We start from the raw sequence: 99,741 nt of genomic DNA, 5'->3' as shown, positions 1-99,741 counted from the left end.
TCGTGCTCTACCAACTGAGCTATTCCCGCATTCGCTGTTAGTGGTGCGCATTTTACGGAAATTCAGATAACTGTCAATTACAGATTTAAAAAAATTGTCTAACCGTTTAAAAAAAGTTCATTTTGTTCAAATAAATCACAGAAAATGATGGAAAAATGAAATTTTATGTAATTTTCTAATTTCTACTTTTATCACTTTTTCCTTTGTGCCAAAATGCTAAACGTTTTTTAACACGTAAAGTGCGGTCAATTTTTTCATTATTTTTAGAGGATGTTATGACACAACAATATGCTATTGATACTTTATTAGCTCAAGCTGGCAATCGCAGTGATGAGCGTACGGGCGCGGTTTCTGCACCAATTTTTCTTTCTACGGCTTATGGTCATTGTGGTATCGGTGAAAGTACGGGATTTGATTACACACGTACCAAAAATCCAACTCGCACAGTATTAGAAGAAACGATAGCTAAATTAGAGAATGGAGATCGTGGTTTTGCGTTTTCTTCTGGTATGGCTGCAATTCAAGTTTTGATGACGCTTTTTACCGCCCCAGATGAATGGATTGTTTCTAGCGATGTGTATGGTGGTACTTATCGATTATTAGATTTTTCTTATAAAAATAACAATAGTGTAAAACCTGTTTATGTTAATACAGCATCTGCTTCAGCAATTGAGGCTGCCATTAACCCAAATACGAAAGCGATTTTTATTGAAACCCCATCGAATCCTTTAATGGAAGAATGTGATGTGGTTGAAATTGCAAAACTTGCGAAAAAACATAACTTAATGTTGATCGTGGATAATACGTTTTTAACGCCTGTGCTTTCTCGTCCATTAGATTTAGGTGCGGATGTGGTAATTCACAGCGGAACTAAATATATTGCTGGGCATAATGATGCACTTGTTGGTTTAATTGTTGCGAAAGGGCAAGAACTTTGTGATCGCATTGCTTATATTCAAAATGGTGCAGGGGCGGTGCTTTCTCCTTTTGATTCTTGGCTGACTATTCGTGGTATGAAGACCCTTTCTTTGCGTATGAAACGCCATCAAGAAAATGCACAAGCTATTGCGGAATTTTTAAAAGCTCAACCACAAGTGGAATCGGTGCTTTATCCGAATAAAGGTGGGATGTTGTCTTTCCGTTTGCAAGATGAAGCTTGGGTTAATACATTTTTAAAATCCATCAAATTGATTACTTTTGCAGAAAGTCTAGGCGGCACAGAAAGTTTTATTACTTATCCTGCCACTCAAACTCATATGGATATTCCAGAATCCGAGCGTGTAGCTCGTGGGATTACTAATACCTTGTTGCGTTTTTCAGTCGGTATTGAAGATGTAGAAGATATTAAAGCGGACTTATTACAAGCTTTTGCAAACTTAAAATAATTGGAGCAAACCATGAAAATTGCAATCTATAGCACTAAAAGTTATGACAGAAAATATATTGAGCTCATTAACGCGAAATATAATTTCGATTTAGAATTTTTTGATTTTATGTTGAACGAGAGCACTGTGCGTTTGGCAGAACATTGCGAAGTAGTATGCATTTTCGTGAATGATAATGGTAGCCGAAAAGTATTAGAAAAATTAGCCGCACTTGGTGTGAAAATTGTGGCTTTGCGTTGTTCTGGCTTCAATAATGTTGATTTAAAAGCAGCTCAAGACTTAGGCATCCAAGTTGTCCGCGTTCCAGCTTATTCGCCTGAAGCGGTGGCGGAACATACCATCGGTTTGATGATGACACTGAATCGTCGAATTCATCGTGCTTATCAGCGTACCCGAGAAGCGAATTTCTCTCTTGAGGGGTTAATTGGTTTCAATATGTACGGACGCACAGTCGGCGTAATCGGAACAGGAAAAATCGGGATCGCAGTGATGCGAATTTTGAAAGGTTTTGGCATGAATATCTTGGCGTACGATCCTTTTAAAAATCCAGTGGTGGAAGAACTGGGGGGACAATATGTTGAATTAGATGAGCTTTATGCTAAATCTCATGTGATTACACTTCATTGCCCAGCAACGCCAGAAAACTATCATTTATTAAATCGCGAGGCTTTTGCAAAAATGAAAGATGGCGTGATGATCGTTAATACGAGTCGCGGTTCTTTGATTGATACTCAAGCTGCAATTGATGCGTTAAAACAGCGTAAAATCGGTGCGTTAGGTATGGATGTTTACGAGAATGAACGAGATTTGTTCTTTGAAGATAAGTCTAACGAAGTGATTCAAGATGATATTTTCCGCCGTTTATCTTCTTGCCATAATGTATTGCTAACAGGTCACCAAGCGTTTTTAACGGAAGAGGCACTAACCAATATTGCGGATGTGACTTTATCAAACATTTATAAATTGAAATCGGGTAAAGTGTGTGAAAATATTGTTTTGCCGTCTTAGTTTTTGGCAATTAAAACGATTAGTTTACATTTTTTAAAACGGTGTTATTCTGCACCGCACTTGTAAGTTTAAAAAAAGCCCTTATATAGGGATTCCATTCACAAAATAAGGAAAACAAAATGAGCGAAGTATTACACATTAATGACGCAGATTTTGAAAGTGTTGTAGTTAATTCAGATATCCCCGTTTTATTAGACTTTTGGGCACCTTGGTGTGGTCCTTGCAAAATGATTGCTCCAGTGTTAGATGAACTTGCACCTGAATTTGCAGGTAAAGTTAAAATCGTGAAAATGAATGTGGATGACAACCAAGCAACGCCAGCACAATTTGGTGTTCGTAGTATCCCAACATTATTATTGATTAAAAATGGTCAAGTTGTAGCAACTCAAGTTGGTGCATTAGCAAAAACTCAATTGGCTAACTTCATTAACCAACATATTTAATCGTTGTTTAAAGCTATAAGTAACTTTAGCGCATTGATAAGATTGCCCCTTAATGGGGCAATTTTTTTGTCTTAAGATTTCACTTTCTAATAACGAACTTAATTCTCCCGCACTTGGCGTAGAAAATTCGAGCATTAAAATATCAGGCAATGCCGATGCAAATAAATTCACTAATGATGTATAAGACCCGCACAATAATACGCTTTCATCTTTGCTCCAGTTGCCATGGCATACATGTAATTAGGGGAGAGTTCCACGCTACACGCCAGCTACGATCTAATGGCATATCGGTCATGCGCATAAAGCAAGAAACATTGCTACGCATACCTAAGCCATTCCAGCTATCGGCTTCAAAAGTTAAGCCATTGAATACTGCAATTTAATTCAAAATAATTTCAGTAATGTGACGTGGATCAAGAAAAAATCTGGCAAGCATTTTCCCATGTAAGTTTTTTAATCAATTCAGCAGGTTCATTTCTTAAGGTGCAAAGGGCTTTAAAACTTTCCACAATACGTTCTGGTCGATTAGGTTGGCCTTGAAAACCAAATACAGGCATATCTGGACTGTCTGTTTCCAACACTAAGGCATCAAGCGGCAACTTCGCGATTGCTTGACGAGTTTTATTGGCTCGTTCATAAGTGATAGTGCCGCCAACTCCGATTTTATAGCCTAAATCAACAAAGTGTTTTGCTTGATCGTAACTTCCTGAAAAACCGTGTACCACGCCAAGTTTAGATAATGGAATACGTTTTAAAAAAGTAAAAATTTGATCATGGGTTTTTCGACTGTGAATATTGACGGGTAAATTAAATTGCTTTGCCAAATAAAGTTGGCTTTCAAAAAAATGACATTGCTTTGCCCAAAGTTCATCGGTGAGCAAATCAGGAATCGCGCGTTCTAAACCAATTTCTGCCACCGCTGAGCAATTTGCATCACGATTTTTTAAGGCTTGTTCTAACAGAATCAAATCATTTTCGGCGTGTTCTTGAATATAAAGAGGATGGAGCCCAAGCCCATAGCACAAATTATCAGGAAAAAGTGCGGTCATATTTTGGATTGTTTTAAAATCAGCTTCTTTCACCGCCACAACCAGTATTTTTTGCACATCGGCTTGCTTAGCATTATCAATAAGTTGTGACAACGGTTCCCCAGTAAATTGTTGGAGATAATCAAGATGCGTGTGAGTGTCGAAGAAGTGCATAAATATCTTTATCTAAATTCTATAAAAAATCCCCTGATTATCGCTAATCAGGGGATTCATCGCTCAATGGCGTTTAAAAACTCATCTTTCGATGATGATCGCTCTAAGGCGTTACGCTCGGAAGTCTATACTGTATTCTATCTACTTGTCAAGTAATGAGCTTGCATTGATTGCTTTTATGATAGCTCTTTGAACTTTTGTTACAACATCCCTTGGCAAATATTGAGTAATTTTAGTTCCTTTATCATAAATATGATACAGACGGAGACGACTTACTGATTGAATTAATTCAGATTTAATCCAGCGAGTCCTTTTATCATAAAAGCTTGTTGCTTTTATTAATTCTGAATCTATTTCAATATGATAGCCATTTTTTATACCATCTAAATTAATTGTAGATGAAATTGGTGCAACTAAAATAAGCCCGTTCAGTTTCGCATTCAAAACAACAACTAAACGTTTTTTAACCATTTCAGGTGGAATATGTCCATCAACGTGACAGGTATGCGAAAATTGACCATAATCACATTCTAGAATTTCTCCAACTTTAGGGCGATGTTGTTTTATGCTCATTTGTTACTCAATAGAAACCAATGTAATCACTACATCTTCAGTAGGAACATCTTGATGAAAGCCTTTGTTGCCTGTTTTCACTTTTTTGATTTTATCAACAACATCCATCCCTTCAACCACTTCACCAAATACTGCATAGCCCCATTCTTGAACGACTTCTCGACCAAACATTTCTTTTGAACGATAATTTAAGAAATCATTGTCTGCCACGTTAATGAAAAATTGTGCGGTCGCTGAATGTGGATCTGAAGTGCGTGCCATTGCAATGGTTCCACGTTTGTTGCTTAAACGATTGTTCGCTTCATTTTGGATTGGTGCTTTAGTTGCTTTTTCACGCATACCGCTTTCCATACCACCGCCTTGAATCATAAAGCCATCAATAACACGGTGAAAAATTGTGTTATTATAAAAACCGTCTTTGCAGTAATTTAAGAAATTTTCTGCTGTAACTGGAGCTTTATCAAAATCCAATTTAATTTTAATGTCGCCAAAATTTGTGTGTAATGTAACCATTTTGTTTTCCCTCTAAAAAATTAAGGGTCGTATTATTCCACAATCGAGGTAAAAGTGCTATAAAAGTGCGGTTTGTTTTTATTTCATTTTACGAGCTTAAAAATGCTAAAAATTTTCAATACCTTAACGAGAGAAAAAGAAATCTTTAAACCTATCCACGAAAATAAAGTGGGAATGTATGTTTGTGGCGTTACTGTTTATGATTTGTGCCATATCGGTCATGGACGCACTTTTGTGTGTTTTGATGTGATTGCCCGTTATTTACGTTCTTTGGGTTACGATTTAACTTATGTGCGCAATATTACGGACGTAGATGACAAAATCATCAAACGTGCATTAGAAAACAAAGAAACCTGCGATCAGCTAGTGGATCGTATGGTACAGGAAATGTATAAAGATTTTGATGCACTTAATGTATTACGCCCTGATTTTGAGCCTCGCGCAACCCATCATATTCCTGAAATTATTGAAATTGTGGAAAAATTGATTAAACGTGGACATGCTTATGTTGCGGATAATGGCGATGTGATGTTTGATGTAGAAAGCTTCAAAGAATACGGCAAATTATCTCGTCAAGATCTTGAGCAATTACAAGCTGGTGCACGTATTGAAATCAATGAAATCAAGAAAAATCCAATGGATTTCGTGCTTTGGAAAATGTCGAAAGAAAACGAGCCAAGTTGGTCTTCCCCTTGGGGCGCAGGTCGTCCTGGCTGGCATATTGAATGTTCGGCAATGAACTGCAAACAGCTTGGCGAGCATTTTGATATTCACGGTGGTGGTTCTGATTTAATGTTCCCACACCACGAAAATGAAATTGCACAATCTTGCTGTGCGCATGGTGGCCAATATGTGAATTATTGGATCCATTCTGGCATGATTATGGTGGATAAAGAAAAAATGTCGAAATCTCTCGGCAATTTCTTCACAATTCGTGATGTATTAAACCATTACAATGCAGAAGCTGTACGTTATTTCTTATTAACGGCACATTATCGTAGCCAGCTCAATTATAGCGAAGAAAACTTGAATTTAGCGCAAGGTGCGTTGGAACGTTTATACACGGCTTTACGTGGAACGGATCAAAGTGCGGTTGTTTTTGGCGGAGAAAATTTTGTGGAAACCTTCCGTGAAGCAATGGATGATGATTTCAATACGCCAAATGCCCTTTCTGTCTTATTTGAAATGGCACGTGAAATCAATAAATTGAAAACTGAAGATGCAGAAAAAGCCAATGGACTTGCCGCGCGTTTGCGTGAATTGGGGGCGATTTTAGGATTACTTCAACAAGAGCCAGAAAAATTCTTACAAGCAGGTTCTGACGATGATGAAGTGGCAAAAATTGAAGCACTGATTAAACAACGCAATGAGGCCCGCGCTGCTAAAGATTGGGCTACTGCTGATGCTGCGCGTAATGAGCTTACCGCTATGGGCATCGTATTAGAAGATGGGGCGAATGGAACAACTTGGCGTAAGCAATAAATTCAAACGTTAAATCATTTCCATTAAAAAGACTAAGTTCAGAATGTAATAGAACTTAGTCTTTTTATTTTTTCATCATTTCTTAATATAGGATTTCAAGGTTTGCGCGGTTTCAACCTGTTGCCAAAATTGTGTAATAAGTGCGGTCATTTTTTCTCTTATTCGTTAAAACGGATCAAACCTTCTTGTTGTGTTGTCGCGATTAATTGACCATCTTGCGAGAAAATTTGCCCGCGAGCTAAGCCTCGCCCTCCAAAAGCATTATTGCTTTCAATTGCGTGCAAATGCCAGTGATTTAAATCAAACGGACGATGGAACCAAATACTATGATCAATGGTTGCCACTTTCATTCCTTTTTGTAAAAAGCCTTTTTCGTGCGGATGAAGTGCGGTCAAAATACAGTGAAAATCGGAAAAATAAGCCAATAAACATTGCTGGATTTTTATATCAAGCGGCGTTTCACCATTGGTTTTAAACCAAGAATATTGCTCGGCTGGCAATTTTGTCCCGTTAAATGGGTTATTCAAATATTTGGTACGTACCTCAAATGGACGCTCTGCCGCAAATTTTTCATTGAGTGGTTCTGGCAAGATTTGAGCCACTTTTTGTAGCATCACATTTTCATCTGTAAAGTCTTCAGGCGTGCCAACATTTGGCATTGAATTTTGATGTTCAAAACCTTTTTCTGGCACTTGGAAAGAAGCGGTTACATGACAAATGGTATTTTTATGTTGAATGGCTTTTACGCGTAATGCAGAAAAGTTACGCCCTTCACGCAAGGTTTCCACATCGTAAATAATTGGATATTGGCTGTCTCCTGGTGCAAGAAAATAGGCATGACAAGAATGCAAAATACGATCTTCTAGTGCTACCTGCATTGCTGCTGATAATGCTTGAGCCACTACTTGCCCGCCAAATACTTGACGAAAACCTAAATCTTGGCTTTCACCACGAAAGATTAAATCATCAATTTTTTCAAGTTTAAGAAGATGAATAAGGTTATTGAGAATATCTGACATATTGCTTTCCTAGAAGATAAGAAAAAGTGCGGTTATTTTAGCGGAGATTTTGGGGAATGCCAAAGTTGGAAACAAAAAGCACGCATTAAAAAATGCGTGCTTTTGCTATCGTGTTAATCAAAGGTGTTTAACTCTTCTCTTCACTTCTTCCTGTTTTCCCGCATTAAATGGGCGGGCATCAGGACTGCCTAGATAGCCACAGACGCGGCGAGTGACAGACACTTTTGTGCTGTCGTGATTGCCACATTTCGGGCAAACAAAACCTTTGCTGGTACATTCAAATTCGCCGGTGAAACCACATTCATAACACTCGTCAATCGGTGTGTTTGTGCCGTAGTAAGGTACGCGATCGTAGCTATAATCCCACACATCTTCCAATGCTTTTAAGTTGTGTTGAATATTTGGATATTCGCCGTAGCAAATAAAACCGCCGCTGGCGAGTGGGGGATATGACATTTCAAAATCCAGTTTGTCGTAAGGATTTACTTTCTTTTCTACATCTAAGTGGTAACTATTCGTGTAGTAGCCTTTATCCGTGACGCCTTCAATCACGCCAAATTTTTTAGTGTCTAGACGGCAGAATCGGTCGCATAAGTTTTCGCTTGGCGTGGAGTAAAGGCTGAAGGCATAGCCAGTTTCTTTTTGCCAGCGTTTTACTGCCTCGCTAAGGTGGCGAACAATCGCAATGCCTTTTTCGCGTAATTGTTCATCATCAAAAATATGCCCTTTTTTATATAGCGCATTAATGGTTTCATGAATACCGATATAGCCGAGCGAAATAGAGGCTCGTCCATTTTTGAAAATTTGTGCCACATTTTCATCCGCTTTTAACCGCACTCCGCATGCACCTTCCATATAAAGAATGGGAGCAACGCGAGCTTTGGTATTCTCAAGGCGGGCAACACGCGTCATTAATGCTTTTTTCGCAATAGCCAAACGTTCATCTAAAGTGCGGTAGAAATCTTCTTCGTTTTTGGACTCCAACGCGATATGCGGTAAATTCAAACTCACTACGCCAAGATTATTACGCCCATCGTGAATTTCGTGACCTTTTTCTTCGTATGCACCTAAAAAGCTACGACATCCCATTGGGGCTTTAAAAGAGCCTGTGACTTTGACAACTTGATCGTAATTGAGAATATCTGGATACATACGTTTTGATGCGCATTCTAATGCGAGTTGTTTGATATCGTAATTCGGATCGACTTTATTTTGGTTCAAACCTTTTTTGATGGTGAAAACAAGTTTTGGAAATACAGGCGTTTTATGATTTTTTCCAAGTCCACGAATACGATTTTTTAAAATAGCTTGCTGAATTAAGCGGGATTGCCAGCTTGTACCTAAACCAAAACCAAAGGTCACAAATGGTGTTTGCCCATTTGAAGTATGTAGTGTATTAACTTCATATTCTAAGGATTGGAAGGCATCGAAACATTCTTTTTCAATCAATGCTTTGGCATAACCTTCAACATCAGGCACGTTCCATTCTTGGGCATGTTTGAGATGTTTTTCGTAACTGATTTGCACATAAGGGGAAAGCACTTCATCAATACGATTAATGGTTGTGCCACCGTAAATATGGCTGGCAACTTGGGCGATAATTTGTGCTGTCACTGCCGTTGCGGTGCCGATAGATTTAGGGGGTTCGATTTCCGCATTGCCCATTTTGAAACCACGAGAAAGCATCCCTTCTAAATCAACTAACATACAGTTAAACATTGGAAAGAACGGCGCGTAATCTAAATCGTGATAATGAATTTCACCTTTTTCGTGAGCCTCTACCACATCGCGTGGAAGAATATGGTGCTTGGCATAATGTTTTGCCACAATTCCAGCAAGCAAATCACGTTGCGTTGGAATCACTTTCGCGTCTTTATTGGCGTTTTCATTAAGTAATTCTACGTTGCTTTGTTCAATCAAACCTTCAATTTCTTTTGTTAGCTGGCTACGTTTTTCTCGCGCTAAATCACGATCATGACGATATTCGATATACGCACGAGCAATCTCAGGATAACGACTTGCCATCAATTTATCTTCAACGACTTTTTGAATCTGATTAATATCAATCTCGCCTTGATGACGGGTGAAAATTTCATTCCCTACTTCTTGCCCAATTTGGTGGCAATAAAATTCATCGGAAATATTGACCGCACTTGCGGCTTTTTTAATGGCATTAATGATACGTTGAATCTCAAACTCCGCACGAGAACCATCGCGCTTGATGACCCCAAAGTTACTCATGATATAGCTCCAATATATAGTGTTTTTGAAATGCGGATTGCACTATATATAGATCTAAAAAGATAATCAACACACAATATGTAGTGTTTTAGACCTTTTTGTCGTAAGATAATTTTGTTAAAGATTGATTTTATTAGAAAAATATCACATTAAGTTGTTGAGAGCTTTTCTCAAATATTTTTGATTTTGTGATCAATATCACAATGTTTACTTTTGGGGTTATAGGTTTTGAGAAAAAATAGTCTATGGTAAAATAGATGAGTATTTAACAGAGGTAAAAATGATGACTGATAAGCTAAATTTAAATGTATTAGACGCTGCATTTTATTCGTTAGAGCAAACCGTAGTACAAATTTCAGACAGAAATTGGTTTGATATGCAACCCTCTATTGTACAAGATACCTTAATTGCAGGTGCAATTCAGAAATTTGAATTTGTTTATGAGTTAAGTTTAAAAATGATGAAACGCCAACTTCAACAAGATGCAATTAATACCGATGATATTGGGGCTTATGGATTTAAGGATATTTTGCGAGAAGCATTGAGATTTGGTTTGATTGAAGATATGTCAAAATGGGTTGTTTATCGTGATATGCGTAATATTACATCACATACTTATGATCAGGAAAAAGCCATGGCTGTTTATGCACAAATTGATGATTTTTTAATAGAAAGTTGTTTCCTATTGGAACAATTACGTCAGAGAAATCAATATGACTAGTTTTGCACAGCTTGATATAAAATCTGAAGAATTGGCGATTGTGAAAACTATTTTACAACAATTCGTACCTGATTATACCGTATGGGCTTTCGGTTCTCGTGTAAAGGGAAAAGCAAAAAAATATTCCGATCTTGACCTTGCGATTATCTCTGAGGAGCCTTTAGATTTTTTAGCTCGTGACAGATTAAAGGAAGCTTTTTCTGAATCAGATTTACCGTGGCGCGTAGATCTTCTAGATTGGGCTACAACGAGCGAAGATTTTAGGGAAATTATCCGTAAAGTTTATGTTGTTATTCAGGAAAAAGAAAAAACGGTCGAAAAACCGACCGCTCTTTAGACAAAATATAAATTAAGCCGCCACCATTACCATCGCTGGGCGAATGACTCGACCACTTAAGGTGTAGCCTTTTTGCAATACGACGCTAATTTGATTGGTTTCAAAGCCTTCAGCTGGTTGCATTGAAATGGCTTGATGTAAATCAGGATTAAAGGCTTCACCGACAACTCCCACAGCTTCCACGCCAAAACGCCCAACGGTTGAAACTAATTCTTTTAAGGTTAGTTCTACACCGTCAAATAAGGCTTTTACGCTTTCATCTTCTTTATTTGCTGGAGTGGCAAGCGCACGCTCTAGGTTATCGATAGTATTCAAAATGTCTTTTGAAAATTTTTCCAAAGCGAATTTATGTGCTTTTTCTACGTCTTGTTCAGTACGACGACGAAGATTTTCAATTTCAGCACGAGAGCGAAGTAAAATATCCTGTTCTTTGTTTGCCGCTTCTTCTATTTGAGTTTTTAGCTGCTCTTCAAGCTCTTGCACGCGAGCAATTGCTTCTTCTAAAGGATCAAATTCTTGAGAAGGATCTGCTTGTTGTGCTTCTTCCACAACGACTTCTTCTTGATTTTCTACTTCTGGGATTTCAACTTTTTGTTCTTGTTCTGACATTTTTTTCTCCGTAAAACAAAATTGATTAATCGTAATTGGGCATAGTGTAGCAAAAAACGATATAATGACGAAAATGTTAAATTCAAGTGCGGTCATTTTATGAATCATTTATATCGTTCCTTTAAAACCATTGCTCTTGTAGGTAAGCCTCGCAATGATATTAACTTACAAATGCACAAAAACTTATTTCATTGGTTAATGGAACGTGGTTATCAAGTGTTGGTGGAAAAAGAAGTCGCCATAACACTTGAGTTACCTTTTGAACATCTTGCTACGTTAGAAGAAATAGGCCACCGAGCCCAATTAGCCATTGTGATTGGTGGAGACGGCAATATGCTAGGGCGCGCTCGGGTATTAGCAAAATATGATATTCCATTGATTGGTATTAATCGTGGTAATTTGGGATTTTTAACGGATATTGACCCGAAAAATGCCTATTCCCAGCTTGAAGCTTGTTTAGAACGTGGCGAATTTTTTGTGGAAGAACGTTTTTTATTGGAAGCAAAAATCGAACGAGCAAGTGAAATCGTATCAACCAGCAATGCGGTAAATGAAGCGGTTATTCATCCCGCCAAAATTGCACATATGATTGACTTTCACGTATATATCAATGATAAGTTTGCATTTTCTCAACGTTCTGATGGATTAATTGTTTCTACTCCAACAGGTTCTACGGCTTATTCTCTTTCCGCTGGTGGACCTATTTTGACACCAAACCTTAATGCCATTGCATTAGTGCCAATGTTTCCACATACATTAACTTCTCGCCCTCTTGTTGTTGATGGGGATAGTAAAATATCGATTCGTTTTGCTGAACATAATACCTCTCAATTAGAAGTGGGCTGTGATAGTCAAATTACCTTACCTTTTACCCCAGATGATGTGGTGCATATTCAAAAAAGCGAGCATAAACTCCGATTGCTTCATCTGAAAAATTATAATTATTACAATGTGTTAAGTAGCAAATTAGGTTGGTTAAAATCATTTTGATTATGGTAAAAATTTTCGATTGAAATAGATTTGACAAAATACTGTAAAAAATCCTTTACTGTAAATTAAATCAGTTATATCATATTAAATATACAGTTAAAGGATTTTGCTATGCTTACTCAACTTACTATCAATAATTTTGCGATTGTTCGTCAGCTTGATATTGAATTGGCGAAAGGAATGTCTGTTATAACAGGGGAAACTGGTGCTGGAAAATCTATCGCCATTGATGCTTTAGGTTTATGTTTCGGACAAAGAGTAGAAACCTCAATGGTGCGTGAAGGGCAAGAGCGTGCGGAAATTTGTGCAACTTTCCAACTAGAATCGCAAAATCCTGCTTATCACTGGTTGAGTGAGCAAGAATTACAGGATCCAGATAATCCAACTGAATGTATTTTACGTCGTATAATTAATGCAGACGGACGTTCTAAGGCTTTTATTAATAGTACACCAGTATCCGCTTCTCAATTAAAAGAAATTGCTCAATATCTCGTTCATATTAATGGGCAACACGCTTCTCAATTATTGTTAAAAAATGACTATCAGCTTCAGTTAGTTGATAATTTTGCCGCTCATCCTGAATTACTTGTGAAAATGCGTGAAGATTATCAGACATGGAAAAATCTTCAAAATCAAGTTAAAACCTTTCAACAAAAAGTGGCGGAAAATGAAGCACGTAAACAACTTTTACAGTATCAAGTGGATGAGTTAGATGAATTTAACCTTCGACCAAATGAATATTTGGAATTAGAAGATGAACAACGTCGTTTATCTAGCAGCGAACAGCTAACCCAACTTTCTCAATCGGCCCTGCAAATTTTAAGTGAAAATGACACCGTAAATATCGATAGTTTGCTTTATCGTGCGACACAATATATTGATGAATTAGCTGAACTTGATCCGCAATATGCTGAAGTGCAAAATATGTTGAATGATGCGTTGATTCAAGTGCAAGAAGCAACCAGTGAAGTGCAAAATTTATCAAGTAATATCGAGCAGGATCCTCAACTTTTACAGGAAATCGAACAGCGAATTAGTCAGGCTTTACAACTTGCTCGTAAACATCAAGTTAAACCTGAAGATCTTGTAGAACAGCACAAAAAATTAAAAGCGGAATTAACCGCACTTTTGGATTTTTCTGAAAGTGAAGAGATGTTGATTGAGCAAGAAAAACGAGCATTTGAACAAATGCAAGCAACGGCTACAGCATTAACAGCAAGTCGTCAGCAATCTGCAACCCGCTTAGCGCAAAATGTCACACAGTCGATAAAACAACTTGCAATGGAAAACGCTGAATTTTATGTAGAGTTGAATACGGATTTAGATAAAGTGAGTGCAAATGGTGCGGATAATGTGATTTTCACTTTGCGTAGTAATTTAGGACAACAACCGCAGCCATTAGCTAAAATTGCCTCTGGTGGTGAGCTTTCTCGTATTTCTTTAGCGATTCAAGTTTTAACTTCTGATCAATCGGCTATTCCAACGTTAATTTTCGATGAAGTGGACGTGGGCATTAGCGGAAAAACAGCAAGCGTTGTCGGAAAACTTTTACGTCAATTAAGTGAACGCTGCCAAGTATTATGCGTAACGCACTTGCCACAGGTTGCTTGTCATGGCCATCATCAGTTTAATGTGGAAAAATTTACTGTGGATAATAAAACTGAAACAAAAATGACCGCACTTTCACAAGCTGAACGTGTACCAGCCTTGGCAAGACTCTTGGGCGGAAGTGAAATCACAGAATTAGCTCTAGCCAATGCACAGGAAATGTTAGATTTGGTTCATTAAAAATAGGATTGAATATTTAGTTTTTGCGAGGTTTCAAGAAGATTTGTGATGAAGGCTATTTTTGAAACGTCCACAAGCCATATTTTAGGATACAAATAACCTATCCCAAAATGCTTGAATAAATGACCGCTCTTTAACAAATTCACTGTCTTCCACAACGGTAGATTTACCCAACAAATTCAAATGATGAATAGTATTGCGTAAATCGACATAACTTTGTTTTAAAGCGTCGCAGTATGTTTGACTAATAATTTTAGCCTCTGCCATATCATCGAAAATACGAACATTGTCTGACCATTTTGTCAGTTGTGGGTTTTGTGGGGCATTAGCAAGCATTAAATATTGAGCGATAAATTCAATATCAGTGATACCACCGCGATCTGTTTTAAGATTAAATTCATTATCTTTTGAATGAGACAAATGCGTGAACATTTTTTCTCGCATCTCAACAACATCTTGTTTTAATTGTTCAATATCTCGTGATGCAGAAAGCACTTGTTGGCGGATATGCTCAAATTTAGCTTTAAGAGATGATTCGCCAAATACTGGACGAGCGCGCACAAGTGCTTGTTTTTCCCATGTCCAAGCGTCATTCAATTGATAATGGGAAAATGCAGAAAGAGAGCAGCCAATTAAGCCAGCATTGCCAGAAGGGCGAAGGCGCATATCAGCCTCATAAAGTACGCCAGCGGAAGTATTTATGCTGAAAATACTCACAATCTTTTGTGCCAAGCGTAGGTAAAATTGATTGCTATCAATCACTTTTTTGCCCCCTGTTGTTTGACTTTCTACGGCATCGTACAAAAATACGAGGTCTAAATCGGATTTGTAACCGAGTTCAATACCACCCAGTTTTCCATAACCAATAACTAGAAATCTTTTTTCATCATTTTGTAAATGTTCAGGCACGCCAAATCTAGAGGAAACTTGTTTCCAAGCTAGATTCACAACCACTTCAATAATTGCTTCAGCAAGATAGGTTAAATGATCGCTTACCTTCATTACCGGTAATGCCCCCAAAATATCTGCCGCTGCTACTTTTAATAGGGTTGCTTGTTTAAATTGACGTAAAGCATCAATAAGCTGTTCTTCATCATCAGGTGGTAAACGAAGCAAATATTGGTGTAATTCTGCAGGATATTGGGTAAATGGCAATGGATGGCGTAGTGCTTCTGTATTAAGTAATTCATCTAATAAGATAGGGTGGCGGGCCAGCTGCTCTGAAATAAGTTGAGACTGCGCACAAAGTTCAATAACTTGCTGAAGTGCGTGATGATTTTCCAACAGTAGTTCTAAATAAGTCGTTCTGCTCGAAATTTTCTCAATAATATTTAGAATGCGGGGAAGCAAAGTGCGGTAATTTTCTTGAGCAAAAATAAGAGTAAATATCGCTGGCATTAAATGACTTAATACATCACGCCCACGTGAACCTATAATTCTGTGATTTAGGTTATTTTTGAATTGAACAAGTTGTTCTAAAATTTCATTAATATGATTTTCCGATACACTACTATCTAATAATGTTTGTTCAATATCCTCAAAATCTGATTCTAAAAAATCTTGCCATTGGCTATCCGTTGGCGAGGGTTCATTTTGTTCATTACCGATTAATTGAGTAAATACAGCCCGCACTTTTTCTTGTTTTTGTTGCAAAGTGCGGTAAAAATCGTCCCAATTTTCTATTGGATAATATTTTTCAATGGTTTGATTATTTTTATTTAAACAAGTAAATTTTTTACAGGCTTCTACTAAACGAATTTGATCTATTTCATCGGTTGGTAGTGTTTGAGTTTGTTGATCGTTAATAGCTTGTAGAATGTTTTCTACGCGACGTAAAAAAATATAACTTTCATGTAAATCGTGGAATTGTTGTTCGGTAATTAATCCTAGTTTGGTAATTTCAGGCAAGATCTTTAAGAGTGAATGTTGTTGCAGACTGATTTCTCGCCCGCCTCGAATGAGTTGAAAAACTTGCACGATAAATTCGACTTCACGAATTCCACCTGCCCCCAATTTAATATTATCTTTCAAACTACGACGGCGTACTTCTCGCTCAATTTTGCCTTTCATTTCTCGTAAAGATTGAATCACACTAAAGTCAATATAGCGACGATACACAAAGGGGCGTAACATTTTTTGCAATTTAGGTACGTTGGGATCCTTTGTTTGTGCGTCCAATACTCGCCCTTTAATCATCGCATAGCGTTCCCAATCTCGACCTTGATCTTGATAATATTGTTCCATTGCCGCAAAGCTGAGAACAAGCGCACCACTGTCGCCAAATGGGCGCAAGCGCATATCGGTTCGATATACAAAACCCTCAGCGGTAAATTCATCTAAGGCAGAAATAAGGCGTTGCCCTAAACGCGTAAAAAATTTTCCATTATCCACAGGACGTCGAGCATTAGTATTATTAATGCAAGTTTCCCCTTGTGACGGATAAGTGAAAATTAAATCAATATCCGAGGAAAAATTGAGTTCAAAGCCGCCTAATTTCCCCATGCCTAGAATATAAAGCTGTTGCGGGTTGCCTTGTTCATCCATTGGCGTACCCATTTCCGCACAGGCTTGATGATAAAGCCAACCGCGAGCAGCGATAATTAAACTTTCTGCAAGTTGTGAAAGCTGAACAAAAATTTCTTCTACAGTGGCAAGATTCAAACTTTGGCAAAAACTTAATTTTGCCATTTCAATGTTACGGAATTGGCGTAATGTTTGATAGAGTGCGGTTTCGTCATGTATATGGGCTAATTCTCTATTCAAACGTTCAGTATAGGCAGAGCAATCTGCAAAACTGGGGGATTTTTCCCACCATTGTTTCCCTAAGTGCGGGTATTTTTGCAAGACTTTTTCCACAAAGCCAGACATTGCCATAGCATAGCCTAATTGGTAAATAGGCAGTTCAGGGTGGTTTGAATTTTTTTGAATGGCGTCGTGAATTTTTTCTGGGGAAAGTTCTGGAAAAGATTGGTACAGAATTGTGCCAAGAGATTGTAATTTTTGTTCAATGAGGGCAGAAAGTGCGGTCATTTTTTCTAACCTTTTTGATAGGAATCTAAGTGACGTAATACGGTTTCTTTCGCTTGTTGAGGTTGCAAACTATCCAGCCATTGTATTGGTGTTTTCCAGCCGCGCAGCCAAGTGAGCTGGCGTTTAGCTAGCTGGCGAGTTGCACAAATACCACGGAAAATCATTTCTTCGTGATCGTAATCGCCTTGTAAATATTCCCACATTTGACGATAGCCTATACAGCGAATCGACGGTAGATTAATATTTAAATCGCCACGCGCATAAAGTTTTTCCACTTCAGCTTGAAAGCCCAGTTCAATCATTTTATGAAAGCGTTGTTCGATGCGTTCGTGCAAAATATGACGATCTTGCGGCGCAATTGCAAATTGCACAAAATCATAAGGCAAGGCTTCGCCTTTTTCTTCTGTTAGCTCAGTGAGTGATTTTCCCGTGATATAAAAAACCTCTAAAGCACGATTGATTCGTTGAGAATCACTTGGATTAATTCGGGCGGCAGAAATAGGATCGATTTTGGCGAGTTCTGTATGCAATGCTGCCCAACCTTGTTGAGCTGCTTTTTGTTCAAGCTCGGCGCGAATATTTTCATCAGCAGATGGCAAGGGAGAAAGCCCTTCGATTAAGGCTTTGTAATACAACATCGTGCCGCCCACTAGTAACGGAATTTTGCCTTGTGCGGTAATATCCGCCATTTCGCGTAGCGCATCATCGCGGAAATTCATTGCGGAATAGCTTTCTGATGGATCTAAAATATCAATTAAACGGTGAGGCGCAAGGGCAAGTTCTTCTTTTGATGGTTTCGCTGTGCCAATATCCATTCCCTTATAAATAAGAGCTGAATCCACACTAATCACTTCGACTGGAAGTTGGCTTCGTAGTTGAATGGCTAAATCCGTTTTGCCTGAGGCCGTAGGGCCCATTAAAAAAATTGCGGTTGGTTTCATGAAGAATCTAAATTTCGTCTAATAAAGGCTGCCAATTAACAGGTTTGAGTAATTGGGTGAATGCTGTGCGATTTGTTTGCGTGAGTAAACGTTCCGTCTCGCTCAATAAATTGAGTGCATCCGCTAAAGCGTTAAAGGTTTTGCATTCTAATTGTGCGCAAAGTGCGGTTAAAAATGATGATGAATTTTCATCTCTAGTCAGCATTTCCATCACGCATTTTTGTAGATTTTGTGTGCGTAATGCACTTGGCACTTTATTTAAGGTTAAGCGTAATTGTGCTTGATTTTCGATAAATTCAAAGCCAATTTTTTTGAAGTCATCTGAATATTGTTGCCATGCTTGAAATTGTGATTCGGTTAATCGGAACACGATTGGAATCAACAATGGTTGTTGTTCAATCTGTATTTGTTTTAACGCTAGTTGCCATCGCAAGCGTTGTAATTTTTCCAATGAAAGCAAAAAGAAATCTTGGTTCTGTTGTAATAACAACGCACGATTTTCAATAAGTGAAAGGGCTCGTAGATGTGATGAACACTCAATTATTTCAGTTGAGATGATTTTAGCTGTATCTGAAATATTTTGTTGTGCTGTATTCGATATATCCTTTTGCGCTGTAGGCGGTAACGTGCGTAACAATTCAGCATATAAACGTTGCTCAGTTTTACTCGGTGCATCAGAACGGTAATCTCGATAACCAGTACTTACATGATTTGGAAACACTGGTGTGTTAGAAAAGTGCGGTTGATTTTGCTGTGGTTTTTCATGATATTGTGGCGCAAAGCTATTTTGCCCCGCAGCTGCACGATTAGGACGAATGCTGTAATTCGGTTGGGGCTCACGCACCGTATTTTCTTCGTGATTTTCTACCGCACTTTGTTCAGTATGCCAATTAAGCTGTTCTTGATTGTTTAGTGCATGGCTGATGCCTTCGTAAATAAAATCATGAATCAGACGTTGTTGATGAAAGCGTACTTCATGTTTGGTTGGATGAACATTGACATCTACATCGTGCGGGTTTAAATCAATAAACAACACAAACGCAGGATAAGCATCGGTTGGTAAATATTGAGCATAGGCTTGTCGAATAGCATGGCTGATCACTTTATCTCTCACCATTCGACCATTAATATAGCAATAACTTAAATCATTTTGAGTTCGGCTAAAATTTGGTGTAGCTACCCAGCCAGATAAGTGTAAATCATCGTGTTTCCAATCAATTCGTAAGGCATTTTTGACAAAATCATCCCCACAAATAGCAGCGACTCGTTTTAGTTGCTGATTGAGCTGTTCAGCAGGACGATATTGACGGATAATTTTTCCATTATGCGTTAATGTAAATGCTGTGTTGAATTTCGTTAAAGCAATACGACGAATGACTTCATCAATATGCGCAAATTCTGTTTTATCTGTGCGCAAAAATTTTCGGCGGGCTGGCGTGTTGAAAAAAAGATTGGCAACTTCAACTGTTGTGCCGACAGGATGTGATGCGGGTTTGATTGTGGTTTCCATATCACGACCTTGCGCATAAACTTGCCACGCTTCAGTTTGTTCTTCGGTACGAGAAGTAAGGGTTAGGCGTGATACGGAACTGATACTAGCTAATGCCTCGCCACGAAAACCTAAACTTAAAATCGCTTCGAGATCATCAAGATCGGCTATTTTACTCGTGGCATGTCGTGCCAAAGCGAGGCTTAATTCTTCTTTTGGAATACCACAGCCATTGTCACGAATGCGGATTAAATTTGCCCCACCATTTTCGATATCAATTTGGATTTTATTTGCACCTGCATCAAGGCTATTTTCCACTAATTCTTTTACCACTGATGCAGGGCGTTCTACCACTTCTCCAGCAGCAATTTGGTTAGCAAGTTGTGGGGAAAGAATTTTAATAGGCATTTATTTTTCTCTTAATTTTATTTTTTGTCCTGTAATAACTTTGCCATTTTTTAAATGTGGATTTAGGCTCAATAGTATATTTACTGGAATGTTATATTCCCTCGAAATAGCATAAAGTGTTTGGTTTTTTGTTACTTTATGATAGAGCGGAATTATATTTTTTTGATTATTAGTTTGTGTATTTTTCTCTTTTTTTAAATCTTTATTGGTATTATTTACTAAGCTATTTTGTTTTTTATGAAAATCATTTTCTTTAATTGTTAATGATTTATTTTTTATCTCGACATTATCAGGGATTTTAATACTTTCATTTAGCCAAAGTGTTTTTCTCTTTAATTGATTTAATTTAATAATATCAGAGACTTTTACGTGATATTTATTTGATAAGCTACCTAAACTTTCTCCTTTTTTTACAATATGGCGAATGCCACTGTCTTTAATATTATCTTCATTTATATTTTGTTCTGAAGTGCGGTTATTTTTCCCTGATTTTTTTATATCGTTTTGTTTGATGTTTTGCACTAAATTGTCTTTAACTAAAGTGTTGGTTTTACCGCTATGGAATGCAACTAAGCCTTCATAAATCATATAAGCAATGCGGCGACGATAAGTTTGGGAATTAAGTTTTTTTTCTTCTTCTGAATTGGAAAGAAATCCAGTTTCTACCAACACAGAAGGAATATCTGGCGAACGTAGAACACCCAGACTTGCATGTTGTGGCGTACTGCGACTTAATGTTGTTACTTTAGCAAAATGGTGCAAAATATGTTCGCCTAACACATAGCCTGTACGTTGGCTATGTCCGAATTGCAGATCAAGTACAGTCTGGTCAAGATATTTGTCATTATTGTGTGAAAGCACCTTTCCCGCTCCACCAAGTAATTCCGAGCGTTTTTCATCGTCTTCTAACCATTGACCCATTTCATCATTGGCTCGACGGTTTGACAATACCCAAACAGAAGCCCCGCGACGATCAGGTGATTTAGATGAATCGGCATGAATGGAAATAAGATAATTCGCTTTAAATTTACGTGCGATTTCTGAACGTTCTGGCACGGAAATATAATAATCACTTTTACGCGTTAATACACCACGAAAATGTGGATCTTTATCTAATAAGGCTTTTAATTCTTTTGCAATTGAAAGGGTAACATTTTTTTCATAAATACCTAAATTTCGGCCGATTGCACCAGGATCTTTTCCTCCGTGACCAGGGTCAATTGCAATCGTAATAGGAGCTGCAAAAATAGAAAAGCTAAATGTCGAGAAAAAAAGAAAAAATAAAATTTTAGTTTTCATAAATAAGTTAATTAGAAAATGCGCTTATAATATTTTTACCCAAATTTGTTTGTGCGATTAATTCAATATTTCGTGCATCATCGTAATAATCAATATTCACTAAAATATCAGCTTCTGGCAATATGCCTTGACCTTTTTCTGACCATTCAATTAAGCAGATGCTATCTGTATTAAAATAATCTCTAATGCCCATAAATTCGAGCTCTTCAGGATCTGCTAGACGATATAAATCAAAATGATAAATCATTTTGCCTGCAATATTGTATTCTTCAACCAGCGTATAAGTTGGGCTTTTTACATTACCTTGATGACCGATGCCTTGCAACATTCCGCGCGTTAGCGTTGTTTTTCCTGCCCCAAGATCACCGTTAAGATAAACCATAATTGCTTTTTCGGTATGCAATTTTAAAAGAATTTCTGCGAATTTTTTGCCGAAGCGAAGCATAGAAAATTCATCAGGGATATATTGAGTTAAGCTTTCCATAACGGGTCATGAATGAAGAAAAATGTGGGCTGATTCTACCGCACTTTTGAGGTTCATAAAAGTGCGGTGAAATTTCTAGGGATTTAATTTTATCATTTTGTGGTCAGCAAATTGCTTGACCAGCTCTGTTATGATTTGACTATTTGGTAAAACTAAATCCGATGCGATTTCAAACAACGGCACAATGACAAACTCACGGTTATGCATATCATAATGGGGAATTATTAAGCGTTCGTTTTGAATAATTTCATTGCCGTAGAGCAAAATATCTAAATCTAACGTGCGTTCGCCCCAGCGACGTAAACGCACTCGACCTTGCTCGTTTTCAATACGTTGTAATTCATCTAATAGCTTGAGCGGACTAAGTTCGGTTTCAATTTTTGCAACGGCATTCACATAATCGGGTTGATCTTGTGGGCCGAGCGGTTTGCTTTTATAAAAAGAGCTCGTCGTTACTAAATGCGTGTTTGGTAACTGACTTATCGCTTTAAGCGCAGCATGTAATTGTTCTACTGGTGTGTTTAAATTGCTACCTAGAGCAATATATGCAGTAATCATATCTCCCCTTACTCTGCTGAACGTGTTATTTTACGACGGCGTGGACGGTAGTATTTTTTCTTTGGTTTAGGATGTAAGCGTTGTTGCTCGTGTATCAACTGTTCGCGCTGTTCACCATTACTAAATTGATATTCGTGCCACCATTTGGCTAATTCAATGGTTTCGCCACCTTCAATTTCTGCACGCATAGCCAGTAAATCAAAGCCAGCACGGAATTTTGGATGTTCCATGGTACGCATTGGTGCTGAGCCAGTACGTTTTAATAATTGCAATTGTAAGAACCAAATGTCACGAATGACCGCAGTATGACGACGTGGTGCAGCCAAAGCACGGCAGAATAAGTCTAAAACTTCATTGCCAGCCAACGCATAAGCATCATGATTATTTAAACCACCTTCATTTTTTAAAATTTCCACTTTTTCGCGCAATGGATACCAGAAAAATGCTGCAAATAAGAATGCAGGATTAATACGAAGTTTATCCGCAACACGTTCATCTGTCGAACTAAGGGCGGTAACGATCATACGTTCTGCAAAGCTATCTTCTTTCTCTGTAAAATATGCGCTTAATGCAGGGAAAAGTTGTTCAAATAAACTATATTGGCGTAATAACCGATAGGTTTTTACCCCTTGTCCTGCCTGCAATAATTTTAAACTTTCGTCAAATAAGCGAGCTGGTGGAATATTTTTTAATAAAGGTGCAAGTTCACGAATTGGCTGTTCACTTGGTTTTTCAAGGAACATATCAAGTTTTGCCATAAAACGAATTGAGCGTAGCATGCGCACAGGATCTTCTTGATAACGTGTAACAGGATCGCCAATTAAGCGTAGCTTGCCTGCTTTGAGATCCTTAATGCCCTCGAAATAATCTCGTAACGTATTATCTTGCGGATTGTAATACAGTGCATTGACCGTAAAATCACGGCGTGCTGCATCTTGTTCGATCGTACCGTAAACATTATCGCGCAGTAACATGCCTTCATTGCTCTGTTTCGCTTGATTTTCATTGCGAGCATCACTGTGATTAGCACGGAAAGTGGCGACTTCAATAATATCTCGACCAAACATAATATGTGCTAAGCGGAAACGGCGACCCACTAAACGACATTGGCGTTGAAAAATGTTTTGGATTTGCTCTGGGCGAGCATTTGTTGCAACATCAAAATCTTTTGGTTTTTTACCGAGCAATAAATCACGGATACATCCACCGACGATATAAGCCTCGAAACCTTGACGTTGCAGTTTTTCCACTACATTGAGAGCATTACGGCTAAAATCACTCGGAGAAATATCAAATTGAGCCGCTTTAATCACATTTTTATCATAGCGACGTGTTTGTTCCGATTTTTTTGCTCGCGCTTTTGGCATTTGGCTATTAGAACGCTCAACTCGTTTAGAATGAGCACTTGTTTTGGCAACCTCTTTTGATTTTTTTGTCTTCTTGCCAAACAAATTTTTGATATAAGTAAGAATAATTTACTCCGTTTTGTTGTTGGAAATAAATGACTTGGCTCTTTTCTTGTAAAGAAAAAGGCAAGTGGATTTTCCTGCATTTTTAAATGCAAAAAAGTGCGGCTAATTTTAACCGCACTTTTGTATTTTTCAATAGAATGAATTAACCAGCGACTTGTTTTTCGCGGATTTCAGCTAAAGTTTTGCAATCAATGCAAAGATCTGCTGTTGGGCGTGCTTCTAAACGGCGGATACCGATTTCCTCGCCACAACAATCGCAGTAACCAAAATCATCGGTATCAAGTTTCTTCAAGGTTGCTTCGATTTTTTTCATTAGTTTACGTTCGCGATCTCGATTACGTAATTCTAGACTAAATTCCTCTTCTTGAGTTGCTCGGTCTGCAGGATCGGGGAAATTGGTTACTTCATCCTGCATATGTGCAACGGTGCGAGAAGCTTCTTCCACGATTTGCTCGTGCCAAGCATTAAGAATTTTTCTGAAATGAAGAATTTGCTCTTCATTCATATATTCTTCATCTTTTTTCATTTGATAAGGCTTAACGCCAGCTAAATTTAGCAAGCTCAATGATTCTCTTGACATCTCTCACTCCTAATACATACAGAATTTAAGCGTGGACTTCACGACTTCCTGTCTTGTTATTTTAGTTTGTTCCTGACAGCTCTTTTAGGAACCCAACTTTTGCGGGCGGTATAAATATCAGAAGTTGTTTGTTTTAGCAAGTAAATTTTCCTGAAAAATTTATTTTTACGATATGGATCGCAAAATTTGAAGCAACCGTTTGCATATTTAAATAAAACTAGCCTAGGCTTAGAGAGACTGGAATTAATCTTTTATAAAAATGAAATTAAACTTAATAACTTTAGCTGTCTTGTTAATTGTCGCGGATTTAACGTTGTTATTTCTACCGCAACCGTTGCTATTGCCTTGGCAAGTTGCTTTCGTTATTGCGCTTGTTTTGATTTTTCTTTTTATTTTCTTGCGTAGAAATTTCTTAGTTAGCCTTGCTTTTTTTGTTGCCTCTCTTGGCTATTTTCATTATTCGGCTTTGAGTTTATTACAACAAGCTCAAAATATTACCGCTCAAAAGCAAGTGGTAACTTTTAAGATTCAAGAAATTTTGCACCAACAGGATTATCAAACGCTTATCGCCACAGCAACATTGGCGAATAATTTGCAAGAACAACGAATTTTCTTAAATTGGAAAGCGAAAGAGGTGCCTCAATTATCGGAAATTTGGCAAGCTGAAATTTCTTTACGTCCCCTTTCTGCACGATTAAATTTCGGTGGGTTTGATCGGCAACAATGGTATTTTTCAAAAGGAATTACGGCGGTTGGAACGGTAAAAAGTGCGGTGAAAATTGCGGATGTTTCATCATTGCGTGCAGAAAAATTGCAACAAGTGAAAAAACAAACAGAAGGGTTGTCCTTACAAGGTTTATTGATTGCCTTAGCTTTTGGTGAACGGGCTTGGCTAGATAAAACCACTTGGTCAATTTACCAACAAAGCAATACCGCGCATCTTATTGCCATTTCTGGCTTACATATTGGGTTGGCGATGGGAATTGGATTTTACTTGGCGCGTGTTGTGCAAGTATTTTTCCCCACCCGTTTTATTCATCCTTATTTTCCTTTAGCTTTTGGTGTTTTATTTGCTTTAATTTATGCGTATTTGGCTGGTTTTAGCGTGCCAACTTTTCGTGCCATTTCAGCACTTGTTTTCGTTTTATTTATTCAAATAATGAGGCGACATTATTCGCCCATTCAGCTTTTTACGGTGGTTGTCGGATTCTTGCTTTTCTGCAATCCATTAATGCCGCTTTCGGTCAGTTTTTGGCTTTCTTGTGGGGCAGTTGGGTGTTTGATCCTCTGGTATCGTTATGTGCCTTTTTCACTTTTTCAATGGAAAAATCGCCCTTTTTCTCCAAAAGTGCGGTGGATTTTGAGTTTATTTCATTTGCAATTTGGGTTATTGCTCTTTTTTACGCCTTTGCAACTTTTTCTATTTAATGGCTTATCGCTGAGTGGATTTTTAGCCAATCTTATGGCGGTTCCAATTTATAGTTTTTTGCTTGTGCCATTAATTTTATTTGCCGTTTTTACTAACGGCACAATGTTTTCTTGGCAACTAGCAAACAAGTTAGCCGAAGGAATTACTGGGTTAATTTCTGTTTTTCAAGGAAATTGGCTCACGGTTTCATTTAATTTAGCATTATTTTTAACCGCACTTTGTGCAGGAATTTTTATGTTAATTATTTGGCGTATTTATCGAGAACCAGAGGCTTCATCATCAACTTGGAAAATTAAACGACCAAGATTTTTTACATTAAATCTCAGTAAACCTTTGCTAAAAAATGATCGAATCAACGTTTTGCGATGTTCTTTCGGCATTATCTTACTGTGTTTTACGATTTTGTTGTTTAAACAATTTAGTAAGCCAACTTGGCAGGTAGATACTTTAGATGTGGGGCAGGGCTTGGCAACGCTGATTGTGAAAAATGGCAAAGGGATTCTTTATGATACGGGTTCTTCTTGGCGAGGTGGAAGTATGGCTGAGTTGGAAATTTTGCCTTATTTACAAAGAGAAGGGATTGTTTTGGAAAAATTGATTTTAAGCCACGACGATAACGATCACGCAGGTGGTGCTTCAACAATTTTAAAGGCGTATCCCAATGTGGAATTAATTACCCCTTCGCAAAAAAATTATGGGGAAAATTACCGCACTTTTTGTACTGCTGGGCGTGATTGGCATTGGCAAGGGTTGCATTTTCAAATACTTTCTCCTCACAACGTTGTGACACGAGCTGATAATCCCCATTCTTGTGTGATTTTAGTCGATGATGGAAAGAATAGCGTTTTGCTAACTGGCGATGCTGAAGCAAAAAATGAGCAAATTTTTGCCCGCACTTTAGGCAAAATCGATGTGTTGCAAGTGGGGCATCATGGGAGTAAAACATCGACAAGTGAATACTTGCTTTCTCAGGTTAGACCAGATGTAGCGATTATTTCTAGTGGACGTTGGAATCCGTGGAAATTCCCTCATTATTCGGTTATGGAAAGGCTTCATCGCTATAAAAGTGCGGTAGAAAATACCGCTGTTTCGGGGCAAGTGCGGGTAAATTTTTTTCAAGACCGATTAGAAATCCAGCAAGCTCGCACAAAATTTTCCCCTTGGTATGCGCGTGTAATTGGATTATCAAAGGAATAAAAGGTACAATGCACGCAATTTTTACTATTAGATAGCGATTATGCAAGAGCAAAAATTACAAGAAAATGATTTTTCAACCTTACAAACGTTTAAACGTTTGTGGCCAATGATTAAACCTTTTAAAGCGGGGCTTATTGCTTCAGGTATTGCGTTAGTTTTTAATGCATTGGCTGATTCAGGCTTGATTTACTTGTTAAAACCTTTGTTGGACGATGGTTTTGGCAAGGCAAACCATTCATTTTTGAAAATGATGGCTTTTGTCGTCGTTGGGATGATTATTTTACGCGGCATTACCAACTTTATTTCTAATTATTGCTTGGCGTGGGTATCAGGCAAAGTTGTCATGACAATGCGTCGCCGCTTGTTTAAACATTTAATGTTTATGCCAGTGAGTTTCTTTGATCAAAATTCAACAGGGCGTTTACTTTCTCGGATTACTTATGATTCCCAAATGATTGCAAGTTCTTCTTCAGGATCTTTGATTACAATTGTGCGAGAAGGAGCATATATTATTTCGCTATTGGCAGTGATGTTTTATACCAGTTGGGAATTAACAATTGTGCTTTTTATTATAGGTCCAATCATTGCTGTTTTAATTCGTTTGGTATCAAAAATTTTTCGTAGATTAAGTAAGAACTTACAAGATTCAATGGGTGAACTTACGTCTGCTACAGAACAGATGTTAAAAGGTCATAAAGTTGTGCTTTCTTTCGGAGGGCAACATGTGGAAGAAGTACATTTTAATCATGTTAGTAATGATATGCGTCGAAAAAGCATGAAAATGGTGACAGCAAATTCCATTTCTGATCCTGTGGTGCAAGTTATTGCATCTCTCGCATTAGCTACGGTGCTCTATTTAGCTACCACTCCATTGATTGCAGAAGATAATTTGAGTGCAGGCTCATTTACAGTGGTATTTTCTTCAATGTTAGCTATGATGCGTCCGTTAAAATCATTAACTGCGGTGAATGCACAATTTCAAAGTGGAATGGCAGCATGTCAAACGCTATTTGCCATTTTAGATTTAGAGCCAGAAAAAGATAACGGGGCTTATAAAGCAGAACCTGCGAAAGGCGAGTTAGAATTTAAAAATGTGAGTTTTGCATATCAAGGAAAAGATGAACTTGCATTAAATAATATTTCTTTTAGCGTTCCAGCTGGAAAAACCGTAGCTCTAGTGGGACGTTCTGGATCGGGCAAATCAACCATTGCTAATTTAGTGACACGTTTTTACGATATTGAGCAAGGCGAGATTTTACTTGATGGCGTAAATATCCAAGATTATCGTTTATCTAATTTACGTGAAAACTGCGCTGTGGTTTCTCAACAAGTCCATTTATTTAACGATACTATTGCGAATAATATTGCTTATGCAGCACAAGATAAGTATTCTCGCGAAGAAATTATCGCTGCAGCAAAAGCGGCTTATGCTTTAGAGTTTATCGAAAAATTACCGCAAGGTTTTGATACGGTAATTGGCGAAAATGGCGCTAGCCTATCAGGTGGGCAACGTCAGCGTTTAGCGATTGCTCGTGCTTTATTGCGTAATTCGCCAGTATTAATTTTAGATGAAGCTACATCTGCACTAGATACGGAATCAGAACGAGCAATCCAATCTGCATTAGAGGAATTAAAGAAAGATCGCACGGTTATTGTGATTGCCCATCGATTATCTACTATTGAAAATGCGGATGAAATTCTTGTGATTGATCACGGAGAAATTCGTGAGCGTGGCAACCATAAAACATTGCTTGAACAAAATGGTGCCTATAAACAGTTGCATAGTATGCAGTTTACTGGCTAATTTATTGATTATCGAAAACGCGAGTTGAAAAACTCGCGTTATTTTATCCGCACTTATTAGAAAGGATTTTCTATGCCCTTCTGGTATTCCAACTCCAAACTTATTTGGCTCTTATCGCCTTTTTCTTTATTGTTTTGGTTGATTAGCCAACTTCGTCGCGCCTTATTCTCTTTGGGGCTGAAGTCTTCTTATCGCGCACCAAAACCAGTGATAATTGTGGGAAATTTGTCTGTGGGTGGAAATGGCAAAACGCCTGTGGTTGTTTGGCTTGTGGAAGAATTAAAAAAACGAGGTTTGCGCGTAGGTGTGATTTCTCGTGGTTATGGAAGCAAATCTAAAACGTATCCGTTATGCGTTACTGAAAATACGCATCCGATTGAAGGTGGTGATGAACCTGTATTGATTGCTAAACGCACTAATGCTCCAGTCGTGATTTCCCCGAATCGCCAACAAGCGATTGAATTACTCTTAAGCCAAGCAGAGTGCGATATTATTATTTCTGATGATGGTTTACAGCATTATCAATTACAGCGTGATTTGGAAATTGTAGTAATGGACGCTGAACGCGCATTGGGAAATGGTTTTGTATTGCCAGCAGGTCCATTGCGAGAATTACCAAGTCGATTAAAATCCGTAGATTTTGTGATCACTAATGGTGGAAAAAATCAGTATTCAGATGCAGTTATGCGTCTTGTGCCTCATTTCGCGATTAATTTAAAAACCAATGAAAAACGCCAATTAAATGAATTTCAATCAGGTGTTGCCATAGCAGGGATTGGCAATCCACAGCGTTTTTTCACTATGCTAGAAAAGTTAGGGATTCAGTTACAGCAAACTCGAGCATTTCAAGATCATCAACATTTTGAAGCCTCTCAATTAGAAAAACTTGCTGAAAATCAACCGCTCTTTATGACGGAAAAAGATGCCGTAAAATGCCAATCTTTTGCTAAAGATAATTGGTGGTATGTCCCTGTGGATGCAGAAATTATTGAGGCTGAAAAACAACGTGAAAATTTACCGCACTTTTGGAGCAAAATAGACAAACTTGTGGCGCAATATAGAAATGGCTGAAAAGATTAATCCCAAGTTGTTTTGATTGCTTGCCGATAAAGCTGAAATATTAAAGAATAAGGAATAAACTATGTCATTTACCGTGATTATCCCCGCTCGTTTTGCATCAAGTCGTTTGCCTGGAAAACCTCTTGCTGATATTGTGGGTAAGCCAATGATTCAACATGTATTTGAGAAAGCATTGCAGTCTGGGGCGAGCCGAGTGATTATTGCCACCGATAATGAAAATGTTGCTGATGTTGCCAAAAGTTTTGGTGCTGAAGTCTGTATGACTTCGGTTAATCATAATTCTGGTACAGAGCGTTTAGCGGAAGTTGTAGAAAAATTAGCGATTCCCGACAATGAAATCATTGTCAATATCCAAGGCGATGAGCCTTTGATTCCACCCGTTATCGTGCGACAAGTGGCAGATAATTTAGCAAAATTTAACGTGAATATGGCAAGCCTTGCGGTAAAAATTCATGATACTGAGGAATTATTTAATCCAAATGCAGTGAAAGTATTAACAGATAAAGATGGCTATGTGCTGTATTTTTCCCGTTCGGTTATTCCTTACGATCGTGATCAGTTTATGAATTTACAGGATATTCAGAAAGTACAGCTTTCTGACGCTTACTTACGTCATATTGGCATTTACGCGTATCGTGCTGGTTTTATAAAACAATATGTGCAATGGGCACCGACTCAACTTGAAAATCTAGAAAAACTTGAGCAGCTTCGTGTGTTATATAACGGCGAACGTATTCACGTAGAACTTGCGAAAGAAGTGCCTGCAGTGGGGGTGGATACTGCTGAAGATTTGGAAAAAGTGCGGTTGATTTTGGCGAAGGATTAAATACTTGGCTCCCCCTGCTTGTGGGGGGAGCTGCCGAAGGCTGAGGGGGGATAAATTTAACATCGCAAGCCCCCTTTTGCTCTTTAGGCTCCTTCCCCCGAAAGCAGGGAAGGCAAGATGTCTTTTGTTATTGGTAAAATATTCTATGTTCAATCCCAAAAAATTCCTCGCGGATGTCTCTCACGAACCTGGTGTTTATCGTATGTATGACGATAAAGATCAGGTTATTTATGTTGGGAAAGCAAAGGATTTAAAAAAACGTCTTTCAAGCTATTTTCGTAAAAATCTGAGCAGTAAAAAAACAGAGGCGTTGGTTGCGTCAATTCATCATATTGACACCACGCTAACTTCATCTGAAACGGAAGCTTTACTGCTAGAGCATAATTTCATCAAGCTTTATCAGCCTCGCTATAACGTATTATTGCGTGATGATAAATCCTATCCATTTATTTTATTAACCAAAGAACGCCACCCAAGAATTACTTCTTATCGTGGTTCTAAAAAATTTGCAGGCGAATATTTCGGGCCTTATCCTCACGCAGGGGCTGTGCGTGAAACTTTGTCGCTTTTGCAAAAACTTTTTCCTGTTCGCCAATGTGAAAATTCCGTTTATTCCAACCGCTCTCGTCCTTGTTTGCAGTATCAAATTGGGCGTTGTTCCGCGCCTTGTGTACAGGGATATGTTTCCGATGAAGAATATAATCAGCAAGTTGAATTAGCCCGCTTATTTTTACAAGGCAAAGATCAACAGGTGTTAGATTATTTAATCGGTAAAATGGAGCAGGCAAGCAGAAATTTAGATTTTGAACAGGCTGCTCGTTATCGCGATCAAATTCAGGCTGTGCGTTCGGTTATAGAAAAACAATTTGTATCCAATGAGCGTTTAGATGATATGGATATTATGTCTATCGCTTACCAACACGGGTTAGCCTGTGTACAGGTAATGTTTATTCGTCAAGGAAAAGTGCTAGGCAATCGCAGTTATTTCCCAAAAGTCCCCGCCAATACGGATTTATCGGAACTTACCGAAACTTTTGTGGGGCAATTTTATTTACAAGGTCATCAAGGACGAAGTATCCCGAATAGCATTATTGTGGATCGTCAATTAGCTGAAAAATCAGAGCTTGAGCAACTTCTTAGCGAGCAAGCGGGCAGAAAAGTGACGATTCAAGAAAGCGTAAAAGGCGATAAGAGTAAATACTTACAGCTCGCACAAGTTAATGCTAAAGCGGCTTTAAATGTACAACTTAAACAATCTTCACGAATGTCAGAGCGTTATCAAGCGTTGTGTGATCTGTTAAATCTTCCTGAAATTAAGCGTATGGAATGTTTCGATATAAGCCACACGATGGGAAATCAAACGGTAGCATCTTGTGTTGTTTTTAATAAAGAAGGTCCACTGAAATCTGATTATCGCCGTTTTAATATTGAAGGCATTACTGGCGGAGATGATTATGCTGCGATGGAACAAGCGTTGCAGAAACGTTATGAGCGTGATTTAGAAGAAGATAAAATTCCCGATATTATTTTTATTGATGGTGGAAAAGGGCAGTTAAATCGAGCATTGAACGTGTTCCAACATCTTCAAGTAAAATGGGATAAAAATAGACCGCACTTAATTGGCGTGGCAAAAGGGGTTGATCGTCGAGCAGGGCAGGAAGTACTGATTATCAGCAAACAAGACCGCGAAATTCATTTGCCTGATGATAGTTTGGCATTGCATTTGATTCAACATATCCGTGATGAAAGCCATAATCACGCAATAAGCGGACACCGTAAAAAACGTCAAAAAGCCTTTACACAAAGTGGTTTAGAAACCATTGAAGGAGTGGGAGCTAAACGTCGTCAGGCTTTACTGAAATATCTTGGTGGTTTACAAGGTGTGAAAAAGGCGACCTTAGATGAAATAGCCTCTGTACCGGGCATTTCCCCTAAACTTGCTGAAAGGATTTTTGAAACGCTTAAAAACGACTAATCAATCATTTCTCAAATATAAATAACGATTGCTTTTCGTCATAAAGCCATTATGATCTGTATTTTCGGATTTATTTAACTCAATTATAGGAAAAATTATGTTTGAATGGATTGCAGATCCTGAAGCGTGGATATCACTTGTGACACTTGCGGCTTTAGAGATCGTTTTAGGAATCGACAATATTATTTTTATTAACATCCTAGTTGGACGTTTACCTGAAAGCCAACGCCAGTCTGGTCGTATTATTGGACTTGGTTTAGCAATGCTGACAAGAATTTTACTTTTAATGTCACTTGCTTGGATTATGAAACTTACTGCACCATTATTTACTCTGTTTAATCAAGCAATTTCTGGGCGTGATTTGATTTTATTAATCGGAGGTTTATTCCTGATTATAAAAAGCTTTGGGGAAATTAAAGAGGCAATAAATCATCAAGAACACCATAATTCTGAAAGCAAAAACAAAGTGAGTTATTTTGGCGTATTAATTCAAATTGCAGTGCTAGATATTGTTTTTTCTTTAGATTCTGTGATTACAGCAGTAGGTATGGCAAGCCACCTTCCTGTGATGATTTTGGCGATTATGATTGCCGTGGGGGTGATGATGTTTGCGGCAAAACCAATCGGCAATTTTGTAGATACACATCCAACGTTGAAAATTCTAGCTTTAGCTTTCTTAATTTTAGTCGGAATTAGTTTAATTGCAGAAAGTTTGGATATTCACATCCCGAAAGGTTACATCTATTTTGCAATGGGATTCTCTGTTGTGGTCGAGATGATCAATATTCGAATGAGAAGATTGATGAAATAAATTAGAAGTGCGGTCGATAAAAATAATGTTTTTTATGACCGCACTTTTTCTTTTACTTATTGAAATACACTTTTTTTAGTGCCATCTCTAAACCGCGAAATTCAGCTAGACCTTTTAACCGACCAATGGCAGAGTAGCCAGGGTTGGTTTTTTTACGTAAGTCATCCAACATTTGATGCCCATGATCTGGGCGCATTGGGATTAAACGCGTTTCTCCTTGATTTAATCGACGATATTCTTCATTTAATAAGGCTTTTACCACATTAAACATATCTACGTCTCCTTCTAGATGAGCTGCTTCATGGAAGGTTAGTGGATTATCTTCACGTTGAGTAGAACGTAAATGTGCGAAGTAAATACGATCTGCAAATTGTTCTGTCATTTTTACGAGATCATTATCGGAGCGTACGCCATAAGAACCCGTACACATTGTAAAACCATTTGCTGGTAATGGTTGAGTTTCTACAAACCATTGCATATCTTCAATAGTTGAAACTATGCGCGGTAAGCCTAAGATTGGGCGTGGAGGATCATCTGGATGAATCGCCATTTTGATTCCTACTTCTTGGGCAACAGGTACGATCTCATTTAAAAAATAAGCCAAATGCGTACGGAATTTTTCGGGTGAAATATCTTTATAGCGATCTAATTGAGTTTGAAATTCATCAAGAGTATAACCTTCTTCTGCACCGGGTAAGCCCGCAATAATATTACGCGTTAATTGCGTTATATCTTGCTCTGACATCTTGTCATAATAGGTTCTTGCTGCAACTTGTTCTTCTTGATTATAGGCTTTTTCTGCATCAGGACGTTTTAAAATATGAAGTTCAAATGCTGCGAAAGCGATATGATCAAAGCGCAATGCTTTAGAACCATCTGGTAATTCATAAGCGAGATCAGTACGAGTCCAGTCTAAAACAGGCATAAAATTGTAACAAACAGTGTCAATTCCGCATTGAGCAAGATTGCGAAGAGTTTGTTTATAGTTATTAATCCATTTTTGATAATTTCCAGTCTGAGTTTTAATCTCTTCATGAACTGGTACACTTTCCACTACTGACCAGCTTAAACCAGCATTCTCTATTTCAGTTTTGCGTTTTTTAATTTCTTCGATACTCCACACTTCACCGTTAGGAATATGGTGAAGTGCAGTGACTATACCAGTTGCGCCTGCTTGACGAATATCAGATAAAGAAACAGGATCTTTTGGTCCATACCAACGCCATGCTTGTTCCATTTTTAACTCCTATGTTATTACAAGTATTTAGATACCTACAACAACTGGATTTGTATTGAATAGGTATCCATCAAAATGTGGATCTTCTACATCAGATAATTCAAATAATTTTACTTTTACATTTTCTAAGTGTTGCCACATAGCTTTTCTAGCTTCATTAGCATTTTTCTTTTGAATAGCAGATAAAATTGTTTGATGATCTTCTATCCATAAATGATGATAATCATTTTGTAAAATACGAGAATGTAATTGTGCCCACATCGCACTATTAAAGCGATATTGCCACAATTGTTCTTGTAATTTGACTAACACATCATTTTGTGTAATTTCTGCAAGTGCCAAATGAAAATCTTTGTCTGCACTATAGTCATCTTGATTCTGAGTAAGTAATTCTTTCTCTCGATTCAGTATTTGTTTTAAATTTAAAATATCTTTTTTAGTCGCTTGTAACGCTGCGAATTCAGCAATACTACTTTCTAATAGTTGTCTAGCTTGTAAAAGTTCAAATGGACCTACATCTGGTAAATCTGAATGTTCCATATGTATTGATTCGGGGGTTCTTACTACATAAACGCCTGACCCTTTTTTTACCTCTACTAATTTTTCTACTTCTAACATAACCATTGCTTCTCTAACAATAGTTCTACTTACACCAAATTTTTCAGAAATTTCTCGTTCTGTAGGGAGTTTGTCTCCAATGCTATAAATTCCTTGAGAAATATCTTGTTTTAGCAATTGACCGATTCGGGTATATGTTCTATTTACTATATTTTCCATATTTTTCCTTAAATTGGTATTCCAATTTTTTATTTTTGTGATACGGCTCACAAAAATAGATATTTGGTATTCCAAAAAGAGTTTTTATGTTTCATAATCATATCATAGTTAAACATAACAAGTAATTTTATTCTGTCAATGGCATATAAGGAGTCTAAAAATGAAGGAGCGAATCAAAGCAATATGCTTAGAAAAACCAAACAATGTAGTTGTTAAAGAAGTGCCTTATCCCGAGAAAAGTGATAATGATGTACTTATTCAGGTAGAATCAATGGGGATTTGTGGTTCTGATATTGGTGCATATAGAGGAACTAATCCATTAGTAACTTATCCAAGAATACTTGGGCATGAAATTGTAGGGAGAGTAATTGAAAGTGGAATTGGTATGCCGGATAGGGTGAGGGTTGGAGACCGAGTAATTGTTGATCCTTATGTTTTTTGTGGTCAATGCTATCCTTGTTCAATTGGTAGAACCAATTGTTGTGAATCATTAAAGGTAATTGGTGTTCATATTGATGGAGGTATGCAAGAGGTAATTAGACATCCCGCTCATCTTTTAACTAAAGTCCCAGATAACCTACCGATTCATCAATTACCTTTAGCTGAACCTTTAACAATAGCTTTACATGCTTTACATAGAACAACTTTAAAATCAGGGGAACACATAGTAATTATTGGAGCTGGTGCAATTGGATTAATGGCAGCATTAGCAGCGGTTCAATATGGAGCAATCCCAATTTTAGTTGATATATTAGAACAACGTCTTGAGTATGCAAAATCCTTGGGAATTGAACATATTGTAAATCCGCATAAGGAGGATGACATTAAAAGAATTAAGGAAATTACAAGTGGTCGTATGGCAGAAGTTGTTATGGAGGCATCTGGTGCTAATATTTCTATCAAAAATACTCTGCATTATACCTCCTTTGCAGGAAGAATTGCTTTAACAGGATGGCCAAAAACAGAAACTCCATTACCAACAAATTTAATTACCTTTAAAGAATTGAATATTTATGGTTCTAGAACAAGCAAGGGGGAATTTGAGGAGGCATTGGATATGCTTGCTACTAATAAAATTAATGCATCTCATATCATTACTAAGTGTATCAAATTTGAAGAAATTCCTAGTTTTATTTCTGATTTATCTGATCATCCAGAAAATTATTTAAAAATTAATGCAGTTTTCTAAAAAACATAATCAATAAGGAGAAAGTTATGAAGTCAATTAAAAGCTTAGGTAAATTATTACTTGCTTCAAGTATATTGTTTAGTAGCAGTGCATTTGGAAAAACAATTATTAAGTTAGGACATTATAATTCTGATATACATCCATCACATATTGCATTACAGGAATATTTTAAGAAAACAATTGAAAATGAAACAAATCATAGATATGAGATTAGACTTTATCCTAATAATCAACTTGGCGGTGAAGATCAAATTGTAAATGGATTACGTAATGGCACTATAGAAGCAGGTATTACAGGTTTATTATTGCAAAATGTAGATCCTATTTTTGGAGTTTGGGAATGGCCTTATTTATTTAAGGATAATCAAGAGGCTAAAAAAGTATTGGAATCTCCAATCGCAAATAAAATTGGTCAAAAAATGGAGAAGTATGGAATTAAATTACTTGCCTATGGTATGAATGGATTTCGTGTTATTTCATCTAATAAAAAATTAGAGAAATTTGACGATTTTAAAGGTTTACGTTTAAGAGTTCCGCTGAATTCACTTTTTGTTGATTGGGCTAAAGCAATGAATATAAATCCACAAAGCATGCCGCTCAGTGAAGTTTTTACTGCATTAGAACAAAAGGTAATTGATGGTCAAGAAAATCCGTATATGTTAATTAAAGACTCTGGGTTATATGAAGTACAAAAATATATTATCCAAAGTAACCATATTTTCTCTCCAGGATTATTACAAATTAGCTTAAAAACTTGGAATAAAATTCCAAAAGAAGATCAAATTATTTTTGAAAAAGCAGCTAAATTGTATCAAGAGAAAGAGTGGGAATTAGCAATTAAAACAGAATTAGAAGTTAAAGATTATCTAGCTAAACATGGAAATGAAATTATCGTACCAAGTGAAGCATTTAAAAATGACATGGTGAATGCATCTAAGGTGCTTTATGATAGTTTTTATAAAAAATATGATTGGGCTAAGGATGTAGTCCAAAAAATTAACGAAGCTAAATAATTAATAAGATCCCCTATGTTCAATTTTATAAATTGCTCATGGGGGATAAAGAAGGAGCTTGTTTTATGAAAATAGCAAAGTATTTAGACAAAGCATTAGAATATCTTTCTATCTTAGCATTAGTTATTATGATTTCTCTCGTGTTTTTTAATTCTGTCTTGAGGTACTTCTTTGATTCTGGAATTGCATTTTCTGAAGAGTTTTCTAGGATTTGTTTTGTATATATGATTTTCTTTGGGATTATCCTTGTTGCCAAGGATAAAGCTCATCTTACTGTTGATATTATTATTTCTGCGTTACCTGAGCAGTATAGAAAAATAGTCTTAATAGTTGCAAATATATGCGTTCTGATTGCAATGATTTTTATAGCTTATGGTGCATTACAACTGATGTCTTTGACCTATACTCAACAAATGCCAGCTACAGGTATATCTTCATCTTTTTTATATTTAGCTGCTGTTATATCTGCCGTATCTTACTTTTTTATTGTCATGTTTAGCATGATTAAAGATTATAAAGAATCCTCTGATAAATAGGAGCTTATAATGTTACTATTATTTTTGTGTAGTTTATTCTTATTGTTATTTCTTGGTGTACCTGTAGCACTATCAATGCTGTTGAGTGCGAGTATTATGCTATATCATCTTGATATGTTTGATACGCAATTAATTACAGAAAACTTTGTGATGGGAACGAATAATTTTCCTTTGATGGCTATTCCTTTCTTTATGCTTACTGGAGAAATAATGAAGCATGGTGGAATTTCTGAGCGAATCATTAATTTTGCAACAAGTATGGTTGGTCATATTAAAGGTGGTTTAGGTTATGTTGCGATCATTTCTGGGTTGATATTTGCAGGGTTATCTGGTTCTGCGGTAGCGGATACGGCCGCGTTAGGTGCAATACTAATTCCTATGATGATTTCTAAAAAATATGATGGTGCTCGTTCCACAGGATTAATTTGTGCTGCAGGTATTATTTCAGTTGTTATTCCTCCAAGCATTCCTATGATCATTTACGGTATTACTGCTGGAGCATCCATCACTAAATTATTTATGGGGGGAACTGTACCAGGCTTATTAATGGTCGTTGGATTATGGGTTACTTGGAAAATTTTGTATAGAAATAATGATACAAGTCTAGAAAGAAAACAAACTGGCAAAGAAAGATGGGTTGCTTTTAAAAAAGCATTTTGGCCTTTATTATTACCTATCATTATTATTGTGGGATTAAGAGGAGGGATTTTTACTCCAACAGAAGCGGGAGTTGTTGCTGCAATTTATGCTGGCATAGTAAGTATTGCTTATAAAGGCTTAACATTTTCTAAATTAAAAGACGTCTTCATTGGCACCATCAAAACAACATCAATGGTAATGTTTGTTGCTGCATCAGCAATGATATCTGCTTTTGCGATTACAGTTGCTCAAATTCCAACAGAATTAGTCCAAACGATTAAAGGATTAACTGATAGTCCGACAATTTTAATGTTTATTATAATGCTATTTTTATTACTTGTTGGATGTGTAATGGATTTAATTCCTGCGGTATTAATTTTTGTTCCAGTCTTATTACCAGTGTTAAGAGCATATAATATTGATATTGCGTATTTTGGAATCATGATGGTGATTAATTTATCTATAGGATTAATAACACCGCCTGTGGGAACAGTTTTGTATGTAGGCTCAGGGATATCAAAATTAGGGATAGGAGCATTATCCAAAGGAATTGCTCCATTCTTATTTGTGTACGCAATTATTATGATGTTGATCGTATTTTTTCCTGAAATTGTAATTGTTCCAATGAATTGGTTATCTTGATTTATTAGGAAGTTGCATCATGAAAAAAATAGCATTTATCGGCGAGTGTATGATTGAACTCAATGGGAAACCCTTTGCGGAAATGTGGCAAAGTTATGGTGGTGATACCTTAAATTCTGCAACTTATCTTAGTCGAGTAAGTTCATCAAAAGAGATTCAAGTTCATTATGTCTCTGCATTAGGAACTGATAATTTAAGTAAACAAATGCTTAAATATTGGCAAGCTGATGGCATCCAAACAAATTGGGTTTTACAGGATGAACAGCATCAACCAGGTCTTTATCTAATCCAATTAGATGCTCAAGGCGAACGCACGTTCCTTTATTGGCGTAATCAATCTGCAGCACATTATATGGTTCAACATCCGGATTTTGCTAAGGTTATTGCAGAACTTCAGCAAGTTGATGTGATTTATTTAAGTGGTATTTCATTAGCAATCTTACCGAAAAATGACCGCACTTTTTTAATTGAGCAATTATCTTCTTTAGCTAAAAAAGGCGCAGAAATTGTTTTTGATAGTAATTATCGCCCTGCACTTTGGGATTCATTAGAAGAAGCCCAAGATTGTTATTTGCAGCTTTTACCTAGTGTTAATATAGCTTTGGTGACTTTTGATGATGAACAAGCATTATGGAAAGATAAAACATCTAGGGATACTTTAGAACGATTACATAAAATTGGTATACCAAAAGTGATTGTGAAGTGCGGTAAGAATGGTGCTATTTTTTCAGATAGGTATTTATCTCAATATGGGCAAGTGATGACTGAACCTATTTTAAATGTGGTAGATACAACCTCTGCTGGTGATTCTTTTAATGCTGGATTTCTGAACGGTTATTTACGAAATAAACCTCTCGAAACTTGTTGTCAGCAAGGCAATCGTATTGCTGGCATCATCATTCAATATAAAGGTGCGATTATAGATAAAGTCGCAACGTCTCATCTTCAATCTGAATTTAATTAATGGAGTTTACTATGAATATTGCAGCAAACCATAACTTAGAAAATAAACTAATTATAATCACGGGGGCTGGCGGAGTGCTATGTTCATTTCTAGCTAAGCAGTTAGCGTATACTAAAGCTAATATTGCCTTGTTAGATTTGAATTTCGAGGCAGCAGACAAAGCAGCAAAAGAAATTAACCAATCAGGTGGAAAAGCAAAAGCTTATAAAACTAATGTGTTAGAACTTGAAAATATTAAAGAAGTGCGTGATCAAATAGCTATTGATTTTGGCACTTGTGATATTTTAATTAATGGTGCTGGTGGGAATAATCCAAAAGCGACAACAGATAATGAGTTCCATCAATTTGATTTAAATGAAACGACAAGAACATTCTTTGATTTAGATAAATCTGGTATAGAATTTGTATTTAATCTCAATTACTTAGGTTCATTATTACCAACCCAAGTTTTTTCAAAAGATATGCTTGGTAAACAAGGGGCAAATATTATTAATATTTCCAGTATGAATGCCTTTACACCACTTACAAAGATACCTGCTTACTCTGGTGCAAAAGCTGCAATCAGTAATTTTACTCAATGGCTTGCTGTATATTTCTCAAAAGTTGGTATTCGTTGTAATGCTATCGCACCAGGATTTTTAGTTAGTAATCAAAACCGCACTTTATTATTTGATACTGAAGGAAAACCAACAGATAGAGCAAATAAAATCCTCACTAACACACCAATGGGACGTTTTGGTGAGTCAGAAGAATTGCTCGGTGCATTACTTTTCTTAATAGATGAAAATTATTCTGCTTTTGTCAATGGCGTAGTTTTACCTGTTGATGGCGGTTTTTCTGCGTATAGTGGAGTATAGGAGGGCAAAATGAAGCAATTTATGGATGAAAATTTCCTTCTTTCAACGGATACAGCAAAAATTCTCTATCATGATTATGCCAAAAATAAACCTATTTTTGATTATCACTGTCATTTAAATCCAAGAGAAGTGGCGGAAAATCGTCAATTTAATGATTTAGCTGAAATTTGGCTAGAGGGTGATCACTACAAATGGCGAGCTTTGCGTACAGCTGGAGTACCAGAAGAATTGATTACAGGGAAGGCTACTAACTATCAAAAATATTTGGCTTGGGCGAAAACAGTCCCCCTTTGTATTGGTAATCCAATTTATCACTGGACACATTTAGAATTACGCCGTCCTTTTGGTATAACCAATATGTTATTTAATCCGCAAAATGCGGAAAAAATTTGGCATCAATGTAATGAAATGTTGCAACAACCTGAATTTTCTGCGCGAGGCATTATGCAGAAAATGAACGTGAAATTAGTGGGGACAACAGATGATCCCATTGATTCTTTGCAATATCATCAAGCAATCAAGAATGATGAAAGTTTTGATATTGATGTTGTACCAAGTTGGCGACCTGATAAAGTATTCAAAATTGAGTTGCCACAATTTAATGACTACCTTGTACAGTTAAGTGAAATTGCAGATGTAGATATTTATACGTTTGCAGATTTAAAAAAAGCGTTGTTAAAACGTCTCGAATATTTTGATGCTCAAGGTTGTAAATCTGCTGATCATGGTATGGAAATTGTCCGTTTTTCAGCTATTCCAGATGAATCAGTATTGAATAGTATTTTACAAAAACGTTTGCAAAATCAACCGCTCTTGGAAGAAGAAGTTGCTCAATTTAGTACTGCAATTTTAGTCTGGTTGGCTTCGGAATATTGTAAACGTCACTGGGTAATGCAAATGCATATTGGTGCAATACGTAACAATAATAGTCGAATGTTTGCTTTACTCGGTGCAGATAGTGGCTTTGATTCCATTGGTGATCGAACTTATGCATATCCCCTCTCTCGTTTGTTAGATGCAATGGATAAGGAAAATCAACTGCCTAAAACTATTTTATATTGCTTAAATCCTCGAGATAATGAAATGATCGCTAGTATGATCGGAAACTTTCAAGGCGATGGTATTGCAGGGAAAATACAGTTTGGTTCTGGATGGTGGTTTAACGATCAAAAAGACGGAATGGAACGTCAGTTACAACAGCTTTCTCAATTAGGGTTACTCAGTCAATTTGTTGGAATGCTAACTGATTCACGTAGTTTTTTATCTTACACTCGCCATGAGTATTTCCGCCGTATTTTGTGTGAAATGATTGGTGGATGGGTTGAAAAAGGTGAAGCTCCAAATGACATTTCATTACTGGGTAAAATGATTGAAGATATTTGTTTCAACAATGCAAAAAATTATTTTAAATAGGGAAAATTATGTCATACACAACTCAACAAATTATTGAAAAACTTCGTGAACTCAAAATTGTGCCTGTAATTGCGTTGGATAATGCAGACGATATTTTGCCGCTAGCAGATACGTTGGCTAAAAATGGTTTACCTGTGGCAGAGATTACTTTTCGCTCTGAAGCAGCGGCAGATGCGATCCGTTTGTTGCGTGCAAATAGACCTGACTTTTTAATTGCTGCCGGTACAGTTTTAACTGCGGAACAAGTAGTTTTAGCTAAAAGTAGTGGGGCGGATTTTGTGGTAACACCAGGATTTAATCCAAAAATTGTGAAATTATGTCAAGATTTAAATTTTCCAATAACACCAGGGGTGAATAATCCTATGGCAATTGAAATTGCATTAGAAATGGGAATTTCGGCGGTAAAATTTTTCCCTGCAGAGGCTTCAGGCGGAGTGAAAATGATTAAAGCATTGCTCGGTCCTTATGCTCAATTACAGATAATGCCGACTGGTGGTATAGGGCTTCATAACATAAGGGATTATCTTGCTATTCCTAATATTGTTGCTTGTGGAGGCTCTTGGTTTGTGGAGAAAAAATTGATTCAATCCAAAAATTGGGATGAAATTGGACGATTAGTCAGAGAAGTGATTGAGATTATTAAATAAATTTATTTCTTTAAAGTGCAAAGTGCGGTCTATTTAGACCGCGTTTTTTCGATTAAGCCTTTTTCAAAAACTCAGATTTCAACATGATTTTGCCGCAATCGACATTATGATCGCCATTTACTAAGCGGATGTTTTTGAATTTTGTACCTTTTTTCAATACTTCTGATGAACCTTTTAATTTTAAATCTTTAATCAAAAGTACATTGTCGCCTTCTGCAAGCAAATTCCCATTGCTGTCTTTTACGATTAGTTGATCGTCATCTGATTCTTGAATTTCATTATTATCCCATTCATTACCGCAATCAGGGCAAACAAAATTAATTGAATCGTGGTAAACGTATTCACTTTGACATTTTGGGCAATTAGGCATTTGATCCATTGGGTTTTCCTTCTTGATTACATATAATAGGCGCACGAGTATAGCAAAAAGATGTCTTTCGCCAAAGCGTGAAAGTTTTTGATAAATTTTTGAGGAAAATGTATGAAAAAACAAATTCTTGCCTTAGTTTGTGGCGTAATGTTTAGTAGTTCAACTTGGGCACACAATTTGCAATTAGAGCAATCTTTACCAGCAGTGCAAGTAACGGAGTACGGTGAAATTGTGCTTTCAGGAAAAGATACTGCGTTTCAACCTTGGGGTTCTGCGGAATTAGCGGGTAAAGTGCGTGTTGTTCATCATTTAGCGGGTAGAACGGCTGCAAAAGAGAAAAATCAGTCGATGATTGATGCGATAAAAGCATCCCATTTTAATCCTGTAAAATACCAAACAACCACTATTATTAATGCGGATGATGCGATTGTTGGTACAGGTATGTTTGTAAAAAATAGTGCACAAAAAGGCAAACAGGAAAATCCACATAGTCAAGTTGTGTTAGATGATAAAAGTGCGGTAAAAAATGCTTGGGGATTAAATTCTAAAGATAGTGCAATTATCGTGTTAGACAAAACGGGAAAAGTAAAATTTGTGAAAGAAGGAAAATTGTTTGATAGCGATATTCAGACTGTTATTTCACTAGTGAATGGATTGACCAAATAACGTAATACAAAGTAAAAATCCCTAAGCCGTGTGACTTAGGGATTTCTTAATTCTGATGGCGGAGGAATAGGGATTCGAACCCTAGGAGGGCGTAAACCCTCGCCGGTTTTCAAGACCGGTGCCTTCAACCACTCGACCATTCCTCCGTGATTGATGGGCGTAGTATAATGAATATTTTATTGATGTAAATAGAAATTTGATGATTTAACTTTAGATGATGATAATTTATTCATTTTGATGAAATTAATTCCATTAATACCATTGACTTTTTTATCCCTAGCCCTTACTTTACAGAAGACTTTTTATTTATTTTACAAGGAGCTTTTATGCAATCACGTCTTATTGTGGATGCTCAAAAAGAATCGTTACTCAGCACACATAAAGTGTTGCGTAACACGTATTTTTTACTGGGATTAACAATGGCTTTTTCAGCGGTTGTTGCGTTTATTTCAATGAGCTTAAACTTGCCTTATCCAAATATTATTGTGTTACTAGTGGGTTTTTATGGCTTACTTTTCTTAACCAATAAATTAGCTGATCGCCCTGCTGGTATTTTGGCGGCCTTTGCTTTCACTGGATTTATGGGATACACCATCGGGCCAATTTTAAATATGTATGTGGCACGTGGAATGGAAGATTTGATTATGCTTGCATTCGCAGGAACTGCTATCGTATTTTTTGCGTGTTCCGCTTATGTATTGACTACGAAAAAAGATATGTCATTTTTATCAAGCGCAATGTTCGCATTATTTATTGTGTTATTGCTTGGTATGGTGGCGAGTTTCTTCTTCCAAATTCCTGCGTTATCGGTCGCAATTAGTGCATTATTTGTAGTGTTCTCAACAATGACCATTTTGTATGAAACCAGTAATATTATTCACGGTGGAGAAACAAATTACATTCGCGCAACCGTGAACATCTATGTTTCAATCTACAATTTATTCTTGAGTTTATTAAGATTACTTTCTATCTTTTCAAGTGATGAATAATGATTGAATTTTGACTTTATGACCCCACTATTTAGTGGGGTTATTTTTTGGAATAGGCAATGGAAAAACAAATTTTTGAACATTCAGTTAATGTAGAGGAAGAACACTATCAGCCCAAGCAAGAATTCCATAATATGGAAGCAAAGCTAGATGAAGCGTTGGATGGAGAGTTACTTGATGCTCAACTTGAACAAGCATTGAAACCAAAATCCAGTTTTAGAAAAACTTTATTAAAATTTACCGCACTTTTATTTGGCTTGGCGACGGTTGCACAATCCATGCAGTGGATTTGGGATAGCTATCAACAACATCAATGGATTTATCTTGCTTTTGCTTTAGTCAGTTTGATTATCATTTTATTGGGGATTAAAGAGATTATTGGCGAGTGGCGACGTTTAGTTCGTTTAAAAAAACGTGAGCAATGGCAACAACAAAGTCAGCAGATTTGGTTAGAAAGTGCGGTAAAAAATGGCGATGTTTTTTCCGTTCATAACGCAGAAAAAAGTAAAATTCTTTGCTTAGATATTGCAGAATCTTTAGGTTTGGAAAATGATTCTCCAGCGGTAATTCAATGGCAACACCAATTAAATGAAGCTTATTCGGCGCAAGAAATTGCTCATTTATTCAGTCGTCATGTTTTGTCTTCTTTTGATGCACAAGCTAAAAAATTGATTAGTAAAATGGCAGCTGAATCAGCTGTGATTGTCGCGATTAGTCCACTTGCTGTAGTGGATATGTTTTTTATCGCGTGGCGCAATCTTCGATTAATGAATAAGATTGCTGAAATTTATGGGATTGAATTAGGGTATTTTTCACGTATTAGATTGTTAAGAATGGTATTGGTCAATATCGCTTTTGCTGGAGCAACCGAAGTGGCACAAGATATTGGAATGGATTGGCTTTCTCAAGATGTGACAGCAAAATTATCTACACGTATCGCTCAAGGAATTGGTGTGGGATTACTCACTGCTAGATTAGGCGTGAAAGCAATGGAACTTTGTCGTCCGTTAGCATTTCAATTAAACGAAAAACCAAAACTCTCACATATTCAACAGGAATTACTTAGTTCGGTAAAAGATATTGTTCTCGGTAAAAATAAAATTTACAAAAAGGAGCAAATCTGATGGAAATCGAGGTTGTTTATCAACATAGCGATTTTATTATTATCAACAAGTCTGAGGGTATTAGCGTTCATAAAGATCAAGAAGAGCAAGGCTTAACAGAACTTGTTGCAAAACAACTGAATGTGCCTAAAGTATGGTTGGTTCATCGCTTAGATAAAGTAACTTCAGGTTTGTTAATTCTGGCGTTAAATGCTGAAAGTGCGGCTGAATTTTCACGACTTTTTTCTGAACATAAAATACATAAAACGTATCTGGCATTAAGTAACCAAAAGCCTAAAAAGAAACAAGGTTTGATTATCGGGGATATGAAGAAATCCCGAGAGGGTGCATGGAAACTTTGTCAAACCAAAGAAAATCCAGCAATTACACGTTTTGCAAGTGTAAGCTGTGAACCTAATTTACGTTTATTTATTTTAAAACCACAAACGGGGAAAACGCATCAATTACGTGTTGCGATGAAAAGTTTAGGTAGCCCGATTTTAGGCGATGGGCTTTATGGTAAAAACACAGAAAAAATTGACCGCACTTATTTGCACGCTACTCAATTGGAATTTGATTATCTAAATGATTTTATTTCGGTCACTTGTTTACCTTCTCAAGGTCAATTTTGGATTAAGCCTACAGTATTTGAGCAAATTCAGGTTTATCTGACAAAGCCGTTTTTATCAAAATAGAAATCTCTGTATAATAAAGCCAATTTCACTCTTTAATAGGAACAAAAATGAAATTTATTTCTTTCAATATAAATGGGTTACGTGCTCGCCCACATCAACTTGAAGCCATTATTGAAAAATATCAGCCAGATGTGATTGGCTTACAGGAAATTAAAGTTGCTGACGAGGCTTTTCCCTATGAAATTACAGAAAACTTAGGTTATCACGTATTTCATCATGGTCAGAAAGGTCATTATGGAGTAGCATTATTGACTAAACAAGAACCTAAAGTGATTCGTCGTGGTTTTCCAACTGACAATGAAGATGCACAAAAACGCATTATTATGGCTGATCTGGAAACTGAATTTGGTTTATTGACCGTCATTAATGGCTATTTCCCACAGGGGGAAAGCCGTGCGCACGAGACTAAATTTCCAGCTAAAGAGAAATTTTATGCAGATCTTCAACAGTATTTAGAAAAAGAACACGACAGATCTAATCCGATTTTAATTATGGGCGATATGAATATTAGCCCAAGTGATTTAGATATTGGTATCGGAGATGAAAATCGTAAACGTTGGTTACGCACAGGTAAATGTTCTTTCTTACCTGAAGAAAGAGCGTGGTATCAACGTTTGTATGATTATGGATTAGAAGATAGTTTTCGTAAGCTGAACCCAACAGCAAATGATAAATTCTCGTGGTTTGATTACCGTTCTAAAGGTTTTGATGATAATCGAGGTTTACGAATTGATCATATTTTGATAAGCCAAAAATTAGCTGAACGATGTGTCGATGTGGGCATTGCATTAGATATTCGAGCAATGGAAAAACCGTCTGATCACGCACCGATTTGGGCTGAATTTAAATAGGAAAGCGAAATGGATATGGCAAATTGGCAGAATTATCGTTCTACTGTGAATGGTATGCCTGCCGTGTTTACCGCAAATATTGAAGATGTTGAAAAATATCACGGTAAAGGTCTCGATAAAATAGTGCAGTTTACTATTGATTATCAGGCTGATGATGAAACGGGTTTACCCTCAGAAGTTGAATACGATAAGTTAATTAACCGTGTATTTAAAATTTTGACACAACTAACCGCACTTCCAAATGTATTTTTTGCGGGGCATTTTATTTGTAATTCTCAAATAAAAATACATTTTTATTGTAAGCACGAAAATCTTATTGTAGAAACTTTACAGCAAATTGATTTTGTTAAAGATATTAATGTGCAAAAGGATTTAATTTGGGATACTTATTTTGACTTTTTGCTCGCTTCTCCATTGGAGATTAAGTTAAATGCAACGGAAGAATTGCTTGATTTATTAAAAAGTAAAGGTCGTAATTTAAGTGATACCTATTTAGTAGAGCATAGTTTTCATTTTGATGAAGAGCAGAAAATGTTCCCTTTTATGGATGAGCTTAGTTTAGGGGATTATTCTTTCACGACATTACAATATTCTGCACAAGCGATTCAGTTTAATGAAGATGACGAACCTTATTTCTTGGTAAAATTAGAGCAAGAAATTTCATTAGAAAATAGCGAAATTTTTGAACAAGTAGAACGTTTTGAAAAATTGGCTGAACAATTTTCGGGAGAGTATATCGGTTGGGAATGTGATTCTTTACTGGATAGCAATAAGCCATTGAATTAGGTGTTTGAAACATTCATAAATCATAAAAAAGAGAGAGTTATCTCTCTTTTTTAATGTAATTTAACTTTTCTGCGTATTTTGCGCATTAATAAAAATACCCACGGCCATAGTAAACCAGAAGCGAATGCGCCTAAGATGGCTTGCCAATGAAAAAAGGCAGTATGGAGTGAAAATTCAACTAAGAAAATAAGTAATCTTATAATGAAGACGAAAAGTACAACCAATAAACTTTGGAACCAAAGTGATAAATTTCGCAGAATTAAATAGTTTTTGGCAATGATGTACATGCTCGTAGAAAGTACGAGAGCGTGAACGCCTAATGTAGAGCCTAATATTAAATCCCAAGTTAATCCGAGTAAAAATGACCAGCCTATACTTACTTTATTGGGAATAGCTAATACCCAATAAAGTAATACAAGTACAAGCCACGCAGGCTTTAGCATTTGGAAACCAACTGGCCAAGGTGCAAGTTCTAATACAAAGGCAATAACAAAGAAGCTTAAAATAGTGAACCATTGTAAAATAAATCGTGTTTGCATTAGTCTTCTATCCTTTCTTCTTGCTGTTCTATGGGAAGATCTTCTTCATTTTGAAGAAAATCTGTTGGAATATCTGGTTCAATAATGGTTTTTTCTTCATTTTCTAGAAAGTCTTTTTCTGTTAAGGGTGTTTTTTTCACTCTATAATTTGCTTCATTAGCTTGGCTTTCTAAACGTTTTTGTACCAGATTGCGAACTTCTTCTGGCGACATTGATTTTACTTTTGATATATCTAGGTTACTTGGCCAAAGTAAAAGTACATAACGTAAACGTTCTAATAAAGCTAAAGGTTTAGCTTTAACTATTGCAAAGTAATTAGAGCTATCACGCGAAACGCTTTGTACAACAGCTACGGGATAGCCTTCAAGAAAACGTCCACCAAGCCCAGAGGTTACGAGAAGATCGCCTTTTTCTATATCAACGGAACGAGGCACGTTATCGAGGCTTAGTTCATCGGTATGCCCAGTCCCACTCGCAATAACACGAACATCATTGCGTAGAACTTGCACTGGAATTGAGTGTGTTACGTCTGTGAGTAGCAGTACTCGGCTAGTATTTTCGCCCACGGAAATAATTTGTCCAATGACGCCTTTTTCATCAATGACAGGCTGACCTACATAAGCACCGTCTTTTTTGCCTTGATTAATAACAATTTGTTGGCGATAAATATCTGTTTCTGCAGTAAGAACTTCGGCAATTTTTTTGTATTCATCGGTTCTTAACGGAGAATTTAATAAAAGACGTAATCGCTGATTTTCAACTTTGAGTTGATCAAGTAAAAGTAAATCTGCATTTTTTTCCAAAAGCTGTTGGCGTAGTACTTTGTTTTCAATTTGTAATTTATTGGTATCAACAAGATTTTCTGAAATGCCATCTAAGATGCTTCTAGGGCTATTTGCAAGATAATATAAACCGCCTATTGCTGTTTCCATTGCACTACGTGCTTTCGTTATTGAGCTATTACGTCCATCAGCTAAAATTAAGGCAATAGATGCAAAGATAGCGATAAGCAGACGAATACCTAGGGGAGGGGCTTTGCCGAAAATGGGTTTCATTAAACTTTCTCTTGTTGAATGAAAAAAATGAAAGGAAAAGTGCGGTTATTTTTAACCGCACTTTTTGTTCATATTCTAATTAAATTTCATCACTAAAAATATCGCCGCCGTGCATATCGATCATTTCTAATGCTTCGCCACCACCACGAGCAACACAGGTTAATGGATCTTCTGCGATGATAACAGGGACACCAGATTCTTTAGAAAGTAAAATATCAATATTACGTAATAAAGCACCGCCACCAGTTAATACCATACCACGTTCGAAAATGTCTGCTGCGTGTTCTGGTTGGCATTCTTCAAGTGCGGTTCGAACCGCTGCTACAATACCGTTTAATGGTTGTTGAATGGCTTCTAGGACATCACGTGATGTTAAAGTAAATGAACGTGGCGCACCTTCGGCTAAATTATGTCCGTGTACTTCCATTTCTTTAATTTCGTCACCTTCTTGAATATAAGCAGAACCAATTTCTTGTTTGATGCGTTCGGCGGTAGGTTCTCCGATAACCGAGCCAAAAGTGCGGCGAACATAAGAAATAATCGCCTCGTCGAAACGGTCACCACCGATACGCACGGAAGAAGAATATACGATACCATTTAAGGAAATTACAGCCACTTCTGTCGTACCACCACCGATATCAATTACCATAGAACCAACTGCAGTAGAAACGGGTAATTTAGCCCCAATTGCAGCTGCCATTGGTTCTTCAATTAAATATACTTCACGCGCACCAGCACCGATTGCTGATTCTTTAATTGCGCGGCGTTCTACTTGTGTTGCACCAGCTGGCACACATACTAATACACGCGGGCTTGGACGCATAAAATTACCGCTATGAACTTGTTTGATAAAGTATTGCAACATTTTTTCTGTCACAAAAAAGTCTGCAATAACGCCATCTTTCATCGGACGAATTGCTACAATACTTTTGGGAGTACGACCTAACATTAATTTAGCTTCTTTACCCACAGCTGCAATGCTTTTTAATGTGCCTACGCGATCTTGACGAATCGCAACAACAGAGGGTTCATCAAGTACAATACCTTGTCTTTTGACATAAATTAAAGTATTAGCTGTGCCTAAATCAATAGAAAGATCGTTTGAAAACAACCCACGAATTTTTTTAAATAACATAATTATACCGTTTAAAATGAAAGTTAGTTTTGTTTGACAAAAAATAGAAAATGACTTTGTCAAACATACAAAAAATTGCACTAAATGTATCAAAAAAAGCGTTGCGATTACAGTGTTTTTTAGCGTTTTTTATAGCACTTGCCATTGCCCTTTGTCTTGCAGAATTAACTGTTGTTGATGTAAGGTTTTAAGGGTTGAACGGTGTCCCACACTGATGATTGTCGTTTGTGGTAGTTCTTGTTGTAACAATTGATACATCGAAAATTCTAAACCTTCATCCATACTAGCTGTGGCTTCATCTAAAAATGCCACCGCTGGTTTGTGTAGAATTAATCGTGCAAACGCCAAACGCTGTTGTTCGCCAAGAGAAAGAATACGCGTCCAGTCTTGTTCTTTTTCTAATTGTTCAGCCAAATGTCCTAATTGTACTTTATTTAATATTTCTACAGCTTGTGTATGTGAAATATTGTCAGCGTTATTTGGATAAGCTAATGCTGACATTAAATTTCCTTGTGGCACATACGGCTTTTGTGACAAGAAAAGCTGATTGTGCGTAGGGCAATTTATTTCCCCCTCGGCATAGCTCCAAAGCCCCGCAATGGTGCGTAAAAGCGTGGTTTTTCCTGCTCCAGATTTTCCTTGAATAAGCAAACTTGTTCCTTGCGGTAAGGTAATGTTTAGATGTTTAATTAGTGTATGACCTAATGGATTTTGAATACTTAAATTTTTGAAAATCACATCTGTTGGATGATTGTGGATCTGTGTTTGTGATTTATTATTTGCTTTTTCAATGGCATAACAGAACCCAGTTAAACGATCTAGCGTTGCTTTATAGCTTGCAAAATTATCATAAGTATTGCGGAAGAAGGAAAGATTTGCGTGTAACTGACCAAATACTTGTAAGGTTTGCATTAGATCGCCAAGTTTTATTTGTTTTTCAAAGTAACGTCCAACTTGAATTAACAATGGAAAAACCACGGAAATTTGGCTTACGACTAAGTTAAATCCTGAAAATTTTAGTGTTCTAAATACAATAATCCACATATTATGAATGACGGCATTGAACTGCTGATAAAGCTGATTTTTTTCGACTTTTTCGCCCGCATAAAAAGCAATGCTTTCGGCATATTCTTTTATTCGAATTAAAGAATAACGATAGTTTGCGTTTAGGAGTTCATTAATAAAATTCAAGGATATTAATGGACGACCGAGCCAAAATGCGATGAGGGTTGTGAAGATGACATAACCAAACACTAAAAATACCATCATATGCGGAATTTCCACGCCAAGTACCATCATTGGACCTGCTAATCCCCATAATAAAATCGTATAAGAGATCATAGAGGTTACCGCATCAATGACACCAGTGCTTAAAGAAAGCGTGGTTTTTACATAAGATTGCACATCTTGTTGAATACGTTGATCGGGGTTATCAAGATTTTCTGATAAATATTGTGTTTTGTAATAGGCACGATGTGCCATCCATTTATCAACAAGCTGTTCGTTAAGCCATTCAATCCAGTTGATGACGAAACGTTGCTCTAAATAATAGCTTACTAATGCTGCTGAAACAGAACTTGCGGCAATGACACAGAACAAGCCCATTTGTTGCCAAAATACATGTTCATTAAATTCTTGCAATGATGTGTACATATTTTTGTACCACTCAGAATGTACAAGGCTGATACGTACGCTAAGTAGCGTCATTGCAACAATAAGTAGAAAGAATAAGATAGGTTTAATGCTACGTTTAGGCGAAAGATAACCACCTGCAAACATCCAAAATTGTCTTCCCCATTGAGTAAAACGCACCAAAAGAAAAATGCCAAAACTAAAGACGACTGAGGTGATGGCTAGCGTTTGTAAAATCCAAATAAGAGAAGTAATGGCTTCTTGGCTGTAATCCATAAATATTCCATCCGAGATAAAAGTGCGGTGAAAAATAACCGCACTTTTTGTAAAAGGGTCAAAAATTTTCGGTATTGTAGAGTCTATGCTCAATTTCGCAAGAAAAAATGTGACGAACGTATCATTTTTTGAGTTTGGTTAAGGTTTTCAAAAAGTAACTTGGATATAATCCAAAGGAGTTAAATTTCATTTTTAAGGGGTCAATATGAGTGATATTGCGATCACGATTAGCCTTCTTGCCCTCGTCGCCGTAATCGGCTTATGGATCGGGCATTGGAAGATCCGCGGGGTTGGGCTTGGCATTGGTGGCGTGCTGTTTGGCGGCATTATTGTTGCCCATTTCACTAATCAATATGGCTTGAAACTGGATGCGCATACGCTGCATTTTGTGCAAGAATTTGGTTTAATTTTATTTGTTTATACTATTGGTATTCAGGTGGGGCCGGGCTTTTTTTCTTCTTTACGAAAATCTGGTTTAAAGCTAAATGCCTTTGCCATTTTGATTATTGTGCTGGGGTCAATTGCCGTGGTTCTTGTACATAAAATTGCGGATGTTCCACTGGATATTGCCTTAGGTATTTATTCTGGTGCTGTTACTAATACGCCAGCGTTGGGGGCAGGGCAGCAAATTTTAGCAGAATTAGGGGTGCCTCAAACCACTGTGACTATGGGGGTGTCTTATGCAATGGCTTATCCATTCGGGATTTGCGGTATTTTGCTTGCAATGTGGTTAATCCGCTTATTTTTTAAAGTCAAAGTGGACGATGAAGCGGCACGTTTTAATGCGGAGAGCAGTCAAGATAAAGAAAGTTTACATAATATTTCTTTAAAAGTGACGAACCAAAATTTAGATGGTCTGACGTTAATTCAAATTCCTGGATTTAGTGATGAAGAAGTCGTATGTTCACGTTTAAAACGCGATGATATGGAAATTGTTCCAAAGGCAAGTACTGAAATTCGTATCAACGATATTTTGCAATTAGTGGGCGATGATAATTCGCTTGCCAAAATGCGTTTAATTATCGGATACGAAGTTGATGCACCAACTGTTGCCTATAGTGGCGAAATTCGTTCTGAGCGTGTGGTGGTAACGAATGAAAAAGTATTAGGCAAAAAGATCCGTGCCTTAGGCATTCATCAAAAATATGGGGTTGTGATTTCACGTTTAAATCGTGCAGGGATTGAGTTAGTTCCAACGGGAAATACCACACTGCAATTTGGCGATGTGCTACATATGGTCGGACGCAGTGATGTACTAAATCAGGCTATTTCAGTCATTGGTAATGCACAACAAAAATTGCTTCAAGTGCAAATGTTACCTGTGTTTATCGGCATTGGTTTAGGAGTACTCGTTGGTTCGATTCCATTCTATATTCCAGGTTTCCCTGTTGCGTTAAAATTAGGGCTTGCTGGCGGGCCATTGGTGGTTGCGTTAATCTTAGCGAGAATTGGCACGATTGGTAAACTTTACTGGTTTATGCCGCCTAGTGCTAACTTGGCGTTACGCGAAATTGGGATTGTTCTTTTCTTGGCTGTGGTCGGTTTAAAATCAGGCGGAAGTTTCTTTGATACTTTAGTGAATGGTTCGGGACTTGAATGGATGGGATACGGTATTTTTATCACCTTTATTCCATTAATGATTACCGGTATTTTGGCTCGTCTATATGGCAAACTGAATTACCTTACAATCTGTGGTTTACTTGCAGGTTCAATGACGGATCCTCCCGCTTTAGCATTTGCTAATGAAATTAAAGAAGATAACGGTGCTGCAGCACTTTCTTATGCCACTGTGTATCCGTTAGTGATGTTCTTGCGAATAATGTCGCCACAGTTATTGGCAGTGTTATTATGGGCAGCATAGTAAAAATAATTTCAATTTAGACATAAAAAGCGCGGTTAATTTCGCGCTTATTTTTTGCGTGGATTTTGCGCAAGAGGGTATTCAATGATAGAATTCCGCACTTTTATTGCTAAGTGAGAACAAAATGGCGTTAGTTGAATTTTTGATGGAAACCTTAGATGGGTTAAAGGGAACAGATATTGTACATTTTGATGTACGTGGAAAATCATCGATTACGGATAATATGATTATTTGCACGGGTACATCGAGCCGCCAAGTTTCTGCAATGGCAGATAATTTAATTACAGAATGTAAAAAAGCAGGTTTTGAAACTTTTGGTGAAGAGGGTAAAAATACTGCAGATTGGATTGTAGTGGATCTTGGTCAAGCTATCGTACATATCATGCAACGTGACGCCCGTGAAATGTATCAATTAGAGAAACTTTGGGCGTAAATATTAGTAAAGTGCGGTGAAAAATAACCGCACTTTTTAGATAAGGATGACTTGTGAAAATCACGTTAATTGCTGTTGGAACAAAAATGCCTTCTTGGGTTACAACGGGTTTTGAGGAATATCAACGCCGTTTCCCAAAAGATATGCCTTTTGAACTGATTGAAATCCCAGCAGGTAAGCGTGGAAAAAATGCTGATATTAAACGCATTTTAGAGCAAGAAGGTAAGGCGATGTTAGCTGCCTGTGGAAAAGGCAAAGTTGTGACGTTAGATATTCCTGGTAAACCTTGGACGACACCGCAGCTAGCCGAGCAATTAGAAGCGTGGAAAAATGATGGTTGCGATGTTTGTTTGTTGATTGGTGGGCCTGAGGGGCTTTCGCCAGAATGTAAAGCCGCTGCAGAGCAAAGTTGGTCGCTTTCGCCATTGACATTACCTCACCCACTTGTTCGTGTTGTAGTGGCTGAAAGTTTGTATCGCGCGTGGTCGCTCACTACTAATCATCCTTATCATCGAGAATAATACATCCTTATTTTTAGCCAGATGAATTTAAAAAAATTTTTCAATACGCCAACTCATGAGCCGTTCCGCGATAAAAAAGCGGAGCGTAACCTTTTTGCACGCCGAACGTTAGTGGCTTTTTTGGGGATTTTGCTACTAACAGGTGTTTTATTCACCAATATTTATCAGCTACAGATTGTTAATTTCGATACTTACCGAACGCGTTCTAATGGTAACCGAATTAAATTATTACCTTTACCGCCAACGCGTGGCTTAATCTATGATCGTTACGGTAAATTATTAGCCGAAAATCTTACTTTTTTTGGTTTATACATTGTGCCGGAAAAAACTGAAAATTTAGACCGCACTTTAGATGAATTACGCTACATTGTGGGATTGACGGATAACGATATTGAACATTTTAAAAAAGAACGTCTCCGCGGAACGCGTTATACACCGATTTTATTAAAGCCGAATTTAACAGAAGAACAAATTTCACGCTTTGCGGTAAATGGCTACCAATACCCGAGTTTAGAGGTACGTCCTTATTTCAAACGCCATTATTTATATGGCGAAACAATGGCGCATATTTTGGGCTATGTAGGTAAAATGAATGATAAAGATGTAGAACGTTTGAAACGAGAGGATAAATTTGCGAATTATGCGGGGACGAACGATATTGGAAAATTGGGTATTGAACGTTATTACGAGGATATACTGCAAGGTACCACGGGTTTTGAAGAAGTAGAAATTAATAATCGCGGCAAAGTAATCCGTACTTTGCGTAGCCGACCTGCTGTGGCGGGAAAAAGTATTCATTTAACTATTGATTTAGCATTACAGCGTTATATTACTGAACTTTTATCGGGACTAAAAGGTGCTGTAGTTGTGCTTGATCCGAAAGATAGTAGTGTATTAGCGATGGTATCTACACCAAGTTATGACAATAATTTATTTGTTGATGGTATTTCCTCCGAAGATTATAAACGTTTATTAAATGATCCTGCTCGTCCGCTTTATAGTCGTGCGACACAAGGTGCGTATCCGCCCGCTTCAACAGTCAAACCTTTTATTGCAGTAGCCGCACAAACTGAAAATGTGATTACACCAAACACAACGATTTTTGATCCGGGATATTGGGTATTACCTAACTCCACAAAACGTTTTCGTGATTGGAAAAAAACAGGCCACGGAGATACGGATTTGAATAAAGCGATTACTGAATCCTCTGATACTTATTTTTATCAAGTGGCTTATAATATGGGTATTGATCGTCTTTCTAATTGGATGAAGGATTTTGGTTTTGGTATGCCAACGGGGATTGAAATTCAAGAAGAAACGGCTGCCAATATGCCAACTCGAGAATGGAAACAAAAACGCTATAAACGCCCTTGGGTACAAGGCGATACGATTTCGGTTGGGATTGGTCAAGGTTATTGGACGGCAACACCACTACAAGTAGCAAAAGCAACGACGATATTGGTCAATAATGGCAAAGTAAATACGCCGCATTTGATGAAAGCAATTGAGGGGGCAGTTCTAGAGCCTTATGAAGATCCGTTAATTTATCCTGATATTAGTACACCTAAAGTGACGGCTTGGGAGGCAGCGAAACGCGGTATGTACAATGTTGTTAATGCTGCAAATGGAACTGGGCGAAAAGCCTTTGCAGATGCCAATTATCGTGTTGCAGGAAAATCTGGTACTGCTCAAGTGTTTAGTTTAAAAGAAAATGAAAAATACAATGCGGTGGGATTGAAAAAAGAATTGCATGATCACGCATGGTTTACCGCATATGCGCCTTATGAAAACCCTAGATTGGTTGTGACAGTGATTTTAGAAAATGCAGGTGGTGGTTCAAGTAATGCCGCACCGTTAGCGCGTAAAGTGATGGATTACTATTTAAATCAGCGTTTACCACAAGTTGAAAAATATAATGTACCTATTCAGCAAAAAAAAGATTTGTCACAAGAGAGCGAACAAATAAATGGAAGATAAAATCCCTTTTTGGTTGCGTGTTTGGCAACGTTTGCATATTGATTTTTGGCTGTTTATCGGACTTCTTGCAATAACGGCTTATGGTATGCTGGTGTTATATAGTGCATCAGGTGCCAGTGAAATGATGTTTAATAACCGAATTATTCAGGTTTTACTTGGATTTATTGTTATGTTGTTAATGGCTCAATTTCCACCAAGATTTTACCAACGCATCGCACCTTATCTTTATTTAATTGGTTTTGTGTTGTTGATCTTAGTAGATGCTATTGGCACGACAAGTAAAGGTGCGCAGCGTTGGCTTGATCTGGGATTTATTCGTTTTCAACCCTCTGAAATTGTAAAACTTGCTGTGCCATTAATGGTGGCGGTGTATTTAGGTAATCGTCCGCTTCCACCTAAATTAAGTGAAACATTTATAGCGATTGCAATGATTCTACTGCCAACATTGCTTGTGGCGATTCAGCCTGATTTAGGCACAGCAATTTTGGTCAGTGCGTCAGGTTTATTTGTCGTGTTTTTAGCAGGAATGAGCTGGTGGCTTATTTTAGCTGCAGTGATTGGCTTAGCTGGATTTATTCCGATCATGTGGTTATATCTAATGCACGATTATCAACGCACTCGCGTTCTCACATTATTGGACCCAGAAAAAGATCCTCTCGGTGCTGGCTATCATATTTTACAATCAAAGATTGCGATTGGTTCTGGTGGATTAAGCGGAAAAGGCTGGATGCAGGGGACTCAATCACAATTAGAATTTTTGCCCGAACCTCATACAGATTTTATTTTTGCGGTAATGGGTGAAGAGCACGGAATGATTGGTTTTTTGATTTTAATGGCGATTTACTTGTTTATTATTGTGCGAGGTTTAATGATTGCCGTAAATGCTCAAACTTCTTTTGGGCGTATTCTTGCTGGTGCAACAACATTAATTTTCTTTGTTTATGTATTTGTGAATATTGGAATGGTAAGCGGAATTTTGCCTGTTGTGGGTGTGCCATTACCTTTATTTAGTTATGGTGGTACCTCTTATGTTGCGATTATGGCAAGTTTTGGTTTACTGATGTCTATTCATACGCATAAAAGTCAATTTATGAAAAGGAGCTAATTTCATTTTTTTCTTTCTTAAAGAAAGAATAAATGAAAAGCGTTAGTATTTTATGAAATTAAAAACTGGGTTAAATTTGACCGCACTTTTGCTATTTATGATAAGCGTAGCTTTTCCTGCGCAGGCTGATACGCAAAAAATGTATGGTATTCGAGGGGATAATCTTTCTATCGCAACTCAAATGCCTGCACCAAGGACTTATTCAGTAAAAGGGCAAACTTATACCACTAAAAGTGGGAATGAAGCCAAATCTTATATTAAAGAAGGTTTAGCAAGTTATTATCATCTTAAATTTGATGGGCGAAAAACAGCAAGTGGCGATGTTTATAACTCAAAACAATTTACTGCAGCACATAAAACATTGCCAATAAATTCTTATGCTTTAGTGACAAATTTACATAACAATCGTAAAGTTATCGTACGTATTAATGATCGTGGGCCTTTTAGTGATAAACGTTTAATTGATCTTTCACACGCTGCGGCAAAAGAAATTGGCTTAATTTCCCGCGGCATAGGGCAGGTAAGAATTGAGGCGTTGCACGTTGCTAAAAATGGGAATTTATCAGGTGCAGCCACAAAAACACTGGCTAAACAAGCAAAAACTCAGGAAGCTGCCGATCGTTTAGTATTAAAATCTAACACGCTTTTTGATAACGCATCTAAGTCAATAAATGCTCTAAAAGGAACCGAATTTTACTGTTTGAAAATGCTTGAATTAACCTCTCATAGCCAAGCAAATAAATTAATTACGCAGCTTGCGTTAGCGAATATTCAGACTGAAGTAAATCGCTCAGGAAATAAATATGAAATTTATATTGGGCCTTTTGATGACAAAACAAAAATGGCACAAGTGAGAACTAAATTACAAAAAATGGCAAATAATAAGCCATTAATTGTTTATACGTATAAAAATTAATTGTAGGAACACACTATGTTGAAAAGAACAACAAAAATCGCATTTTTATCAAGTTTTGTGGCACTTAGTGCTTTTTCGGTATCTGCAGAGGATATGCAGTTTGGCGTAACTCCACCACAAATTACGGCTCAAACGTATGTATTGATGGATTATAATTCAGGTGCAATTTTGACCGCACTTAATCCAGATCAACGTCAATATCCAGCATCACTGACTAAAATGATGACAAGTTATGTAGTTGGTGTCGCATTAAAACAAGGCAAAATCCATAATACCGATATGGTTACCATTGGTGAAAGTGCGTGGGGGCGTAATTTCCCTGATTCATCAAAAATGTTTTTAGATTTAAATACACAAGTATCTGTAGCAGATTTAAATCGAGGTGTGATTGTTGTTTCTGGTAATGATGCGACTGTTGCATTAGCTGAACATATTTCTGGCAATGTACCGAACTTTGTAGAAACAATGAATAAATATGTTCAACAATTTGGTTTGAAAAATACAAATTTCACCACGCCCCATGGTTTAGACGATCCAAATCAATATTCTTCCGCGCGTGATATGGCAATTATTGGTGCGCATATTATTCGTGATTTACCTGAAGAATATAAAATTTACTCCGAAAAAGACTTTACATTTAATAAAATCAAACAAGCTAACCGTAATGGACTATTATGGGATAAAACTATCAATGTTGATGGAATGAAGACAGGGCATACTAGCCAAGCAGGATATAACTTAGTCGCTTCAGCGACTACATCAAACAATATGCGTTTAATTTCTGTAGTAATGGGTGTGCCAACTTACAAAGGTCGTGAAGTAGAAAGTAAGAAACTTTTACAATGGGGTTTTGCTAATTTCGAAACATTTAAAACTTTAGAGGCTGGTAAAGAAATTTCAGAACAAAGGGTTTATTATGGCGATAAAAATTCAGTAAAACTTGGTGCTTTAATGGATCACTTTATTACGATACCTAAAGGTAAACAAAGTGAGGTTAAAGCTCGTTATGAATTAGCAGATAAAAATTTACAAGCACCATTAGCAAAAGGTCAAGTGATTGGTAAAGTGGTTTATCAACTGGATGGTAAGGATATTGCAAGTGCCAATTTACAAGTGATGAATGATGTGGGAGAAGCGGGTATTTTTGGTAAACTATGGGATTGGTTAGTATTGACTGTGAAAGGGTTATTCTCATAAAAACAAGTTGAAAATTGACCGCACTTTTTGATTTATTTTATTTTTAGGAAAGAAAATGACAATAGAAAACGATTATGCAAAACTCAAGGAATTAATGGAATTTCCAGCAAAAATGACTTTTAAAGTTGCGGGAATTAATCGAGAAGGGTTAGCACAAGATCTTATACAAGTGGTGCAAAAATATATTAAAGGCGATTATATTCCAAAAGAAAAGCGCAGTAGTAAAGGCACTTATAATTCAGTTTCAATTGATATTATTGCTGAAAACTTTGATCAGGTAGAAACACTCTATAAAGAACTGGCTAAAGTTGAAGGCGTGAAAATGGTTATTTAGTATGAACAATTCCCTTATCGTTCGTCAGTTAGGATTGCAAGATTATCAAGAAATTTGGCACAAAATGCAGGATTTTACTGATACTCGAAATGCTGAAACGCAAGACGAAATTTGGTTAGTACAACATTATCCTGTTTTTACCCAAGGGCAAGCAGGTAAACCAGAGCATCTTTTACAACGTAGTGAAATCCCTGTGGTGCAATCGGATCGTGGTGGGCAAATTACCTATCACGCACCCGGTCAGCAAGTGATGTATGTGCTTATTGACATTAAACGCCATAAAAACTTAAATGTGCGTCAATTAGTTACCGCACTTGAACAAACGGTGGTTAAAACTTTGGCTGAATATGGCATTGAAAGCTATCCAAAGCCTGATGCGCCAGGTGTTTATGTGGATGGAAAAAAGATTTGTTCTCTTGGATTACGTATTCGTCGTGGTTGCTCTTTTCACGGGTTGGCATTGAATATTAATATGGATCTTAATCCTTTCCATTATATTAATCCTTGTGGGTATGCAGGGCTTGAAATGTGTCAGTTAGCGGATTTTGTTAATCAAGATGAAGCTGATTGCGATAATGTTTCAGCAAAATTAATTAAACACTTCGCCGATCTTTTAGGCTATAATATAACAACTTTATAACATTTTATAAAAACTAAATGCCCAATTTGGGCATTTTTATTTAGGAAAATACTATGTCTACGCCTTTCAAAATGGAACGCGGTGTAAAATATCGCGATGCGGCAAAAACCTCAATTATTCCCGTAAAAAATATCGATCCTAATCAAGAGTTATTAAAAAAACCAGAATGGATGAAAATTAAACTTCCAGCAAGTTCAGCTAAAATTGAAAGCATTAAAAATGGAATGCGCCGTCACGGATTACATTCTGTTTGTGAGGAAGCGTCTTGTCCAAATTTACACGAATGTTTTAATCATGGCACAGCCACTTTTATGATTTTAGGTGCAATTTGTACGCGCCGTTGCCCATTCTGTGATGTGGCTCACGGTAAACCATTACCGCCTGATCCTGAAGAGCCACAAAAATTGGCAGAAACGATTCAAGATATGAAACTTAAATATGTGGTAATCACATCGGTGGATCGTGATGACTTGCCTGATCGTGGTGCTGGTCATTTTTCTGAATGTGTAAAAGCTGTGCGCGAGCTTAATCCTAACATTAAGATTGAAATTTTAGTGCCTGATTTTCGTGGTCGCATTACACAGGCTTTAGAGAAATTAAAAGATAATCCGCCAGATGTCTTTAACCATAATTTAGAAAACGTACCGCGCTTATATAAAGAAATTCGTCCAGGTGCGGATTACGAATGGTCACTTAAATTATTGCGTGAATTCAAAGAAATATTCCCAAATATCCCAACCAAATCTGGTTTAATGGTTGGGTTAGGCGAAACCAACGAGGAAATTTTGCAAGTGATGCAAGATTTACGTGATAACGGTGTGACTATGCTCACGTTGGGTCAATATCTTCAACCTAGCCGCCATCATTTGCCTGTTGCCCGTTATGTGCCGCCAACTGAATTTGATGAATTCCGTGATAAAGCCAATGAAATGGGCTTTGAACATGCGGCTTGTGGGCCATTTGTTCGTTCTTCTTATCACGCTGATTTACAAGCCAGTGGCGGATTAGTGAAATAATTTAAAATTCTGCTAAATTAAACCGCACTTTTTGCTTGCAACAAAAGTGCGGTTTATTTTTACAACTCAGAATAACCGCCAATATTGCCTATAAATTATTCAATGTATAATGCAGTGTTAAGATAATATTAGATTATAAAGTTGGGAAAAATATGAGCTTATCTTGTATCGTAATTTGCTCATCGCTTATAATAGCTCTATACTACTAACTTGGTAGTGATGTTATGTTTTCTTCTTTTTTGGAGAGTCGATGCAATTTGAGCGAATTTCTACTGAACAAAAAAAACTTTCCCTCATTCAGACATTTTTACATCAAAATGCGCTTAAATTAGATGAACAAATCGAGTATTTTGTTGTTGGCTATAATGATAACGAACAAATCGTTGTCTGTGGCGGTTTAGCAGGCAATATCATAAAATGTGTTGCGATTGATGAGTCTTTGCGTGGTAGCGGTGTTGCCTTGCAATTAATTACTGAATTGGTTGATTTAGCTTACACGCTAAAACGCCCACACCTTTTTATTTATACAAAACCCGAATATGCAACGTTGTTCAAATCTTGTGGTTTTTATATCATCTCTGATGCCAATCCTTATGTAGTATTGTTAGAAAATAGTGCTACGCGTTTACAAAAACAATGCTCATTATGGGAGAAAATGCGTGTGGATGGTAATCGAATTGGCTCGATTGTAATGAACGCGAATCCATTTACCTTAGGTCATCGTTATTTAATTGAGCAAGCATTACAACAATGTGATCATCTGCATTTATTTATTGTCGGTGAAGACGCATCGCAATTTTCTTACACTGAACGATTTGAAATGATTCAACAAGGTATTTTCGATTTATCCAATATCACTCTTCATTCTGGCTCTGACTATATTATTTCTCGTGCAACATTTCCAAATTATTTCCTAAAAGATCAATTAATTACAGATGAAAGTTATTTTGAGATTGATCTGAAGTTATTCCGTTTACATATTGCTCAAGCTTTGGGAATAACACATCGCTTTGTTGGTACTGAGCTAAATTGTCCCATCACTGCCGAATATAATCGCCAAATGCATTATTGGTTAATGGATGCCGAAATGAATGCACCAAAAATAAATGTTATCGAGATACCTAGAAAAACAGCAAGCAACCACATTATTTCTGCTTCTACAGTACGAAAGCATTTGGCTGAAAAAAATTGGGCTCAACTCGCAGAGTTTGTGCCTATGACTACGTTAAATTATTTACAAAAGTGCGGTCGTTTTTAAATACATTTTTATTCATCAATATACGGAAGGAAAATCTATGAAAATAACAAAAGTAGCCGTTGCAGGGACACTGGAATCCAGTGATGTTCAAGTACGGGTTCAACCTTTTGATTCACTCGATATTGAAATCAATAGCTCAGTAGCAAAACAATTTGGTGAACAAATTGAAGCGACAGTTCGTGAAGTATTAGCAAAACTAGGCATTACAGCAGCACAAGTCATTGTAGAAGACAAAGGGGCGTTAGATTGCGTGTTACAAGCTCGAGTAAAAGCTGCTGCAATGCGTGCAACTGATGAAACGATTAACTGGGAGGCTGTGCTATGAAATTAAGAAGAAGTATGTTATTTGTGCCGGGCTCAAATGCCGCCATGTTGAGTAATAGCTTTATTTATAAACCAGATTCCATTATGTTTGACTTAGAAGATGCGGTTGCGCTCAAAGAAAAAGATTCTGCTCGTTTATTAGTCGCTCATGCACTTCAACATCCGCTTTATAAAGAAATTGAGACCGTAGTTCGTGTTAATCCGCTAGATTCTGAATTTGGTTTATTGGATTTGAATTCGGTAGTGCGTGCGGGTGTGGATGTGGTACGTATGCCAAAAACTGAAAGCGCGCAAGATGTGTTGGATATGGATCACGCCATTACTGAGATTGAGAAAGCCTGCGGTCGAGAAGCAGGTTCGACTAAAATGCTAGCAGCCATCGAATCGCCATTAGGTATCACTCAAGCCAACCAAATCGCTTTCGCTTCTAAACGTTTAATTGGTATCGCATTGGGTGCAGAGGATTACGTACGTAACTTAAAAACCGAGCGTTCACCAGAGGGGATTGAACTGCTTTTTGCTCGTTGTTCTATTTTACAAGCGGCACGTGCGGCTGGCATTCAGGCTTTTGATACCGTATATTCTAACGCGAACAATGAAGAAGGCTTCTTAAAAGAGGCTGCGTTAATTAAACAGCTTGGTTTTGACGGTAAATCCTTAATCAACCCACGCCAAATTGAATTGTTACACAACTTATTTGCACTGACACAAAAAGACGTGGAGCAGGCAAAACGCATTATTGAAGCGGCAGCAGAAGCTGAACGACAAGGGGCTGGTGTTGTTTCGTTAAACGGTAAAATGATTGACGCACCGATTATTGATCGCGCAAAACTTGTATTAGAACGTGCGAAATCAGGTATTCGTGAAGAGTAAAGGGAGATAAAAAGATGACAACAAGAGAACAACGTATTGAAAAATATCACGCTGATCGCTCAGTCTATCAGGCGGTGCCTAAATCTGAATCCCTTTCTCGTACAGCGAAAGATCGCAAACTTTGTACCTCTCTAGAAGAAGCGATTAAACGCTCTGGCTTAAAAGATGGTATGACTGTTTCATTTCATCATGCTTTTCGGGGCGGAGATTTTGTGGTGAATATGGTGATGAATAAAATTGCCGAAATGGGTTTCAAAAATCTGACCCTTGCATCTTCATCTTTAATTGATAGCCACTTCCCGATTGTCGAATATATCAAAAATGGCGTGGTCACCAAAATCTATTCTTCTGGTTTACGCGGTGAACTTGCAGAGCAAATCTCTCGTGGTTTATTGAATGAACCTGTAAATATTCATTCTCATGGTGGACGTGTTCACTTAGTAAAATCTGGCGAATTAAAAATTGACGTTGCTTTTTTAGGCGTGCCTTGCTGTGACACATTCGGTAATGCCAATGGATTTACTGGAAAAAGTAAATGCGGCTCTCTAGGCTATGCGCGTGTCGATGCTGAATATGCTGACAAAGTTGTGTTGCTCACAGAGGAATTTGTTGAATACCCGCACTACCCAATCAGCATAGCTCAAGATCAAGTAGATTTAATCGTGCAAGTTGAAGCAGTCGGTGACCCGAAAAAAATTGGTGGTGGTGCAACCCGAATGACTACCAATCCACGCGAATTACTCATTGCGCGTAAATGTGCAGAAGTAATTTTTGCCAGTGGTTATTTTAAAGATGGCTTCTCATTACAAACTGGTTCTGGGGGGGCAGCATTAGCTGTTACACGCTTTCTAGAAGAAAAAATGCGTCGTGAAAATATCACTGCAGATTTCGCACTTGGCGGAATTACTGCAAGTATGGTGGCATTACATGAGACTGGTCTTATTAAAAAATTATTAGATGTACAAAGCTTTGATTCTGTTGCAGCTGAATCACTTGCCCGTAACCCAAATCATATTGAAGTCTCCGCTAACCAATATGCGAATTACAGTTCCAAAGGCGCATCTGTTGAACGTTTAGATATGGTGATTCTTTCTGCTTTAGAAATCGACACTAAATTTAACGTGAATGTATTGACTGGCTCTGACGGTGTGATTCGCGGTGCATCTGGTGGTCATTGTGATACCGCAGCTTCTGCACAAGTAGCAATCATTGTGGCACCATTAGTTCGTGGTCGTATTCCAACCGTGGTGGAAAACGTGATTACCTGTGTAACACCTGGTGAAAACGTCGATATTCTCGTTACCGATCATGGTGTAGCAGTAAATCCTAAACGTCCAGATTTGATTGAAGCTTTAAGCAAAACAGACATTCCATTGTTTACTATTGAACAACTTTGTGAACGTGCTTACAGCATTACTGGTAAACCAAAAGAAATTGAGTTTACTAATAAACCTGTGGCTGTTGTTCGTTATCGTGATGGTTCGGTGATTGATACGGTGTATCAAGTTAAAGACTAGAATCAGCATTACAAGCGATCTACTTTCAATAGCCAAAATTAACTCTTGTCTTCCCATGATTATCAGGAAAGGAGCCCAAAGAGTTGAAAGGGACTCAATTAGCTCTTTCAGCTTTCGCCAGCACCATATAAATGGAAAGAGTTAAGAAAATTTATTTTTATACAAAAGAGCGGTCAAATTTTGCAGCATTTTTTTACGACATTCTCTACAGAGGGTTCAAAAATTTCACTTGAAGCATTGCTTAATGCTCGAGAGGAACGTGCAATTTTACAACAACAGCTTATAACACAATATGGACAAACCTTACTTTGCATCACTTTAACTGCTGTGGGTGGAGTAAAAAAAAATGCTTTGTTGGATTATGTTTTTACAAAAGCTCTAGAAAATCTGACCGCACTTTTTACTCAGTTAAACATCACAGCAGTAAAAGAAATAGTCCGTCCGTTAGAAACGGGGCATGAAGCCTATTTTGTATTACCGATAGATGCTCGTACGCTAAAAGTGCTGATGATTGAATTGGAAGAAAGTATTCCTCTTGCTCGTTTGTGGGATTTAGATGTGTTTAATGCTAAAGGCAATCTACTGAGTCGTACAGATTTTGATCTTTCTCCAAGAACTTGTTTAGTGTGCGGAGAAAATGCAAAAATCTGTGCGAGAACCCGCAAGCACGAGATTGATGAGATTGTAGATAAAATTCAATCTCTCGCACAGAATCATGATTTCGCAGAACATATTGGTGAACAAGTTTATCTGGCATTAATACAAGAGGCTCGCTTATCGCCAAAACCTGGTTTAGTGGATGCCATCAATAACGGTTCGCACAAAGATATGAACCTACATACTTTTGAGCAAAGTGCGATTAGTTTAAAACCTTTTTTTACGCAGTTTGTTCTCAAAGGCATGATGACCGCGCATTTGTCTGAAAATCAAATTCTCGCTGAAATTCGTCCTTTAGGTTTATTAGCAGAAAAAGCAATGTTTAAAGTTACTGATGGCGTAAACACCCACAAAGGTGCTATTTTTTCTTTTGGTTTAGTGTGTACGGCAATTGGACGATTATTGGCACAAAAAAGTTTGGTTCAAAGTGCGGTAGATTTTGATGTTAAATTAATCTGCTCACTTGTTGCACAATTTACTCAAGGTTTAACGGATGAACTGAAAAATTATCCTGAACACTTGCCTAGTACGGCTGGAGTGCGTTTATTCCAAAAATATGGCTTAACAGGTGTCCGTGGCGAAGCAGAAAATGGTTTTAATCTCATTCAAACGTTGTTGCCACAATTTGATGAGTACCATCAGTTAGAATGGGAACATCGTTTACTGATTTTGTTATTGAATTTAATGGCAATTAACTCCGACACTAACGTGGTTCATCGAGGTGGTTTAGCGGGATTGCATTTCATACAGCAAACAGCACAGGATCTGCTTACAGATCAACACCTTGTGACAGATAAAACAGCACTGACACAAGCATTAATGAAATTTGATACCGCCTGCATTGAACGTAATTTAAGTTCGGGCGGTAGTGCTGATTTATTAGCACTAACAATTTTCTTTTTATCATTTAGAGGTAATTAATATGGCATTATCCAAAAATACAAAACTGGTGATTTTAATGGCTATCCCATTGATCACTTTCTTACTACCTGCTCCTGATGGGCTTTCTTTGATTGCTTGGCGATTACTTGGTGTTTATATCGCCACTATCGTTGGGCTTGTGCTTAAACCTTATGGCGAGCCCGTTATCTTATTGGCTGCAATTGCAGTTTCTGGCGTTATCATCGGTAATACTGAAGGGGCGAAAGAATTGGTTAAAGTCGGCAATATGTTGGATGGTTATAAATCTGGCACAACATGGCTTATTTTTACCGCATTCACTTTGAGTTCAGCATTTGTAATCACAGGTCTAGGTAAACGTATCGCCTATCATATGATCGGTGCAATGGGTAGCACAACCCTACGCTTAGGCTATGTTACCATGTTCTTAGATCTTTTACTCTCGCCAGCAACGCCCTCTAACACCGCGCGTTCAGGTGGGATTATCTTTCCAATCATTAATAGCGTAGTGGTTGCTCTTGGTTCAGATCCAGAAAAAAGCCCGAAAAAAGCAGGGCGTTATTTGATGATGAACGTATATATGGTGGTTAAAACTACCTCTTATATTTTCTTAACCGCAATGGCTCCTAATGCCTTAGCTCTTTCATTAATGGCACCAATTCTTGGTTTTGAAACCACTTGGATCAAATGGTTCTTAGCTGCATCCGTACCCGGCTTACTCTGCTTATTCTTAATTCCGTTAATTTGTTATTGGGTATCTCCACCAGAATTGAAAAAAGTGGATAATAAAGCCATTGCGAAAAAAGGCTTAGAAGAATTAGGTCCAATGTCTTTTCGTGAAAAAGCACTCAGCGTGTTATTCGTAATTGCATTATTCGGCTGGATTTTCTCTAATTCACTTCATATCAATGCTACCATTGTTGCAATCATTGTAATGGTGCTTTGTATTGTATTAAGTATCGTCACCTGGGACGATATCTTAAAAAGCAAAGGCGCATGGAATACCCTAGTATGGTATGGTGGTATCATCGGTATGTCTGGCTTGCTTGAAAAATCTGGCTTTTTCAAATGGTTAGCAAACACCTTAAGTACCATACTTCAGTTTGAGGGGCATGGTATGATGGCGTTAATAGTGATTCTTACCTTAAGTGTCTCTGTACGTTATTTATTCGCATCAGGCGGTGCATATGTAGCTGCAATGGTACCCGTATTTGCAACAGTCGGACATGTAACAGGCGCTCCTACTGAATTGCTTGCTCTAGGCTTAGTCTTTGCTAATTCTTATGGTGGTTCAGTAACTCACTACGGAGGCGGACCAGGTCCAATTGCATTCGGTGCTGGTTATAATGATATAAAATCTTGGTGGATTACTGGCGCGATCATTGCTTTTGGTAGTTTAATTATCCATCTAACTATCGGTATGGCATGGTGGAAATTATTAATGAGTTTAGGCTGGTTATAAGCTAATCTTTTTTAAATTTAACTGCTATTTTGACGGTGTAGTAGACAAAGTAGTTGATTATAAATATATGCTTGCGTTTTCACTAAAAAGTGAGCTCTATTTAATTTAAGGATTAAGTCCTGTAATCTACAGGGCTTAATCCTTTTGGTTTACCTTGAATATACACATCGTTGTAATCGCGATAAGCTAGTATTTCCTTTAATTTTATGAACTAATATTTACCTCATACTGCATTATATCTTGAGTATATTTATGAATATCTTATTTTTTTAATGATTTACAAGCCTTTCTAGCTTATCAAAATATTCTGTTTAGTGTCTTTCACCGAATATTCACTAGCCAGAATTAGCGCAAGCCTGTAGAATAGCCCATTGCTTTATTTAACTAATTATTTATAACACCTAACGATATTGTAGAAAATGACTCAAAAATTACATATTAAAACTTGGGGCTGCCAGATGAACGAATACGATTCATCTAAAATGGCCGATCTTTTATTAAGCACCCACGGATTAGAACTCACGGAAGCACCTGAAGAAGCAGACGTATTATTATTAAATACCTGTTCTATTCGTGAAAAAGCACAAGAAAAAGTGTTCCACCAACTTGGGCGTTGGAAAGAATTAAAGAAAAATAATCCAAATTTAGTGATTGGTGTGGGCGGCTGTGTGGCTTCTCAAGAAGGGGAACATATTCGCCATCGTGCGCCTTATGTGGATATTATTTTTGGCCCGCAAACTTTGCATCGCTTGCCTGAAATGATTAATCAAATTCGTGGCGGTAAAAGCTCTGTGGTTGATGTGAGCTTTCCTGAAATTGAGAAATTTGACCGCTTACCTGAACCTCGCGCAGAAGGCCCAACGGCATTTGTTTCCATTATGGAAGGCTGTAATAAATACTGTACTTTCTGTGTTGTGCCTTATACTCGTGGAGAAGAAGTTAGCCGTCCCGTAGATGATGTGCTATTTGAAATTGCGCAACTTGCGGAACAAGGTGTGCGTGAGGTAAATCTACTTGGTCAAAATGTAAATGCTTATCGTGGGCCAACGCATGATGGTCAAATTTGTAGTTTTGCTGAGTTGCTTCGTCTCGTGGCTTCTATCGATGGTATTGACCGTTTACGTTTCACAACCAGCCATCCAATAGAATTTACCGATGATATTATTGATGTGTATCGTGATACGCCTGAATTAGTGAGTTTCTTACATCTTCCAGTGCAAGCAGGTTCTGACCGTGTATTAACTATGATGAAACGTGCTCATACCGCATTAGAATATAAATCCATTATTCGTAAACTTCGTGCTGTGCGCCCAGATATTCAAATCAGCTCTGACTTTATTGTTGGTTTCCCAGGGGAAACGTCGGAAGATTTTGAGCAAACTATGAATTTGATTGCACAAGTAAACTTTGATATGAGCTTCAGTTTTGTTTATTCCGCTCGACCAGGTACGCCAGCAGCAGATATGCCAGATGATGTGACGGAAGATGAAAAGAAACAGCGTCTTTATGTGCTACAAGAGCGTATTAATCAACAAGCGGCACAATTTAGCCGTCGTATGCTTGGCACAGAGCAGCGCGTGTTAGTTGAAGGCCCATCGAAGAAAGATATTATGGAATTGACGGGACGTACTGAAACGAATCGTATTGTTAATTTCCAAGGTTCTCCAGAAATGATCGGTAAATTTGTGGATGTAAAAATTACTGATGTTTATACTAATTCGTTACGTGGCGAAGTGGTGCGTACTGAAGATGAAATGGGATTACGTATTGCACAATCGCCACAAGAAGTGATGAATCGCACACGTAAAGAAGATGAATTAGGCGTAGGGCGTTATCACGGCTAATTAAAATGCTGAAATATTCAACCGCACTTTGAGAGATTAAAGTGCGGTTATTTTTTAGAGATATATGGTTTAGATTTGCCAATCAATTGGTTTCATTCCATTACTTTCCAAATATGAATTTGTTTTGGAAAAATGATGACAGCCAAAAAAACCTCGATGGGCTGAAAGTGGGGAAGGGTGCGGAGCCGTTAAAACAAGGTGACGAGTGCGGTCAATAATTTGTCCTTTTTTTTGTGCGTGACTGCCCCAAAGTAAAAACACCAGTTTTTCACGATGTTCATTAAGCACTGCAATAACTTTATCTGTAAACCTTTCCCAACCTAAATTGGCGTGTGAATGTGCCATACCACGTTCTACGGTAAGCACTGTGTTAAGTAGTAATACGCCCTGTTCTGCCCATTTGACTAAATAACCATGTGATGGCATTTGGAATCCCGAAATATCTTGTGTGAGTTCTTTATACATATTTAATAGGGAAGGGGGAATTGCTACTTCAGGTTTTACAGAAAAAGCCAAGCCGTGCGCTTGGTTTGCACCGTGATAAGGATCTTGACCTAAAATTACCACTTTTACATCTTCAAAAGCGGTATATTTGAATGCATTAAATACCTCTTCTTGTGGTGGATAAATTGTTTTCCCGTTTGCTCTTGCAAGATGAACTTGTTGTAGAGCGTGTTGAAAGTAAGGTTGTTCTTTTTCTTTTCCGATAACGTCTGTCCAGTTTTTCATTATTCTATCCTATTAATAAGTTTTTATTCATTATAAACAAAAACACTCATTCAATAAAAAGTTAAATTAATGTTAAATTATTGATATAAATTTTATTTAAAAATTAATAAATTTTAATTTAGATCAAATTTATAAAAATTAATTAAAAAAATAACCTGCTCTTTATCAAATAAATCTAAAATAATTTGAAATATTAAAATGATTTGATAAAATTTGTACAGTTTTATTATTATTTTCGTGCCAATTAGGAGGCTATTATGATTAAAGGTATTCAAATTACTCAAGCAGCAAATGACAATTTGCTTAATTCATTCTGGTTATTAGACAGCGAAAAAAATGAAGCGCGTTGCTTGTGTGCAAAAGGCGAATTTGCTGAAGACCAAGTTGTTGCAGTGAGCGAATTAGGTCAAATCGAATACCGTGAATTACCAGTAAACGTCGCACCAACTGTTAAAGTTGAAGGTGGCCAACATTTAAACGTGAACGTATTACGTCGTGAAACGTTAGAAGATGCGGTAAATAACCCAGATAAATATCCACAATTAACTATCCGTGTTTCTGGTTACGCAGTACGTTTCAACTCTTTAACGCCAGAACAACAACGCGACGTTATCACTCGTACTTTTACTGAAAGCTTATAATTTCATTTTGAATGAAAAAAGAAACCCCGAAGTCATTCGGGGTTTTGTTTTATCTAAAAAGTTTGAAAATTTGACCGCACTTTTCCTTTTCATCTATAGCGATTTACATGCTTTTCAGGTAGAATCCGCCAGTTAAATTTAATGATTTTTGAGAAAAACTATCTTTTATGAAGAATATTCGCAACTTTTCTATTATTGCCCATATTGACCACGGTAAATCGACCCTTTCTGACCGTTTGATTCAAACTTGTGGTGGCCTTTCGGATCGTGAAATGGAAGCGCAAGTGCTAGATTCAATGGATCTTGAGCGTGAGCGTGGAATTACCATCAAAGCACAAAGTGTTACCTTAAATTATAAAGCCAAAGATGGCGAAACTTATCAATTAAACTTTATCGATACCCCAGGACACGTGGACTTTTCCTATGAAGTGTCTCGCTCTCTTGCTGCTTGTGAAGGGGCATTGTTGGTGGTTGATGCTGGCCAAGGAGTCGAAGCCCAAACTCTGGCAAACTGTTATACCGCAATCGAAATGGATTTAGAAGTGGTACCGATTTTAAATAAAATCGACTTGCCTGCCGCAGATCCTGAACGTGTAGCGGAAGAAATTGAAGATATTGTTGGAATTGATGCGATGGAAGCGGTTCGATGCTCAGCTAAAACGGGTGTCGGTATCGAAGATGTATTAGAAGAAATCGTGGCAAAAATTCCCGCACCAGAAGGCGATCCTAATGCGCCATTACAAGCATTGATTATTGATTCTTGGTTCGATAACTATTTGGGCGTGGTATCTTTAGTGCGTATTAAAAACGGGGTATTACGTAAAGGCGATAAAATTAAAGTGATGTCCACAGGGCAAACTTACAATGTTGATCGTTTAGGGATTTTCACGCCAAAACAAGAAGATTCCACCGTTTTAGAATGTGGCGAAGTGGGTTGGGTCGTTTGTGCGATTAAAGATATTTTAGGCGCGCCAGTTGGGGATACCTTAACCCATCAACATAATTCTGCAGCTGAAGTGTTGCCAGGTTTTAAAAAAGTAAAACCACAGGTTTATGCTGGGCTTTTTCCTGTAAGTTCTGATGATTATGAAGCGTTTCGCGATGCACTTGGTAAATTAAGTTTAAACGATGCGTCACTTTTCTATGAACCAGAAACTTCGACTGCACTTGGCTTTGGTTTCCGTTGTGGTTTCCTTGGACTTCTACATATGGAAATCATTCAAGAGCGTCTAGAGCGTGAGTATGATTTAGATCTTATCACTACTGCACCAACGGTAATTTACGAAGTGCAATTAACGAATGGGGAGGTTGTTTATGTGGATAGTCCTGCAAAATTGCCTCCACTTAATAATATTGCTGAAATTCGCGAGCCAATCGCAGAATGTAATATGTTAGTACCACAAGAATATTTAGGTAACGTTATTACCCTTTGCGTTGAAAAACGTGGCGTGCAAACCAATATGGTATATCACGGTAATCAGATCGCACTGACTTATGAAATTCCAATGGGCGAAGTTGTTCTAGACTTCTTTGACCGTTTAAAATCAACATCGCGTGGTTATGCTTCGTTAGATTACGGTTTTAAACGTTTCCAAGCGGCAGATATGGTTCGCGTGGATATTATGATTAACAGCGAACGAGTAGATGCTTTAGCTTTAATTGTTCATAAAGATAATTCACAATATCGTGGTCGTGAATTGGTTGAAAAAATGCGAGAGTTAATTCCTCGTCAGCAATTTGATATTGCTATTCAAGCCGCGATTGGTAACCACATTATTGCCCGTTCTACGGTGAAACAATTACGTAAAAACGTATTAGCAAAATGTTATGGTGGTGACGTGAGCCGTAAGAAAAAGCTCTTACAGAAGCAGAAAGAAGGGAAAAAACGTATGAAATCTTTAGGTAACGTAGAAGTGCCGCAAGAGGCGTTTTTAGCAATTTTACACGTAGGAAAAGATAAATAAGGAAAATTATGTCAAATTTATTTTTTGTGATTTTATTGGCTGTCGGCTTTGGTGTGTGGAAAGTTTTAGATTATTTTCAGTTGCCAAATACTTTTAGTATTTTGTTACTAATTTTGACCGCACTTTCTGGCGTATTATGGTGTTATCATCGTTTTGTGGTGCTGCCAAAACGTCATCGTCAAGTGGCACGTGCAGAACAACGTTCTGGTAAAATCTTAAGTGAGGAAGAAAAAGCCAAAATTGAACCGATTTCTGAGGCTTCAGAATTTTTGTCTTCACTTTTTCCTGTGCTTGCAGTGGTATTTTTGGTTCGTTCTTTTTTGTTTGAACCGTTTCAAATTCCCTCTGGCTCAATGGAATCCACTTTACGTGTTGGCGATTTTTTAGTTGTGAATAAATATGCTTATGGTGTGAAAGATCCGATTTTCCAAAACACCATTATTGAGGGCGAAAAACCACAACGTGGCGATGTGATTGTGTTTAAAGCACCACAACAAGCGTTAATTCGTACTGGTCTTGGTGCAACACGAGCAGCCTTTGCAGAAAATTTAGCGTTAAGTTCAAAAGATAATATGTCTGGTGTGGATTATATTAAACGTATTATTGGAAAGGGCGGAGATCGCATCATTTTTGATGCGGAACAAAAAACGCTAAAAGTGGTATATGGTAAAGAAGGTAAACCTTGTGAAATTGATTGCGAAACTAAGGCGTTTGAATATACACAAAATCCAACAAATCCTGCTTTTCCAAATGAATTAGAATTGACTGAAAAAGGCGATGTAACACATAACGTGTTAATTAGTGAGTATCGTCGTTATTCAGACCTTGAATTTTTCCCACAAGAGGGAATGCAAACTGCAGAATGGCTTGTGCCAGAGGGGCAGTATTTTGTGATGGGGGATCATCGCGATCACAGCGATGACAGTCGTTTCTGGGGCTTTGTACCTGAAAAAAATATTGTGGGTAAAGCCACTTATATTTGGATGAGCTTAGAAAAAGAAGCGAATGAATGGCCAACAGGTTTCCGTTTTGAGCGTTTCTTTACAGCAATAAAATAAGATGAATCATTTAGATCGACTTGAGCGTAAAATCGGCTATCGTTTTAATGATATTGCGCTCTTAAAGCAGGCACTTACGCATCGAAGTGCGGCAACTCAACATAATGAACGCCTAGAATTCCTAGGCGATTCCATTCTTAATTTCACTATCGCTGAAGCACTTTATCATCAGTTTCCACGTTGTAATGAAGGAGAACTGAGCCGTATGCGTGCTACTTTGGTACGCGAACCCACTTTAGCGATTTTAGCGCGCCAATTTGAATTAGGCGATTATATGTCGCTTGGTTCTGGCGAGCTAAAGAACGGTGGTTTTCGCCGTGAATCTATTCTTGCCGATTGTGTAGAAGCGATTATTGGCGCAATGTCTTTGGATCAAGGATTGGCTGTGACGACCCAAGTGATACGAAATTGGTATCAACAGTTATTGGCAGAAATTAAACCAGGCGATAATCAAAAAGATGCGAAAACGCGTTTACAAGAATATTTACAAGGCAAACATTTGCCATTGCCAACTTATGAAGTGGTAAATATTCAAGGGGAAGCCCATTGCCAAATTTTCACTGTTGAATGCAAAGTGAAAAGTGCGGAGAAAATTGACCGCACTTTTGTGGCAAAAGGATCTAGCCGTCGTAAAGCTGAACAAGCGGCAGCAGAACAAATTTTAAAAGAACTGGACATCAAATGACCGAACAATTCGACAAAACCTATTGCGGCTTTATTGCTATCGTAGGTCGCCCAAATGTGGGTAAATCAACGCTCTTAAATAAAATTTTAGGACAAAAAATTTCAATTACATCACGTAAAGCACAAACCACCCGTCACCGCATTGTTGGGATTAAAACTGAAGGTGCGTATCAAGAAATCTATGTGGATACTCCAGGACTTCATATTGAAGAGAAGCGTGCGATTAACCGTTTAATGAACCGTGCAGCAAGTAGTGCTATCGGCGATGTTGATTTAATTATTTTTGTCGTAGATGGTACACATTGGAATGCAGATGATGAGATGGTGCTAAACAAACTACGTAATGCAAAAGCACCCGTTGTGCTTGCTATCAACAAAGTAGATAACATCAAAAATAAAGATGATTTGTTACCGTTTATTACAGATCTTAGCGGTAAATTTAACTTTGCTCACATTGTGCCAATTTCTGCACAGCGTGGTAATAATATTCATGAATTAGAGAAAATTGTACGCCAATCTTTACGCGAAGGTGTGCATCATTTTCCAGAAGATTATGTCACAGACCGTTCGCAACGTTTTATGGCATCGGAAATAATCCGTGAAAAATTAATGCGTTTTACCGGTGAAGAATTGCCTTACTCTGTTACTGTTGAAATTGAACAATTTAAAGTGAATGAACGTGGCACTTATGAAATCAATGGCTTAATTCTCGTTGAACGTGAAGGTCAGAAAAAAATGGTAATTGGTGCGGGCGGTCAAAAAATTAAAACTATTGGTATGGAAGCGCGTGCTGATATGGAACGTTTATTTGATAACAAAGTTCACCTCGAACTTTGGGTGAAAGTGAAGTCAGGTTGGGCAGATGATGAACGTGCATTGCGTAGTTTAGGATATATGGATGAATAAAGTGCGGTGAAATCCATAAGTAATAAATAGAAAAATCCCCATTATTGCGATGGGGATTTTTTTGTTTCTAATTTTTCACTGAATACACTTCAAATTTTCCTGTTTGAGCAAGAATTTCGTAATCACCGAAATGTTGTCTAAGTAATTCGGGATAAGGCAAAAATGCATTGGCGACAATGCGTAATTCTCCACCTTGATTGAGGTGCCATTTTGCTTGAGTGATGAGTTCTGTCACTGCTCGGTAGGCAGTATCAATACCATCATGGAATGGTGGATTTGAAATGATCAAATCAAATTTTCCTTCTATATCAGAAAAGACATCACTGGCGTAAACCTCGCCTTGTAATTGATTTTCAGAAAGTGTTTTATGCGCTGATTCTAACGCCATCGCATGAATATCAGTCATGGTAATTTGTGCGTTAGTAGAGCTTTTTTTTATCACAGAGCCAATTACTCCCGCCCCACAGCCAAGATCGAGTACTTTTCCTTTTATTTTATTATCAATGGTTGAAAGTAACAGTTCTGTGCCCGTATCTAATTCCGCTGCACTAAATACACCAGGTAAACTATATATAGTTAAGTCTTGTATCGTAGGATGTTGGTAGGTTTTCCAGAAATTTTTAAGTTCAAAGTGCGGTTTATTTTGGAGTGAAAAATGATATAAACCGCAACGACGAGCAGAGTCAATTTTTGCTATTTCTCCATAGGGTGCTAATGTTTTTTCTACTGAACGCACGCCACAACGGTTTTCACCAATAATTAATATTTCTTGACCAATAGATGCTTGAGCTAATAGTTGAATCAGTTGGAAATTGACTTCTTGTTTGTTTTTAGTCCAATAATAAACGATTAAATCGGCTTGACCTTGAAATTCAACGGAAAAATTGACCGCACTTTGTGTTCTTGCATAGTCAAAATAGCAACTCCAAATTTGGATTGATGAGCATTTAGAGGCTAATGTTTGAGGAAAATTATCAGAAATACCGCCAGCAAATAATACCGATTTACCATCAAAAAATGAAAGATGGCGTTCTAAAACTTGGCTTTCTAGAGAAATCACGCTTTGAATCCTGTGGGTTATTGGTTAAAATTACGCACCATTTTAGCAAAGATTAATAAAAGAAATTAACACTATTTTTCAAGCAACGTTTTTAAAAATTCACTTATGAACAGACGCGATCTTCTTTTACAAGAAATGGGCATTTCCCAGTGGGAATTATATCGCCCCGAGGTACTGCAAGGTTCAGTAGGAATTAGTGTGGCAGAGAATATTCGCTTTATCACTGTTTCCAATGAAAATATCAGTAGCTCGCCTTTGTTGGCTGATGTGCTGTTAAGCCTTAATCTTAAAAAAGAAAATTGTTTATGTTTGAATTACGATCAAATCCAGCATATGGAATGTAAGCAGCCTATTCGTTACTGGTTACTATCAGAAAATAACGACCAAATTGACCGCACTTTGCCATTTTGCAAGCAGGCTGAGCAGGTTTATCGCTCGCCAAGTTGGCAGCAATTTCAATCTAATCATCAAGCCAAACGAGCGTTGTGGCAACAAATTCAGCAGCCTTAATTATGTCTATTATTTCTCAAATTGAAGCCTGTGATTTCGAGCGATTGTATGAAATCGAACAGCAAGCACATCTGGTGCCTTGGTCATTTGGTACGTTAAAAAATAATCAAGGTGAGCGTTATCTCAATTTAAAATTAATAGAGAATAATCAGATTATCGGTTTTGCTATTTGCCAAACCGTATTAGATGAAGCGACTTTGTTTAATATTGCTATTGTACCCTCTCATCAAGGTAATGGATTGGGGAAATTATTGTTGAATGAGTTAATCGCTCGATTGAAAGAAAAAGGTGTACAGACCTTATGGCTAGAAGTTAGAGAGTCTAACCCTGCTCGTTTCTTGTATGAAAAAATTGGTTTTAATGAAGTCGATATTCGAAAAAATTATTATCCAAAGCCCAGCGGTGGACGAGAAAATGCCGTAGTAATGGCCTGTTATTTATAGATACAAATGATATAGCCTAGGATGTTTATCCTAGGCTATATTTTTATGCGTCTTCTGCTGGAAAAATAAATGGATTTAATCCGCTGCGTGCGAAACCTTTTTCTTCCATTTCAATGTCTAAGAAAATAGAAGCCAAATCATCGGCTACAGGTTCTACGTAAGGATCTTTTTCTTGGAACATCATTTTCAAGTAACTTTCACAGCTACCACAGGTTTCGGCACGAACAAGCGCAAGTTCTTCATTTAATGACCACATTTCAAGTTTGTCATGACTATTACAATTGGTGCATTGTGCGCGTACCAAATTCCATTCACTTTCACATAAATTACAATGTAAGTAGCGTAAACCTTGTGATGTACCAATCTGTACAATACTTGCAACAGGTAAAGAACCACAAACAGGGCAGTGATGTAAATTTTCAGCGTTTTCAACTTGGCTATTATGGGGAATTTGTTGAGCTGCTTGTAACCAATAAAGAGAAAGTGCAGCCCAAATAAAGACGGCTTTATCACTGCTGACTAAATTAAATTCTTGTGCTAAGAGCTTATTTGCCATTTCCTCTAATTCAGCAGAAGAGGCTTTTTCAAGAAATTCAATTGTTGCAGCAATTTGCTCGTTAGCTTTGGGCTTTATTTCATCAAGAATTTCAGTTAAGTATTCACGCCAGATACTGTCTCTCTTAAAGGTTTTGGCATTTAGTGGCTCGATAGCATTTAACTGTTCAAGCTGTTGTGGCGGTAAAGGATTTTTTTCTAACGTGGAAAGTTGGCTTTCAACTATGTCTGCAGCAAATAATAAATAATCAGATAGAGGATGATTTTGTGCTAAGTCTCTTAAACGTTTCGCTCTGCGTTGGTAAAGATTTTTAGGATTGGCAAATAAAACCGCTGGGGCTTGATATGAATTTGCTACTTGTTTAATTTCTGATTCAGATAAGATTTTGATACTCATATTCTCTCACTTTTATAATAAAAAGTGCGGTCAATTTTAACCGCACTTTTTCTTTTTCAGGATTTCAGCTTATTTGCCAAATCCTTTAAATAAGACTTTGGTTTTACCTACTTTGCCAGATTGCTCGTTGAGTAAATCTTCCTCAAGTTTTGATAAAACTTCTTCACGATACCATCTTGGGTGGTGTTTTTTCGCCCAACGAACGGTTACCCAACCTTCAACAATACCACGAATTGATCCTTTAACCCAAAATGCCATATATATATGCACTAAGATACCAGTGAATAACATAAAAGCACTTGCAGAGTGGAGTAAAATAGCAATTCGCAATACTGGGATTGAGAAGTAATGTGAAAAATATTGACGCCACATAATGATGCCAGTGACTAATAACGTTACCATTGCCAAGTTTAATGTCCAAAAGAGCATTTTTTGACCAAGGTTATATTTGCCATTATCAGCAACCGCGTGTTCATTCCCTTTAAGAACTTCAATAACACCTTTTGCCCAGCGAATATCGTTTTTTTCTGGAATATTGTGATCCCAGTACAATAACGCTAAGTAGATGAAAGCGAAGAACATTAAAATCCCTGTAAATGGATGAATGGCGCGTGCAATTTGTGGTGTACCCAAAATTTCTGTGAGCCAAGCAAAGTCAGGGAAGAAAAATGCAACACCAGTGAACATCGTCATAAAAAAGCAAATAACCAACATCCAGTGACTGATACGTGCAGGGGTTCTATGGCGGATAACGCGAGTATCGTTGCTAATTTCAATTTTACTCATTATTTTCCCCCTTGGATGGTTTATTTTCTTCAAATTCGTGATGATGATCTTCCACATCTTCTTCTACATTTGGGCCAACGGTTAAGTAGTGCGCAACTTCTGCTAGAGCTAGACCACCCATTGCAACTGCAGCGACTGGTTTCAATACATCTTTCCATAAGGTCACACTCAAATCAATTTGAGGATCTTTTGGAAGACCATTGTAAAGCTCAGGTTTATCTGCGTGATGCAACACATACATTACGTGTGTACCGCCTACACCTGGAGGATCGTAAAGTCCTGCGTTTTCATAACCACGGGATTTTAAATCTGCCACGCGTTGTTCTGCGTAAATTTTCATTTCTTCTTTAGAGCCGAAACGAATAGCACCTGTTGGACAGGTTTTCACGCAAGCTGGCTCTTGTCCCACAGAAACACGATCCACACAAAGAGTACATTTGTATACACGATTGTCTTCAGGATTCATTCGTGGAATATTGAATGGACAGCCTGCAATACAATAACCACAACCAATACATTTATCGGATTGGAAATCTACAATACCGTTAGCATATTGAATGATTGCACCGGGTGCAGGACAAGCCTTTAAACAACCAGGTTCTGTGCAGTGCATACAGCCATCTTTACGAATCAGCCATTCTAAACGATCGTTTTCTTCAACTTCGTTAAAACGCATCACCGTCCATGCTTTTGCATCAAGATCAACTGGATTGTCATAAACCCCAACACATTGTGCATTGATATCAGAGCGAATATCATTCCACTCTGAACAACCCACTTGACAGGCTTTACATCCTATACAAGTTGAAACATCAATTAATTTTGCGACTTCAACTTTATGATCTCTCGCTTGTGGTGCTGGTGTTAAACCAGATGTTGCGGAGATTTTAATAACGTCTTGCGTTTGAACGCCTTGAGCAGTTCCAGCCATATTATGCCTCCCCAACTTTTTCAATATTTACCAAGAATGTTTTGTATTCTGGTGTTTGCGTGATTGCCTCACCCCAAGATGGTGTTAAGGTATTCGTAGAGAATCCACGGTTACCTTTGCCATTTAATGCCTTCATATTCCAGTGAATTGGAAGACCTATATGGTGTACGACACGTCCATCAATTTCGAGATCTTTAAGACGTTTTGTAACCACGGCGACCGCTTTAATATAGCCACGACGAGAAGTAATTTTTACCATATCGCCTTTTTGGATGCCTTTTTCTGCCGCTAATTTTTCGCCAATTTCCACAAATTGTTGTGGTTGTGCGATGATATTTAATGCAGATTGTGCAGTCCAGCTGTGGAAATGCTCGGTTAAACGATAAGTTGTTGCTACAAATGGATACTCTTTATTTGAACCAATAAATTCACGATCTTCTTTATAGATACGTAAAGTTGGATCGGTTACTACATTTGGATGAAATGGGTTTGTATCAATTGGGCTTTCAACTGGTTCATAGTGTTCTGGCATTGGGCCATTTGCAATTTTATCAACGGCAAATAAACGTCCTACGCCTTCTGCGGACATAATGAACGGCCCAGTATCAGAACCTGGTGGTTGCGTACCGTAGTCAGCAATATCAAACCAGTTCCAGTTTTTACCGTTCCATTTGATTAATTGGCGGTTTTTATCCCAAGGATTACCATTGATATCTAATGATGCACGGCTATAAAGTACGCGGCGGTTTGCAGGCCATGCAAAGCCCCAGCCAATAGTACAACCTAAACCCGATGGATCTGAATTATCGCGATTAGCAGTTTGGTTGCCTTTTTCAGTCCATTGACCAACATATAACCAGTTACCTGATGTTGTTGTACCATCATCACGTAAATGTGCAAATCCATTGAGTAATTGACCTTTCTTGTACATCAAGTTACCGTTTGGATCATAAAGATCTTCAAGCGCATAACCATTTAATTCTTTGGCTAATTCAACCGCACTTGGTGAGTGTGGTTGAGCATAATTCCAAGTCATCGCTTCAAAAGATTCAATTCCTTGTCCACCCTCTTTTTTATAAAGTTCGTGCATTTCTTCGCGTAGCATAGAAAGAATATCAACATCAGGTAAGGCTTCTCCCGGTTGATCGCAACCTTTCCAGTGCCATTGAGTCCAGCGACCAGAATTAACGATTGATCCTTCTTCTTCTGCGAAACAAGTAGTTGGTAAACGGAAAACTTCTGTTTGAATTTCTGCAGGATTTACATCATTTGACTCACCAAAATTTTTCCAAAATTCTGATGATTCAGTTTGTAATGGATCCATAACGACTAAGTATTTCAGTTTACTCATACCAGATAACGTTTTATTTTTATTTGGTAGTGAATTTAATACGTTAAAACCTTGTAAAATCCAACCGTGTAATTTGCCTTCATTCATCAATTTAACGTGAGTAATTGGATCATATAGGCGATCTGCTTTTGGTAAGAAATCGAATCCCCAGCCATTTTCCTTAGTGGCATTATCTCCGTAGAAAGTTTTCATCATACTGACAAAGAATTTTGAAGTATGACGATAATAGTTCACTTGGTTTGGAACGATATCTTTTGGTGTAATTGCGTTAATGTATTGATCGTAAGAGGTATCTTTATCGTTTGGCAAACGCATATAACCTGGTAAAGACATTGGCAATAAGCCCATATCTGTCGTACCTTGAACATTGGAGTGTCCACGTAATGCGTTAATACCGCCACCTGGCATCCCCATATTACCTAAAAGTAATTGGATTATCGCCATTGAGCGAATATTTTGTGTACCGATTGAATGCTCTGTAAAACCTAATGCATATAGATGCGTCATCGTTTTATTTGGTACTGAGGTTTTACCAATTTCTTCACAGATTTGTAAGAAGAGTTTTTGTTTTACACCTGTAATACGCTCAACCATTTCTGGGGTATAACGAGAAACGTGCTCTTTTAAGATGTTAATGACACAACGAGGATGTTGTAATGTCATATCACGTTTAGCGTGACCATTTTCATCAAATTGGTAGTTCCATTTAGATTTATCGTAGTTACGTTTTTCTTCGTTGTAACCTACAAATAAACCGTCTTCAAATTTGAAACCTTCATCAATTAAGAATGAAGCATTGGTATAGTGTTTAACATATTCGTGTTGAATTTGATTTGTTTCCAATAGGTAACGGATCACGCCCATTAAGAACGTAATATCAGAACCAGAACGAATTGGCGCGTGTAAATCTGCAACGGATGCTGTACGGTTAAAACGCGGATCAATAACGATGATTTTCGCACCGTTTTTCTTCGCTTCAATTGCCCAACGGAAGCCAACAGGATGGGCTTCAGCAGGGTTACCGCCTTGAACGATGATTAAGTTGGCATTTTTAATATCAACCCAGTTATTTGTCATGGCACCGCGACCAAATGATGGAGCAAGACTTGCTACCGTTGGTCCGTGTCAAGTATTCGCTTGGTTACATACTGGCACCATACCGAGCATTCGAATCCACTTTTGCGTTAATAACGCAGCTTCATTGCTCATTGCTGATGCAGTCATAATTCCTGTCGTTGCCCAACGATTAACCGTTTTTCCACTTGCATCTTTTTCAACAAAGTTGGCATCTCGGTCATCTTTCATTAAACGAGCAATACGTTTAATGGCATCTTTCCAAGAAATTCGTTCCCATTTATCAGAACCGGGCGCACGATATTGAGGATATAAAGAACGGCTTTCACTATTGACATAATCGAGTGCACCAGCACCTTTCGGGCAAAGTGCACCACGACTGACTGGGTGATCTGGATCGCCTTCAATATGAAAGAGTTTTGAACGAGTATTTGTGCCAGTATGGCTGCTTAATGAATTGTAAGGTTTGCCTGTGCTATATAACAACATACCGCAACTTACAGCGCAGTATGTACAAGTGTTACGGGATTCAAACGCGCGTAATAATTTATATTCGCGTGGCGCAGCTAATACATTTGCTGGAGCAAAGCCCAACATTGCAGCTGACGTTCCCGCCATACCTCCTGCACAGATCTTGAAGAATTTTCTTCTTGAGACCTGCATAATCACTCCTTTCAACAACAAGTTGTTGAGATATTATAGATAGTAATAAAATTCGTTTAGTAGCTAGATTATGTTGATTTCGTTAAAATAACACTCTCTAGTATATAAATCATCGAAAAAACGCTGATTTATTAGGTAGCTAGGATAACGATTTTTTAACGATAAATCCATAATCAAATAATATTAGCTTCAACAAATATTGTGATCTAGATCATAAATATAAAAATAATTTAACAGATTTTTCACATTTAACTAATGGACGGGTAATAAATGCAGTGCTGGGTTCTACAAACTATCAACTTTTTTAGAAAGACAAAAAATACAGAAAAATTGACCGCACTTTTGCAACAAAAAGAGGACATACTGGCTGTTGAGATGCCAGTTTCTTTGGTATATAACGGCATTTCTCACGCAGTTATGATGTGTTCCCCAAACAATTTAGAGGATTTTGCTTTAGGCTTTTCTCTAACAGAGGGAATTATTGATAAACCAGAAGATATTTATGGCATTGATGTTGTAGAAGTTTGCAACGGTATTGAAGTGCAAATTGAGCTTTCCAGCCGTAAATTTATGGCATTAAAAGAGCATCGTCGTAATCTTACGGGGCGTACTGGTTGTGGTATTTGTGGTGCAGAACAATTGAATCAAGTATATAAAACTTTTCCAAAATTAGACTGTACTTTTCAATTTGATTTAAATTTGCTAGATAGTTGTCTTATTGATCTTCAAAAAAATCAATTACTTGGATGTAGAACTGGTGCTACCCATGCTTGTGCATTTTTCGATTTATATGGAAATATGTTAGCTATTTACGAAGATGTAGGTCGCCACGTTGCGTTAGATAAATTGCTTGGTTGGCACACAAAATCGGGTAAGCCTAGAGGTTTTATTTTAGCCTCCAGTCGAGCGAGTTATGAAATGGTGCAAAAAACAGTGGCTTGTGGGGTGGAAATGTTAGTCACGATTTCCGCCGCAACGGATTTAGCAGTAACAATGGCAGAGAAACATAATTTGACTTTAATTGGTTTTGCTAGGGAAGGAAAAGGAAATATTTATAGTGGGCATCAACGACTTCACAATTAACCCCAACCAAGACCGAGAGATTTGAGGTTTTGTGTTTATTAAGGAAATAGCGTGATTTGTCTCTTTGTATGTTAAAAATAGAGTAAATTAGCGGTAAACATAAATTATGTAATCTAAATTTAGGGGATTGGTGGGTTTATTATTGTATAATTCCCCTCATTTTTACACATACAAAAGTGGTCATAAGCCCACCCGTTTGTTATATGTATTCAATAAGTGCAAAAGTGCGGTTAGAAATTGAAAAGAATTTAGGAGAGTAAAATGGGAAATGTATTGGTTGATCTGCAAATTGCTACAGAAAATATAGAGGGTTTGCCAACAGAAGAACAGATTGAGCAGTGGGCGACCGATGCTGTGCAACCAGAAGGGGATGAAGTCGAAATGACGGTTCGTATTGTGGATGAAGCCGAAAGCCACGAATTAAATTTAACTTATCGTGGCAAGGATCGCCCGACTAACGTACTTTCATTTCCATTTGAATGCCCCGATGAAGTGGAATTACCGTTGCTGGGGGATCTTGTTATTTGTCGTCAAGTTGTGGAGCGAGAAGCCGTAGAACAAGATAAACCATTAATGGCACATTGGGCGCATATGGTGGTGCATGGTAGCTTACATTTACTTGGTTATGATCATATTGAAGACGATGAAGCTGAAGAAATGGAAAGCTTAGAAACTCAAATTATGCAAGGATTAGGCCTTGATGATCCTTATCTAGTAGAGAAATAATTTTATTCGGAGTAATGATGTATAAAGCAGTATTTAGTGATTTTGATGGCACCTTATTAACCTCTCAACATACCATTTCCCCCCGAACTGTTGCGGCGATTAAGCGTTTAACGGCGAATGGCATTCCTTTTGTGCCAATTTCGGCGCGTTCTCCTTTAGGGATTTTGCCGTATTGGAAACAGCTTGAAACGAATAATGTGCTTGTTGCATTTAGTGGCGCGCTTATTTTGAATAAATATCTTGAGCCAATTTATAGCGTACAAATTGATCCACAAGATGTTTTAGAGATTAATGCTGTTTTGGCGGATCATCCGTTGCTTGGCGTGAATTATTATACAAATAATGATTGCCATGCTCGTGACGTAGAAAATAAATGGGTGATTTATGAACGCAGCGTCACCAAAATTGAAATTCATCCTTTTGATGAAATAGCAACAGGTTCGTCACATAAAATCCAAATTATTGGGGAAGCAGCAGAAATCATTGAGATTGAAATTATTTTAAAGGAAAAATTTCCACATCTGAGTATTTGCCGTTCCCATGCTAACTTTTTAGAGGTAATGCACAAGAATGCAACCAAAGGAAGTGCGGTGCATTTTTTGGAAGATTATTTTGGCGTACAAACCAATGAAGTAATTGCATTTGGCGATAATTTTAATGATCTGGATATGCTAGAACACGTAGGACTTGGTGTTGCAATGGGAAATGCACCTGATGAAATTAAACAAGCGGCAAATGTGGTTACGGCAACCAATAATGAAGATGGACTTGCATTGATTTTAGAAGAAAAATTTCCTGAATAATTAGAAAAGAAAGGCTCTCAATTGAGAGCCTTTTAGTTATGCTTCTTGTGAATGATACATTGCTTCAATTTGCTTGCGATAACGTTCTAAAATCACTTTTCTACGCAATTTTAATGTTGGTGTAATTTCGCCTAATTTAATGCTGAATGCTTGAGAAAGTAACGTGAATTTTTTTACTTGCTCAAAGTGAGCCAATTCTTTTTGCACCGCATTAATACGTTGCTCAAACATTTTCAGAATGTCAGAATTTTTTAATAATTCTAAGCGGTCGTGATATTTAATATTGAGCTGTTTAGCGTAATCTTCCAAACTATCAAAGCAAGGCACAATCAGTGCGGATACATATTTTTTTGTATCGGCGATGATCGCAATTTGTTCGATAAATTTGTCTTTACCGATTTTGCTTTCGATATATTGCGGTGCGATATATTTGCCGTTTGAGGTTTTCATTAATTCTTTGATACGATCGGTAATAAATAAATTCCCTTGTTCGTCAAATTCTCCTGCATCGCCAGTTTTTAAAAAACCATCTTTTGTAAAGGCTTGAGCCGTTTCTTCTGGCTTCTTGTAATAGCCTTTCATTACCATTCCGCCACGTACGAGGATTTCATTATTTTCCCCAATTTTAACTTCCGCTTTTGGCATCAGTGTGCCGATTGAATTTGGGTTAAATTGGAAATCATGCCAGCAAGAAACGGTTGCGGTTGTTTCTGTCATGCCATAGCCTAATTTGATGTTGATACCAATGGCGTGGAAAAATAGCCCAATAGCAGGTTCTAATTTTGCTCCGCCACAAGGCATCATCTTTATACGCCCACCCAATAATTGGCGAAGTTTTGAGAGCACTAATTTATCTGCCAAAGCAAATTGTTTTTTCAATAAGAATGGAATAGCTTTGTTATTCGCACGTAAATCAAAATGTTTTTGTCCTACGGAAATTGCCCAATGGAACATTATTTGGCGAAGTTTTGGGGCTTTTTGAACTTTATCCAATACGGCGGCATAAATTTTTTCGTAAAAACGTGGTACGGCACACATTAAAGTTGGGCGAATTTCTGTTAAAGCTGACCGCACTTGATTGGTGTCTTCTAAATAGCAAAGTATTGCACCTCTATGAAGAATATAAGCCGCCCAAGCACGCTCAAAAATATGCGAAAAGGGTAAGAAAGAAAGCGAAATATCCTGATCTGTCACCTTAAGTGAAAGATCATGTGTTTCTAATTGGTGAGCGAGATTAGCGTAATCTAACATAACACCTTTAGGCTCTCCCGTTGTGCCAGAGGTATAAATAATCGTAAATAAATCCGATAATTGTTTTTGGTTTAAGCGTTGGGTTAGTTCATTTTGTTGGGCGTTTGAACCTGTTTCAATAAAACTTTCCCAAGTGCAAGAAAGAGGATCTTGTTGTAATTGAATTGTAGATTTCATTGCCACAATTTTTTGTAATTTTGGACAATGATGAGCAATTTCCAATGCTTGATCGTATTGCTCTTGATCGCCGACGAAGAGAATTTTTACATCGGCGTGATTTAAAATAAATTCTGCTTGCTGGGCTGTATTGGTTGCGTAAATAGGCACTGTGATTGCTCGAATTTGTAAGGTCGCAATGTCAGCGATTGTCCAACGTTCCATATTATGGGCAAAAATGGCGATTTTATCTTGCACGCCAATATTGTGAGCAAGCAATGCACGAGAAAGTTGATTGAGTTGCTCTTGAAAATTTTTCCAAGAGATGTCTCGCCACAAGCCTCGTTCTTTATAGCGAAGTGCGGTCATATTTGCACGAGTTTTGGCTTGTTGTTGAATACGATGAACAAAATGGAGATCGAGATTCATATTAACCCTATTTTTTATTTATTGAGCGAACATATGTACGCTAATATAATCTTAAATAGGAATAAAAGCTAGAGAAATATTGATTATTTTAAGTTATTTTTAGTGATCACTTGTTCATTTTTAGCTCGTAAATTAAATTCTAGATAATAAAAAACCGCTCTAAAGAGCGGTTAATTTTTCCAAAGTTTTAATTAGCCTTTGTAGTTGTAGATATGAGCTACTAAGTCTAATACTTTGTTTGAGTAACCAGTTTCGTTATCGTACCAAGATACTAATTTAACGAAAGAATCTGTTAATGCGATACCTGCTTCTGCATCAAATATAGAAGTTAAAGCACAGCCGTTGAAGTCAGTAGAAACAACTGCATCTTCAGTGTAACCTAATACGCCTTTTAATTCGCCATTGAAAGTTTTACCTTCAGCTGCGTCTTTGATTGCTTGTTTGATAGCATCATAAGAAGCTGGTTTTTCAAGATTAACAGTTAAATCAACAACAGATACGTTTGGAGTTGGAACACGGAAAGCCATACCAGTTAATTTACCGTTTAATGCAGGTAATACTTTACCTACTGCTTTCGCTGCACCTGTTGAAGATGGAATGATGTTTTGTGATGCACCGCGGCCGCCGCGCCAGTCTTTAGCTGATGGGCCATCCACAGTTTTTTGAGTTGCAGTTGTTGCGTGAACAGTGGTCATTAAACCATCTTTGATACCGAAAGTTTCATGAACAACACGTGCTAAAGGAGCTAAACAGTTTGTTGTACAAGATGCGTTAGAAACAATATCTTGACCTGCGTATGCGTTGAAGTTTACACCACGAACGAACATAGGGGTTGCATCTTTAGATGGACCAGTTAATACAACTTTTTTTGCGCCTGCAGTGATATGTTTACGAGCAGTTTCATCAGTTAAGAATAAACCAGTCGCTTCAACAGCGATATCAACACCGATTGCACCCCAGTTTAAGTTTGCTGGATCACGTTCTGCAGTTACACGGATAGTTTTACCATTAACCACTAAGTTACCATCTTTCACTTCAACAGTGCCGTCGAAACGACCGTGAGTTGAATCATATTTCAACATATAAGCCATGTATTCAACATCAATTAAGTCGTTAATACCCACAACTTCGATGTCATCACGGTGTTGTGCTGCACGGAATACGATACGGCCGATACGACCAAAACCATTGATACCAATTTTAATTGCCATAAGATTTTCACCTTTTATTTAAGTTAAACAAATCTGTTCGCTTTGAGTAATGCTACTTACTCAGTAAGACTGAGTTGTAGAGTATAGCACGAGCATTTTTATAAAACTATAAACCCTACCACTTTTTTGTGATCTATATCAAATCATCATTAGAATGAAAAAGTACCGTAAAAAATCACCGCACTTTTGATGATTTTTTATAGAGAAATCTGCATAATAGACTGAAATTGTTAGAGAAGGTTAAATGTTCTATGTCCCAAGGTAATCTTTATATTTTATCTGCACCAAGTGGTGCGGGAAAATCTTCATTAATTTCAGCGTTATTGGCATCAGATAGTTCAACTCAAAAAATGGTTTCAGTGTCACATACGACACGTGCCCCACGTCCGGGAGAAGTTGAAGGCGTACACTATTATTTTGTATCAAAAGAAGAGTTTGAATCACTTATTGAGCAAGATTTATTTCTAGAATATGCCAAAGTTTTTGGTGGAAATTATTATGGAACTTCCTTACCTGCGATTGAAGAAAATTTAGCAAAAGGCATTGATGTATTTTTGGATATTGATTGGCAAGGCGCACAACAAATCCGTAAAAAAGTGCCTTCGGTAAAAAGCATTTTTATTTTACCGCCTTCATTACCTGAATTAGAGCGTCGTTTAATTGGTCGTGGGCAAGATAGTGAAGAGGTTATCGCTGAACGAATGTCAAAAGCGATAAGTGAAATTTCGCATTATGACGAATATGATTATGTTATTGTGAATGATGATTTCGAGAAAGCATTAAAAGATTTACAAAGTATTTTGCAAGCAGAACGCTTAACTAAAAATTATCAGCAAAAACAAAATGCAATGTTAATTCAACAGCTACTAGCCAAATAAGGCGAAATTGAGTATTATAACGCCCTTTCAATAGAGTAATTTTTGACAAATCGGAGTAAATTATGGCTCGTGTTACTGTGCAAGATGCGGTAGAAAAAATTGGTAACCGTTTTGATTTAATTTTAACGGCTGCGCGTCGTGCAAGACAATTACAACTTAACCAAAGTGCGCCGTTAGTGCCAGAAGATAATGACAAACCAACAGTAATCGCATTGCGTGAAATCGAAAAAGGTTTGATTAATCAAGATATTATGGATGCACAAGAATTCCAAGAAATGGCTAAAGTGCAAGAAACGGAAGAAGCAGCTGTTGCATTAATTACAGAATAATCTTTTAAAAGTGCGGTGAAAAATCACGATATTTTAACTGCACTTTCTCTTTCAACGATAAGTAGGTCTCCTTTGGAACTGTTTGCGGATTTAGATCGAATTATTCAAGGGTATTTGCCCGCAGATAAAATTGAACTCATCAAGCGTGCGTTTGTGATTGCAAGAGATGCGCACGAAGGACAATTTCGCTCCAGCGGCGAACCTTACATTACCCATCCTGTGGCGGTAGCCTCCATTATTGCTCAACTTCACTTAGATCACGAAGCGGTAATGGCTGCGCTTTTGCACGATGTTATTGAAGATACACCTTATACGGAAAACCAACTGAAAGAAGAGTTCGGTGCCAGTGTAGCTGAAATTGTGGACGGTGTATCAAAACTCGATAAGTTGAAATTTCGTACTCGCCAAGAAGCACAAGTCGAGAATTTTCGCAAAATGATTTTGGCGATGACGCGCGATATTCGTGTTGTGTTAATCAAGCTTGCTGACCGCACGCATAATATGCGCACGCTTGGTTCGTTACGACCAGATAAACGTCGCCGTATTGCGAAAGAAACGCTTGAAATCTATTGTCCGCTTGCTCATCGTTTAGGTATTGAGCATATCAAAAATGAATTAGAAGACTTATCTTTTCAAGCAATGCATCCACATCGTTATGAGGTGTTAAAAAAACTCGTTGATGTGGCACGGAGTAATCGACAAGATTTAATCGAACGTATTTCACAAGAGATTAAAGTGCGGTTAGAAAACGCAGGCATTTTTGCCCGAGTGTGGGGACGTGAAAAACATCTTTATAAGATCTATCAAAAAATGCGTATAAAGGATCAAGAATTCCACTCTATTATGGATATTTATGCGTTCCGTGTGATTGTGAAAAATGTTGATGATTGTTATCGCATTTTGGGGCAAATGCATAATCTTTATAAGCCACGTCCAGGCCGAGTTAAGGATTATATCGCCGTACCTAAAGCAAATGGCTATCAATCTTTGCAAACTTCAATGATTGGGCCGAAAGGAGTTCCCGTAGAAGTTCATATCCATACTGAGGATATGGAACAAGTCGCTGAAATGGGCATTACTGCGCATTGGGTTTATAAAGAAAATGGTAAAAACGATAGTACAACCGCACAAATCCGCGTACAACGCTGGTTGCAAAGTTTGGTCGAAATTCAACAAAGTGTAGGTAATTCGTTTGAGTTTATTGAGAATGTAAAATCAGAGTTTTTCCCGAAAGAAATTTATGTTTTTACGCCAAAAGGTCGAATTGTTGAATTACCAATGGGCGCAACAGCAGTAGATTTCGCTTATGCTGTGCATTCAGATGTGGGGAATACTTGTGTTGGCGTGACTGTTGAGCATAAACCTTATCCACTTTCAAAAGCCCTTGAATCAGGGCAAACAGTCAATATTATTACTGATCCAAATGCGCATCCTGAAGTCGCATGGTTAAATTTTGTGGTAACGGCTCGTGCGAAAACACGGATTCGCCATTATCTCAAACAGCGTTGTGAAGAGGATGCGGTGAAATTAGGCGAAGTTGAGCTTAATGTAGCATTGCAGCCGCATAATTTAGGTGATTTTTCTATTCAACAAATTAGCACTGTATTAGATGCTTTAGCCCTTTCTTCTTTAGATGAATTATTACGAGAAATTGGTTTAGGTAATCAGTCAGCCTCCATGATTGCGCATCAATTTGTGGGCGTGCCGTTAGAATCTGCTAATACTAAGAATCTCGAATTTGAATCAAAAATACTCACTATTGCACCAATGCAAGTGGGTAAAACACAATTTGCGCAATGTTGCCATCCAATCCTAGGTGATCCTATTGTGGGATGTTGTACAGAAAAAAATACAGTTGTGGTACACCATCAACATTGTGCAAGTTTGAAAAATGCTTGTCGTCAATCGTTGGCTAAATGGGATAACGTTCAAAGTGCGGTGAATTTTGAGGCTGAATTACAAATAGAAATATTGAATGAGCAGAATGCCTTGCTTAGTTTAATGACCGCAATTTCAGCGAGCGAAAGCAGTCTCCAAAATATTTGGACGGAAGAATTAGAGAACAATTTATTGCTTGTGATTTTGCAGGTTTGTGTAAAAGATATCAAACACCTTGCCAATATCGTTCATCGTATTAAAGGCATCACTGGCGTCGTTAATGTCAAACGCAATATTAATGAGCTATGAGCCTTGAACTTCTCGATGCCGTGCCTTTGACCAGCCTTTCTGGTGTGGGGGCTGCCATTTCTAATAAACTGGCTAAAATCGGCATTCAGAATCTGCAAGATTTACTCTTTCATTTACCTATTCGCTATGAAGATCGTACGCGAATTACGCCAATCGCTAATCTTCGCCCTGAACAATATTTTACTATAGAGGGAATTGTACAAACCTGTGAAGTCGCTTTTGGCCGTCGCCCGATTTTATCGGTAAGTTTGTCAGACGGCACATCGAAAATTATGTTACGTTTTTTCAATTTTAATGCGGGAATGCGTAATAGTTTTCAAGCAGGTGTGCGAGTAAAGGCCTTTGGCGAAGTGAAACGTGGTCGCCATATGCCAGAAATTCATCATCCAGAATATCAAATTGTGCGAGATAATGCGCCCATAGTATTGGAAGAAACCCTAACGCCGATTTATTCCACAACGGAGGGGTTAAAACAAAATTCATTACGAAAATTAACGGATCAGGCTTTGACATTACTCGACAAGGTTCAGATTGCAGAAATTTTGCCTAATGAATTTAATCCACATCAATATAGCTTAAAAGAGGCATTGCGATTATTGCATCGTCCGCCGCCAGATATTTCATTAGAAATGTTAGAGCAAGGTAAGCATCCTGCACAACAACGATTAATTTTTGAAGAGCTTCTGGCACATAATTTAGCTATGCAAAAAGTGCGGTTAGGAACGCAACAATTTTCTGCCTTACCGCTACATTATCAAACAGATTTGAAACAGCGATTTTTAGCCACCTTGCCATTTCAACCAACTAATGCGCAAAAGCGAGTAGTGTCCGATATTGAACAAGATCTTATCAAAGATTATCCGATGATGCGCTTAGTGCAAGGGGATGTAGGCTCGGGAAAAACATTGGTTGCCGCATTGGCTGCTTTAACTGCAATTGATAATGGCAAACAAGTCGCCTTAATGGCGCCAACAGAAATTCTTGCAGAACAGCATGCGAATAATTTTAGACGGTGGTTTGAGCCTTTCGGTATTGAAGTTGGCTGGTTGGCAGGTAAAGTAAAAGGAAAATCAAGACAAGCAGAGCTTGAAAAAATCAAAACTGGTGCCGTGCAAATGGTGGTGGGGACGCATGCTTTATTCCAAGAAGAAGTCGAGTTTTCCGACTTAGCATTAGTGATTATTGATGAACAACATCGTTTTGGGGTGCATCAACGATTAATGTTGCGTGAAAAAGGCGAAAAAGCGGGATTTCATCCCCATCAGTTAATTATGACGGCCACACCGATTCCGAGAACGTTGGCAATGACCGTATATGCAGATTTGGATACATCAATTATTGATGAATTGCCTCCAGGTCGTACGCCGATAACAACCGTAGTGGTTTCTGAAGAACGTCGCGCTGAAATTGTGATGCGTGTAAAAAACGCTTGTGTTAATGAAAAACGTCAAGCCTATTGGGTGTGTACGTTAATTGATGAATCAGAGGTGTTAGAAGCTCAAGCAGCTGAAGCGATTTGGGAAGATTTAACGAAAGCGTTACCGATGTTAAATATTGGTTTAGTGCACGGGCGCATGAAACCCCAAGAAAAACAAGATGTCATGATGCGTTTTAAAAATGCAGAATTGGATTTATTGGTGGCGACGACAGTCATCGAAGTGGGGGTTGATGTTCCGAATGCAAGTTTGATGATTATCGAAAATGCAGAACGTTTAGGTTTATCGCAGCTTCATCAGTTACGAGGGCGCGTCGGTCGAGGCAGCACGGCTTCTTTTTGTGTACTAATGTATAAACCTCCGCTAGGTAAAGTTTCGCAAAAGCGTTTGCAAGTGCTAAGAGATAGCCAAGATGGGTTTGTTATTTCGGAAAAAGATTTAGAAATTCGTGGGCCAGGTGAAGTACTTGGAACGAAACAAACGGGAATTGCTGAATTGCGAATAGCAAATTTAATGCGAGATAGAAAAATGATACCAACGGTGCAACATTATGCGAAATCACTTATCCAAAAATACCCTGATGTGGCAGAAAGCCTAATCTGTCGCTGGCTCAATAATAAAGAAATTTACTCGAACGCTTAAAAGTGCGGTCAATTTTCAAAGAGTTTTAAATGGATAAAAAAGAAAAACGCCCAACTGTACTTTTTTTTGACTCTGGAGTGGGTGGGTTTAGCGTATACCGTGAAGCTAAAAAATTATTACCCAATTGGCATTATCTCTATTGCTTTGATAATGCGGGATTCCCTTATTCAGAACGCGAAGAAGAAAGTATTATTCACCGCACTTTAGCGGCGTGTCAGCTTATTAATCAACGTTATCCATTAGATGCAATCGTGATAGCTTGCAATACAGCGAGTACTGTTGTGCTTCCGCCTTTGCGAGCTGCTTTTGATATTCCTATCATTGGGACTGTTCCCGCTATTAAACCTGCATCAGAAATAACAAAGACAAAACATATTGGTTTATTAGCTACAAAGGGTACAGTAAAGCGTCATTATATCGATGAGTTGATTGATAAATTTGCGCAAGATTGTATTGTTGAGAGACTGGGAACGACAAAATTAGTCGAAATTGCGGAGCAAAAAATTCGTGGTCATTCCGTTGATCTCATTAGTTTAAAAGATGAGTTATCTTCGTGGGCAGGCATGGCAGATTTGGATACATTAGTTTTAGGTTGTACTCACTTTCCTCTCATCAAAGATGAAATTCAGTTATGCTTGCCACAAGTTAAATATTTTATGGATCCGAGCGCAGCAATTGCTAAACGGATCAAATATTTACTTGATGATAAAAATCTACAAGTGCAAAATGAAAAATATAATCAAATGTTTTGCACCGCACATTTTCCCGAAGAATCTCAATTTAAAAAAGCTTTACATCTATGGGGATTTGAATCTTTGGAAGTAATCAAAATAGATTAAAAGTTAATAGATTAATTGTGTGATATTGATAAATTCACAATTTTTCCTAATTTTATAGGTGATTTTTCTACTTATATCATTTCTATATGTCACTTTCTTAAAATAAATTGTGATCTAGTTCTCAAAATAATTATGATTTTTATTGAATTTGTTAAAATAGTGTTATAATGCCTCTCAGGTTTCTCACTATTTTATTGAATAAGAGGTAAAAATGATTATTTCATCAGCTAGCGATTATCGTGAAGCGGCGCGCCGCCGTGTTCCTCCCTTTATGTTCCATTATGCCGATGGCGGTTCTTATGCCGAGCAAACACTTGCGCGTAATGTGAGTGATTTGGAAAATATTGCTTTAAGACAACGTGTCTTAAAAGATATGTCTGAATTGGATACTAGTATAGAATTATTTGGTGAAAAACTTTCAATGCCAACTATTCTTGCACCAGTTGGGGCGTGCGGAATGTATGCACGTCGTGGAGAAGTACAAGCAGCACAAGCGGCAGATAATAAAGGTGTGCCGTTTACCCTTTCAACAGTATCAATTTGTCCAATTGAAGAAGTCGCCCCTGCGATTAAGCGTCCAATGTGGTTTCAGCTTTATGTGTTAAAAGATCGTGGTTTTATGAAAAACGCACTTGAGCGTGCGAAAGCAGCAGGCTGTTCTACTTTAGTGTTTACGGTCGATATGCCTACTCCAGGTGCGCGTTATCGTGATATGCACTCAGGTATGAGTGGGCCTTACAAAGAAATTCGCCGTGTATTACAAGGCTTTACACACCCATTCTGGGCGTATGATGTGGGTATCAAAGGCAAACCGCACACCTTGGGTAATGTTTCAACTTATATGGGTAGACAAATAGGTTTAGATGACTATATTGGCTGGCTAACAGAAAACTTTGATCCATCAATTTCGTGGAAAGATTTAGAGTGGATCCGTGAGTTTTGGGAAGGTCCAATGGTCATTAAAGGCATTCTCGACCCTGAAGATGCGAAAGATGCGGTGCGTTTCGGTGCTGATGGAATTGTCGTTTCAAATCACGGTGGCCGTCAGTTAGATGGCGTGCTTTCAAGTGCAAGAGCGTTGCCACCGATTGCCGATGCAGTGAAAGGGGATATTAAAATTATTGCCGATTCAGGTATTCGCAATGGTTTAGATATAGTCCGTATGTTGGCATTAGGGGCAGATGCAACAATGTTAGGTCGAGCATTTGTTTATGCTTTAGGGGCAGCAGGTCGTCAAGGTGTTGAAAATATGCTCGACATTTTCAAAAAAGAGATGCGCGTAGCGATGACATTAACCAGCAATCGTACTATTGTCGATATTAAACCAGAGGCTTTGGTTGATCTAAGTAAACTTTAATTTATAAATTGAGATCAAAAATCAACCGTTTGTTGGCGGAATTATGTATTTTACGTATGTATTTTCAACAAACGGTCGAGCTTTTCAAAAATTTTTGCAAAAAGTACTTGCAAGGGATTTGA

The 99,741-nt window shown here is 37.6% G+C and carries 90 protein-coding genes and 1 tRNA gene; 61 read left to right on the top strand and 30 right to left on the bottom strand.

The features are described 5' to 3' along the window. The first annotated feature begins 275 nt into the window (after window positions 1-275). The 3 genes from HMPREF2644_RS02810 (at window position 276) to trxA (ending at window position 2,836) form a co-directional block, all read left to right on the top strand. Window positions 276-1,385, top strand: a complete 1,110-nt coding sequence (locus HMPREF2644_RS02810) for a methionine biosynthesis PLP-dependent protein (RefSeq protein WP_005661154.1) — start codon at window positions 276-278, stop codon at window positions 1,383-1,385. Between the two features lie 12 nt (window positions 1,386-1,397). After that, window positions 1,398-2,393 (top strand): 2-hydroxyacid dehydrogenase, encoded by a 996-nt coding sequence (locus HMPREF2644_RS02805; protein WP_005661152.1) that lies wholly within the window; start codon window positions 1,398-1,400, stop codon window positions 2,391-2,393. A gap of 119 nt (window positions 2,394-2,512) precedes the next feature. Continuing rightward, window positions 2,513-2,836 carry a thioredoxin gene (trxA, locus tag HMPREF2644_RS02800; RefSeq protein ID WP_005689970.1) on the top strand — a complete coding sequence of 108 codons (324 nt, stop codon included), beginning with the start codon at window positions 2,513-2,515 and terminating at the stop codon, window positions 2,834-2,836. 413 nt (window positions 2,837-3,249) lie between these two features. On the opposite strand, the gene HMPREF2644_RS02795 is transcribed toward trxA, so the two are convergent. From HMPREF2644_RS02795 to HMPREF2644_RS02785, 3 genes are all read right to left on the bottom strand, one after another. Continuing rightward, complete coding sequence (locus HMPREF2644_RS02795) at window positions 3,250-4,038, bottom strand: TatD family hydrolase (protein WP_038440942.1); 789 nt, start codon at window positions 4,036-4,038, stop codon at window positions 3,250-3,252. A 141-nt stretch (window positions 4,039-4,179) separates the two neighbouring features. Further along, the gene (locus tag HMPREF2644_RS02790; RefSeq protein WP_011271820.1) at window positions 4,180-4,611 is read right to left on the bottom strand and encodes a type II toxin-antitoxin system PemK/MazF family toxin; all 432 of its coding nucleotides are present in this window, start codon (window positions 4,609-4,611) and stop codon (window positions 4,180-4,182) included. A 3-nt stretch (window positions 4,612-4,614) separates the two neighbouring features. After that, window positions 4,615-5,124: a peptidylprolyl isomerase gene (locus HMPREF2644_RS02785; protein WP_070828211.1), complete on the bottom strand. Its 510-nt coding sequence runs from the start codon at window positions 5,122-5,124 to the stop codon at window positions 4,615-4,617. Between the two features lie 102 nt (window positions 5,125-5,226). Between HMPREF2644_RS02785 and cysS the strand changes: the two genes are divergently transcribed. Next, window positions 5,227-6,606: a cysteine--tRNA ligase gene (cysS, locus tag HMPREF2644_RS02780; RefSeq protein ID WP_070828210.1), complete on the top strand. Its 1,380-nt coding sequence runs from the start codon at window positions 5,227-5,229 to the stop codon at window positions 6,604-6,606. A 158-nt stretch (window positions 6,607-6,764) separates the two neighbouring features. Here the strand turns inward: cysS and tesB are convergent, their stop codons facing one another. Then, window positions 6,765-7,625, bottom strand: a complete 861-nt coding sequence (tesB, locus tag HMPREF2644_RS02775) for an acyl-CoA thioesterase II (RefSeq protein WP_070828209.1) — start codon at window positions 7,623-7,625, stop codon at window positions 6,765-6,767. Window positions 7,626-7,742: 117 nt separating this feature from the next. Further along, window positions 7,743-9,866, bottom strand: coding sequence for an anaerobic ribonucleoside-triphosphate reductase (gene nrdD, locus HMPREF2644_RS02770; protein ID WP_070828208.1), 2,124 nt, complete (start codon window positions 9,864-9,866; stop codon window positions 7,743-7,745). Window positions 9,867-10,146: 280 nt separating this feature from the next. On the opposite strand from nrdD, the gene HMPREF2644_RS02765 reads away from it, so the two are divergent. Together HMPREF2644_RS02765 and HMPREF2644_RS02760 are read left to right on the top strand one after the other, a co-directional pair. After that, window positions 10,147-10,587 carry an HI0074 family nucleotidyltransferase substrate-binding subunit gene (locus HMPREF2644_RS02765; protein WP_011271815.1) on the top strand — a complete coding sequence of 147 codons (441 nt, stop codon included), beginning with the start codon at window positions 10,147-10,149 and terminating at the stop codon, window positions 10,585-10,587. Then, on the top strand, window positions 10,580-10,924 hold the full coding sequence (locus HMPREF2644_RS02760) for a nucleotidyltransferase family protein (RefSeq protein WP_005687534.1): 345 nt from the start codon (window positions 10,580-10,582) through the stop codon (window positions 10,922-10,924). The genes HMPREF2644_RS02765 and HMPREF2644_RS02760 overlap by 8 nt, the downstream gene beginning before the upstream one ends. Window positions 10,925-10,936: 12 nt before the next feature. On the opposite strand, the gene grpE is transcribed toward HMPREF2644_RS02760, so the two are convergent. After that, window positions 10,937-11,533 carry a nucleotide exchange factor GrpE gene (gene grpE / locus HMPREF2644_RS02755; protein WP_136439101.1) on the bottom strand — a complete coding sequence of 199 codons (597 nt, stop codon included), beginning with the start codon at window positions 11,531-11,533 and terminating at the stop codon, window positions 10,937-10,939. 99 nt (window positions 11,534-11,632) lie between these two features. Here grpE and HMPREF2644_RS02750 point away from each other — a divergent pair, with 99 nt between their 5' ends. Next, window positions 11,633-12,523: an NAD(+) kinase gene (locus tag HMPREF2644_RS02750; protein WP_005663214.1), complete on the top strand. Its 891-nt coding sequence runs from the start codon at window positions 11,633-11,635 to the stop codon at window positions 12,521-12,523. 111 nt (window positions 12,524-12,634) lie between these two features. Continuing rightward, a complete protein-coding gene (gene recN / locus HMPREF2644_RS02745) occupies window positions 12,635-14,311 on the top strand; it encodes a DNA repair protein RecN (RefSeq protein ID WP_011271812.1) in 1,677 nt (558 codons plus the stop codon). 84 nt (window positions 14,312-14,395) lie between these two features. Here the strand turns inward: recN and glnE are convergent, their stop codons facing one another. From glnE to dksA, 8 genes are all read right to left on the bottom strand, one after another. Next, window positions 14,396-17,341 (bottom strand): bifunctional [glutamate--ammonia ligase]-adenylyl-L-tyrosine phosphorylase/[glutamate--ammonia-ligase] adenylyltransferase, encoded by a 2,946-nt coding sequence (gene glnE, locus HMPREF2644_RS02740; protein WP_070828207.1) that lies wholly within the window; start codon window positions 17,339-17,341, stop codon window positions 14,396-14,398. Between the two features lie 5 nt (window positions 17,342-17,346). Further along, a complete protein-coding gene (gene miaA, locus HMPREF2644_RS02735; RefSeq protein WP_038440949.1) occupies window positions 17,347-18,282 on the bottom strand; it encodes a tRNA (adenosine(37)-N6)-dimethylallyltransferase MiaA in 936 nt (311 codons plus the stop codon). A 7-nt stretch (window positions 18,283-18,289) separates the two neighbouring features. Next, window positions 18,290-20,179 (bottom strand): DNA mismatch repair endonuclease MutL, encoded by a 1,890-nt coding sequence (gene mutL / locus HMPREF2644_RS02730; RefSeq protein ID WP_005689911.1) that lies wholly within the window; start codon window positions 20,177-20,179, stop codon window positions 18,290-18,292. After that, the gene (locus HMPREF2644_RS02725; protein WP_038440953.1) at window positions 20,180-21,478 is read right to left on the bottom strand and encodes a LysM peptidoglycan-binding domain-containing protein; all 1,299 of its coding nucleotides are present in this window, start codon (window positions 21,476-21,478) and stop codon (window positions 20,180-20,182) included. It lies immediately after the preceding gene. 7 nt (window positions 21,479-21,485) lie between these two features. Then, a complete protein-coding gene (gene tsaE / locus HMPREF2644_RS02720; protein WP_005693857.1) occupies window positions 21,486-21,962 on the bottom strand; it encodes a tRNA (adenosine(37)-N6)-threonylcarbamoyltransferase complex ATPase subunit type 1 TsaE in 477 nt (158 codons plus the stop codon). A 75-nt stretch (window positions 21,963-22,037) separates the two neighbouring features. Continuing rightward, window positions 22,038-22,520 carry a 2-amino-4-hydroxy-6-hydroxymethyldihydropteridine diphosphokinase gene (folK, locus tag HMPREF2644_RS02715; protein ID WP_011271807.1) on the bottom strand — a complete coding sequence of 161 codons (483 nt, stop codon included), beginning with the start codon at window positions 22,518-22,520 and terminating at the stop codon, window positions 22,038-22,040. Between the two features lie 8 nt (window positions 22,521-22,528). Continuing rightward, a complete protein-coding gene (gene pcnB / locus HMPREF2644_RS02710; RefSeq protein ID WP_011271806.1) occupies window positions 22,529-23,887 on the bottom strand; it encodes a polynucleotide adenylyltransferase PcnB in 1,359 nt (452 codons plus the stop codon). A gap of 247 nt (window positions 23,888-24,134) precedes the next feature. Further along, window positions 24,135-24,572, bottom strand: a complete 438-nt coding sequence (gene dksA / locus HMPREF2644_RS02705) for an RNA polymerase-binding protein DksA (protein ID WP_005663236.1) — start codon at window positions 24,570-24,572, stop codon at window positions 24,135-24,137. A gap of 259 nt (window positions 24,573-24,831) precedes the next feature. On the opposite strand from dksA, the gene HMPREF2644_RS02700 reads away from it, so the two are divergent. The 6 genes from HMPREF2644_RS02700 (at window position 24,832) to HMPREF2644_RS02675 (ending at window position 33,694) form a co-directional block, all read left to right on the top strand. Beyond that, window positions 24,832-27,198, top strand: a complete 2,367-nt coding sequence (locus HMPREF2644_RS02700; protein ID WP_005663237.1) for a DNA internalization-related competence protein ComEC/Rec2 — start codon at window positions 24,832-24,834, stop codon at window positions 27,196-27,198. A gap of 40 nt (window positions 27,199-27,238) precedes the next feature. Continuing rightward, window positions 27,239-29,002, top strand: a complete 1,764-nt coding sequence (gene msbA / locus HMPREF2644_RS02695) for a lipid A ABC transporter ATP-binding protein/permease MsbA (RefSeq protein WP_070828206.1) — start codon at window positions 27,239-27,241, stop codon at window positions 29,000-29,002. A gap of 72 nt (window positions 29,003-29,074) precedes the next feature. After that, window positions 29,075-30,073, top strand: coding sequence for a tetraacyldisaccharide 4'-kinase (gene lpxK / locus HMPREF2644_RS02690; RefSeq protein ID WP_038440958.1), 999 nt, complete (start codon window positions 29,075-29,077; stop codon window positions 30,071-30,073). A 70-nt stretch (window positions 30,074-30,143) separates the two neighbouring features. After that, complete coding sequence (gene kdsB / locus HMPREF2644_RS02685) at window positions 30,144-30,908, top strand: 3-deoxy-manno-octulosonate cytidylyltransferase (RefSeq protein ID WP_038440959.1); 765 nt, start codon at window positions 30,144-30,146, stop codon at window positions 30,906-30,908. 145 nt (window positions 30,909-31,053) lie between these two features. Next, entirely contained in the window at window positions 31,054-32,883 is a 1,830-nt protein-coding gene (gene uvrC, locus HMPREF2644_RS02680; protein WP_038440960.1) for an excinuclease ABC subunit UvrC, read from the top strand. Window positions 32,884-32,980: 97 nt separating this feature from the next. After that, window positions 32,981-33,694 carry a TerC family protein gene (locus tag HMPREF2644_RS02675; protein ID WP_038440962.1) on the top strand — a complete coding sequence of 238 codons (714 nt, stop codon included), beginning with the start codon at window positions 32,981-32,983 and terminating at the stop codon, window positions 33,692-33,694. A gap of 52 nt (window positions 33,695-33,746) precedes the next feature. Here the strand turns inward: HMPREF2644_RS02675 and uxuA are convergent, their stop codons facing one another. Continuing rightward, entirely contained in the window at window positions 33,747-34,931 is a 1,185-nt protein-coding gene (gene uxuA / locus HMPREF2644_RS02670; protein WP_011271799.1) for a mannonate dehydratase, read from the bottom strand. Between the two features lie 27 nt (window positions 34,932-34,958). Further along, a complete protein-coding gene (locus tag HMPREF2644_RS02665) occupies window positions 34,959-35,708 on the bottom strand; it encodes a GntR family transcriptional regulator (RefSeq protein WP_005687499.1) in 750 nt (249 codons plus the stop codon). Between the two features lie 160 nt (window positions 35,709-35,868). Here HMPREF2644_RS02665 and HMPREF2644_RS02660 point away from each other — a divergent pair, with 160 nt between their 5' ends. Genes HMPREF2644_RS02660 through HMPREF2644_RS02625 form a run of 8 tightly spaced genes read left to right on the top strand, consistent with a single transcriptional unit; the run spans window position 35,869 to window position 43,608 of the window. Beyond that, window positions 35,869-36,897, top strand: coding sequence for a zinc-binding dehydrogenase (locus HMPREF2644_RS02660; protein WP_005667996.1), 1,029 nt, complete (start codon window positions 35,869-35,871; stop codon window positions 36,895-36,897). Between the two features lie 26 nt (window positions 36,898-36,923). Then, window positions 36,924-37,910 carry a DctP family TRAP transporter solute-binding subunit gene (locus HMPREF2644_RS02655; RefSeq protein WP_005667998.1) on the top strand — a complete coding sequence of 329 codons (987 nt, stop codon included), beginning with the start codon at window positions 36,924-36,926 and terminating at the stop codon, window positions 37,908-37,910. A 38-nt stretch (window positions 37,911-37,948) separates the two neighbouring features. After that, window positions 37,949-38,446 (top strand): TRAP transporter small permease, encoded by a 498-nt coding sequence (locus HMPREF2644_RS02650; protein ID WP_005693871.1) that lies wholly within the window; start codon window positions 37,949-37,951, stop codon window positions 38,444-38,446. A gap of 9 nt (window positions 38,447-38,455) precedes the next feature. Then, window positions 38,456-39,727 carry a TRAP transporter large permease gene (locus HMPREF2644_RS02645; RefSeq protein WP_005668000.1) on the top strand — a complete coding sequence of 424 codons (1,272 nt, stop codon included), beginning with the start codon at window positions 38,456-38,458 and terminating at the stop codon, window positions 39,725-39,727. A gap of 19 nt (window positions 39,728-39,746) precedes the next feature. After that, window positions 39,747-40,691: a sugar kinase gene (locus HMPREF2644_RS02640; protein WP_038440964.1), complete on the top strand. Its 945-nt coding sequence runs from the start codon at window positions 39,747-39,749 to the stop codon at window positions 40,689-40,691. 11 nt (window positions 40,692-40,702) lie between these two features. Continuing rightward, window positions 40,703-41,548 (top strand): SDR family oxidoreductase, encoded by an 846-nt coding sequence (locus HMPREF2644_RS02635; RefSeq protein ID WP_038440966.1) that lies wholly within the window; start codon window positions 40,703-40,705, stop codon window positions 41,546-41,548. A gap of 9 nt (window positions 41,549-41,557) precedes the next feature. Beyond that, window positions 41,558-42,961, top strand: coding sequence for a glucuronate isomerase (gene uxaC, locus HMPREF2644_RS02630; RefSeq protein WP_011271795.1), 1,404 nt, complete (start codon window positions 41,558-41,560; stop codon window positions 42,959-42,961). An 8-nt stretch (window positions 42,962-42,969) separates the two neighbouring features. Next, window positions 42,970-43,608: a bifunctional 4-hydroxy-2-oxoglutarate aldolase/2-dehydro-3-deoxy-phosphogluconate aldolase gene (locus HMPREF2644_RS02625; RefSeq protein WP_011271794.1), complete on the top strand. Its 639-nt coding sequence runs from the start codon at window positions 42,970-42,972 to the stop codon at window positions 43,606-43,608. 52 nt (window positions 43,609-43,660) lie between these two features. On the opposite strand, the gene HMPREF2644_RS02620 is transcribed toward HMPREF2644_RS02625, so the two are convergent. Continuing rightward, on the bottom strand, window positions 43,661-43,987 hold the full coding sequence (locus HMPREF2644_RS02620; RefSeq protein ID WP_010868923.1) for a zinc ribbon domain-containing protein YjdM: 327 nt from the start codon (window positions 43,985-43,987) through the stop codon (window positions 43,661-43,663). Between the two features lie 102 nt (window positions 43,988-44,089). On the opposite strand from HMPREF2644_RS02620, the gene HMPREF2644_RS02615 reads away from it, so the two are divergent. After that, entirely contained in the window at window positions 44,090-44,644 is a 555-nt protein-coding gene (locus HMPREF2644_RS02615) for a YtfJ family protein (protein WP_005687488.1), read from the top strand. Window positions 44,645-44,700: 56 nt separating this feature from the next. Here HMPREF2644_RS02615 and HMPREF2644_RS02610 read toward each other — a convergent pair. Further along, a tRNA-Ser gene (locus HMPREF2644_RS02610) sits at window positions 44,701-44,790 on the bottom strand. Window positions 44,791-44,970: 180 nt separating this feature from the next. Between HMPREF2644_RS02610 and HMPREF2644_RS02605 the strand changes: the two genes are divergently transcribed. From HMPREF2644_RS02605 to HMPREF2644_RS02585, 5 genes are read left to right on the top strand one after another with little or no spacing between them, the layout of a single operon-like run. Then, window positions 44,971-45,633, top strand: a complete 663-nt coding sequence (locus HMPREF2644_RS02605; protein ID WP_005649826.1) for a Bax inhibitor-1/YccA family membrane protein — start codon at window positions 44,971-44,973, stop codon at window positions 45,631-45,633. A gap of 59 nt (window positions 45,634-45,692) precedes the next feature. Beyond that, window positions 45,693-46,757, top strand: a complete 1,065-nt coding sequence (locus tag HMPREF2644_RS02600) for a YcjF family protein (RefSeq protein ID WP_011271793.1) — start codon at window positions 45,693-45,695, stop codon at window positions 46,755-46,757. Then, a complete protein-coding gene (locus HMPREF2644_RS02595) occupies window positions 46,757-47,431 on the top strand; it encodes a TIGR01621 family pseudouridine synthase (RefSeq protein ID WP_011271792.1) in 675 nt (224 codons plus the stop codon). The genes HMPREF2644_RS02600 and HMPREF2644_RS02595 overlap by 1 nt, the downstream gene beginning before the upstream one ends. Before the next feature lie 47 nt (window positions 47,432-47,478). Continuing rightward, entirely contained in the window at window positions 47,479-48,282 is an 804-nt protein-coding gene (gene xthA, locus HMPREF2644_RS02590) for an exodeoxyribonuclease III (protein WP_011271791.1), read from the top strand. 9 nt (window positions 48,283-48,291) lie between these two features. Further along, on the top strand, window positions 48,292-49,068 hold the full coding sequence (locus HMPREF2644_RS02585) for a TIGR01619 family protein (RefSeq protein ID WP_005657798.1): 777 nt from the start codon (window positions 48,292-48,294) through the stop codon (window positions 49,066-49,068). A gap of 50 nt (window positions 49,069-49,118) precedes the next feature. Here the strand turns inward: HMPREF2644_RS02585 and mreD are convergent, their stop codons facing one another. The 4 genes from mreD to HMPREF2644_RS02565 all read right to left on the bottom strand — a co-directional run bounded on the left by mreD (window position 49,119) and on the right by HMPREF2644_RS02565 (window position 53,705). Beyond that, window positions 49,119-49,607, bottom strand: coding sequence for a rod shape-determining protein MreD (mreD, locus tag HMPREF2644_RS02580; RefSeq protein ID WP_005657800.1), 489 nt, complete (start codon window positions 49,605-49,607; stop codon window positions 49,119-49,121). Beyond that, entirely contained in the window at window positions 49,607-50,662 is a 1,056-nt protein-coding gene (gene mreC, locus HMPREF2644_RS02575; protein ID WP_005657802.1) for a rod shape-determining protein MreC, read from the bottom strand. The genes mreD and mreC overlap by 1 nt, the downstream gene beginning before the upstream one ends. A 79-nt stretch (window positions 50,663-50,741) precedes the next feature. Further along, a complete protein-coding gene (locus tag HMPREF2644_RS02570; protein WP_005657804.1) occupies window positions 50,742-51,797 on the bottom strand; it encodes a rod shape-determining protein in 1,056 nt (351 codons plus the stop codon). Window positions 51,798-51,926: 129 nt separating this feature from the next. Then, on the bottom strand, window positions 51,927-53,705 hold the full coding sequence (locus HMPREF2644_RS02565; RefSeq protein ID WP_011271790.1) for an ABC transporter ATP-binding protein/permease: 1,779 nt from the start codon (window positions 53,703-53,705) through the stop codon (window positions 51,927-51,929). Between the two features lie 205 nt (window positions 53,706-53,910). Here HMPREF2644_RS02565 and HMPREF2644_RS02560 point away from each other — a divergent pair, with 205 nt between their 5' ends. The 17 genes from HMPREF2644_RS02560 (at window position 53,911) to miaB (ending at window position 72,540) form a co-directional block, all read left to right on the top strand. Beyond that, the gene (locus tag HMPREF2644_RS02560; protein WP_011271789.1) at window positions 53,911-55,566 is read left to right on the top strand and encodes a putative transporter; all 1,656 of its coding nucleotides are present in this window, start codon (window positions 53,911-53,913) and stop codon (window positions 55,564-55,566) included. Window positions 55,567-55,690: 124 nt separating this feature from the next. Next, window positions 55,691-55,999, top strand: a complete 309-nt coding sequence (gene rsfS, locus HMPREF2644_RS02555; protein WP_005635481.1) for a ribosome silencing factor — start codon at window positions 55,691-55,693, stop codon at window positions 55,997-55,999. A gap of 53 nt (window positions 56,000-56,052) precedes the next feature. Further along, window positions 56,053-56,520, top strand: a complete 468-nt coding sequence (gene rlmH / locus HMPREF2644_RS02550; protein ID WP_005657809.1) for a 23S rRNA (pseudouridine(1915)-N(3))-methyltransferase RlmH — start codon at window positions 56,053-56,055, stop codon at window positions 56,518-56,520. 21 nt (window positions 56,521-56,541) lie between these two features. After that, window positions 56,542-58,497, top strand: a complete 1,956-nt coding sequence (mrdA, locus tag HMPREF2644_RS02545) for a penicillin-binding protein 2 (RefSeq protein ID WP_011271788.1) — start codon at window positions 56,542-56,544, stop codon at window positions 58,495-58,497. Beyond that, window positions 58,487-59,602: a rod shape-determining protein RodA gene (gene rodA, locus HMPREF2644_RS02540; RefSeq protein ID WP_011271787.1), complete on the top strand. Its 1,116-nt coding sequence runs from the start codon at window positions 58,487-58,489 to the stop codon at window positions 59,600-59,602. Before mrdA ends, rodA begins: the two co-directional genes overlap by 11 nt. 52 nt (window positions 59,603-59,654) lie before the next feature. Next, window positions 59,655-60,518, top strand: a complete 864-nt coding sequence (locus HMPREF2644_RS02535) for a septal ring lytic transglycosylase RlpA family protein (protein ID WP_005689889.1) — start codon at window positions 59,655-59,657, stop codon at window positions 60,516-60,518. Between the two features lie 15 nt (window positions 60,519-60,533). Next, a complete protein-coding gene (locus tag HMPREF2644_RS02530) occupies window positions 60,534-61,715 on the top strand; it encodes a D-alanyl-D-alanine carboxypeptidase family protein (RefSeq protein ID WP_011271786.1) in 1,182 nt (393 codons plus the stop codon). A 55-nt stretch (window positions 61,716-61,770) separates the two neighbouring features. Further along, window positions 61,771-62,049, top strand: a complete 279-nt coding sequence (gene ybeD, locus HMPREF2644_RS02525; RefSeq protein WP_005649857.1) for a DUF493 family protein YbeD — start codon at window positions 61,771-61,773, stop codon at window positions 62,047-62,049. 1 nt (window position 62,050) lies between these two features. Then, entirely contained in the window at window positions 62,051-62,689 is a 639-nt protein-coding gene (gene lipB, locus HMPREF2644_RS02520) for a lipoyl(octanoyl) transferase LipB (protein WP_005649858.1), read from the top strand. A 53-nt stretch (window positions 62,690-62,742) separates the two neighbouring features. Then, entirely contained in the window at window positions 62,743-63,705 is a 963-nt protein-coding gene (gene lipA / locus HMPREF2644_RS02515) for a lipoyl synthase (protein ID WP_011271785.1), read from the top strand. Window positions 63,706-63,955: 250 nt separating this feature from the next. After that, on the top strand, window positions 63,956-64,963 hold the full coding sequence (gene citC / locus HMPREF2644_RS02510; protein WP_011271784.1) for a [citrate (pro-3S)-lyase] ligase: 1,008 nt from the start codon (window positions 63,956-63,958) through the stop codon (window positions 64,961-64,963). Window positions 64,964-65,000: 37 nt separating this feature from the next. Next, window positions 65,001-65,288, top strand: a complete 288-nt coding sequence (gene citD, locus HMPREF2644_RS02505) for a citrate lyase acyl carrier protein (protein ID WP_005649866.1) — start codon at window positions 65,001-65,003, stop codon at window positions 65,286-65,288. Further along, window positions 65,285-66,160, top strand: coding sequence for a citrate (pro-3S)-lyase subunit beta (gene citE / locus HMPREF2644_RS02500; RefSeq protein ID WP_070828205.1), 876 nt, complete (start codon window positions 65,285-65,287; stop codon window positions 66,158-66,160). Before citD ends, citE begins: the two co-directional genes overlap by 4 nt. 14 nt (window positions 66,161-66,174) lie before the next feature. Beyond that, on the top strand, window positions 66,175-67,677 hold the full coding sequence (gene citF / locus HMPREF2644_RS02495; RefSeq protein ID WP_014550625.1) for a citrate lyase subunit alpha: 1,503 nt from the start codon (window positions 66,175-66,177) through the stop codon (window positions 67,675-67,677). 180 nt (window positions 67,678-67,857) lie between these two features. Further along, window positions 67,858-69,255: a triphosphoribosyl-dephospho-CoA synthase CitG gene (gene citG / locus HMPREF2644_RS02490; protein WP_005663296.1), complete on the top strand. Its 1,398-nt coding sequence runs from the start codon at window positions 67,858-67,860 to the stop codon at window positions 69,253-69,255. Window position 69,256: 1 nt separating this feature from the next. After that, window positions 69,257-70,696, top strand: coding sequence for an anion permease (locus tag HMPREF2644_RS02485; RefSeq protein WP_005652640.1), 1,440 nt, complete (start codon window positions 69,257-69,259; stop codon window positions 70,694-70,696). 419 nt (window positions 70,697-71,115) lie between these two features. Continuing rightward, on the top strand, window positions 71,116-72,540 hold the full coding sequence (gene miaB, locus HMPREF2644_RS02480) for a tRNA (N6-isopentenyl adenosine(37)-C2)-methylthiotransferase MiaB (RefSeq protein ID WP_005660726.1): 1,425 nt from the start codon (window positions 71,116-71,118) through the stop codon (window positions 72,538-72,540). A gap of 69 nt (window positions 72,541-72,609) precedes the next feature. On the opposite strand, the gene ung is transcribed toward miaB, so the two are convergent. Further along, window positions 72,610-73,269, bottom strand: coding sequence for a uracil-DNA glycosylase (gene ung, locus HMPREF2644_RS02475; RefSeq protein ID WP_038440975.1), 660 nt, complete (start codon window positions 73,267-73,269; stop codon window positions 72,610-72,612). Between the two features lie 257 nt (window positions 73,270-73,526). Between ung and grcA the strand changes: the two genes are divergently transcribed. The 5 genes from grcA (at window position 73,527) to era (ending at window position 78,522) form a co-directional block, all read left to right on the top strand. After that, window positions 73,527-73,910 (top strand): autonomous glycyl radical cofactor GrcA, encoded by a 384-nt coding sequence (gene grcA / locus HMPREF2644_RS02470; RefSeq protein ID WP_005628746.1) that lies wholly within the window; start codon window positions 73,527-73,529, stop codon window positions 73,908-73,910. Between the two features lie 167 nt (window positions 73,911-74,077). Beyond that, window positions 74,078-75,874, top strand: coding sequence for a translation elongation factor 4 (gene lepA / locus HMPREF2644_RS02465; protein ID WP_038440977.1), 1,797 nt, complete (start codon window positions 74,078-74,080; stop codon window positions 75,872-75,874). 8 nt (window positions 75,875-75,882) lie between these two features. Next, complete coding sequence (gene lepB, locus HMPREF2644_RS02460; protein ID WP_070828204.1) at window positions 75,883-76,932, top strand: signal peptidase I; 1,050 nt, start codon at window positions 75,883-75,885, stop codon at window positions 76,930-76,932. 1 nt (window position 76,933) lies between these two features. After that, complete coding sequence (gene rnc / locus HMPREF2644_RS02455; protein WP_005652648.1) at window positions 76,934-77,617, top strand: ribonuclease III; 684 nt, start codon at window positions 76,934-76,936, stop codon at window positions 77,615-77,617. Next, window positions 77,614-78,522, top strand: a complete 909-nt coding sequence (era, locus tag HMPREF2644_RS02450) for a GTPase Era (RefSeq protein ID WP_014550631.1) — start codon at window positions 77,614-77,616, stop codon at window positions 78,520-78,522. The genes rnc and era overlap by 4 nt, the downstream gene beginning before the upstream one ends. A 67-nt stretch (window positions 78,523-78,589) precedes the next feature. Here the strand turns inward: era and rsmC are convergent, their stop codons facing one another. Further along, complete coding sequence (gene rsmC, locus HMPREF2644_RS02445; RefSeq protein WP_070828203.1) at window positions 78,590-79,582, bottom strand: 16S rRNA (guanine(1207)-N(2))-methyltransferase RsmC; 993 nt, start codon at window positions 79,580-79,582, stop codon at window positions 78,590-78,592. A gap of 105 nt (window positions 79,583-79,687) precedes the next feature. On the opposite strand from rsmC, the gene holD reads away from it, so the two are divergent. Both holD and rimI read left to right on the top strand, forming a co-directional pair. After that, window positions 79,688-80,092, top strand: a complete 405-nt coding sequence (holD, locus tag HMPREF2644_RS02440; RefSeq protein WP_011271781.1) for a DNA polymerase III subunit psi — start codon at window positions 79,688-79,690, stop codon at window positions 80,090-80,092. Between the two features lie 2 nt (window positions 80,093-80,094). Continuing rightward, window positions 80,095-80,535 carry a ribosomal protein S18-alanine N-acetyltransferase gene (rimI, locus tag HMPREF2644_RS02435; protein WP_011271780.1) on the top strand — a complete coding sequence of 147 codons (441 nt, stop codon included), beginning with the start codon at window positions 80,095-80,097 and terminating at the stop codon, window positions 80,533-80,535. A 43-nt stretch (window positions 80,536-80,578) separates the two neighbouring features. On the opposite strand, the gene fdhE is transcribed toward rimI, so the two are convergent. From fdhE to fdnG, 4 genes are all read right to left on the bottom strand, one after another. Further along, complete coding sequence (gene fdhE / locus HMPREF2644_RS02430; protein WP_011271779.1) at window positions 80,579-81,487, bottom strand: formate dehydrogenase accessory protein FdhE; 909 nt, start codon at window positions 81,485-81,487, stop codon at window positions 80,579-80,581. A gap of 69 nt (window positions 81,488-81,556) precedes the next feature. After that, complete coding sequence (locus tag HMPREF2644_RS02425; RefSeq protein ID WP_005657853.1) at window positions 81,557-82,273, bottom strand: formate dehydrogenase subunit gamma; 717 nt, start codon at window positions 82,271-82,273, stop codon at window positions 81,557-81,559. Beyond that, complete coding sequence (gene fdxH, locus HMPREF2644_RS02420; protein ID WP_011271778.1) at window positions 82,266-83,204, bottom strand: formate dehydrogenase subunit beta; 939 nt, start codon at window positions 83,202-83,204, stop codon at window positions 82,266-82,268. Before fdxH ends, HMPREF2644_RS02425 begins: the two co-directional genes overlap by 8 nt. Before the next feature lies 1 nt (window position 83,205). Next, window positions 83,206-86,292, bottom strand: a complete 3,087-nt coding sequence (fdnG, locus tag HMPREF2644_RS02415) for a formate dehydrogenase-N subunit alpha (protein ID WP_143422615.1) — start codon at window positions 86,290-86,292, stop codon at window positions 83,206-83,208. A 270-nt stretch (window positions 86,293-86,562) separates the two neighbouring features. Between fdnG and fdhD the strand changes: the two genes are divergently transcribed. The 3 genes from fdhD (at window position 86,563) to HMPREF2644_RS02395 (ending at window position 88,904) form a co-directional block, all read left to right on the top strand. Then, window positions 86,563-87,375 carry a formate dehydrogenase accessory sulfurtransferase FdhD gene (gene fdhD, locus HMPREF2644_RS02405; protein WP_070828202.1) on the top strand — a complete coding sequence of 271 codons (813 nt, stop codon included), beginning with the start codon at window positions 86,563-86,565 and terminating at the stop codon, window positions 87,373-87,375. A 261-nt stretch (window positions 87,376-87,636) separates the two neighbouring features. After that, window positions 87,637-88,101 (top strand): rRNA maturation RNase YbeY, encoded by a 465-nt coding sequence (gene ybeY / locus HMPREF2644_RS02400; RefSeq protein ID WP_070828201.1) that lies wholly within the window; start codon window positions 87,637-87,639, stop codon window positions 88,099-88,101. Window positions 88,102-88,118: 17 nt separating this feature from the next. Further along, window positions 88,119-88,904, top strand: coding sequence for a Cof-type HAD-IIB family hydrolase (locus HMPREF2644_RS02395; protein WP_070828200.1), 786 nt, complete (start codon window positions 88,119-88,121; stop codon window positions 88,902-88,904). Between the two features lie 36 nt (window positions 88,905-88,940). Here HMPREF2644_RS02395 and HMPREF2644_RS02390 read toward each other — a convergent pair whose 3' ends face one another. Both HMPREF2644_RS02390 and gap read right to left on the bottom strand, forming a co-directional pair. Beyond that, window positions 88,941-90,740, bottom strand: coding sequence for an AMP-dependent synthetase/ligase (locus HMPREF2644_RS02390; RefSeq protein ID WP_070828199.1), 1,800 nt, complete (start codon window positions 90,738-90,740; stop codon window positions 88,941-88,943). A 191-nt stretch (window positions 90,741-90,931) separates the two neighbouring features. Further along, entirely contained in the window at window positions 90,932-91,951 is a 1,020-nt protein-coding gene (gap, locus tag HMPREF2644_RS02385) for a type I glyceraldehyde-3-phosphate dehydrogenase (protein ID WP_006995751.1), read from the bottom strand. 251 nt (window positions 91,952-92,202) lie between these two features. Between gap and gmk the strand changes: the two genes are divergently transcribed. The 6 genes from gmk to lldD all read left to right on the top strand — a co-directional run bounded on the left by gmk (window position 92,203) and on the right by lldD (window position 99,619). Beyond that, window positions 92,203-92,829 (top strand): guanylate kinase, encoded by a 627-nt coding sequence (gene gmk / locus HMPREF2644_RS02380; protein WP_021035427.1) that lies wholly within the window; start codon window positions 92,203-92,205, stop codon window positions 92,827-92,829. Between the two features lie 62 nt (window positions 92,830-92,891). Beyond that, window positions 92,892-93,158 carry a DNA-directed RNA polymerase subunit omega gene (rpoZ, locus tag HMPREF2644_RS02375; protein ID WP_005625717.1) on the top strand — a complete coding sequence of 89 codons (267 nt, stop codon included), beginning with the start codon at window positions 92,892-92,894 and terminating at the stop codon, window positions 93,156-93,158. A 72-nt stretch (window positions 93,159-93,230) separates the two neighbouring features. Then, entirely contained in the window at window positions 93,231-95,345 is a 2,115-nt protein-coding gene (gene spoT / locus HMPREF2644_RS02370; RefSeq protein WP_011272775.1) for a bifunctional GTP diphosphokinase/guanosine-3',5'-bis pyrophosphate 3'-pyrophosphohydrolase, read from the top strand. Next, entirely contained in the window at window positions 95,342-97,423 is a 2,082-nt protein-coding gene (gene recG / locus HMPREF2644_RS02365) for an ATP-dependent DNA helicase RecG (protein WP_011272774.1), read from the top strand. Before spoT ends, recG begins: the two co-directional genes overlap by 4 nt. A gap of 29 nt (window positions 97,424-97,452) precedes the next feature. Beyond that, the gene (murI, locus tag HMPREF2644_RS02360) at window positions 97,453-98,262 is read left to right on the top strand and encodes a glutamate racemase (protein WP_044365004.1); all 810 of its coding nucleotides are present in this window, start codon (window positions 97,453-97,455) and stop codon (window positions 98,260-98,262) included. Window positions 98,263-98,473: 211 nt separating this feature from the next. Continuing rightward, entirely contained in the window at window positions 98,474-99,619 is a 1,146-nt protein-coding gene (gene lldD / locus HMPREF2644_RS02355; RefSeq protein ID WP_011272772.1) for an FMN-dependent L-lactate dehydrogenase LldD, read from the top strand. Window positions 99,620-99,741: the final 122 nt, after the last annotated feature.

It is taken from the genome of Haemophilus sp. HMSC071C11, from assembly GCF_001837655.1.
Lineage (GTDB): Bacteria > Pseudomonadota > Gammaproteobacteria > Enterobacterales > Pasteurellaceae > Haemophilus > Haemophilus influenzae.
The sequence above is the reverse complement of the archived record's forward strand: the minus strand, read 5'-3'. Positions and strand labels throughout refer to the sequence as shown.

Bases quoted from the DNA above. Each gene is read 5' to 3' on its own strand.
- HMPREF2644_RS02535 (WP_005689889.1), top strand. From the start codon at position 59,655: ATGAAATTAAAAACTGGGTTAAATTTGACCGCACTTTTGCTATTTATG.
- trxA (WP_005689970.1), top strand. From the start codon at position 2,513: ATGAGCGAAGTATTACACATTAATGACGCAGATTTTGAAAGTGTTGTA.
- rnc (WP_005652648.1), top strand. From the start codon at position 76,934: ATGAATCATTTAGATCGACTTGAGCGTAAAATCGGCTATCGTTTTAAT.
- HMPREF2644_RS02790 (WP_011271820.1), bottom strand. From the start codon at position 4,611: ATGAGCATAAAACAACATCGCCCTAAAGTTGGAGAAATTCTAGAATGT.
- rsfS (WP_005635481.1), top strand. From the start codon at position 55,691: ATGGCGTTAGTTGAATTTTTGATGGAAACCTTAGATGGGTTAAAGGGA.
- HMPREF2644_RS02655 (WP_005667998.1), top strand. From the start codon at position 36,924: ATGAAGTCAATTAAAAGCTTAGGTAAATTATTACTTGCTTCAAGTATA.
- lepB (WP_070828204.1), top strand. From the start codon at position 75,883: ATGTCAAATTTATTTTTTGTGATTTTATTGGCTGTCGGCTTTGGTGTG.
- grpE (WP_136439101.1), bottom strand. From the start codon at position 11,533: ATGTCAGAACAAGAACAAAAAGTTGAAATCCCAGAAGTAGAAAATCAA.
- HMPREF2644_RS02765 (WP_011271815.1), top strand. From the start codon at position 10,147: ATGATGACTGATAAGCTAAATTTAAATGTATTAGACGCTGCATTTTAT.
- HMPREF2644_RS02810 (WP_005661154.1), top strand. From the start codon at position 276: ATGACACAACAATATGCTATTGATACTTTATTAGCTCAAGCTGGCAAT.
- rimI (WP_011271780.1), top strand. From the start codon at position 80,095: ATGTCTATTATTTCTCAAATTGAAGCCTGTGATTTCGAGCGATTGTAT.
- era (WP_014550631.1), top strand. From the start codon at position 77,614: ATGACCGAACAATTCGACAAAACCTATTGCGGCTTTATTGCTATCGTA.
- HMPREF2644_RS02760 (WP_005687534.1), top strand. From the start codon at position 10,580: ATGACTAGTTTTGCACAGCTTGATATAAAATCTGAAGAATTGGCGATT.
- HMPREF2644_RS02700 (WP_005663237.1), top strand. From the start codon at position 24,832: ATGAAATTAAACTTAATAACTTTAGCTGTCTTGTTAATTGTCGCGGAT.
- HMPREF2644_RS02785 (WP_070828211.1), bottom strand. From the start codon at position 5,124: ATGGTTACATTACACACAAATTTTGGCGACATTAAAATTAAATTGGAT.
- mreC (WP_005657802.1), bottom strand. From the start codon at position 50,662: ATGAAACCCATTTTCGGCAAAGCCCCTCCCCTAGGTATTCGTCTGCTT.
- HMPREF2644_RS02665 (WP_005687499.1), bottom strand. From the start codon at position 35,708: ATGGAAAATATAGTAAATAGAACATATACCCGAATCGGTCAATTGCTA.
- recN (WP_011271812.1), top strand. From the start codon at position 12,635: ATGCTTACTCAACTTACTATCAATAATTTTGCGATTGTTCGTCAGCTT.
- citF (WP_014550625.1), top strand. From the start codon at position 66,175: ATGACAACAAGAGAACAACGTATTGAAAAATATCACGCTGATCGCTCA.
- ybeD (WP_005649857.1), top strand. From the start codon at position 61,771: ATGACAATAGAAAACGATTATGCAAAACTCAAGGAATTAATGGAATTT.
- fdhE (WP_011271779.1), bottom strand. From the start codon at position 81,487: ATGAGTATCAAAATCTTATCTGAATCAGAAATTAAACAAGTAGCAAAT.
- tsaE (WP_005693857.1), bottom strand. From the start codon at position 21,962: ATGGAAAGCTTAACTCAATATATCCCTGATGAATTTTCTATGCTTCGC.
- gmk (WP_021035427.1), top strand. From the start codon at position 92,203: ATGTCCCAAGGTAATCTTTATATTTTATCTGCACCAAGTGGTGCGGGA.
- uvrC (WP_038440960.1), top strand. From the start codon at position 31,054: ATGTTCAATCCCAAAAAATTCCTCGCGGATGTCTCTCACGAACCTGGT.
- msbA (WP_070828206.1), top strand. From the start codon at position 27,239: ATGCAAGAGCAAAAATTACAAGAAAATGATTTTTCAACCTTACAAACG.
- citC (WP_011271784.1), top strand. From the start codon at position 63,956: ATGCAATTTGAGCGAATTTCTACTGAACAAAAAAAACTTTCCCTCATT.
- HMPREF2644_RS02595 (WP_011271792.1), top strand. From the start codon at position 46,757: ATGGAAATCGAGGTTGTTTATCAACATAGCGATTTTATTATTATCAAC.
- HMPREF2644_RS02605 (WP_005649826.1), top strand. From the start codon at position 44,971: ATGCAATCACGTCTTATTGTGGATGCTCAAAAAGAATCGTTACTCAGC.
- ung (WP_038440975.1), bottom strand. From the start codon at position 73,269: ATGAAAAACTGGACAGACGTTATCGGAAAAGAAAAAGAACAACCTTAC.
- ybeY (WP_070828201.1), top strand. From the start codon at position 87,637: ATGGGAAATGTATTGGTTGATCTGCAAATTGCTACAGAAAATATAGAG.
- pcnB (WP_011271806.1), bottom strand. From the start codon at position 23,887: ATGCCAAAAGCGCGAGCAAAAAAATCGGAACAAACACGTCGCTATGAT.
- glnE (WP_070828207.1), bottom strand. From the start codon at position 17,341: ATGACCGCACTTTCTGCCCTCATTGAACAAAAATTACAATCTCTTGGC.
- HMPREF2644_RS02530 (WP_011271786.1), top strand. From the start codon at position 60,534: ATGTTGAAAAGAACAACAAAAATCGCATTTTTATCAAGTTTTGTGGCA.
- HMPREF2644_RS02650 (WP_005693871.1), top strand. From the start codon at position 37,949: ATGGGGGATAAAGAAGGAGCTTGTTTTATGAAAATAGCAAAGTATTTA.
- xthA (WP_011271791.1), top strand. From the start codon at position 47,479: ATGAAATTTATTTCTTTCAATATAAATGGGTTACGTGCTCGCCCACAT.
- HMPREF2644_RS02615 (WP_005687488.1), top strand. From the start codon at position 44,090: ATGAAAAAACAAATTCTTGCCTTAGTTTGTGGCGTAATGTTTAGTAGT.
- nrdD (WP_070828208.1), bottom strand. From the start codon at position 9,866: ATGAGTAACTTTGGGGTCATCAAGCGCGATGGTTCTCGTGCGGAGTTT.
- HMPREF2644_RS02560 (WP_011271789.1), top strand. From the start codon at position 53,911: ATGAGTGATATTGCGATCACGATTAGCCTTCTTGCCCTCGTCGCCGTA.
- miaA (WP_038440949.1), bottom strand. From the start codon at position 18,282: ATGAAACCAACCGCAATTTTTTTAATGGGCCCTACGGCCTCAGGCAAA.
- HMPREF2644_RS02750 (WP_005663214.1), top strand. From the start codon at position 11,633: ATGAATCATTTATATCGTTCCTTTAAAACCATTGCTCTTGTAGGTAAG.
- lldD (WP_011272772.1), top strand. From the start codon at position 98,474: ATGATTATTTCATCAGCTAGCGATTATCGTGAAGCGGCGCGCCGCCGT.
- grcA (WP_005628746.1), top strand. From the start codon at position 73,527: ATGATTAAAGGTATTCAAATTACTCAAGCAGCAAATGACAATTTGCTT.
- HMPREF2644_RS02675 (WP_038440962.1), top strand. From the start codon at position 32,981: ATGTTTGAATGGATTGCAGATCCTGAAGCGTGGATATCACTTGTGACA.
- mrdA (WP_011271788.1), top strand. From the start codon at position 56,542: ATGAATTTAAAAAAATTTTTCAATACGCCAACTCATGAGCCGTTCCGC.
- HMPREF2644_RS02640 (WP_038440964.1), top strand. From the start codon at position 39,747: ATGAAAAAAATAGCATTTATCGGCGAGTGTATGATTGAACTCAATGGG.
- lpxK (WP_038440958.1), top strand. From the start codon at position 29,075: ATGCCCTTCTGGTATTCCAACTCCAAACTTATTTGGCTCTTATCGCCT.
- uxuA (WP_011271799.1), bottom strand. From the start codon at position 34,931: ATGGAACAAGCATGGCGTTGGTATGGACCAAAAGATCCTGTTTCTTTA.
- citE (WP_070828205.1), top strand. From the start codon at position 65,285: ATGAAATTAAGAAGAAGTATGTTATTTGTGCCGGGCTCAAATGCCGCC.
- murI (WP_044365004.1), top strand. From the start codon at position 97,453: ATGGATAAAAAAGAAAAACGCCCAACTGTACTTTTTTTTGACTCTGGA.
- HMPREF2644_RS02570 (WP_005657804.1), bottom strand. From the start codon at position 51,797: ATGTTATTTAAAAAAATTCGTGGGTTGTTTTCAAACGATCTTTCTATT.
- mutL (WP_005689911.1), bottom strand. From the start codon at position 20,179: ATGCCTATTAAAATTCTTTCCCCACAACTTGCTAACCAAATTGCTGCT.
- fdhD (WP_070828202.1), top strand. From the start codon at position 86,563: ATGCAGTGCTGGGTTCTACAAACTATCAACTTTTTTAGAAAGACAAAA.
- HMPREF2644_RS02660 (WP_005667996.1), top strand. From the start codon at position 35,869: ATGAAGGAGCGAATCAAAGCAATATGCTTAGAAAAACCAAACAATGTA.
- cysS (WP_070828210.1), top strand. From the start codon at position 5,227: ATGCTAAAAATTTTCAATACCTTAACGAGAGAAAAAGAAATCTTTAAA.
- HMPREF2644_RS02485 (WP_005652640.1), top strand. From the start codon at position 69,257: ATGGCATTATCCAAAAATACAAAACTGGTGATTTTAATGGCTATCCCA.
- kdsB (WP_038440959.1), top strand. From the start codon at position 30,144: ATGTCATTTACCGTGATTATCCCCGCTCGTTTTGCATCAAGTCGTTTG.
- HMPREF2644_RS02645 (WP_005668000.1), top strand. From the start codon at position 38,456: ATGTTACTATTATTTTTGTGTAGTTTATTCTTATTGTTATTTCTTGGT.
- HMPREF2644_RS02625 (WP_011271794.1), top strand. From the start codon at position 42,970: ATGTCATACACAACTCAACAAATTATTGAAAAACTTCGTGAACTCAAA.
- HMPREF2644_RS02635 (WP_038440966.1), top strand. From the start codon at position 40,703: ATGAATATTGCAGCAAACCATAACTTAGAAAATAAACTAATTATAATC.
- uxaC (WP_011271795.1), top strand. From the start codon at position 41,558: ATGAAGCAATTTATGGATGAAAATTTCCTTCTTTCAACGGATACAGCA.
- rodA (WP_011271787.1), top strand. From the start codon at position 58,487: ATGGAAGATAAAATCCCTTTTTGGTTGCGTGTTTGGCAACGTTTGCAT.
- lepA (WP_038440977.1), top strand. From the start codon at position 74,078: ATGAAGAATATTCGCAACTTTTCTATTATTGCCCATATTGACCACGGT.
- HMPREF2644_RS02390 (WP_070828199.1), bottom strand. From the start codon at position 90,740: ATGAATCTCGATCTCCATTTTGTTCATCGTATTCAACAACAAGCCAAA.
- miaB (WP_005660726.1), top strand. From the start codon at position 71,116: ATGACTCAAAAATTACATATTAAAACTTGGGGCTGCCAGATGAACGAA.
- HMPREF2644_RS02620 (WP_010868923.1), bottom strand. From the start codon at position 43,987: ATGGATCAAATGCCTAATTGCCCAAAATGTCAAAGTGAATACGTTTAC.
- gap (WP_006995751.1), bottom strand. From the start codon at position 91,951: ATGGCAATTAAAATTGGTATCAATGGTTTTGGTCGTATCGGCCGTATC.
- HMPREF2644_RS02395 (WP_070828200.1), top strand. From the start codon at position 88,119: ATGTATAAAGCAGTATTTAGTGATTTTGATGGCACCTTATTAACCTCT.
- HMPREF2644_RS02425 (WP_005657853.1), bottom strand. From the start codon at position 82,273: ATGAGTAAAATTGAAATTAGCAACGATACTCGCGTTATCCGCCATAGA.
- citD (WP_005649866.1), top strand. From the start codon at position 65,001: ATGAAAATAACAAAAGTAGCCGTTGCAGGGACACTGGAATCCAGTGAT.
- lipB (WP_005649858.1), top strand. From the start codon at position 62,051: ATGAACAATTCCCTTATCGTTCGTCAGTTAGGATTGCAAGATTATCAA.
- HMPREF2644_RS02565 (WP_011271790.1), bottom strand. From the start codon at position 53,705: ATGGATTACAGCCAAGAAGCCATTACTTCTCTTATTTGGATTTTACAA.
- holD (WP_011271781.1), top strand. From the start codon at position 79,688: ATGAACAGACGCGATCTTCTTTTACAAGAAATGGGCATTTCCCAGTGG.
- tesB (WP_070828209.1), bottom strand. From the start codon at position 7,625: ATGTCAGATATTCTCAATAACCTTATTCATCTTCTTAAACTTGAAAAA.
- lipA (WP_011271785.1), top strand. From the start codon at position 62,743: ATGTCTACGCCTTTCAAAATGGAACGCGGTGTAAAATATCGCGATGCG.
- dksA (WP_005663236.1), bottom strand. From the start codon at position 24,572: ATGTCAAGAGAATCATTGAGCTTGCTAAATTTAGCTGGCGTTAAGCCT.
- HMPREF2644_RS02805 (WP_005661152.1), top strand. From the start codon at position 1,398: ATGAAAATTGCAATCTATAGCACTAAAAGTTATGACAGAAAATATATT.
- folK (WP_011271807.1), bottom strand. From the start codon at position 22,520: ATGATTACTGCATATATTGCTCTAGGTAGCAATTTAAACACACCAGTA.
- rpoZ (WP_005625717.1), top strand. From the start codon at position 92,892: ATGGCTCGTGTTACTGTGCAAGATGCGGTAGAAAAAATTGGTAACCGT.
- HMPREF2644_RS02600 (WP_011271793.1), top strand. From the start codon at position 45,693: ATGGAAAAACAAATTTTTGAACATTCAGTTAATGTAGAGGAAGAACAC.
- fdxH (WP_011271778.1), bottom strand. From the start codon at position 83,204: ATGGCTGGAACTGCTCAAGGCGTTCAAACGCAAGACGTTATTAAAATC.
- recG (WP_011272774.1), top strand. From the start codon at position 95,342: ATGAGCCTTGAACTTCTCGATGCCGTGCCTTTGACCAGCCTTTCTGGT.
- mreD (WP_005657800.1), bottom strand. From the start codon at position 49,607: ATGCAAACACGATTTATTTTACAATGGTTCACTATTTTAAGCTTCTTT.
- HMPREF2644_RS02795 (WP_038440942.1), bottom strand. From the start codon at position 4,038: ATGCACTTCTTCGACACTCACACGCATCTTGATTATCTCCAACAATTT.
- HMPREF2644_RS02725 (WP_038440953.1), bottom strand. From the start codon at position 21,478: ATGAAAACTAAAATTTTATTTTTTCTTTTTTTCTCGACATTTAGCTTT.
- HMPREF2644_RS02585 (WP_005657798.1), top strand. From the start codon at position 48,292: ATGGATATGGCAAATTGGCAGAATTATCGTTCTACTGTGAATGGTATG.